Consider the following 110711-nt stretch of genomic DNA (forward strand, 5'->3'; position numbering starts at 1 on the left):
ATGTGATGCTTCGGAAAATGCGCGAAAGCCGCGTCGCTTTCAGCATCAGCCAAACATACGAACAGGACAAGAAGGTGCTGATCGCTTCGGTGGCTGACCGTGATGCATCAGCCATTGGCCTGCCTCGCAGAATTATCGCTCGCCTACCTCAGGAACGTGCCGACCTCATGTCGCTGCTCGACGAGCGGGCAAATATCGATGCGCCTTCAACAAAAACGCAGCGTGCGGCTGTGGAACCTGATGGAAGCGCTGTCTCGCCCCGCGTGACAGACATTGCGGAGGCTTCGCCTAAGGTTGCTGATCAAGATCGGGATCGCGAGGGACAGCCTCGGAAGCACACGCTCCCAGACACCACTAAGCAGCAGAGTGATACTTCGCCGTCGACAAGGCCGCCTATCGAAAAGCTTGAGAAGCAGCCAGCCGCACCATTCGTTTTCGACGCAAAATTCCCTGACCGGAAAAGCAGCGTTAAGGCAAGTGTGGCGAATTCAAGTCCTGCCCATAATCGCGCCGAGCTCGGTGGTGCAAAGCCCAGGTCCACGCCTTCCGCTAATCCACGGATGCGTCAGACACAGACGCCAATTGCGCAAGCTTCCGCCCCTAAGCCGAAGCCCAGCAAATCAATCGTGAGCCAGAATCCTACGGCGCTCACAGCGGCAGATCGCAATCAGATGGAGACCAAACCGTTTTATCTGATCAAGCAACCCGCCGGCTCGTTCCTTGTTTGCTCCAACAAGGCCCCTTCTTCGCTAGTTTCCGCAGCATCGGACTCGCGCTACGCCATCAATTTCGAAGAGTGGCTTCGACGCCAGCAGTCCGAGCAACAGGAAATCGCGGAGCTATTCACGCGGTCGAGATACTCCGACACATCGGAAACCGATCGGGCGGTCGCGAGCGGCAAGGCAGACCCTCGTCTGACCGAACTCTGGAAGCGCTGGGAGAATACCCCGCTTCTCAACAATGCCGTCTCGCTAGGGATGACGATGCGACGCGAAGCCGAACGCGAGGAGGTCAAATCCGCGAAACGCGAGCGCGAATTACAGCGCCAGGCGGTAATTGCTCAGCAATTCGGGCGTAGCATTTGATCCCATGCTGACTGACCTCGGCCTGTATCCGCATTGGGAAAAGGCGCGGCCGGAAAGCCCGCGCAAGAACTAGGGAAGGACGCTGTCCGTGAGGACAGCGGAGTGAACGGAAAAACGCCTTCGGCTGTCCTCGTCACCAACGACGAGGAACTGAACATGAATACTAAAAACTGCTCTTCAGAGGATAGCGATGCCGGTGACGGCAACCGCATTCTGCGCCGTATCACTCCCCTTTCGAAATGGCCAAATCTACCAGGCGAGCCACATTGTAAAATCTGCGTGATCGACCTCGAAACCGAAGGCTTCGATGCGCAATATCACCACATCCTAGAATTCGCCGGCGCCATGATCGAAGTCGATCGCCAAGGCCGTATCCTGTCCGTCGAAGGACCCAAGGGTGGATTCAACGACCCGGGCCGACCGATCGAGCGCAAGATTGCGGAACTCACCGGCATCACCGACGAGATGGTCGCAGGCGTGCGCCTCAGCCCCAGAAAGCTTGCCGACTGGATCGGGCAGGCTGACGCATGCCTCAGCTTCAATGCTGCTTTCGACCGCGTGCATCTTGAAGAACTGGTGCCGGAGGTCGGCAAGATGGCGTGGATCTGCGCCATGGCAGATGTGAACTGGCGGCGGCTCGGCTTCGATGGCCGCGCGCAAGCATACCTCGCCATGCAAGCCGGTCTCTTCAATGACAACGCTCACCGCGCCACGGATGATGTGGAGACGCTCGTCAGCCTGCTGAGCCACAGCTTGGATGACGGATGGACAGTGCTCTCCCACGCGATGGAAGGCGCGCGAACGAAGACCTGGCGCTTCGAAGCCACGCAACTGCCTTACCGGTTCAAGGACGATGTGAAGCGGCGTGGCTACCGCTTCTCTGGCCTCAACAAGGTTTGGCACACGCTCGTGCGCGAAGATGAGTTCGACGAGGAACTTGCCTGGTATCGCGGACTGACGGGCGAGGATCCGTCCATCGTGCCGGTCAACGCCTTCGAGCGCTACCGAGCAGATTGGAACTGGAACGCGGTCAAGCCGAAACGGCATTCTTTGGGAGGATGAGAAGATCTGAGCAGGATCCTGTGAAGGGAAAATGCTTCGGCCGGGCACGGCCGCAAACTCCATCCGAAGGAATATATCTATGACGAATATGAATGACCGCGGCGTGCAGCATCGCAAGCGCCGCATGATGGCGCTGCGCTCACTGTTGGGCTTCCCTGATGTGGCCCCAGTTTCCAGTGGCCTCGCATTTGCCGCGGTAGACGAACCGACCGACGCACTAATGTCGGGTCTGGCGCAAAAGGCTATCGCAGAGCGGCAGGACACGTTGCTTCAATGCTATGCCTCGATAGCAGCGGAAGAAGTAATGGTGACAGTCCTGGTTCTGCGCACACCGCTGGGTGCGGAATTGCTGCCTGTCGAGCTGATCGAGCGCAGCAAGGCGAAGCCGCTAGAACTGATCACCATGGACCGGAAGCGCTGCTTCTCTCTCGATAGCCGCTGGCAGCTGCGTGAAAAGAAGGTGCTGCGTCAATCGAGGCTGCATGAAGCTTTGGCTGCAGCGCAGGTCCGCCACAAAGCGATGCTCGCTAATACCAATGGTGAGCAAGCGAAGTGGGATCCCCAGATCGTGATCTTCCAGGACGGTCCAAATCCCTTGGCCACTAACCAGTAACACATCCTCAAACTCTGTTCGCGTGCGGGCGGTGTCTCTTTCGAGATGCCGCCCGCGGCGCATGAAGGGAAGGCAAAAATGCTTGAACACCCCAACCACGTTCTGGCGATCTCGACAGTGCGTCTCGGCGACAGAACGCGCATAGGTCACCGTGGGCCAATCGTCTGCGTCGGCACTCTGTCCGTAGAGCGAGCCACTGACGAGGAGGCGCGGTTCGCGGCGACCCACGTGCTGTTTGACCCAGAGGACGACTGGAGAGCTCCAGGCGCACACATCCGCTGTCTCCTGCACCCCCACAGTTACGCTCTCGGTTGCAGAGCGCGTATTCGGACTCGGAATGAACGCCTGCGAAGTTCCGGTTCGGCTTCATACGAAGAGCTTCCCGGCACGGCCCATCTCCCGCCACTCCAACGTCATGTCATCTGGGCGCGTGAGGAAACGCTGGCAGACCTCGCTCGAGAGAATGGCCTGAACATTAGCGAGCGGCCGCGAGATTTATTGCAGGCCAAGCGTGAAGCAGCAGACCGCGCACAGGCGGTTTGGCTCATGGCCCTAGGCTTTGTGCGGCACCCTGAAGAACGAAGCCATCTCTACGCGGCATGGCAAGCCTGGTCCGCACTTCAGCACGCTGCTGTCCCCTTCTGAACAATAGGAATTGCGCTCGCCAGCGGAAAGGAAAATTACAATGCAAAGCATGAGAAGAAATTTAAGCCGGCAGAAATACCTGGTCATCGATACGGAGTCCGTATGGGATCCCTATTTGCGGGAGGCTTATGCCGACATCGACAAGAAAAACGAGCACCCGCGTATCGGTTGCCGCCGACTGCTCGCTATATCGCTCTGGCCGCTCGAATTCGACGGCCTGGATCGGCTGTCGACTGGACCGATGCACACGTTTGTCGCAGCTGACGGGCAGAGTGAAGCAGACATTCTGACAGAAGCATTCAATGTGATGCGCCGGTATTCAGATCATGTGATCGTCGGTCACGGCACAATCGCGCATGATTGCCAAATTATGATCCTAGCGGCGATGGCGGCAGATCTCGAATTACCAGCACAACTCAAGGAACCGACAGGCCCTCGCTGGAGAGATTTGCGACACATCGATATCGGGCTGGCGCTCAAAGGAAGCGGTAAGACCTGGCATCATCAAACGGAATTGCTTCTGCGCTTGGGCCTTCCGGTGGGCATCATGCTTGGAAAGGCCGATCCGAACGTGCGCGAGAGCTCCGTGCAGTGGGACAGATTGATCGAGCACTGCGAAAAGGACGTTTTGTTTGCTGCCATGACGCTGGTTGCATGGCTCCGACTGCAGGGTCAGGTGTCCGGAAAAATCTCCGGTATGCTTCTGGCTCTTTGCGAGGTTTTTCTGCGGCGTCGACCGCACGCGAACTGCGGTCCGATGCTACGGCGATATGCTGATGAGCTTCTTCAGAAAATTGGGCCGCAAGATGTCGCCGCATAGCAGCAATTGGCGATAAGTTTGACATGTTTGAAAAGGAGGGGCCCGCTTGCGGCGCAAGCGGGTCCGATTTGCCGACCTCACCAGTAGCGTCAATGACCAGGCTCGTATCGATAGTCCTTTAGGCGCTTCCGGGCCCGGGTGAGTTCCTCCGTAGTGAACAAGCTATGCCAGCGCTCGTCTTCGATCACCAACGCTTCGACGGTTAGGTCAAGCCGGCCTCGCATATAGAGCGCGGTATATCCATCGGATGCCGCAGAAGAGTTTATCAGGGTCTTGGCCGTTTCAATCCCGCGCTTCTTCATCAACATCTGGAGGAAAACGGTAGCGTTGTAACCGGCCTCGTCCTTGGCCCGGCGATAGACATCCATCATCGCCTGATCGAATTCCGCTTCAAGACTGCTCATTCCCCACCCCCTAAAGCCCAGCAATGAATTACTGGGTGCCCACTGAACCCATCATTCAAAAAGTGCCTAGCCAAATCAAGTCCGGCTATGTCACGCTCAGGAAATGGAGAGACCGGGCCCCGATGCTGTCGTCAAAGGCATGACGACCAAATCCGACAAAATTCGTGCGCTGGCGAAGGCCGGATTTCCACGAACAGAGATCGCGAGATACCTCGACATTCGATATCAGCACGTCCGCAACGTGTTACTGCAGTCGGGGATCGAGGCGGGTAAGATCAATGGCACCGGCCTTAAGGGTCAAAGGACTGCGGCACCCGCCGCCGAACCTTGGCCTATCTCGCGACTTCTAGAAGCAGGCTTTGAGCTACTCGGATCCTGCCAGTTAACTGCCGAAGACGCGTTTCAATATTCTGATCCTGCGCCTTCAGCACCGGGAGTTTATGCTTTCGCGGTTAATGACACTGTGTCCTATGTTGGCCTCACGAGAGGCACATTGCGGACTAGGCTGGGTCATTACGTTTACGGACACGCAAAACAGCGAACAAGCGCACGAGTAAAAGGTTTAATCCTAGCGTCCCTTGCAGAAGGACACGACGTTTCGGTCTGCATCGCTTGTCCGCCTGCTCAGGATTGGAATGGACTGCCAGTCGACACGGCGGCCGGACTTGAAACGGGTCTCATCAAGCTGATACGCCCACCTTGGAACCAGCAGGGTGTCACTTGATACGAAAGCTCGGGTGCGCTGTGGTAATTGGGGCCATCGTCGGGCTTCTTGCAGGTTTCATGCTCCTAGTGGTCGGATCCCTGCTGCTAAACGAGCTTCTGTCTTAACCCCGTCACCGTTTCCGCTGAAAGCGAACGCGAGACGATCCAGCCTCCTGTAATTTTCTGAAATCGCCGCTAGTTGCTCAAACGATTGCGGCGCAATTGAGGTAGACCCAGCACCACTCATAAGTTTTCGGAGAGATCGACGTCCTCGCAAGCTAGGGTAAGGGCGTCGGAATTTGGGAAGCCCAGTCTTTCAGCAAGTTTCTCGGACTTGAGGATTAAGCGAACGCTCAAGTTCTTGCTCTCTGAGCCCTGCTTAAATGCTAGAGTTCCTTCCCCGTGAAGGCCCCTTTCAAACCGTGATATTGTGCCGATGCTGACGCCAGCCGCCGCAGCAAGGTCTGCTTGGGTTAGCCCTCTTTCCATTCGAATTTTTCGAAGGCCGATACCGGTATGCTCGATCCCTGTAGTGAGTTTTTCTAAGTCGTCAGCCTTCCAACCGGGCGCCAGCACTCCCAGGGTTGTGCCAAGTGCCTTGGCCAGCAGCCGAAGTGTCTTTTCCGTCGGAAACTGAGCTGACCGCTCGATACGAGCGAGGGTTCTTGGAGCTAGTCCGCTTTTTTTGGCCAACTCAACTCGGCTGAGGCCGAGCTCTTTTCGCCTTTTTAGAATCTCACCGCCAACCTCGGAATTGAGGTCACTTCGAGAAAAACGTGGCGGTCCTTTCTTGGGCATGGTCCGAGTTTGCACAAACACATTCGGACAAAATCTACAAGTTTAATCAGCCAATTTGGCGTGTGAATTTGCAGGAGCGAAGCGTGGAGCAGTCTTTGGGTGAGATCGCCCGGAAGTGGTCGAGGAACAGCGAGAAGGGAAAAGGGCTTCGGCTCGATTCCGTCGCGCTCGACCGGCTCAACGAGATTGGCGTCGGTGAACTCATTCAGACCGAGGCTGCAAAACAACAGAGGTTAGAATGCGCAAAACGGAGAAGCCCCTCTACGAGCGGGGAGACTACAAACTCGTCTACGATCGGAAGCGCGACGGCACCCTCCGATCCCCCTATCTCCAGATCGTCTGGTATGACGCGACTGCAGGACGTCAACGAAGCAAGTCGACGGGCACGGCGGATGCTGAAGTAGCTGAGCTGCAGCTGGACGCGCTCTACCTCGCAAACGAGAAAGGACGGGCCGTCTGTTACGCCTGTGGCCAACCCATCGCAGCCGACGACAGCTATCTGCTCACCGAAGCCATCGAAGCATACGTGGCTGCCAGACAGAACAGGCCGAGTATCAGCTCAATACGGCCACGGCTCGCTCATGTGCTGGACTTCCTTGCGCAGAACGATGCCGTAGCCACTCTATGTAACGAGGTGGACGAAGAATGGATCGAGGAATTCCGCGAATGGAATATTTTGATCCCTGTCGAGGAGGGCAATGGTTCGACCCGGGAACGTGCTCCCGGCACAGTCGAAGCAAGTGTCAGGCAACTAGCAGCGGCGATCAACTACGCAAAGAAGAAGGAACACATTCGAAAGGGTGCCCAGTTCAAGCCAAAGAAGCATACCGAGGTAAGCCATACTCCGACCTACCGTGCGTCGGTATCCGAGCTCGCTGATATGTTTCGCTATTGCACCGAGCCGCCCAGAAAAGATGGAGAAAGTGACAAGGTCTATGCGAAGCGCGTCGCGGACCGTCGCAACCTCCTGCGCTTTCTGCAAATCAGCGTAGCCACGTGGGCGCGCCCGGATGCAGCGCATGACGTATCGACCAGCAGAAAGCGTGGTCAGTGGCAGTCAAAACGCCGGTTGCTCAACCTCAACCCCAAGGGCCGCACTCAGACCCGTAAGTATCGTCCGACAGTTCCGATTGCCTCTCAGGTGGCACCGTTGTTGGACTCCACCCACGGTTTCTTCGTAACCGTTGCCTCCGTCCGGAAGGCGTTCGAAGCAATGCAAGACGCGCTCGGGCTTCCCGGCGATCGTGAAGCAGGGTTGAAACTCATTCGCCGGTCGATGGCACAGCTGGGCCGCGATCGCCTTGGCCGCACCGCGTGGATCGAGGGCAAATATATGTTGGGCCATCATCGTCCGGACCCGTCGGACCTCTACGGAATCGATACACCCGGCGATTTCCCACTCGCTCTGAAGGTCACCGAAGAGATCATTGACGAGATTATTGCGTTCGCTCCCAAAGCTTTCAGAGCTTGAAGCGACTTAGATAAGGGAAAGCAAAATGGGTTACTCAAGGCAAACTAAAGCCGTGAAGTCCGCATACGAGCGCATTCTATCAGTCGCGATGACTGATACATCTGCAGCAAGCGTGTGTGAGGCTTTCCTTCTCAGCTGGTATAACGTTCGAGCGTGGGGTGGCTGGGCGCCGCAATCTATTGCACATCTCGATGGGGAAAACGCTTTAGCCATTCTTACTTTGCTCTCGTCGATAAAAGCGGCGACGTGGTATCCTGAGTCTGACGATATCGACCATCTCGTCGCGACTAAGGGTCACAAACCCATTTCTAGTTAGGGGTATTTAGGATTCTGCAACTATCCTAAGGTAAGCATCTGAGGGTTATACGAATTCTTACAGGGCTCTCGGTTCAACATCCGGGCGTTCTGTCCCGGAAGGGTCATCCTCGATATGTGTCCACCAGAAGATTTCGCTATACGTTAGCTAAACTATGCTGATGCAGTTGGCGAAAGAGGGGGCTCGTCCTAGAACGATCTAATGACATCTGAAAACGTTGACAATTTTGGGTTTCTGAAAAGCGTTTGGCCGGATCTTTATGATCTAGGATCACGTGCCGAAAGTGCTGCTCACGATGAGCCGGATATCACGGCGGTCAGACTACGATCTTATACCGAACGCATGGTCGAGATGTTGTTCGATCATTACGGCCTGACCTTCCAGACAAGTCAGACCCATGCAGAGCGTCTAAATCTTCTCGAGAAGAGCGGTTTCTTGAACCGCCGTCTGCTCGCCAAGCTTCAGGCCATCCGAAACTTTGGAAACCGGGGTGCGCACGGACGCAAGGTGACAACCTCTCAGGCCGAAGATCTGACAATCGATGCCTGGTCCTTGGGTTGCTGGTTCGCTAGGCTCGTGCGCCCTGACGTTGACTGGATTATCCGTCCCTATGGGCAAGGCAGTCCTGGTTTTCACTCCCAACAGGAGAATGCCGACGCGGCTGTTCCCGAAAACAATGATCAGGATGAGGCACCTTCCAACGTATTTCGCTTTCCGCAAGAACGGATTCGCCGGATACAGGACGAGGTAAGCCATGCTCTGTCCCAAGTAGATCCCAGAGTAAGGCATCTGCGGACGCGCATGACATTGCGCGAGGCGTTTCTGGAGGACCTCAACGAAGATCAGCAAGCCTGCGCAGATAAGCTCGAAGCGTTCTTGTCAGACCCATCCGCGCGAGTGTTCTTGCTTAAAGGTGACGCCGGCGCCGGTAAAACCTTCATGGCGAGAGGTCTGGTGGAATATCTTTCCGCGCAAGGCCGTGGGTATCGATTGGCCGCGCCCACGGGTAGGGCGGCAAAGATAATTGCTGATAAGACCGGCCGGGATGCCCGCACACTCCATAGCCTCATTTATGACTACGGAAATTTGCGGGAATTCGATGGTGAAGATGGCGCCGATCTTGCCACGTTCAAATTCTACGCGGATGTCGCGCCAAACCGTGATCCTGCCAATGCTGTCTACCTGATCGATGAAGCATCATTGGTCTCTGACGATTATTCTGAGTCAGATTTCTTCCGCTCCGGTAGTGGCTATCTCCTGCGCGACATCATGAACTTCGCAGGTTTCAACGCGAGCGAGAATGACCGAAAGATCATCTTCATCGGCGATCCTGTCCAAATTCCCCCCGTCGGGATGAACACATCTCCAGCGCTAGACCGGGAATATCTCAAAGCACAATTCGGCATTGAAGCTCACGAGTATCGCTTGACCGAAGTCGTTCGGCAGAAGTCCGATAGCGGCATCCTTGCAAATGTCGCGCAGCTGCGAGATGGCGTGGAGCAAGGCGTCTACCGCGGTTTGGAATTCAATTTTTCAGAAGACGTGGTGCGCCTAGACTCCGAAGATCTTCTTCCCGCGTATCTGAAAATTGTTCGCGATCAGACCGACGAACTTCCAATTGTGATTGCCCGTTCCAATGCGGAAGCTGCCGAATTCAATAAAGCGGTTCACTCGCAGATTTTTCCTGGACGCGACTCCGTTTGCGCCGGTGATAGGCTGCTCGTTACGAGTAACACGATTGTTGGCGGCCATTTCGTGGCAAATGGCGAATTCGTCGATGTCGTTTCCGCCGAGCCAATGGTTGAAAGGCGAAGCGTAAGGCTTCGCACCCGCGTAGGCGATTCTGATGAAGTAGAAACTAGCGAGGTAACGCTGGTTTTCAGGGAATTGGAAATTGCTCTAAGGGCTGAAGGCGAAGAGAAATTCGTGCAGAGGGTGAAGGTGCTCGACACTCTCTTGCACGATGGCCAGGCCAATCTTTCGGCGGATGAGCAGCGGGCTCTCTACGTCGATTTCCTAAGGCGGCACCCAGACCTGCGCGGCCAAGACCCGCACCAGTTTCACGTCGCACTTCATAATGATCCCTACTTTAACGCTATGCGGGTCAAATTCGGCTACGCGGTGACAGGGCATAAGGCTCAAGGGGGAGAGTGGAAAAACGTATTTGTGATCTGCCCGAGCGGAGGCGATCCCAGAAACGAAGATTATTTCCGCTGGCTCTACACCGCAATGACCCGCTCGAGCTCGATGCTATTTCTGGTGAACCCTCCTGAAGTTCGGCTCAAAGTATCTGGCCTTGATTTCCGCGAACAGCAAAACAGGCCCGAAGGCAGTCTCGAGAATCCGAATAAATCTCCCATTAGCCAGTTCAGAGATGCTCTTCGGAATGCAATTCGTGAGCGCCTCGAGGGTAGTGACATCACGATTGAGGACGTTGCGCATAAACCCTATCAGGAGGTCTTTTACTGCGGCAAAGGGGTTCACGAGTGTCGCGTCAACGTCAGCTACAATAAGAATTTCCAGGTGGGTTCGGTCTCTATCATGTCCGAAACTGATCTCGCGGAGGAGCTACGTCAGCGCCTTGTATCTTTGGCTGGTCGAAGCCCGGCCCAAGAAGCAACGGGCTTGGATGAGGATAAATCTGGGGCTAGGCTCAGCAGGCCATTTCTCGCCGAATTCGATACTCGCCTGAAAGGGTTGCTCACACATCGAGGCATCGACACTATCTCCGTGGACGAGAAGCAATGGAACCTGCGCTATGTCACCTCGCGTGATCAGGCCTCTGCGACGGTCGATATATATTTTGACGGGAGAGAGCGCTTTACAAAGGTAGTCCCTCTACGTTCTGGCGGATTTCCCAGTCTTAGGGATGATGACTTGTTGCACGATGTTCTTAAGGTCATGACGACGGAAATAGTCGTATGATCCTTGCTTTCGTTTGCAGACATCCTGCCCGCCTCCGCGCACTATTTATCCCCCCGGGGGCGTGAGCGATGTCTTTTTTCAAAAATTCCAGAAGCGGTTCAGCCTCATATCCCGACAAGCAAATCACGGCGCTGCGCAAGGAAGGCAAGCTAGAGGAAGCCTATGACCTGGGCATCCGAACGGTTGCCGACGATCCGACAAAATGGAATATTGGAGCACTCGGATGGGTCCTAATCGGCTTGGTCAAGCGAGAGGCGAGAAACCCTCAATCAGATAGCTTTCAGCGTTTCGCTCGTGAGCTTAGAGAACTCGACATCCCTGCTACAGATGAGCTTCTGACAGAGCATCGCTCACAAGCTCTCGCGCTCACCAGCGATGAGGGACGCAGATTCAATGACAAGCGGCTTGCAGCGCGGGATGCTTATCAAGCCGGCCATTACGAAGATGCCATATCCCTCTATCTGGAGTTAGCAAAAAATGGCCACCTTCAGGATCAGGATTTATTCTCTTTCGGATGGGCATTGTCCCGAGCAATTCAAGCAATCTTGAACCGCGGCAAAGAGGGAAACTTCTCCGACGTTCCTGTGGGGCGCGCTAAGAAATTCCTGAATTACTATTTCAAGATTGGATTGAGCGGACCGGAGCTTCTCCATAGCATCATACTTCAGCAAGCACTTGCGCTCGCCAAAGAGCGGCAACTCGACATCATCCCCTTCCTGCAGCTTTGGGGCGTTGATTCGTTTCGGTCGGAAGATTGGCAGCGAGATGTTCTAGAGGCGGAAGACGGTCGCGGTGGTGCCCAAGGCAAAAAACGAACCCTCCCCGCACTGGGGGAAAGCGTATTCCTTCGTGCGGCTAAGGAAGCTGTCAGATCACAGCGTCAAGCCAGCGCCGACTTCGTTCTTCCTCATCTAGAGAGGGTTGCCGATCGCTTCCCCGATAACGCGCACCTGAAGAGATACCAAGCCGAACTACTCCACGCGATCGGCCGAAGCGATGAAGCTCGCGACCGCGCGGTGGTCTTCGTTCGCTCCATGTCGCGCGAGTATTGGGCGTGGGAGGTTCTCGGAGATCTGGTCCCGGATCCTGATATCAAACAAGGCTGTTATGCAAAGGCGCTTCTCTGCTCTCCAAAAGAGGAGTTTATCGGCAAACTACGCTTGAAGTTTGCCGAGTGCATTCGCCGAGATCACCCAGGGCAGGCGCGCGGCGAGATTGAGCGGGTCATTCGACACAAACAGCAAAAAGGGCAGCGCATACCAAGGAAGGCTGAGGAGCTTTCTAAACGGTCATGGTTTGCCGATGCCCAAGCTGTTGAGCCATCAGCCGCCTTCTACGAACAGTTGGTCGCGCCCGCCGACAATTATCTGGTTGCGCAAATTCCTGTTTGCCTGGCGGTTATCGATCGCCTGAACAACGATAAGAAACTCTTCCACTTCACTGTCGACAAGACCACCGATGGGATCTGCTTCTTTTCGAAATACAACGATAAGCCACAGATTGGCGATGTTGTAGCCGTTCGCTTTGAGCATGTGGCCGGTGTTGGAACAAAAAAGACCAACCTCCTCACCATTGAACCATCGGATCAGCCAGCCCCAGAGCATCTCTTGAAGGAGTTCAGCGGGCCGGTTCGCGTTAGTAACGGAATGGGCTTCATGGAGGACGGAACCTTCATATCTCCGACGCTCATTGCGGCTTCACAGATCTCTGATGGGGAGCAGGTCACGGGACGTGCCATAATAAGCTATGATCGGAAAAAGGCTCGCTGGAGCTTCGCAGCTTTCGAAGTGAAAGTCATCCCGAGAGTTATTTTCTCTTAGTATGTCGTGGGCTTCTGATCAAGGATCGCAGGTGAACCAGATGGATGCAAAAAACGCCGCGCGCTCTGCCCTGCAGACCAGCGCTACTTTTTGGAGGCGCGTCACGTGGTCGATCGCTGGTGTAACTCTGACGTCGATCGCGTTGGCTTCCCTGCTCGGCTGGACCTCGCTCGATAGCCACCTGATCATTGTCCTTGGCGCGTTGTTCAGCTTGGCGTTTATCGCCGCGTTCTTAGTTGCCAGTCGTTCGAAATCTAGGCTTCAGCGTTTCATTTCAGCCGAACGAGAAATTGCTAAAGCAATAGGCTCGACCTCTTCCGAAGACATCCGAAACATAGTTCATGATCTCCGGAGGTCCGCCGAGACGGATCTAGCAGTTCGCGACCTATTTGCCGCTTCTAGTCCGCAAATTTCCTATCACCTCGAGCGTGTTATAGAAGTGGAGGTTCGCAATGAACGTAGCCGGAGGGTCCGTGAGCTCTGCGAAAACGCCAGAAAGATAGTTCTACGACAGATCGAACTGCAGCGTTCAAAGTCGCCGGCGATAAATGCTGAGCGAACGATCAGTGGCGCGATCGAGAATCTCGTCAAGCTCAAGGCCGATGCGGAGAAACGGTTGGACGAAGAGCGAGAAAGTCGGCGTCTCAAGTGGTGGTTCGACCTCACTCGTCCGGATTTCGAAGAAGTTGAGGAGAAAATTGAGGAGCTGCGGAGAGCCCGCCAGAAACTCATCGCCTCAGGCGACATCGCCAAAACCGAAAGCTATTTTCGCGATCTTTCCGACCGCGTCGAACGTCGAACACGCGATATCCAAAAGGATGCTATCGCCTCTATTCCGGCGCGTCCTCATGACAAGTTTGACGATCAGCGCGTTGTGCAAGGTGCGCTCATGCTCTCGGCCTTATCGGTGCCAATTTCTGCGTGGGCCGATATCAGTCAGGCTGGAAACGTCTTCGACAGTCTGCGCGCGGTAAACGGCAATTACGCCGATATGACCGATACCGAAATCTGGTTCGATACCTTGACCATGGCAGGGCCCGAACTTGCTGGCTTGGCCAACCTCACCAAAGGCGCCCTTTTCGAGGCCCACGTAGAATCCAGCTTCGGAGGGGAACTTCACGAACACTTCAACCATCCCGACACGGACATCGTGATCGACGGTGTCGCCTATCAGATCAAGGCCACCGATAGCGCCAGTTATATTGATACCGTCGCCGATGGGATCCCCGTTATCAGCACGTCAGAGGTCGCCAGTATCACCGGTTCACTCGATGGAGGGTATTCCAATGAGGATCTGACCGATACCGTTGACCTCGCGCTTGGCGGGACAGTGCTGGACATTAGCGATACAGCACTGGATGCCGTGCTAACGGGCGTCGGCGGCGTTGGGATCTTTGCTATCCTGAGCGGAGTGCGCAGCGCGTCTGCAAAATACAAGGAAACCGGTGATGCGCTAGAGTCGCTGGCGGAAGGCCTCAGCACTGCAACGGTCCACACTGCGAGAACGACGGTGAATATGGCAGAAATGGCCACCAAGGGTGTAGTGGGCGTCGCAACTTCACGACCAGTGCGGTTCGCCGGTAGCATGGTAGCATCAATGGCAACCAAGGCAGCGGCTAGGTTCGATCGCTGGTTAGAAGACGAAGCGCCGACGGGACTGGCCGAGGGCTCGTGGGCCAGCCCGCAAAAAACGCCTCGCGGTTCGCGCTGAACCATGCGTCAGCCCGTCTCGCAAGACTCGCCTCGTGCTGAAGTCGACTTATGAGGCCGTGTTCCGGACGATTTCACCGGAGATTCGCCGGGGCCAGAGCCTGCAGAAAACCACTAAATGCTTGAAAAAGCTGGCGCACCCGACAGGATTCGAACCTGTGGCCTCTGCCTTCGGAGGGCAGCGCTCTATCCAGCTGAGCTACGGGTGCATGCCGTGGCGGGGGCGCTTAGCAAGCCGCTGGCGCGCCTGCCAGAAAAAACGCATTTGCTGAATCGCGCGTTAGGAATTTGGCAAGCGAGGGCGGGTAGCTTGCCCTGCCATGAGCGCGATGTCCCACGAATTCGACCTGTCGCTTGCGACAATGCTCCCGGCGCGGGGCGAGCCCGATGCGCGGCTGAGCGAACCGGCCGCGATGGCGGTGCAGTGGGACGCGGTGCACGAAGCGGCTGCGGCCGTCGCGATCCTCGCCCAGCTCGGCGAGGAAGAAATTTCCGATGCGATCCGCCACCTCCCCGAGCGCGCTGCGGCAGCCGGCGGCGCGCAGCTCGACCTTGCGCGGCGAGGAATCGACGACCTTGCCGCCGTGATGCAGGCGGGCCTGCGCGCCTTGCTCGCGCTGACCGCCAAGGGGCAGGACACGACCAGCGCCGCGCTGACGCTCTGGCGCGAATTCCACACGGCGCGCTCTGCGGTTCTCGCACTCGTCCCGGCAAAATAAGCCCGGCGGACCATCGCGGCGCGGCTTGACCGCGTTCTTATTCTGTTCCATTCGCTCGGGATGAGCGATTCTCCTGTCATCGAAACCCTTCCCGACGCGGGGAGCGTATGCCGCGGTATCCAGCGCCTGTTCGCGCGCAACGACGTGTGGTTGCTGCCAGAAATGCCCCTGCGCAACGGCCGCCGGGCGGATTTGATGGGGCTCGACCCCAAGGGCCGGATTGTGATCGTCGAGGTCAAGGTCCAGCGCGGCGACCTCCTGGGCGATGGCAAGTGGCCCGACTATCTCGATTTCTGCGACCGCTTTTACTGGGGCCTCCCGCCGCATCTCGACCGCGCGGTGCTCGACCAGGACGAGTATCGCCCCGATTGCTGTGGCATCGTGGTGGCCGATGGCTATGACGGCGAGATTGTCCGCCCCGCCCCGCTCCAGCCGCTCGCCGCCGCGCGCCGCAAGACCGAGGTCGAGCGGATCGCCCGCGCCGCCATGCGCCGCGCAACGGTGGGGGCGGACCCGCATTGCGCGCCTTGGGGGAACAGCGAATAGAGGCGGCTGTTAACCCGCACCGCTTTGCGGCATAGCAGAGGCGACCATGTGGACCGCGATCCTCCTTTCTGCCGCCGCGATGACCGCCATCGTTGCCCTGCGTTACCTCGCTTCTAGCGGCATTTTCGCGTTCGCCACCAATCGACGGCTTCCCGGCTATCACGCCAAACTCGGCCAGCAGATCCGCAGCGAGATCGGCTGGTCGCTTGCCTCCGCCGCGATCTACGGCGTTCCGGCCGGAGTGGTCGCCTGGGGCTGGCAGGAACATGGCTGGACGCGCATCTATACCGAGTGGGACGCGATGCCGCTCTGGTACCTGCCGCTGGCACCGCTGCTCTATCTCTTCCTCCACGACACGTGGTTCTACTGGACGCACCGGCTGATGCACCGTCCGAAACTGTTCCGCGCGATGCACGCCGTCCACCACGCCAGCCGCCCGCCGACCGCGTGGGCGGCGATGAGTTTCCACCCATGGGAAGCGATCACCGGCGCCATCGTGATCCCGCTGCTCGTCTTTCTCGTCCCGATCCATGTCGCCATGCTCGGCCTCGTGCTGCTGGTGATGACGGTAATGGGCGTCACCAACCACATGGGCTGGGAAATGTTTCCCCGCGCGCTGGTTCACTCGCGGTTAGGGGGATGGCTGATAACCGCCAGCCATCATCAACGCCATCACGAAGAGTATCGATGCAATTACGGCCTCTATTTCCGGCTCTGGGATCGCCTGTGCGGCACCGACAAGGGTCTGAGCGCAAGTATATGATGCGATTCGCCCTGCTCCCGCTCGCCGCGCTGGCGCTGGGCGCCGGGGCGCCGTTCCCCAAGGAAGGCGGGTCCACCATCACGCTGACCGTGACCGACCTGCGCAACGCCAAGGGCGTCGTGCGCGCCTGCATGACGACGCGGGAGAAGACCTTTCCCAAGTGCCGCGGCGTGGCCGGCGCGCATGCAGCCACGGTCGATGCCCGCGAAGGCGCGATCACGCTCACCTTCGAAGATGTGAAGCCCGGCCGCTATGCCATCGCCCTGCTCCATGACGAGAACGACAACGGCAAGGCCGACCGCGCGCTCGGCATGATGCCCAAGGAAGGCTTCGGCTTTTCGCGCGACGCGCCGGTGCGCATGGGTCCGCCGAGCTTTTCCGATGCGGTCTTCGATATCGGCGAAGCGGACAAGGCGATGACCGTCCGCATGCGCTACATGCTCTGACGGGCGCGCCTCGCTGGAAGGACCCGGTTAACCTTAACCATTTTTTCAGCACGCCGAGCGCATAGCCGGACACGATAACCACTCGTTTCCGGGGGCATTAGTGCAATGGACAGGCTAGGCGGCAACTTCGATTCGTTCGACGGCGAAGGCGAATACGACGATCACATCGAAGACATCGGCCCCGATCACGGCGCCCATTCCAATCCGCCGCCCTCGCCGGTCGGGCAGGACGAGCGCCGCATGCAGGTGCGAGCCTACAACCACTGGTCCGAACTGCTCGGCGGGCAGAACCTTCCGCATATCGAGGATCTCGAACCCGAATTCCTCGGCGATTTCGGCCCCTATTCGGTGCTGCTCGACTTTTCGACCGGCAGCACCACGCCGACGGTCCAGTTCATCGGGTCCGAGCTGCGCGGCGAATGCCGGATGCACGACCTGGTCGAGGAACTGGGCGACATCCCCCGCGATTCGCTGCTCGCCCGGATTGCCGACAACTACCTTCAGGTCACCACCGCGCAGGCTCCCGTCCCCTTCGAGGACGAATGCACCAACGCCCGGGGTCAGAAGGTCGCCTATCGCGGCATCCTGCTGCCCTATTCAAGCGATCACGACACGATCGATTTCGTCTACGCGGTCGTCAACTGGAAGGAAGTGGCCGACAGCCGCACCGCCGACGAACTGCTCGCCGAAATCGACCACGCAATGGAACAGGTTGCTCCCGTAGCCACCGAGGACGCCGAGGAAACCCCGGCCAGCGTCGCCGAGATCGTCCGCTTCCACGGCGCCGTACCGGTGGGCGAAGACCCCGCCGAAGACGAAGCGGGCGAGGCTCAAGCGTCCGATCCCCGGGCGCAAGACGAGAACATCCTCGAAATGCGCGGCAACAACATCGCCGAGAGCGGCGATTTCGGCGAGCTGCCCGCTCCAAGGTTCGGCCATCACGACGGTGAAGAGGACGAGTACGAACCGCTTTACGGCGAAGAAGGCTATGTCGGCGCCGAAGATGACGCCGAGGATGGAGACTACGCCCCGCTCTATGGCGAGGAAGGCTATGTCTCCGACGAGGATGATGCCGGTTGCGCCGAAGTCGAGACCGAAGCGGTGCAGGATTACGACCCCGCTCCGCGCAAGCGTGACCGCATGGTCGACGCGCTCGGCAATCCGATCGGCGGCGCCGCGCAGGATGACGAGGGCGAGGAACCGGCTGCCGGCGGCATCACGACCGCGGCCGACTACGGCCTGCCCGAATGGGACGAAGAAGAGGACGAGGGCGAGGATGTCGACGAGCTCGTCAACCCGCTTGCCGATATCGACCTCAACAGCCGCCTCCTTTCGCTGGTGAACGCGGGTACGCGCGGCAAGAAGACCGTCGACCTCGCCACGCTGTCAGATTCGCCTTCAGACGAAGACGAAGACGAAGAGGAAGCACAGGTCGATCGCCAGCTGTTCCGCCCCAAGGCGCCATCGGTCGACACGCTGCTGTCCCCCGAACCCTATGACGCGGAGGCCGAAGCGCAAGAGGACCACGACGAGTACGACTATGACCAGCCCGCCCGGCCGCAGCCGGTCGAAGACTACGCTGCCGACTATGCGGCTCCGGTCGAAGAGGACGCGGTCGTGGACGAAGAAGCGACCGCCGCCGAGGTCTACGAAGTCCAGGACGCGGTCGAGCCCGAAGCGGTAGCGCAGGCCGACACCGCCGATGAGACGGTCGCGGACGTCGGAGAGGCTTACGGCTACGAGGCTGGCGAGGGTATCTCGGAGGCCGCCGAAGCCGAAGAGGTCGCTGCCTCTTTCGAAGCGCCGGCCGGGGAAATCGTCCAATACGCATACGAGGCCGTCGAGGTCGAAGCCCACTTCGAGCAGCAGCCGGTCGAAGCTGTCGAAGCCGCCGGAGAGTTTGCGGAAGTCGAACCGCTCGAACTCGGCGAAGAGATGATCCTCGAGGAAACCGTCGTCGAGGATGTGGTCGAGGAGGTTGCGGCCGGGGAATTCGCGCCCGTCGAAGCGATCAAAGTCGAAGCGACCGAAGCCGAACAGGACGACGCCATTCTCGACGCGCAGGTCTACGAAGCCGAGCCGGTGGAAATCGAAGCGGAAGCCGACGAAGCGGTCGAAGCTGCTGTGGGAGTTTACGAACCGGTCGTGGAAGATGCCGCAGAAGAGACCGCGCATGATATCTCCGCACCGGAGCAGCCGGCGCAGGAAGGAAGCCTCGTCGGCCTGCAGGCCGCGGTGCGCGATCTTGCCGAAGCCGCGCGCAGCACCGAGGATGTCAGCCGCCGCGCGCTCTACGAGGCCGTCGGCCGCGCCTTCGATGTCAGCATCAAGGCGGTGATCGCCGCCGAGACCCATGCCGAGCAGCGCGCCAATGTCGTCGAGCACCTGCCGCTCGATCGCCTGCCCGCACAGGGGCCGGAAACGGCGCTCGTCATGGTCCGCCGCACCGCCAATGGCGGGACGGAGATCGTCGGCGAGGTCCCGCATGACAGCATCCTGCTGGAAACCGCCGCGCTGAAACTGGCGGGCAACTAAGCCGCCTTTCCGCATTAAGTGCTTGAGGATGGGGCGGATCGCAGGCTAGCGACCCGCCCCATGCCTTTTCTCGCCACCGCGCCGGTCCGTATCCAACCCTATTTCGGCTATCGAAACCGGGAGCGATTGTTCGTCACGGTGCGCGCCTTGCGGGCCCGCAAGAGCGAGTTTGAGCAGCGCGGCAAATGGCGCGCCATGCGCACCATGATGGCGCAGTTCGCCAGCCACGAGGTCAAGGACCTTCCGGTCGAGCTGGAGATCCGCTCGCCCGCAGGGGAAACGCGTCGCCACCAGGGTGTGACCGACAAGGACGGCTTCGTCCATTTCGACGTTCGGCTCGAAGGCGACTGGCCCTATGAAGAGTTGCCCGCCTGGGAAACGGTGACCTTCCACTGGACCAATGGGGGGGGCGCGCAATGCGTCGACGGCCATGTCCTCGCGCCGGGAGAGAGCACGGGGCTCGCGTTGATCTCCGACATCGACGACACGATCATCGAGACCGGGATCACCGGCAATTTCCGTGCGGTCATGCGCAACTGGCGGCGCGTACTGATGCAAATGCCGGCGGAGCGGATTCTCGTCCCCGGGGCGGACCTGTTCTACAACGCGCTGGGCGGGAACGAGGGCCTGCCCGAGGGCGAAGGCCACGCGGGCGACCACCAGCCGGCGTCGCGCCGCCCCTTCTTCTACGTGTCGTCCAGCCCGTGGAACCTGTTTTCCTATCTTGTCACCTACATGAAGGGTCGCGGCCTGCCGCTGGGCCCGATCAGTCTGCGCCAATGGGGGCTCAATCGCGAAACCTTCGGGTCCTCCAGCCACGGCGCCCACAAGCGCGCGGCGATCGAGGGCATTCTCGAGACCTATCCCGACATCCGCTTCGCGCTGCTCGGGGACGATTCGCAGGGCGATCTGACGGCCTTTGCCGATATCGCTCTCGCCCATCCCGAGCGTGTCCGCGCGGTTTTCATCCGCAAGGTCGGCGAAGCGATGAGCCCGGAGGAAGTGGCCGCCAAGGCTGCGCTGAAGGGAGCGCATATCCCGCTGTGGCTGGGCGAAGGCTATGAGGAAGGGCACAAATTCCTTGCCTCGATCGGCCTGCTGGAAGACGAAGAAGCCGAAACGCTCGTCGCCTCGGTCGGCAAGGGCGAATCAGGGGAGGCAGCGTGAGGCGGCGGATCATGTGGAGCTTTGGCATCGTTCTCGGCCTGGCGCTGCTGGCCGCGCTCGCGCTGTGGATCGCGCTCCAGCGCAACGCGCCCGCCGTCCTCGATACCATCGACCGTCTGTCAGGCTCCGCTACTGAGGTCGAGCAGGTCCATCAGGCAAGCACAGGCGACCATCCGGAACAGCGGCTGATAGTCTATCGAGCCGGAGAGGCGGAAAAACCGCTTCCGGTCTTCATCTTCTTCCACGGCGGGGCATGGGCGCATGGCAGCCCGGTCGACTACGGTTTCATTGCCCGCAACTTCGCACCGGAAGGCTATGTCGTGGTGCTCGGCGGATACCGGATGAACGAGCCGGGGCGCTATCCCGCCATGCTCGAAGACACCGCCGCCGTAATCGGCTGGACGCATCGCAATATCGCGAAATTTGGTGGCGATCCCGACCGTATCCTGCTCTCCGGCCATTCGGCCGGCGCCTACAATGTGGCGCAGGTGGCGCTCGAGCGGCGCTGGCTGGAAAGCGAACAGGTTCCAGAAGGCGCCATACGGGGCCTTGTCGGCCTTGCCGGACCTTACGATTTCTATCCCTTCGACACCGATCGCAGCCGTGCGGCTTTCGGAAGAGTTGGGGCCGGCGAGGAAAGCCAGCCGGTCAACCATGCGCGGACCGATGCGCCGCCCATGCTGCTGGTCCATGGAGAGGACGACACCGTGGTGCGCATTCGCAATTCGCGCGCCCTCGAAAAGGCGCTCGGCGAGGTCGGCGTGCAGGTCGAGACGCTATACCTTGCCGGCAAAACGCATAACGATCCGCTGCTCGCCCTGACCAGCCCGTGGCGGCGCGACCCGCTGGTGTTCGACCGTGTGACGAATTTCATGGCCGCGCAGGTTTCAGTTCCGGTTCAGGCCCGAAGGCCTTAGGCTGGCGCGCAATGCGCTTTCTCTCCCACGTTCTCGCCCTGTTTGCCCTCGCGGTCTTCACCGCGCAGCCGGCCGTCGCGCAATCCATCCTGCGCGATGCCGAGACCGAGGCGTTCCTGCGCGATATCTCGGCCCCGCTGGTCGAGGCTGCCGGGCTGGAACCGGGCAATGTCGACGTGGTGCTGATCAACGATCCCTCGATCAACGCCTTCGTCGCAGGCGGGCAGGCCGTCTATATCCACGCCGGCCTGATCGATGCCGCCGAAAGCGCCAACGAAGTGCAGGGCGTGATCGCGCACGAGCTGGGCCATATCACCGGCGGCCACGTGATCCGCATCGGCGAGGGCTACCAGACCGCCGGGCGCATTTCGCTGCTCACCATGCTGGCGGGGATCGGCGCCGCGCTGGCCGGAGCGGGCGAGGCGGCGTTGGGCATCATGGCCGCGGGCCAGCAGGCGGCGATGGGCAAGTTTCTCGCCTTCAGCCGGACGCAGGAAGCCAGCGCCGATGCGGCCGGAGCGCAGTATCTTTCCGAGGCCGGCATCACCGGGCGCGGATCGCTCGAGTTTTTCGGCAAGCTGCTCAATCAGGAGTTCCGCCGCGGCATCCGACAGGACGACGAGGCCGGTTTCTATCGCACCCACCCGCTTTCGGGCGACCGCATGGCCAAGCTGCGCGAGGTCTACACGGTCGATCCCGCCTGGGACGCGCCGCTCGACACCGACTGGGAGCGCCGGTTCGCCCGTATAAAAGCCAAGCTGCAGGGCTATGTCGCCAAGCCCGAGGCGACCCTGCGCGACTACCCCGAGACCGATACCTCCACCCCGGCGCTGCTGGCGCGCGCCTACGCCTATCACAAGCAAGCCCGAATTGACCGCGCTCTGGAAGCCGCCGACACGCTGATCGCGCGCGAGCCGACCGATCCCTATTTCCTCGAACTGAAGGGCCAGGTCCTGCTCGAATCGGGTCGGGCGGACCAGGCCATCGAGCCGCTGCGTCAGGCGACCGACCTGACCCGGGCCGAGCCGCTCATCGCCTCCATGCTCGGCCATGCGCTGATCGCCACCGAGGACAAGGGCAATTTCGAGGAAGCCGAACGCGTGCTGCGCGCTGCCGTGGGCCGCGATCGCTACAACCCGTTCGCCTGGTACCAGCTGGGCGTCGTCTACGCCGCGCGTGGCGACATGGCCCGCGCGCGCCTCGCCAGCGCCGAACAGCAGGTGATGAGCCGGCAGTATCCGCTCGCGCTGCGCAGCGCGCAGGCGGCCGAAGCGCAGCTGCCCTATGGCTCGCCCGACTGGCTGCGCGCGCAAGACATCGCCATGGAAGCGCGCGCATGGATGGAACAATTGTGCGAGATGAACCGCGCCCGCTGCGACACGCGCAGGCGCTAGGAAGTATCGAAGGGGCAAGATGAAACATGTGATCACCGTGCTGATCGCGCTCGTCGCGGGGTTTGCCGGCGCGGCGGCCTTCAGCTTCAGCGGTCTCGGCAATCCGCAGACCCGGGAATACCTGCTCGAGAACCCCGAAATCCTGCCCGAGCTGGCCTCCGCCTGGCAGCAACGGGACGCGCAGGACCGGCTTACCTCGATCTCCGCCAACGTCACCCGTCCCTTCGACGGCGCCGTGCTGGGCAACCCCAATGGCTCGAAGACGCTGGTCAAATTCACCGATTATGCATGCGGGTACTGCCGCGCCACGGTGGCCGATATCGACCGCCTGATTGCGGAAGACCCGGAGCTTCGCGTGGTGGTCCGCGAATGGCCGATTTTCGATGGCAGTGAAGCCCCCGCCCGCATGAGTCTCGCCGCCGCGGCGCAGGGCAAGTACGACGCCTTCTACCACGCCATGTTCGCGCTCGGATCGCCCACCGCAGAGAATATCGCAGCGGCGGCCCGGACCGCCGGGCTCGACATGGAGGCGGCACGCCTGTTCGGATCGTCGGACGATGTTACCGCCGAACTGGCGCGTAACGGCGAATTTGCCCGCCAGCTCCAGTTCACCGGCACGCCGAGCTGGGTTTACGGGGACCGCGTGTTCGAGGGCGCCGTGGGCTACGAACAAATGCGCAAGATCATCGCCGAAACCGAGGGGTAGGATCGTGGCTGCGCGCCTTGCCGGGCTGGGATCACTTCTGGCTGCGCTGACCCTGCCCGGCCCGCTTTCGGCCGAGCCTGGGCCGAGCCCGTATGCCGAGTTCCAGAGGCGCGAAGCGCTCCTGTTCGAGAACGGATGGCAGCTTGCCCGCGCCAACCGCGCGTTCTGCAAGAATACCGAGACTTCGCTCGGCTTCCTGATCCACGATGCCGGCAATTACGGCCGACCAGACGCGGTGAAGGCCGCGCTGGGCCTCGAAGGCGAAATCGCCGTGCAGGCCGTCGCCAGCGGCTCGCCCGCCGCCAAAAGCGGAGTTGCGCCCAATCAGAGTCTCAGCGCCCTCGACGGTGAGGACGTGCAAACGCGGTGGCCAGCGACGCGGCCTACGGTGAAACGCACCCTGCAGATCGAGGACGCGCTTGCCCGCAGCCTCGCCGACGGGAATGCGCAGCTAACCTTCGCCGGCGCCGGTTCCAGCGCCGAGCGCGTGTTTGCGGGGGTGACCGTGTGCACGGCCAAGTTCCGCCTGACCTCCGGTAACGATGCCTATGCCGGCCCCGACACGGTCTTCCTCGGGGCGGAGTTTGCAGGGTTCGGGATGCCCGAAGAACTCCTTGCCGCGGCCATCGCCCACGAGCTGGCCCATGTCCTGCTCGACCACCCGGCCCGCAAGGAAGCCGAACGATGGGGCCGGAGCGAGACCCGCCGGAGCGAGCGGGTGGCCGATCGCATGATGCCCTGGCTGCTGTTCAACGCCGGGCGCGACCCGCGCGACACCGCGCGCTGGATGCGCGCCTGGGGCCCGAAGCATTCGGGCGGCCTCCTGCGCAAACGCACGCATGACGGGTGGGACGAACGTCTGCAGATGATCGAGGAGGAGATCGCCCTCCTCGAAGCGCAGGTCCTGCGCAACCGCTGGGAGCCGGGCGAAGCCGACTGGGCCAGCCGTTTCGCCGAAGACTAGGCGCTATTCCTCAACCGCGACCTTGTACATCGAGGCCAGCGGACGTGCCATGACCCGGCGCACCATCGGTTCGAAGAATTCGAGGCTCTCGCTCTCATAGTCGGGATCGAAGGCGGCCTGGTCGTATTTCTCGCAGAATTCCGCGCAGGCATCGAAATGCGGATTGTCGCGGAATTCCTCGCGGATCTCGCGGTCCATGCCCAGGTGGTGAAAATAGTAATAGCCCTGGAAGGCGCCGTGGTTCTGGCAGATCCAGTGCACCTCCTCGGTCACGAAGGGCTTGATGATCGCCGCGGCCACTTCGGGATGGTTGTAGCTGCCCAGCGTGTCGCCGATGTCGTGGAGCAGCGCCATGACCACGTATTGCTCGTCGCGCCCGTCGCGATGCGCGCGAGTCGCGGTCTGGAGCGAGTGTTCGAGACGGCAGACGGGGAAGCCGCCGAAATCGCCATCGAGCAGTTTGAGGTGTTCGAGCACGCGATCGGGCAAGTCCTTGGCAAAGGCGCGGTATTCGGCGCCGATGATGCTCCAGTCTTCCTTGGTCCCCTCTTTCATCTCGCGGAACTTGGCGCGTTCCATGATCGCATGAGTCAGGTTTTCGGGCTTGTTCATCGCTGCTCTCCCACTGTTTCGCGCCAGAGAGCCATAGTAGCGTCTGGCGCAGCCCCAAGCAATTGGGCTAGGGGAAGGGCAGATGGCCGTGTTGCCCCTCAATCCGACGCCGTTCTTTGCGAACAAGAACCAGGCGTTCTGGAACCTCCAGCTGGCGGGCTGGGGCGGAACCGCGCTGCTGCGCGCCATGTCAGCCTTCGCCAACGGACAGCCGCTCGAATTCTTCTTCGTCATCCTGATCGCGACGATCACGGGGTTCTCGCTCAGCCTGATCCTCTCGGTGATCTTTGCCTATCTGATCCGTCAGAAACCGCTTTTGACCTGGGGCGGGACGGCGGCGACTCTGGCCATCGCGGTGGGTGTCTACGCTTTCATTGACAGCTGGGTGCTGGGCCTTACGCGCCCGGCCGCCGAGGCCGGTTTTGTGCGAATTTTCCTCGGGATCTACTTCTTCGACCTGACGCTGCTCGGTGCATGGTCGGCGCTCTATTACGCGATCAATTTCTTCCTCCAGGTCGAACAGCAGGCCGATCGGCTCGAGCGGCTCGAAGCGCAGGCCACCAGCGCGCAGCTCGCCATGCTGCGCTACCAGCTCAACCCGCACTTCCTGTTCAACACGCTCAATTCGATCAGCACGCTGGTCCTGCTCAACCAGACGAAGCCCGCGAACGCCATGCTGACCCGGCTGTCGAGCTTCCTGCGGCATACGCTTGTCACCCAACCAGGGGGCAAGGTCACGGTGGAGCAGGAGGTCGAGACGCTCAAGCTCTACCTCGAGATCGAGCGCATGCGCTTCGAGGAGCGCCTGCAGACCGAGTTCCGGGTCGAAGAACGGGCCTCGCGCGCCCAGATCCCCTCCATGCTGCTGCAGCCGCTGATCGAGAACGCGATCAAATACGGTGTCAGCCCGCAGGAGGAAGGCGCTGAGATCTCGCTGCTCGCGCAGATCGTCGGTCCGCGGCTGCGGATTACCGTCTCCGACACCGGCCCCGGCATGGATGTCGGCGGAATGGCAGACGATTTGCCGGCGGTGATGGCGACCCACAAGCGCCGCGATTCCACCGGCGTCGGCCTCGCCAACATCCGCGACCGCCTCGCGCAGGCCTATGGCGACGACCACCGCTTCGAAATCCGCAGCCCAGAGAGCGGCGGTTTCACGGTGCTGATCGAGATTCCGCACGAATTCGCCGATGAAGCGGACCCGCCTGCCGCAGGCAAGGCGACAGGGTCCGGGAAACCGGCAAGTGGTTCAGGTGTTGAACTCATGAATCCCCCCCAGAAGGTAAGCAGTGTAAAATGACTATCCGAACGATCCTCGTCGACGATGAGAAACTCGCCATCCAGGGCCTCCAGCTGAGGCTCGAAGCGCACGAGGACGTCGAGGTGATCGAGACCTGCCAGAACGGGCGCGAGGCGATCCGGGCGATCAAGACGCTGAAGCCCGATCTTGTCTTCCTCGACATCCAGATGCCCGGCTTCGACGGTTTCTCGGTGGTGCAGGGCGTGATGGAAATCGACCCGCCCCTGTTCGTCTTCGTCACCGCCTTCCAGGAACACGCCATCCGCGCCTTCGAAGCGAACGCAGTCAACTACCTCATGAAGCCGGTGGACGAAGACCGGCTCGCCGACACGATCGAACGCGTGCGCCAGCGCCTGGCCGAAAAGAAGAGCAGCGACGAGGCCGACCGCCTGCGCGGCGTGCTGTCCGAAGTCGCGCCCGAAGCGGTCGAGGAAATGGAGGGCGAGGATGCCGAGGCCGCCGGTCGCTACGAAAAGCTCATCAACATCAAGGACCGCGGCCAGATCTTCCGCGTTGAAGTCGACACGATCGAGCATATCGAGGCGGCGGGCGACTATATGTGCATCTACACCGGCGACAATTCGCTGATCCTGCGCGAAACGATGAAGGACCTGGAACGCCGCCTCGACCCGCGCACTTTCCAGCGCGTGCACCGCTCGACCATCGTCAATCTCGACCAGGTCCGGCAGGTCAAGCCGCACACCAACGGCGAATGCTTCCTCGTGCTGGATAGCGGAGCCGAAGTGAAGGTGTCGCGCAGCTACCGTGACGTCGTGGCGCGCTTCGTTCACTAGTTTGTTCTCCGCCCCGACATCCGCCGGCGCGTCCTCGCTAGACGTGCAGCCAGCTGCACCCGCTGCGGGCGGGCGGCCGCCCTTGCCGGGCCTCCGCCGGCCCGGTTAAGAGCACTCCATGGCATTTGAACTTACCGGCTTCGACCTCGATGCATTCGTTCGTGACACGCTGGCGGAAGACCTCGGCGAGGGACTTCCCGGCGGCGGCAAGGACGTCACCAGCGAGAGCGTCATCCCTGCCGATGCGCGCTTTTCGGGCGTCATGGACACGCGCGACGCTATTCATGTCGCGGGACTGCCAGTAGCCGAGGCTTTCTTCCGCGCGCTCGATCCCGATATGGCGATCGACATTTTGGTCGAGGAAGGGGGTCAGGCCCCCTCCGGGACGGACCTGATGCGCCTCGAAGGGAACGCTCGCGCCATGCTCACTGCCGAACGCGCGGCGCTCAACACGGTCCAGCACCTCTCCGGCATCGCCACCATGGTCGCCGAATACGTCGACGCGATGGATAATCCCGACTGCACCCTGCTCGACACGCGCAAGACCATTCCCGGCCTTCGCCACCTGGAAAAATACGCCGTGCGCATGGGCGGCGGGGCGAACCACCGCATGGGCCTGTGGGATGCCGCCATGATCAAGGACAACCACGTCCTCGTCGCCGGAAGCGTGGGCGAAGCAGTCCGGCGCGCGGTCGAGGCCGGTGTGAAGGACATCATTTGCGAGGTCGACCGGATCGACCAGATCGAACCTGCGCTCGAGGCCGGAGCCACCCGCCTGCTGCTCGACAACATGGAACCTGCAACCCTGCGCGAAGCCGTCGCGCTGGTCGCCGGCCGGGTACCGACCGAGGCGAGCGGCGGGATAAATCTCGATACCATCCGCGCCAAGGCCGCGACGGGGGTCGACTATGTTTCGGTGGGAAGATTGACCCAGAGCGCGCCGGCCGCCGATATCGGGCTGGACTTCACGCGGCTCTGACCCTTATCAAAAGATGAGGACAGAAAGAGAAAAAAGCCATGCGGCCCAAGGCGATCCGTACATTCGAGTTGCTCTATTTCGGCGCGATCGTGCTCGTGCTGGCCAACGCCGTGCGCGACTATGCCGCCATGCGCGAATCCGCCGCCGGCGATCTCGTGCGCCGCGGGCTCGATCCCGATACTCTGCTGGTTGCGAGCATCGCTTTCGTGGTCGGCATCATGGTGGTGCTGTGGTTCATGGCCGCACGCCTCAGGGTCGGCTTCGTGCGCTATGTCATGGTCGGCCTGCTGGCGTGGCAGGCCTGGCCCGTCGTGACCGCCCTGTCGGAAGATCGCGGTGGCGGCATCATCGTCGCGGCCGCCTCGGTCGTGTTGCAGCTTTTGGCCATCGTTTTCAGCTTCCTGCCCGAAGCGCGCGCGTGGTTTGCAGGCGACGATGCAAGCCTGCGCAGCGATCCGTAAAGTTGCCAGCCTCGTGGCAGCAGCGATTGCCGCAATGCTGCCCTTGCCCGCCTTCGCGCAGGCCTATCAATGCAGCCTGCCGCGCAGCGTGGAGGTCCCGCGTGTCTCGACCGAGGCCCCGCGCCGCCTGCGGGTTACCGGCTATACGCTCGCGCTGAGCTGGTCGCCCGAATTCTGCCGCTTCCGCGAAAGCCAGCGCCGCCACGCCCGCCAGTGCTCAGGCCGCGAGGGACGTTTTGGCTTTACCGCCCATGGCCTCTGGCCCGAAAGCGGGGGAGGCTGGCCGCAATGGTGCGGGGGCCGCGACATGAGCGCTGTCGAACTGCGCAAGAGCCTCTGCATCAGCCCCGACGCCTCGCTGGTCACCCGCCAATGGGAAAAGCATGGCACCTGTATGGCGAACGCCCCTGCGACCTATCTCAAGGTCACGCGCATCCTCTACAATGGTCTGCGCTGGCCCGATTTCGTCCGCATCAGCCGCGAGGACGACCTTACCGCCGGCACCATCCGCACCCGCTTGGCCGACGCCAATCCGGGCTGGTTTCCCGAGGCGATCGGCGTCCACCTCGACCGCAAGGGTTGGCTGGAGGAATTGCGCCTTTGCTACGACAAGCGCTTCATGCCCAAGGCCTGCGACCGGCGACGTTTCGGGGCGGGGGATGAACATGCGGCGAAGATCTGGCGGGGGCTGTAATTCACGCGCGAACGTGAGCCGTCGCTTGGGGCGTTGCGATAATTTGTGGAGTCAAGAACGTCATGAATTTTCGGGATAACGACTGGATTGCACTAGTTAAAGCGACGCGCGAGAAGTTTGGCGTATCCATACAGGATGCTCATGACCTGATTTTCTCTGACGAAGAAATGCGCAGGCTCGTAACTAGGATCAATCAGAACCTTCGATGTCGCACGATGGCCTCGAAAGACATAGCGCAAAACGGCAAGGCCTCCCGTTTCGTAAGAGATGGCGAACGGATCAAGTTTCGCCGTATCGACGGACAACGCGATTAGTCTGAAATTCGGTCGTTTGCAGGCCGACAATTTACCGCCGCCCCCTGAAAAAATCGCGCAGCATCTCCGCCGCCCTTTCCTCGCCAAGCCCCGCGTAGACCTCCGGCTTGTGCAGGCATTGCTCCTGCTCGAACACCCGCGCTCCATGCTCCACCGCGCCGCCCTTGGGGTCGCTCGCGCCGTAATAGACCTTGGCCAGCCGCGCGTGGACGATGGCGCCGGCACACATGGCGCAGGGTTCCAGCGTGACCCAGAGTTCGCATGTCGTGAGGCGTTCCTGCCCCAGTGCCTCGGCGGCGCGGCGAATCGCGAGAATTTCGGCGTGGGCGGTGGGATCGCAAGTTTCGCGAGGGGTGTTGTGGGCCTCGGCGATGATCGCCCCGTCGCGCGTAATAACCGCACCCACCGGCACCTCGCCTGCCGCCGCGCTCGCCTCGGCCAGCTCGAGCGCGCGATTCATGGGTTGCGGGAGAGTCCAGGAAGCCATACCAGCGCCTCGCTAGCCCCCGGCGGGCCAGCGCGCAACGCGCTTGACGATTCGCACCCTCACCGCTATGCGCGCCGCTTTCCGGGAATAGTGAGCCCCCGACCCGCCCACACGCGGTCACGGGAACTCGCCCCGCCCATTCGAACGAAGAGACTTATCATGTCGCGTATTTGCGAACTCACCGGCAAAGGCCGCCAGGTCGGCAACAATGTGAGCCACGCCAACAACAAGACCAAGCGCGTCTTCCTGCCGAACCTGCAGAACGTCACGCTGATGAGCGAGAAGCTGGACCGCAGCTTTAAGTTCCGCGTCTCGACGCAGGGCCTGCGTTCGGTCGAGCACAATGGCGGCCTCGACAACTGGCTGATGAAGACCAGCGACGAGAAGCTGTCGGCCAACGCGCTCAAGGTGAAGCGCGAGCTGAAGAAGGCCGCCGCCGCCTCCTAAGGTCTGGCGGCGCTTCGGCGTCGGTTCTCAATCGATCACGCGAAAGGCGCGCGGGGCTTACCTGCGCGCCTTTTGCCGTGCCTGCTCGCCGCCCGTCTTCTGACGCAGGTCCCAGCGCAGCTTGAGCAGATAGGTGTGCTGGTAGCTGGCGAAATTGTCGTCCGAGATCAGCCACAGGCTCCAAGTGCCGTCACGCTCGTCGACCACGGCGAGGCCTTCGTAATTGTCGCTGGGGAAAGGCTCCTCGATCCGGGCGAGAAAGCGGCTTTCCACCTCTGCATCCGCCTCAATGTCCGCAGGATCGAGAATCAGGAGCAGGGCAGGAAAGCGCGGCGGCAGCCACAGCTCCAGCCCGCGCATCAGGACCACGATCTTGCCATTGGGCAGCACGACGGCGTCCGAGGGGCGAAACCCGGGGCGACCCAAGAAGGTGAAGGGGATCGGCTCGGCGCCCTCGGTCGGGTCGGAGGGGTAGAGCAGAGCCGCGTGGCGCGCATGGCCGGGCGAATGCTCCTCGATCACCACGAAGCGTCCGTCGCGTAGGCGCACCAGCGATTCGGGGCCCGAATTGCTGCCCCAGTCCTTCATCTCCGGCGGGCGGACTTGGCTTTGCCGTCGCAGTTTCGGCCCGAAGCGAATGATCTGCTGCGCCCATTCCAGCCCCGCCCAGACCGTGCCGGTCGCAGGGTCGATGGTGAGTGATTCCAAATCGACATGCGTCTTGTCGGCGCGTTCGAAATTCAGGAATTTGGCGAGGCGCGGAGGCGCATTCGAACGGTCGGGACGGGGCAAGTGCATGAGCCGCCCGGCGTCGCTTCCGGCGAGGAATTCGCCGCTCGGCCGCATCACCAGCGCCGAGTAACCGCCGAAATGGTCGTTCTCGCTGGAAAGCTCCCACGCCCCGTCGAGCACGAGCGGGCCCGAACGCAGCCGTTCCACGTCGAGGCGTTCGATCGTCACCGGCGAGGTGTAATCGGGCGGCGCGGGCTCGCTGCGCACGAAGGTACCGGGCGCAAGGCCGAGCGCCACCAGGAGGGCAAGGGTTTTGCGTTTCACGGGCATCGCCGTGGCGCTGCTAGTCTGTCGCTACCCTGAGCGAAAGCCGCGTCATGGCATGGGCGGCAGGAAAAGCAGCGGATCAAGGCGATTGCCCTTCCACACGAGGCTCCAGTGAAGATGCGACCCCGTCGCGCGTCCGGTGGCCCCAACATTGCCAAGCGCCTGCCCTTGCCGGACCGTTTCGCCCTCGCTGACGGAAAGCTGCGAAAGGTGGATGAAGGCGCTGTTGAGGCCGGCCCCATGGTCGAGGATGATGATCCCCCCTTCGAGGCTGAAGCCGGTCCGCGCGAGGACTACCACGCCATCGGCAGGGGCTACGAAGGGTGTGCCGTTGCCCGGCGCGATGTCGATGCCCGAATGGTAGCTGCCCGGCTCGCCGCGATAGATCCGCTGGCGCCCGAAGCGGCCGGAAATGCGTCCGGTGACCGGCCAGATGAACTCCTGCCGCCATCCTTGCGCGTCCGTTTCCCGCTCGCGCGCTTCCTTGATCGCCAGCCATTCCGGCTCGCGTGTGGCCCACCACGCCTCGCCGCCACCACCGGTGCCCTTGGCTACATTGATGCGCTCGATGTCCCAAGCGCGCGGGGCAATGGCGAGCGGCTGGACAAGGCTGCGCCCGATCTTGTGCTCGGCCGTAAGCAGGAGCGAGGATGGCGAATCGCGGTCGAAAGCGGCGAAGAAATTGCCGTCCTCGTCGAAACTGACTGGCGTGTCGCCGATCATCGCGGACTGCGTGCCTTCGGGCAGCGTCCCGCGCACCCAGCCACCCTGCGTCAGAGCGCTATCTTCCAGCGTAATTTTGAGGTCGACCGTGCGAGCGAGAGCAGGCTCCTCCGCCAGCTCAGGCTTGGCGACCTCGGCAGGCTCCACAACTTCCTCCGCCACCAGAGCGGTCATGATATCGACCTGCGGCGTTGCCACCGAACAGGCGCTCGCAGCGAAAAAGAGAAGCGGTGCGACCCTTCGCAGGTTCACGGTTTCAGCCGCTCGGTCGCCAGTTCGGCGCTGGCGTAGGCTTCCTGGTGCTCGACCGACCAGTAACGCAATTCCTCAAGCGGGATCGGCACGCCGCTGGCGGCGCAGAAGACATGGTTGCCCGTGCGCAAGACGCGAAATCCGTTGGGTCCGTAATGCAGCTTGGCCTCGCCCGGGGGCGGGCCGGCGTTCTTGTTCATCAACATGGGCATTATCCTAGCAGGACGTGTCTATCCGAACAAATCGTCCTGCGCCGACGGCGTTCGTTTTTTCGGCGCGGCGCGCTTCTTCGGCGGGGTCGGCCAGGAAGGCGGCGCGGCATCGCCGGTCGAGACCGCCAGATCGCCATCGCGGAACTTGAGCGTCAGCGCAGCCTCCTTCGCCGCTTCGGCGCGGTCGGTCAGGGTGCGGCCGCCGCTCGTGGTGACGCGGACATAGCCACGGCTAAGCGGACGATCGGGGTGGAGCTGGCTCGCCAGCCGGGCAAGCGCGTCGAGCTGGCTGCGCTTCTCGCCCAGCGGCCGCGTGAGCAGGCTCGGCGGCAGGCGCAATCCATCGAGCTTGTTCTTGCCTTCGCGCACAATCCCCTTGAGCGTGCCGGGAGAAAACCGGTGCCGCGCCAGCGCCTCGCGCGCCTTGCCGGTGCGGTCCATCAAGCCGCGGCGCAGGGCTTCGGCGAGATCGTCGAGCGCCTGCCCTTGCGGTTGGAGCAGCGTTTGCGCGGAAGGCAGCCGGTCGGCGCGCGCCTCCAGCCGTTCGCGTCCCAACTGCACGGGGCGCAGGATCGCGCGTTTGGTCCGCGCTTCGAAATCGGCCAGCGTTGCGGCCAGTTCGGCGCGGACGGGCACGGCGATCTCGGCCGCCGCGGTCGGTGTCGGTGCGCGACGGTCGGCGGCGTAGTCGGCCAGCGTCGTGTCGGTCTCGTGCCCGACGGCGCTGATCGTGGGGATCGAGCATTCGGCGATGGCGCGCACCACCTGTTCCTCGTTAAAGCTCCACAAATCTTCGATCGAGCCGCCGCCGCGCGCAACGATTACAAGGTCGGGCCGGTCGGGATGGCCCTCCGGCAGGTGCGAGAAACCGCGCACCGCGCCCGCGACCTGCTCCGCCGCGCCCTGCCCCTGCACCAGCACCGGCCACACGACCACGCGGCTCGGGAAACGGTCGGCAAGGCGGTGGAGGATGTCGCGAATCACCGCCCCGGTCGGCGAGGTGACGACGCCGATGGTCTTCGGCAGGAACGGCAGGCGGCGCTTGCGGCCCTCGTCGAACAGCCCTTCGGCCGCCAGCCGCGCGCGGGTCTTTTCCAAGAGCGCCAGCAGCGCGCCTTCGCCCGCCAGTTCCATCCGCTCGACCACGATCTGGTATTTGGAGCGCCCCGGGTAGGTGGTCAGCTTGCCCGAGGCGACCACCTCCAGCCCGTCCTCCGGGTTGAACGGCAGACGCTGCGTGTTGCCGCGCCACATGACCGCGTCGATCACCGCTTTTTCATCTTTCAGCGCCGCGTAGAGATGCCCCGAAGCCGCGCGCTTCACGCCCGACAGTTCGCCGCGCAGCCGGACAAAACCGAAACGGTCCTCCACCGTGCGTTTCAAAATATTCGAGATTTCGCTCACCGAGAGCGGCTCGGCGTTGTCGCCGGGGCGGCGCTTCGCTACCAAGCCGTCAGTGTCATCATCTGGGAAATCGGCGGCCATGAATATCCTTTTGCTCGGCAGCGGCGGACGCGAACATGCGCTGGCTTGGAAGGTGGCGCAATCGCCCCGATGCGACAAGCTGTGGGTGAGCCCTGGCAACCCCGGCATGGAAGAATGCGCGCAATGCGTCGCCCTCGATAGCAGCGACCACGCGGCCGTGGTCAAGTTCTGCGAAGAAAACGCGGTTCAGCTCGTCGTGATCGGCCCCGAAGTGCCGCTTGTCGAGGGGTTGGCGGATAGCCTGAAAACCGCCGATATCCTGAGCTTCGGCCCATCGAAAGCCGCCGCGCAGCTCGAAGGCAGCAAGAGCTTCACCAAGGAATTGTGCCAGCGCGCCGGCATCCCCACCGCCCGTTTCGAACGATGCACCTCGCTCGAGGCGGCCTGGGGCGCGCTCAAGAAATTTGATGCGCCTTTCGTTCTCAAGGCCGATGGTCTGGCGGCGGGCAAGGGCGTGGTGATCGCGGAAACCCGTGACGAGGCGCAGGAAGCCTTGTCCGAAATGTTCGACGGCAAGTTCGGCAGTGCGGGCAGCGAAGTCGTGATCGAACAGTTCCTCACGGGCGAGGAAGCGAGCTTCTTCGCGCTGACCGATGGCGAGACGATCGTGCCGCTCGCCAGCGCGCAGGACCACAAGCGCGTGGGCGATGGCGACGAAGGCCCCAACACGGGCGGCATGGGCGCCTATTCGCCCGCGCCGGTGCTGACCGATACCCTTCGCGAGCAGGCGATACGCGAGATCATCGAGCCGACCGTGCGCACCATGCGCGAAGAAGGCATGCCCTATTCGGGCGTACTCTATGCCGGGCTGATGCTGACAAACACCGGTCCGCAGCTGATCGAATACAACGTACGCTTCGGCGATCCGGAATGCCAGGTGCTGATGATGCGGCTGGAAAGCGACCTCGTCGAGCTGATGCTGGCCTGCGCCAAGCGGCGACTGGGCGAGATCGAGGCACCAAAGATGAGCGACGACTTCGCGCTGACCGTGGTGATGGCTGCCGAAGGCTATCCCGGCACACCGAAGAAGGGTGGCAGCATCGATCTGGGCAAGGCCGAGGCGAATGGCGCCAAGGTCTTCCACGCCGGGACCAGCCGCGAGGGCGACCAGCTCGTCTCGAGCGGCGGCCGCGTGCTTAATGTCACAGCAAAGGGCTCAAGCGCCACCGAAGCGCAGCGCGCGGCCTACGCTGCCGTCGACGCGATAGACTTCGCCGATGGCTTTTGCCGCCGCGACATTGGACAGCGTGAGGTGCGCCGCGAGCGGCATGGGTGAGGTATTCTACCGTCGGGAATGTCAGCTTTCGGGCAACCTAGTCGGTAGCTGGTAGGACTGAAATTGGGGTGGTTAGCGGACGCCTTAAATCCCTACAATCTCATCCCAAATGAAAGCCAAAATAGCTATCAAAAGAATCGACGAAGGTAAGGCAATGAAGATAAGGCTTGTCCATTTGTAGGACCAAAAGCCATTCCGCTGATCCTCTGGGACCAATCGTGCAAACGGCCAAATCTGTATAAAAGTGTTCACCGCCGCGATTGTTGGGGCGATAATCAGCATGCCCAAAAAGCTCGCGTCGGGGTCGCTGCTTGAGAGAATGACACCTGCCAACAGCAGCATGACAAAGGTAATAACGTAGCAGACGGTCAGATAGCGTTTGAGCGACATCTACTCGGGCTAGCTCGCTTGCCCAATGTCCGCAATTAGGTCGTTAGCGGAATGTCCGCTTTTTTCTGAAAAGCGAGTTTAGCTGCCAGTCCGCTTTTGGCGGCACGCACAACGCGGCTGAATGTCCGATTATGGGGTAGAAAGCGGACATGGCCGAACCTACGGTGGTGTCATGAAAACCGCTTCGATTGCTTTAGGCTTTTGTCTGGTCCTGATCAGTTGCCAGAAACCAAATTGGGTGACAATCGATCTTCCAGCGTCTCCCGACGGCGCCTTCAGATCAAAGCTGGAAACCCTATCAGAAGGCGGTGGCCTTTACGTGTCACGACAGGGTGAAAAATGGGCGGAATATCGGTGGTTGTCTTACGGACAGTGTGCTGGTGCTGAACTGTATTGGGCCGCAAACAATGATTTGATCCTAGCCTATGATCGAATTGAATTAAGCTATTTCGTCGATGCACCCGACGCTTGGGGTGGGGCAAAGGTCCTATTGTGTAACAAGAGGAATAGCGATTGCCCCACGGCAAAATCGAGAGTCACTCAAATTCCGAGTTGTAACGATTTTCAGGTCTAACGCTAAAATTGCTTCGACGTCCGCAAATGGGTCGTTAGCTGAAATTCCGCTTTCTGCCAAAACAGGCGCGAAACTGCCTTCCGCTCAAGCCAGCGAAACGTGCCGCTTTAGGTGGTGATCCACGCTGCCGAATTCGCTTTCGAAGATCGTCAGGCGCTTGAAGTAGTGGCCGATCGCATATTCGTCGGTCACGCCGTTGCCGCCGTGAATCTGGACCGCTTCCTGTCCGATGAAACGGGCCGACTGGCCGACGCCGACCTTGGCCGCTGAGGCCGCGCGCTTGCGTTCCTTTTCGCCCGCATCGAGCTTGATCGTGGCGAGATAGGTCAGCGATACCGCGGTCTCGTAGGCGGTGTACATGTCGACCATGCGGTGCTGGAGCACTTGGAACTTGCCGATCGGCACGCCGAACTGCTTGCGCTGCTTGGAATATTCGAGCGTCATCGCGTGGGCGACCTTCATCGCTCCGCAGGCTTCGGCGCAGTGGGCGGCAATGGCTTCGTCGGTGACCTGCTCGATCAGCGGCAGGGCTACGCCTTCCTCGCCGATCAGTGCGTCGGCGGGGACCGAGACATTCTCGAAATAGACTTCCGAGGCGCGGCGGCCGTCGACCGTTTCGTAGTCGCGCGTGGTGACGCCGTCTGCCGACTTGTCGACGATGAAAACGCTTACGCCCTCTGCATCGCGGCGCCCGCCGCCGGTGCGCGCGGTGACGACGAGGTGGCTCGCCCAGGGCGCGCCGATGACGACCGCCTTGTGGCCGCTAAGAACATAGCCGTCGCCGTCTTTCTTGGCGGTGGTTTCGAGGTCGGCGTAATTGTAGCGCCCGCGCGGTTCGGCATAGGCGAAGGCGAAGACGCGGCTGCCGTCGATGATGGCGGAGAGGTGCTCTTCGCGCTGCGCATCGCTGCCTGCGTGCTTCAGGAAGCCGCCTGCGCAGACCACGGTGGGGACAAACGGCTCGACCACGAGGCCTTTGCCGAATTCCTCCATCACGATCATCGCATCGATCGCGCCGCCGCCGAAACCGCCGACTTCCTCGCTGAAGGGCATGCCGAGAATGCCGAGTTCGGCCAGCTGTGCCCAGATTTCGGGCCGCCATCCGGCATCGCTTGCGATGGCTTCGCGGCGGGTTTCCCAATCATATTGCTCACGGACGAGGCGCGACAGACCGTCGCGGACCATGTCCTGTTCTTCGGTGAAGTTGAAATCCACGGGTCTCTCTCCGCTCGTTCTCTCAGACCTTACAGGCCGAGGATCATTTTCGTGATGATGTTGCGCTGAATCTCGTTCGATCCGCCGTAGATCGAGGTCTTGCGCATGTTGAAATAGGTTTCCGCCGCATGCGCCGAATAGTCGGGGCCGACCGGATATTCGTTGCTGCCGGTATCGTTCGCGACGCTGTGATAATAGGGCGCGGCATAGCTGCCGACTGCCTCCAGCGTGAGCTCGGTCAGGCGCTGCTGGATTTCGGTGCCCTTGATCTTGAGGATCGAGCTTTCCGGCCCCGGCCCCTTGCCTGCCTGCTCGCCCGCCAGCGTGCGCAGCTCGGTGATCTCGAGCGCGGCCAAGTCGATTTCGAGCTGGCTGACCTTGCGGGCGAATTCGAAATCTTCGATCAGCGGTTCGCCATCGACCGTCTCGTTCGCGGCGATTTCGCGCAGCTTTTCGACGCCGCGCTTGGAGCGCGCGACACCGGCAATGCCGCTGCGTTCGTGCGCGAGCAGGAACTTGGCATAGGTCCAGCCCTTGTTCTCTTCGCCGACGAGGTTTTCGACCGGCACGCGGACGTCGGTCAGCCAGGTTTCGTTGACCTCGTAACCGCCGTCGAGGAGCTTGATGGGCTTTACCTCAACGCCGGGCGTTTTCATGTCAACGAGGATGAAGCTGATGCCCTCCTGAGGCTTGGCGGCATCGGTGTCGGTGCGGCAGAGGAAGAAGCCCCAGTCGGCATATTGCGCCAGCGTGGTCCAGGTCTTTTGGCCGTTGATGACATAATGATCGCCATCGCGCACGGCTGTGGTCTTGAGCGAGGCGAGGTCCGAACCTGCGCCGGGTTCGGAATAGCCCTGGCACCACCACACCTCGCCGCTGCGGATGCCGGGGAGGTGCCTGGCCTTCTGTTCTTCGCTGCCGAAGGTGTAGATGACGGGGCCGACCATGGAGACGCCGAAGGGCAGCGGCATGATGGCGTTCACCCGCGCGTTTTCTTCCGACCAGATATAGCGCTGCGTCGGGGTCCAGCCAGTGCCGCCATACTGCTCGGGCCAGGCGGGGACCGACCAGCCCTTTTCGCCGAGGATCTTGTGCCAGGCGAGGAAATCCTCGCGCGAGAGGTCTTCGCGCAGGCCCACATCGCCGAGGTGTTTGGGATAGTTTTCCTCGATGAAGGCGCGAACCTCTTCGCGGAAGGCCTGTTCTTCGGGGGTGAAGTCGAGATTCATAGGGTCGCTCTCCGCTGCCTGTCCGCTGGTGACCCGGATCACCGGGCTCGTTCGCGGCCCGGTTTTCACCAAGCGCGGCGCGGACGCAAGGTTGCAAATCGAAATTCTTAACGCGGAGCGCGCTGATGGACGGGCGCCGGGGCGGCCCCGCCGCTACGGAGAGGCCGGGGTGGCGGGCGAGAAGAAAAAGTGCGCCCCATGCAAAAAACCCCGCCGTTTCGGGCGGGGCTTTCGTGTTCTTCGATCAAACGCCGCGGATCAGGCGAGCTTTTCGGCGACCAGCGCCTTGAGGTCCTTTTCGCTGCGCGCACCGATGTGGCTGATGATCTCACCGGCGCAGATGGCGCCCATGCGCAGGCAGGTTTCGAGGCCCTCGCCGCGCGTGTGGCCGGTGAGGAAGCCGGCGGCGAAAAGGTCGCCCGCGCCGGTGGTGTCGACGACCTTGTCGATCGGCTCGGCGGCGACTTCGACGCGCGTGCCGTCCTGGATCGCAACCGCGCCCTTGGCGCTGCGGGTGGCGACCACGGTCGGGACTTTGCCCTTCAGCGCGTCGAGACCGGCCTCGAAATCCTGTTTGCCGGTGAGCGAAGCCAGCTCGTGCTCGTTGACGAAGAGGATGTCGATCTTGCCCTCTTCGATCAGCGCGCGGAAATCGTCGCCGTGACGGTCGATCACGAAGCTTTCCGACGCGGTGAAAGCGACCTTGCGGCCGGCATCGCGCGCTACGTCGATGGCGCGGCGCATGGCGCTGCGCGGCTCTTCCGGATCCCAGAGGTAGCCTTCGAGATACAGAACGCCGCCGCTGGCGATCAACTCTTCGTCGAGCGCGGCGGGCGGCAGGAATTGCGATGCGCCGAGGAAGGTGTTCATCGTCCGCTCGCCATCGGGCGTGACAAAAATAAGGCACCGCGCGGTCGGCGGTTCGGCGTCGCGCGGCGCGGTGTCGAAATCGATGCCCACGGCGCGGATGTCATGCGCGAAGATGTCGCCCAGCTGGTCCTTGGCGACCTGCCCGACGAAGGCGCACTGCGCGCCGAGAGCAGCCATGCCTGCGAGCGTGTTGGCGGCCGAACCGCCCGAAATCTCGGTGGCGCGACCCATGGCGTCGTAAAGCTCCTTCGCGCGCTCGGTGTCGACGAGGGTCATGCCGCCCTTGGCAAGGCCCAGCTCCTCGATGAGCTCGTCGGAACAGGGGGCCATCACATCGACGATGGCATTGCCGATCGCGACGACGTCGTAACGGGGGTCGGTCATGAGTACTCCGGTAGAATCTGGTGCAGGGGTGTTGGCTTGTCGGGCGCGGTTAGCGGTTCATCGCGCGAAGGCCAAGGGCGGCGTTGACTTCGGCGCCACGCCGCGCGATTCGCTTGGGCCTATGATTTCGCTCCCGCGCGCCCTTGCCCTGTCCCTCAGCCAGCTGGGCGATCCCGCAATCCTGAGGGTGCTGTTCAAGAGCCTGGCAATCACGCTGGCGATCTTCGCGGTACTCGGCTGGGCGCTGAGCTACGGATTTGCAGCAGGGCTGGAGTGGGCCGGCCTATCCGATGCGGGCGGCGCGGGGACATTGCTTGCCATCGTGTCCACGCTGATCGGTGCCTGGCTGCTGTTCCGCTTCGTCGCCCTCTTCGTCCTGCAGTTCTTTGCCGAAGACGTGGTCCGGGCTGTCGAGGCGCGGCATTACCCCGGGGCCGCCAGCGCGGCGCGTTCGCTCGCCTTGGGCGAAGAATTGCGCAACGGCTTGCGCTCCACCCTGCGGGCGTTTGCGGTCAACACCATCGCCCTTCCCTTCGCACTTGCCTTGCTGGTGACCGGTGTGGGCACGGCTCTCCTGTTCTGGGCGGTGAACGGCTACCTCTTGGGCCGCGAGCTCCAGGACATGGTTTGGCTCCGCCACCGGCAGGACGAGACCGAGTCCGCGCCGCTCGGCCAGGGCCAGCGCTTCCTTCTCGGCGGGGCGATCGCGGGTTTGCTGATGGTCCCTTTCCTCAATTTGATCGCTCCCGTAATGGGCGCGGCGGGCGCCACACACCTCGTGCACGGCAGGAGAACCAAACTTGCGTAAGATCGCCGTCCTGCTGACTTTCGCCGCCGGTCTTTCCGGCTGCATGAGCGCGCCGAAAACCTATTCGCCGACGCGTCAGCTACCGGTCACGACGACCCGCCCGCCGCCCCAGCAGCCGGTACAGCCAGCGCCCTCGGGCGGGCGGTTCATCGCCCCGAAGGTCATGAATGTCGCCGGGCTCGAGGGAGTGATCGGACGCGATGCGACCGCGCTCGCCAATATCTTCGGGCCGCCGCGGCTCGAGGTGAAGGAGGGTGACGCGATGAAGCTGCAATTCAGCGGCAGTCCGTGTGTGCTCGACATATACCTCTACCCGCTGAGGCCCGGCGCCGAGCCGAGCGCCACTCATGTCGAAGCGCGGCGGGCGAGCGATGGGGAAGATGTCGACCGGGCGGCCTGTGTCCGCGCACTGCGCAGGTAACCCCGCCTTAACTGTGATCGCCTAGGTTCGGCCCCGAACGACCAAGGGGGCGAATTCGACCATGACTGCACAGTTTCAGGCCATCGCACAGCGCGTGGGCGCCGATGGAACGGTAACACCGCTCGAAGTGCAGACGCTACGCCAGGAATGCTGGCCCGACGGGCGCATCTCACAAGGGGAAGCCGAAGCGATCTTCGCGCTCAACCGTCAGCTCAGCGAGCGCGGCCCGGAATGGACCGATTTCTTCGTCGAGGCGATCGGCGAGTTCGTCATCAACCAGATGGAGCCGCGCGGCTATGTAAGCGAGGCGAATGCGGCGTGGCTGATGGAACAGATCGACGCCGACGGAAAGCTCGGCTCCTTGGCCGAACTCGAAGTGCTCGTGCGCGTCTTCGAGCGCGCGCAGAACGTGCCGCTTGCGCTCAAGGACTACGCCGTGCGCCAGATCGAGCGCGCTGTCCTTGAAGGGACCGGGCCGACGCACGACGGCGGAGAGCTCGAAGCGGGGAATGTCAACGAAAGCGAGGCGAAGCTGCTGCGCCGCGCGATCTTTGCGCCCGCCAGTGAACGCCCGGCGGCCTTTGGGAAGAACGAAGCCGAAATGCTCTTCCGTTTGAAGGACGCGACGCTCGGCGCGGACAACTCGCCCGAGTGGAAGCACCTGTTCGTGCAGGGGGTGGCGAACTATTTGCGGGGCTATTCGGATGCCGATGCGCAGATCAGCCGCCAGCGCGCTTCCGAGCTCCAGGCCTTCATGGCCGACACCAACCACGGCATCGGCAGTTTTCTCGGCCGCGTGGCGCGGAGCCGTCCGACCGGCTTCGGTAACCTCTTCGATGATGGCGGAAGTGCTCCGTCGCCTGACGAGAGCGTTGCCGCCACACAGGATGTGACGCGGAGCGATAAGGACTGGCTCGACGCGAAAATCGGCGCGGATGGCAAGGTGGACGAATACGAGCGCGCCTTGCTCGATTTCCTCGCCGAGCAGTGATCAGCGGCGGGGCACGAGAGCCTCGCCTGCGATCAGACCATGAAGCTTTCGCCGCAGCCGCAGGCGCCCTTGGCGTTGGGGTTCTCAAACACGAAACCGGCGGAGAAATCGTCCTCCACCCAGTCCATCGTGCTGCCGACGAGGTAAAGCACGCTGGCGCCGTCGATGTAGAAAATGCCGCCGGGCGTTTCGATCTTCTCGTCGAACTTGGTTTCCTCGGTGACGTAATCGACCGAATAGGCGAGACCCGAGCAGCCGCGGCGCGGGGTGGACAGCTTTACGCCGATCGCATCCTCTGGCGCCTTGGACATGAGTTCGGCAATCCGCTCCTCCGCGCGCGGCGTCAGGATCACGGCGGCCTTGGGTGCGGGGCGGGTGGTGGTCTCGCCCATCACAGCATCCCCAGTTCGAGGCGCGCTTCGTCGGTCATCTTGTCGGGGCCCCAAGGCGGGTCCCACACGAGATTGACTTCGGCATCGCGCACACCCGGCACGCTGGCAGCGCGCAGTTCGACTTCGCCCGGCATGGTTTCGGCGACAGGGCAGTGCGGGGTGGTGAGCGTCATGATGACCCTCACATCGCATTCGTCGTCGACCTCGACCCCGTAGATCAGGCCCAGATCGTAGATGTTCACCGGAATTTCCGGATCGTAGATCTCCTTCAGCGCGTCGACCACCGCCTGCTGCAGCTTGCCACCCGCGCCGGTTGCGCCTTCGGCTTCGGGCTGCTTGGCGAGGAAGCCTTCGAGGTAATCGCGCTTGCGCTCGAGTTTTTCGCTCGCCGTTTCGTCGGGGTCGATGGCATCTTCGACACGCGCACGGGGCGGCTTGCCGACAATCGTATCTGCCGGCGAGGGGGCGGCGATGAAGTCCTTGTCGTCCGAGGGTTTGTTCATCCGAAAATCCTCCGGGTCCTTTCAATTCCGCGCAGCAGCGCGTCGATGTCGCTTTCGTCGCTGTAGAGACCGAAACTCGCCCGCGCGGTGGCGGGGATGCCGAGATGGGCCATCAGCGGCTGCGCGCAATGGTGTCCGGCGCGGATCGCGACGTGTTCTTCGTCCAATATGGTGCCGAGATCGTGCGGGTGAACCCCGTCGAGCGCAAAAGACACGATGCCCGCGCTTTCTTCGGGGCCGAACAGTGTCACCGCATTCAGCTTGCGCAGTTCGTCGCGCAGCGTGCGAGCAAGTCCCGCCTCGTGGGCGAAGAGTTTGTCTGGGCCCAGCGCGTCGACGTAATCGATCGCCGCGTGGAGCGCGATCGCCTCGGTGATCATGGGGGTGCCCGCCTCGAAGCGCTGTGGGGGCGGGGCATAGGTGGTCCCGCCGAAGGCCACGGTCTCGATCATCGCGCCGCCGCCCTGATAGGGGGGCATGTGCTCGAGCAGTTCCTCGCGTGCCCAGAGCACGCCGATGCCGGTCGGGCCGTAGAGCTTGTGGCCGGAGAAGGCGTAGAAATCGCAATCGAGCTCCGCCATGTCGAGCGCCATGCGCGGCGCGGCCTGGCAGCCGTCGAGCAGGATCTTGGCGCCGACCGAATGGGCAAGATTGGCTGCTTTGCGCGCGTCAAGGACCGAACCCAAGACGTTCGAAATGTGCGCCAGGGAAACCAGTTTGGTTCGCGGTGTCAGGAGCGCTTCGAGCCCGCCGAGGTCGATTTGACCGTCTGGCGTCAGTGGGCAAACCTCGATTTGCGCTCCGGTTCGCTCGGCAAGCATTTGCCAAGGCACGATATTCGAGTGGTGTTCGAGCGTGGAGAGGATGATCCGATCACCCTCGCCCAGCCGGGTCATGCCCCAGGTCGCAGCGACGAGGTTGATCGCCTCGGTCGCACCGCGCACGAACACCACCTCGTGATCGGATGTGGCACCGATGAACTCCGCCACGCGACGGCGGGCGGCTTCATAGCCCAGCGTCATCTGCGCCGAGCGGCCATAAACGCCGCGATGCACGGTCGCGTAGTCGCGGCCCAGCGCGCGGCTCATCGCATCGACCACGGATTGCGGTTTCTGCGCCGAAGCGGCGGTGTCGAGATAGTGCCAGACCTCGCCTTCCGGCGTCACGAGGCCCGGGAAATCGGCCTTTTGCGCCGAGACATGCGAAAGGGTGGCGATCTCGCTCACAGGTGCTTGTCCAGCTTGTCGAGCGCGGCTTGCAGCAGGCGTTCCTGCGCCTCCTCGTCATCGAGCGCCACCAACGCATCGCCGATAAAGGCTTGCACCAGCAGGCGGCGCGAAAGTTCGGGAGTCAAGCCGCGTGCCGCCATGTAGAAGCGCGCACTCTCGTCGAGCTGGCCGACGGTGGCGCCGTGGGCGCATTTGACGTCGTCTGCAAAGATTTCCAGCTGCGGCACGGCGTTCACGCTCGCACCCTTTTCGAGCAGCAGGCCCTTGAAGTCCTGCGCGGCGTCGGTCTTCTGCGCGTGGCGCACCACTTCGATTTGCCCAAGGAAATTGCCCGCGCCGTTGCCCCAGTGGACCGCCCGAACGGTCTGGTTGCTGGTTCCATCGGGCTCGGCGTGGGTGGTCCGGGTGACGAATTCGCGTACAGTGTCGCGTCCGCCGACCGTGATGCCGCCCATCTCGAAATGCGCGCCCTTGCCGAGGGTTACCTCAACTTCGACCCGCGCGTAATCTGCCGAAGCAATGACGCCAAACAGTTCGAACCGCGCGCCTTCACCGACATTCACGCGCAGGCGGGTCACTTCGGTTTCGCCGGAATTTTCTTCGGTTACGAGCAGCAGTTCACGCGCGCTCTCGCCCGCCGCTACATCTATTTGGCGCCATGCAAGGTCGCTGTCGCGCAAGCGGTCGACCGCGGCATAGCGCCACGCCTCGTCCTTGCGAGTGGGGAGAGTCGCGACGTCGCTCATGCCGGCTCCGCCATCACCGCGTCATAGCCTTCTTTTTCGAGCCGCACGGCAAGTTCGGGGCCGCCGGTCTTCACGATGCGGCCCTTGCTAAGGATCGAAACCTTATCCGGCTTCACCACTTCGAGCAGGCGCTGGTAGTGGGTGATGAGCAGCACGGCCTTGTCAGGCGCGCGCATGATCGCATTGATCCCTTCACCCACCACCCGCAGCGCATCGATGTCGAGGCCGCTGTCGGTCTCGTCGAGTACGGCGAAAGTGGGGTCGAGAATACCCATCTGGACCATCTCGGCGCGCTTCTTCTCGCCGCCCGAGAAACCAACGTTCACATTGCGCTTGAGCATGTCCATGTCGAGCTTGAGAAGGCCCGCCTTCTCCTTGGCCAACTTCAGAAATTCGCCGCCCGCCAGCGGCTCTTCTCCGCGGCCCTTTCGCTGGGCATTCAGCGCCTCGCGAAGGAATTGCACGTTGGAAACGCCAGGAATTTCCACGGGGTATTGGAAACCGAGGAAGAGGCCCGCCGCGGCACGCTCGTGAGGCTCCATTTCGAGCAGGTTCTTGCCATTAAAGCTGATCGAGCCTTCCGTTACCTCGTAGCCGGGACGGCCGCCGAGGACATAGGAGAGGGTCGATTTGCCCGCACCGTTTGGCCCCATGATTGCGTGAACCTCGCCCGCCGCCACTTCGAGAGTGAGGCCGTTGAGGATTTGCTTGCCGTCGATTTCGGCGGTCAGGTTCTTAATTTGCAACATAATCTGTCCGGTCAGCTCGCGGGCGAACTGCTGTTTATCTCGTTCATGACGTAGGCGGCGGCGGGACAGGCATCGAGTTCGAGCATCATCGCCCCGGTTAGCCGCCCGAGTTCGGTTCGATAGGTAAGAAGCGCGCGTCTATCATCCTCGCTATATTCGTCCTTTGCATGGATCGCGCGAATCCGCGGCGCCGCGCTTTTGGCGTAATCCTGGCGCTTCTCGCGAAGGGTCTCGATACTGGCGACGCATTCGGCGGTCTTGGCATCGGCGAGGATTTCCTGCCGTTCTTCCGCCGTGATGACGGTCGCCCCGCTGACCCGATCAAGACCGGCACCGCGTTCGACATGGATCCGGCGCAGGGTTTCGAACACATCAGCGACCGTCGCCGGGGGCGTTTCCGTTGTCTTGTCACGCCGAGCGAGGAGCGCGTTTGATTCCGCTTCGAGTTTTTCCGCCCGTTCGGCGCAGCGCACCACGTCGGCGCGGTACTGGCTCTCGAAACCGAGGCCGTCACCGATGACGTAGGATCCGCTCCGCAAGCACAGCTTGTAATCGTCGACGAAGCCACCGATCAGCGCGGGATATTCCAGTTCCCACCCTGTATCGTACTCGGCTTCGATCTTCGTTGCAGACTGTTGCGCAAAAATCAGGCTGGCGGCGGCGAGAGCGGTAGTCATGAGGGAACTCCTCGCGACGATGCGTTATGGGCGGCGCGCCTTTCGCGCTTGTCCGCGATGCGGCTGCGCATGCCGAGAGTGATACGCTGAAGGACGGCGTCCATATCCTCGAGGATGTCCTTGGCGGCGATGCGCATCACGCGGATGCCGACCGCCTCGAGGCTCTTGTCGCGGCGCTTGGCGAGCGTTTCGTCCTGCCCTTCCTCGTCGATCATGATCGCCATGCCGAGCTTGTGGCAGTTGAAATCGACGATCGCGCTGCCGACCACAGCGTGGCGCTTGAAGGTGAAGGGGCCCATGTCGGCCTTGGCGAACTTCTCGGCGAGTGCCTTGTGTGCCTCGGTCGAGTGCCGCCGCATATCGCGCGCCTGCTCGTGCAGCGCATCGAGCCGCTTCTCCGAAATCTCCCACCCGCGGCCCTTCTTCTTCAGCGCGGGTGCCGTGTCGGCGGTCTCCGAAGGATCGCGCAGTTGGAGGGTCTTGCGATCGGTCATCACCCCACACTCCCCTCAAGCGAGATCGCCAGCAGCTTCTGCGCTTCGACGGCGAATTCCATCGGCAGCTCTTTCAGCACCTCTTTCGCAAAACCGTTGACGATCAGCGCGATGGCTTCCTCGTCGTCGAGGCCGCGCTGCATGGCGTAGAAGAGCTGGTCGTCGCTGATCTTGCTGGTGGTCGCCTCGTGCTCGATCTGCGCGCCGGGATTCTTCACTTCGATATAGGGCACGGTATGCGCGCCGCATTCGTCGCCGATCAGCAAGGAATCGCATTCGGTGCGGTTGCGCACGCCGTCGGCATTGGCCGCCACGCGCACGAGGCCGCGGTAGGTGTTGTTCGACTTGCCCGCCGAGATACCCTTGGAGATGATCGTGGAGCGACTACCCTTGCCGTTGTGAACCATTTTGGTTCCCGTATCGGCCTGCTGGTAGTTATTTGTAACCGCAACGGAATAAAATTCGCCAACGCTATCTTGGCCGTTGAGCACGCAGCTGGGGTATTTCCACGTCACCGCGCTGCCGGTTTCGACCTGCGTCCAGCTGACCTTGCTGCGTGCACCTTGGCAAAGTGCGCGCTTGGTGACGAAATTGTAGATCCCGCCCTTGCCGTTCTCGTCGCCCGGATACCAGTTCTGGACGGTCGAGTACTTGATCTCGGCATCGTCCAGCGCGACCAGCTCGACCACGGCGGCGTGAAGCTGGTTTTCATCGCGCATCGGCGCGGTGCAGCCTTCGAGATAGCTGACGTAAGAGCCCTTTTCGGCAACGATCAGCGTGCGTTCAAACTGGCCGGTATTTTCGGCGTTGATGCGGAAATAGGTGGAAAGCTCCATCGGGCAGCGCACGCCTTCGGGCACGTAGACGAAGGTGCCGTCGGAAAAGACCGCGCAATTCAATGTCGCGAAGAAATTGTCTTTCTGCGGCACGACCTTGCCGAGCCACTTCTTCACCAGCTCGGGATATTCGCGGATCGCCTCACTGATGGAAAGGAAGATGACGCCGGCCTTCTTCAACTCCTCGCGGAAGGTAGTGGCGACGCTGACACTGTCGAATACCGCGTCCACCGCGACCTTGCGCGCGCCCTTCACCCCGGCGAGCACTTCCTGCTCGGCAATCGGGATGCCCAGCTTCTCGTAAGTCTCGCGGATCGCCGGATCGAGTTCGTCGAGCGATTCCAGCTCGGGCTTCTTTTTCGGCGCGGCGTAGTAATAGGCGTCCTGGTAGTCGATTTCCGGATAGCCCAGCTTCGCCCAGTCCGGCTCCTCCATCTCCTGCCACATACGGAAGGCCTTGAGGCGCCAGTCGAGCATCCATTCGGGCTCGTTCTTCTTGGCCGAGATGAAGCGGACCGTATCCTCGGTCAGCCCCTTTTCGGCAAATTCGGTTTCAATGTCCGAAGACCAGCCGTGTTCGTATTCGGCCGCCTTGGCGGCGGCTTCCTTCGCTTCGCGGTCTTGGATGTCCACTTGCTCGTTCACGCGAGTTCCTTTTCCTGCGCCAGTTGCACGAGGCTGATGCCAGCCAGCGCGCTGCGCAGCGTTTCGTTCACCAAGGGCCAATGCGGCCGCACCCGGCAATCGTGATCGACCGAGCAATCGCTGCCTTCGATACACGCGGTGAGCGCAATGGGTCCCTCGACCGCCTCGACAATATCCGCCAGCGTGATTGCTGCCGCCGGGCGCGCCAGCTGCAATCCGCCGCCCGCCCCGCGCACCGAGCGCAGCAGGCCCGCCGCGGTCAGCTTGCTCACCAGCTTCTGCACCGTTGGCGCAGGCAGGCCGGTTTCAGCCGCCAGTTCGGACGCACTGACCCGGCCCCCGCCGCAATGGCGGGCTGCCTGGCTCATCGTGACGACAGCGTAATCTGCAAGGTTCGAAAGGCGCATGGCGTTAAATCGGACGATATCGTTCCGATTAGTCAGCTATGAGCGCGGCGGGCCGATTTCAACGGAAAACCGCCTGTTGCGAGTCGTTAGCATCTAGGCGTCAGTCGGGTTTGCGGCCCAGAGCTTCGTCCTGATTGCCGCCGAACAAGTCGACGGATCCATAGCCGGCACTGCCCAGAGTGTCCTTCACTACGGAGCGCTCCTTGGGCTGCAAGCGGCGCGGGGTCCGCCCCGTGAAATGACGGATTTCCTTGATCATATGCGCCTGATCGTAAAACGCCTCGCGGATTTCCGCTTCGAGCTTGGGCGAAAGCTCGGGCATCGCGAGCAGGGTGGCCGCGCGAATGGCGCGATAGCGGCGAACCAGTCGCACTGGAGGCTGGCCGAAAAATTTGGTGACAAGACGCTGCACCTGCCGTTCCGAATAAGGCAGCGCGGCGTAGAGAGTTGCCAGTTCCGGCTTGAAGGACGAGGACAGCCATTCAAGCGTTCGGTCGATGACCTGCTGGTGCCTTTCGGACAGCGGCGAGATGCCCTCGGCAACGATGGCAGCCAGTTCGTCGAGCGCCTCCCGTTCTCCGAGGCCACCGGCGTGGAGTTGGGTAACGAGGTCGTAAACGCGCGCCGCAAGTTCGTCCGACAGCACCTTTTCGACCGGCAGATAAGTGTCGCAATATTTATCGACGGGGAGACCGGTCAATGCCGCCCAGCCACGGAAATTGAGAGAAACGCCAAGCATTACCGTGTGCGGTTCAAGCTCGAACCGGTGCGCCTGGGTCAGTGGGCATTGAAAAAAGGCGGCTCCGCCCCGCCCTACATCGCCAGAAGAAAAGCGCATCTTGCCGCCGCCCCGCACAGTCACGACGAGCTGTCCCGAGTAGGCGGGCATGTTGTCTTCGACCAGTTTGTCACCGGTCCGCAGAACATAAAGCGAATTCAGATAGGTCGCGATATCTGCCGGTGATTCCACCCATTCAAATGCAAAAGGTTCTTTGTTTTCCTCTTCGCTCATCCAGTTTGCGCCCCCGCTTGGTCCACCATCTTATTGCAGGCCCTGGCGCCGCGCTATCCAGTCGTTCACGTTTTCCTTCATGATCGAGAGCGGCACCGGGCCGTTGGTGAGGATTACATCGTGGAAGGCACGGATGTCGAAATCGTCGCCTAGTTCCGTTTGCGCGTGTTCGCGCAACTCCATGATCTTCAGCTTGCCGATCATGTATGCGGTCGCCTGTCCCGGCATCACTACATAGCGCTCAATCGCTTTGCGGATGTCCCCATCGGGATTGGGCGTATTTTCGGTGAGGTATGCAATCGCCTCCTCACGGGTCCAGCGCTTGTGATGGATGCCGGTGTCGACCACCAGGCGGCAGGCGCGCCACAGCTCCATGCCGAGCCGTCCAAAGTCGGAATAGGGATCGGTGTAGAAGCCCATGTCCTTTCCGAGTTCCTCCGAATAAAGCCCCCAGCCCTCGCTATAGGCCGTCACCCCGCCAAAGCGCCGGAAAGGCGGAACATCGCCGAGCTGCGTCTGGATCGACAGCTGCAGATGATGGCCGGGCAGTCCCTCGTGGTAGGCCAGCGCTTCCAGTTCGTTGCGGCTCATGTCCTTGAGGTTGTAGAGATTGACATAATAGGTGCCCGGACGCGAATTGTCGGGTGCGGGACGCTGGTAAAAGGCTTTGCCGGCGCTCTTCTCGCGAAAGGCCTCGACCGGCTTGATGACCAGCGGATCGGTCGGCAGCGTCGAGAAATACTCGGGCAGCTTGGCCTCCATCGCATCGAGCTTGGCCTCCGCATCAGCGAGATAGGCTTCGCGCGTGTCGTAAAAGAAGCGGTCGTTTGTGCGGGTGTACTCGAAAAACTCCTGCAGCGAGCCTTCGAAACCCACCTGCTCCATGATCGCACGCATCTCGCCATGGATGCGGGCCACTTCGCGCAGTCCGATCTGGTGGATCTGGTCGGGGGAAAGATCGGTCGTCGTGTAGCTCGCGAGCAGCGCCTTGTAATAGGCGGCCCCTTCCGGGAAGCGCCAGATACCGTCGTCGGTCGGCGCCATGACCTGTTGGCGCTTCATTTCGGCAAGCAGGCTCTCGTAGGCGGGGCGGGCGGACTCGTTCCACGCCAGCTCGCCTTGCGCTACTAGTGCCACTGCATCCGCCGCCGTAAGATCGAGCGCTTCGACCTTGCTGCGAAAATCCTCCAGAATTGCGTTGTCATTCCGCGCCGCAAGAAGGTTCTCGATATCGGAGATGACATGGGGATAGACCCAGTCGGGCGGCATGATGCCCCTTTCCGCCCGCTCGCGCGATTGCGCGGTCAATGCTTTGATCGACGTGCCCAGCCCCTCAATGCGAGCAGCGTAGGCCTCGGCATCCGACGCATCGGAAACACGGTGGATGTTGATGAGGAAAGCGGGGAGGCTGCTCTGGGCCCCCCTCATCTGGTCGAACACGTAGCTGTATTCGCGATAGGGGAAGCGCGCCGCGCTCCGCTTCGCCATGGCGTCGAACAGGCGGTAGCTGAGCGCGTCCTCGCGCGAGAGCGTCCCAAGATCGTAGGTCTCGCGCATGGCAGCTGCCGTTGACTGGAGCAGTGCCTGCTCCTGCCGCGCAGCCTCATCCGAAACATCGTCCCAGCGCGCGTAGTCCTCGTCACGAATGCCGCGATAGGCCTTGCTCATCGGGGACAGGGCAAGCTGGGCGTTGTCGTAATCGGTAAATAGCTGGCCGAGCGTTACGTCTGCAGGGACCGGGGCAATGTCGCTTGAAACGGTGTCTGCCGGAGCGCGGTTCGTAGCGCAGGCAGAGAGGGCGACCAGCGATGCGCCCATGATGATTATTTGTGCGAAACGCTGCATTACCCGGTTGCTCCTGCTTTGCTTGGATAGGCAAAGAGCATGCGAGACGCTGACAGTAAATGTAAAAATCCGCCATCGATGGTACGACCCAATGCGGACGTTCAAAAAAAGGGCGGCCCCGAAGAGCCGCCCTCTATAGGTGAGAACTCGTTGCATTGCTGCCTCGAGTCCTTCGGGTCGCAAAAATGGTGATAACCGAGGATCGTTTTTTTTGATTGTATGCACGCGACAACTTGTAACGCGAAACGCAACTTTGACGGAATTTTACAATAGTGTGCCATCGGGGAACAGCGGCGCGATGGACAGTCCGGCGGGTGTGAGCCATAGGCCGCCTCATGCTGTTCGATCTCGCCCGCCCTGCCCTGTTTTCCCTCGATCCCGAGCGGGCTCATGGCCTTACCCTCAAGGCGCTCCGCCTGACTGCTGGCGGCCGTCCCGCGCCCGCCGGAGCCCTGTCCACTGAGGTTGCAGGAATACGATTTCCCAACCCTCTCGGCATGGCTGCCGGTTTCGACAAAGATGCCGAGGTGCCCGACGAACTGCTTGGCCTCGGCTTCGGATTCGCCGAAGTCGGGTCGATCACGCCGCGCCCGCAGGCTGGCAATCCGAAGCCGCGCCTGTTCCGGCTGGTTGAGGATCGTGCCGTCATCAACCGGATGGGTTTCAACAATGGCGGGGCCGAGATTGCGGCCCGGCGCCTCGTCGCCCGGCAGGGTCGCCCCGGGGTGGTGGGCGTCAACATCGGTGCCAACAAGGACAGCGAGGACCGGATTGCCGATTACGCCACGATGGCGCGGGTCCTGGCCCCGCTGGCGACCTATCTCGCGGTCAATATCTCAAGCCCCAACACGCCGGGGCTGCGCGCCCTGCAGGACGAAAGCGCGCTGACCGGACTGCTCGACGCCGTGTTCGAGGCACGCGGCGAGGACGGGCCGCCGGTCTTCTTAAAGGTCGCCCCCGATCTCGAACCGGCCGATATCGACGCGATCGCCCGGATTGCCGCCGAAAAGAAACTCGGCGCGTTGATCGTTTCCAACACCACCATCACGCGCCCACCCCTTCGTTCGCGCTATGCGAAAGAGGCCGGCGGACTCTCGGGCGCACCCCTGCGCGACCTTGCCCTCCAGCGGGTGCGCGATTTCCGCACGGCAACCGGCGGGGCGATCCCGCTCGTCGGCGTGGGCGGGATTGCGAGCGCAGAGGATGCCTGGGCGCGGATCAAGGCCGGGGCGAGCCTCGTCCAGCTTTACAGCGCGATGGTCTATAAGGGGCCGGGCCTGCCGCGCCGGATCACGCGCGGGCTCGAAAAACTGATGCGCCGCGAGGGCTACGCTTCGATTGAACAGGCGGTCGGAAGCGAATAGCCATGCCTCCCATGCTTCGCGCCCTCCCCTTGTCGCTCGCCGCCCTCGCTCTGCCGGGCTGCATTTCCTACACCCAGGCCGGACCTGCGGCAGAAGCATCCGCCTTCACCGGTGCCGTCAGCGCGGCCGACCCGCGCGCCGAGGCTGCGGGCGAGGAAATCCTGCGCAGGGGTGGCAGCGCGACCGATGCCGCGATCGCGGTGATGCTGGCGCTCACCGTGGTCGAGCCGCAAAGCTCAGGGATAGGCGGTGGCGGCTTCCTGGTGCGCGGGCAAGCCGATGGAGCGGCCACCACTTTCGACGGCCGCGAGACCGCGCCTGCGGGCGCGACACCCGACTGGTTCCTCGACGAGGCGGGCGAGGTCCTGCCCTATATGGAGTCGGTCCGCAGTGGGCTGAGCGTGGGCGTGCCCGGCAATATTGCGCTGGCCGCCAAGGCCCACGCCGCGCACGGGCGGCTCGAGTGGGCCACGCTGTTCGAACCGGCAGTCCGCCTCGCGCGCGAGGGCTTCCGCATCAATCCGCGCCTCAACAACTCGCTCGAAAGCGCGAAGAACCGCGCGGCCTTCAGCGCCGAAGGCCGCGCGCTCTTCTTCGATGCCGAAGGCGCAGCGCTGCCGGTCGGCACGTTGGTGCGCAACGAAGCGCTTGCCCGGACTTTCGAGGCGCTGGCCGCGCGCGGGCCTGAGGCTTTCTATGCGGGCGAGGCCGCACGGTTGCTCGCCACCACCATCGCCGCCGACACCCCCCGCGACGGCGCGATGACCTACGCCGACATCGCCTCCTACGACGCGAAAGAGCGCGACGCGGTCTGCACGCCCTACCGCGCATATCGCATCTGCTCGATGGGGCCGCCGACCTCGGGCGGGATCGCGGTGCAGCAGATCCTCGGCCAGCTCGAACGCTTCGACCTGGCCGCACTGGGCGCGGACAATCCGGTCACCTGGCACCTGTTCCTCGAATCACAGCGGCTCGCCTATGCCGATCGCGAGATCTACCTCGCCGACAGCGATTTTGTCTCCGTGCCGGTCGCAGGCTTGCTTGATCCCACTTACCTCGCTGAACGCAGCGCGCTGATCTCGCCCGACCGCTCACTGGCCGATCCGCAGGCCGGAAGCCCCCGCGGCGCACCGTTGGCGCTGGCCGATGGCGACGAGCCGGTCGAGAACGGCACCTCCCACTTCGCGGTAGCGGACAGCGCAGGCACCATGGTCAGCTACACTTCGACCATCGAGGGCGCCTTCGGCTCGGGCCTCATGGTGGGCGGATTTTATTTGAATAACGAACTCACCGACTTCAGCCGCTCGCCGCAGGTTGACGGGCGGCTGGTGGCCAATCGCGTCGAGGGCGGCAAGCGCCCGCGCAGCTCCATGTCCCCGACCGTGGTCTACGATCCGGAAGGGCGGCCTTTCATGGTCGTGGGCGCAGCCGGTGGCAGCACCATCCCCGTGACCACGGCGCGCGCGATCATCGGCGCTATCGATTTCGGGCTTTCCGCAGAAGGATCGCTCGGCCTACCCTTCACCATGGCCTTCGGCAGCCGTGTGCTGCTGGAAGAGGGAACCTGGCTGGAATCGTCTGCCGAGGCCTTCCGCGCACTGGGGCACGAGGAACTGATCATCCGCGCGGCCCCTATCAAAGGTGGCGCGCTGTTGCACAAGGCGGGCGAATGGCAGAGCGCCCGCGACCCGCGTCTCGAGGGACAACTCGAACTCCCCTGACAAGAGCGCGGCTCCACTTGCCGTAGGCGCGACGGGAGCTTAAGCCCCCGCGTTCCGTTGGTCGCAAAACAAAAGAATAGAACAAAACTTTCGCGAGGAGCCTGCCTGTGCTGTCGGATATCGACTCCGCCAATAACCTGGTCGAACTTTTCCTGAAACGCGCCGATGAGCGCCCTGATCGGGCCTTCCTCGGAGCAAAGCGCGACGGCGAATGGCAGACGATGAGCTGGGCCGAGGCGGCCGACCGCGTGTGCCTGCTCTCCGAAGCCCTGCTCGGCCTTGGCCTCAAACACGGCGACCGCGTGTGCCTCGTTTCCGAAAACCGTCCCGAATGGTGCATCGCAGACCTTGCGATCATGGCTGCTGGCTGCATCACCGTTCCCGCCTATGTCACCAACACCGAGCGTGACCACGTCCATATTCTCGACAATTCGGGGTCCAAGGCGGTCATCGTCTCGACCGAAAAGCTGCTCGGCCCTGTCCATGGCGCCCTGCAAGCGACCGGCATTGCCGACCATGTCATCGGCATCGAGGACCTTCACCGCCAGCAATCGGGCAGCTTCGGATACCAACAGTGGGACGCGCTGGTCCAAGGCGACGCTGCAGCGGCGCGCAAGGCGGTCGAGGAGCGGATTGCCCATATCGGTCGCGGCGACATCGCTTGCATCATCTACACCAGCGGCACCGGCGGTGCCCCACGCGGCGTGATGCAGCACCACGGCGCCATCCTGTGCAATATCGCGGGCGCAGCCGAGATCCTGATCGAGGATTTCGGCATCGACGACGAGGAACGCTTCCTCTCCTTCCTGCCCGCCAGCCACGCATACGAGCATACCGGCGGCCAGTTCCTTCCCATTAGCGTGGGCGCGCAGATCTATTATTCGGAAGGCCTCGAAAAGCTCGCCAGCAATATCGAGGAAACCAAGCCGACCATCATGGTCGTCGTCCCGCGCCTATTCGAAGTACTGCGCACGCGCATCATGAAGCAGGTCACCAAGCAGGGTGGCCTAGCCGAAAAGCTGATGAACACCGCGCTCGAAGTCGGCGAGCGCCGCGCCGAGGGCAAGAAGCAGTTCGGCGACGGGCTTAAGGACGCCGTCGTCGGCCGCCTGCTCAAGTCCAAGATCCGCCAGCGCTTCGGTGGCCGGATCAAGGCGATGGTTTCTGGCGGCGCGCCGCTCAATCCCGAAGTCGGCATCTTTTTCGAGAGCATGGGTCTCACCATGCTGCAGGGTTACGGCCAGACCGAGGCCGGGCCCGTCGTCGCCTGCAACCGCCCGGCCGCCGGCATCGCCATGCACTCGGTTGGTCCGGCCATGCGGGGGGTCGAGGTTAAGATCGCCGAGGATGGCGAGATACTCTGCCGCGGCGAGCTCGTCATGCACGGCTACTGGCAGAACGACGCCGAGACCGAGCGCACGATCAAGGACGGCTGGCTCCACACCGGCGACATCGGCCATCTCGACGAGAAGGACCGCATCGTCATCACCGACCGCAAGAAGGACATGATCGTCAACGACAAGGGCGACAACATCGCTCCGCAAAAGGTCGAGGGGATGCTGACGCTGCAGCCCGAGATCGGCCAGGCCATGGTGGCGGGCGATAAGCGTCCTTACATCGTCGGTCTGATTGTGCCCGACGCCGAATGGGCTCTCGACTGGGCCAAGGCGAACGGCAAGAAGTTCGACCTCAAGACGCTGCAGGACGATCCCGAATTCTGCACCGCGGTGCGCAAGGCGGTCGACCGGGTGAACAAGGATCTCTCGGTGATCGAAAAGGTCCGCCAGTTCACCTTCGCGGACGAGGGTTTCACCATTGAGAACGAGGAAATGACCCCCTCGATGAAAATCCGCCGCCACAAGATCAAGGACCGCTATGGGGAGCGGCTCGACGGGCTTTACCGCAGCTAAATATGCGAAATGCAGCGATAATCCTCGCCGGCACCCTTCTGCTGGGCGGCTGCACCACGCGGCAGCATATCAGCGACGCGCTGCCTTCGGCGCTCGAAGCGGGCTGGGAGGGCGAGCGGGTCTGCACGCTCCAGCACCAGACCGACACACACCGCGTGCTTCGCTGCACCTTCCCGCCGGGCGTGGGGCATGAACGGCACTACCATCCGCCGCATTACGGCTACGCGCTGAGCGGCGGCACGATGCAGCTCACCAGCGAAACCGGCACGCGCACAGCGACGCTGGCGACGGGTTCGAGTTATTCGAGCGACGGCGTGGAGTGGCACGGGGTGGTCAATGTGGGCGAAACCACGGTGACCTACCTAATCGTGGAAGAGCTTTAGGCCTCTTTTAGAGTCTTTAAACACGTCAAATCGGAAGTGAGATTTCGCACTTGGTCGCAAATTGAGCGACTATCGTTGCTCGCTTGTCGAAGCAGCTCTTTTTGGTCTTCTTGAGTCCAGAGTCGGTCAGGGGTCACATCTTTCTCGTCTCTAGGCAAATGGCGGGTCACGATGACCATCTGACCCATCGCATCGAAAAGTGTAGTGACAGTCGCATGGGCTAGCAGATGACGGAAATGTCGATTTGTGGACCACCGATCAATGCGTTTGTCGAGCGCTTTGCATTTCCTAGTGCCAACTTTCTGTAAACGGTTGCGGACCTCGTTAAGCGAGGACAAAGAACCGTTGGCAATTGGAAGCTCCAGCGCGACAGACAATCTGCCCAAAGCTTGCTCTGCTTTAGCAAAGTGATCGAGCACCAACCCCATCCATTTGTGCGGTTCAATGTCTCCTTGAATCTGCGATTGGACTTTTTGTTGAACGGTCATACGTTTGAACTGTGATCAGTCCGCCAAGACTGTCATGCAGACACTTCCTCGATGAACTCCGGGAAGAAGCTAGGCGCTCGGTCGCTCCACCCCGGTGCGGTTGCGGCGGCTTCGCTCAGGCTCTGCAGGAGCATCTTGCGACGTTCGGGGCGGATCTGCGGGAGCGCGGCGGCGGCGCAGAAGGCGCTTGGTAGCCAGGGGCGGGCCTCGGGACCGAGCAGGCGCTCGTAAAGGAAGCGGAAGGCCGAGAAACACTCGATGCGCTCCTGCGCGAGGTCGAAGGCCGCGACGCGGGTGATCTTGCCGATAAAGCTCTCGATCGCGTCGAAGCCCGATTCGTGCGGGATCGCGCCGCGCAGGGCCTTCAATTCTTGATAGGCGACATACTGGCTGCGTATCGCGGCGGTTTCGCCCTGCGTGCGGCCCCAGATGCGGAACGCGTCGCAGCGGCTGAGGCCGATATCGAGGCTGCGCCGGATGTAACGCTGTTCGGCCGCGGTGAAGCTGGCGAACTCGCGCATTTCGGCAATGGTCAGCGATGCGGCATTGGTAACGGCCATGATTCGATTCCCTTCGTCGAATCACAGTCTCCGCTAAGATGGTTAATTTTTGATGGTGGGGTTAGATAAGTCCCGCCAGCGGGCTCGAGGGATCGGCGTATCTGCGCCGACCCATGCGTCCTGCAAGGTAGGCATCGCGCCCGGCCTCCACGGCCAGTTTCATCGCGCGCGCCATGCGGATCGGGTCCTTGGCCTCGGCGATTGCAGTATTCATCAGGACACCGTCGCAGCCGAGCTCCATCGCCACCGCCGCGTCCGAGGCGGTGCCGACGCCTGCATCGACAAGCACCGGCACACTCGCGCCCTCCACGATCAGGCGGATGGTAACCTGGTTCTGGATGCCGAGACCCGAGCCGATCGGCGCGCCCAACGGCATGATCGCCACCGCGCCTGCCTCTTCCAGCTGCTTCGCCGCGATCGGATCGTCGACGCAATAGACCATCGGCAAGAAGCCTTCCTTCGCCAGCACCTCGGTCGCCTTCAGCGTTTCGCGCATATCGGGATAGAGCGTTTTCGCCTCCCCCAGCACCTCGAGTTTCACGAGGTCCCAACCGCCCGCCTCGCGCGCGAGGCGCAGCGTGCGGATCGCGTCGTCGGCGGTGAAGCAGCCGGCGGTGTTGGGGAGATAGGTGGTTTTCTTGGGGTCGATGTAATCGGTCAGCATCGGCGCCTTGGGATCGCTGACGTTGACCCGGCGCACCGCCACGGTGACGATTTCCGCCCCGCTCGCCTCGAGCGCGGCAGCGTTCTGCTCGAAATCCTTGTATTTTCCCGTGCCGACGATGAGGCGGCTCTTGAAGGTCCGGCCCGCCACGCTCCACGTGTCGTCGGCCTGCCCACCGCCCACGAAATGCACGATCTCCAGCGTATCGCCTTCGGCAAGCGCGTGCTTCTCCAGCTCGCTGCGCGGCGCGATCGTACCGTTATGCTCGACCGCCACCTTGGCAGGATCGAGTTCGAGCTCGCGAACGAGCTGGGCGATGGAGGTGGCGGCGGTGCGGCGGCTTTCGCCGTTGACGGTCAGGGCAATCATAGCCCCCGCCACTTAGTCCCCGCAGCGCTCCTTGCAAGCGGTGGAGTGGCAATGACGCATATTGAGGATGTGGCCGAGCGAGACCAGCGCGACGCCGATGATCGTCAGCACCGCTTCCTTGTAGCCATGCGGCACGGCCAGCGCCGCGCCCATGAAAGTAAGGCCGGTCATCGCGATCACGAAGGGCATCGCCATCCGGTGGCGCAGCGCGCCCCAGCCGATGGCGACCGCCGCGACAAGGGTCGCGACCACGAGGCCCCAGCGGTGGATATCGGGTGCGAGGAAGAACTCCCCGCCGATGCCGAGGCCCGAAACGAGCACGATGCTGGCGAGGCAATGCAGCGCGCACAGGCCCGACAGGCCGATACCGATACGGTCCAGCCGCTGGCGAATCGGATTGATGGCGCGTTGCAACATGTCACGATAGATATGTGATAGTATCACCTGTTACAAGAGCGGGTTGCAAAAAGGAACGCAGTTCGTCGCTTGCGGCGCGCGCTACGCCGATTGAACCATTTGCACTTGCGAAATGACGCGCGCGCGGCAAACAGACGCAGCCCATGACCGAGAGTGTTTCCCGCGCCCGCCCCAACCTGCTGGCCAGCTGGCTTTTCGCCGTCGCCGCGCTTGTCGTGATCATCGTCACGGTGGGCGGCATCACGCGCCTTACCGAAAGCGGCCTGTCGATCACCGAGTGGAAGCCGCTCCTTGGCGCTCTCCCGCCGATGAGCGAGGCCGACTGGCAGGCCGAGTTCGAGCTCTACAAGCAGATCCCCGAATACACCCAGATCAACGGGCCGGCGGGCATGGATCTGGAAGCCTTCAAATCGATCTACTGGTGGGAATGGATCCATCGCCAGCTAGGCCGCCTGATCGGGCTCGCGCTGGCCGTACCGCTGGCGATCTTCGCGGTGCGCAGGATCATTCCGCAGGGCTACTTTTGGCGGCTCTTCGCGCTCGTCGCACTCGTCGGCCTGCAGGGCAGCTTCGGCTGGTGGATGGTCGCCTCGGGCCTCGAGACGCGTACCGATGTCAGTCATTTCCGCCTCGCCATCCACCTCTGCACCGCGCTGATCCTGCTGGGCGGCCTGGTCTGGACCGCGTTGGACCTCAAAGCGTTGGCCAAGGGCGACAGCCACCCTGCACGCCTGCGCCCGGTAGCGATCTGGACCGGGACCATCCTCTTCGTGCAATTGCTGCTCGGCGCCTGGGTGGCGGGGCTCAACGCGGGGCTTGCGTCGGACAGCTGGCCGCTGATGCAGGGCCGCTTCCTACCCGAATTCGACAACGCGCGGGGCCTGTTCTGGGCGATGGCCCATGACCCCTTCCTCATCCACTGGATGCACCGCTGGTGGGCCTGGGTCGCGGTGGCGGCGCTGGTAGTCATGGCGCGAAGGGTAAAGCCGGTGAACCGCAAGGCGTCGATCGCCATCCATGCGGCCTTCGGAACCCAGATTCTGCTCGGCATCGCGACGGCGATGAGCGGCGTCGAATTCCACCTCGCGGTGCTGCACCAGCTGGTAGGAGCCTTGCTGGTCGCTGCATACGCTTGGGGCGCGCACGCCCTCGGACGGAGTGCATGACGGCGCTGATCTACTGCCCCTTTCCTGACAAGGAAAGCGCGGAAGCCATCGGCACGACGCTGCTCGATGAGGGGCTGGTCGGCTGCATCAATATCGGCGGTCCGATCCGCTCGCTGTACGCATGGGCGGGCGAGCGCGGCGAAGGAGAGGAAACTCCGGCTATTCTCAAGACCGACGCGGCGCTGCTGCGGACGGCTATCGCGCGGCTGGAGGTCTTGCACCCGTATGAAAGCCCGGCAATAGCGGGATGGCCCTGCGAGGCGGGCGCAGCAACGCGCGAATGGCTGGCGGGGCTGAACGAGGGGAAATAGAATATGGTCGCTTGCCGGAGAGTTATGGCGATGCCTCTACTCGGCCCAGCAACCGGGTAATCGCTCTTGGGGTATTATTTTACCCCACCCGAGACCCGCAGAAACGCTTGACGAATCGCCCCTGCACCTCCATTTGGCGCTCGCTTAGCGGTTCCGGCGACGGGGCCGCGCAATCGTTTGGCGCCAACAGCACGGCGCTCTAACTCGAGCAAACGGACATTCAGCCATGAAGGCTCTCACCAAGGTGACCCAGTCGGCCAAGCCGGCAGAGGTCGAAAAGGACTGGCACATCATCGACGCCGAGAATCTCGTCGTTGGTCGCCTCGCCGTCATCATCGCCAATCACCTGCGCGGCAAGCACAAGCCGAGCTACACCCCGCATGTCGATTGCGGCGATCACGTCATTGTCATCAACGCCGACAAGGTGAAGTTCACCGGCAAGAAGATGGACGACAAGATCTATTACAAGCACACCGGCCACCCGGGCGGCATCAAGGAAACCACCCCGAACAAGGTTCTGGGCGGCCGTTTCCCCGAGCGCGTCCTCGAAAAGGCCGTGCAGCGCATGATCCCGCGTGGGCCCCTCGGCCGTGCGCAGATGAAGGCGCTCCACCTCTACAACGGCACCGAGCATCCGCATGAGGGCCAGAAGCCCAAGACGCTCGACGTCGCTTCGATGAACCGCAAGAACAAGGCTGTTGCATAATGGCTGACGAAACCAAGAACGACACCGTCTCGGATCTCGCCGATCTGAAGGACATCGCTGGCGACGCGCCCCAGGGCGATTCGGCAGACATCGCCGCCAAGGCCGACGTTCCGCTGCGCGAGCAGGAGCTCGACGCCCAGGGTCGTGCCTATGCAACCGGTCGCCGCAAGGACGCCACCGCGCGCGTCTGGCTTGTTCCGGGCAGCGGCAAGATCACCATCAACGGCAAGGACCAGGAAGTCTACTTCGCACGTCCGACCCTGCGTCTCGTGATCGATCAGCCGTTCGCCATTACCGAACGCCAGGGCCAGTACGACGTGGTCGCCACCGTCAAGGGCGGCGGTCTCTCGGGCCAGGCCGGTGCAGTCAAGCACGGCATTTCGCAGGCTCTCGCCAAGTACGAGCCGGCCCTGCGTTCGACGGTCAAGGCCGCCGGCTTCCTCACCCGTGACAGCCGCGTGGTCGAGCGTAAGAAGTACGGCCGTGCCAAGGCACGTCGTAGCTTCCAGTTCAGCAAGCGCTGATTTTGGGGCGCTGAGCGCCTCGAACCGGAGCTTACCGGATACGAAAAGGGCGGTCCCACGCGGGGCTGCCCTTTTTCTTTGCGTGCTTTTGAGAAAGCTCAGCGCTGGATCATCATGATGCCCCACGCGAGCCCGGTTCCGAAAATGAACACCGGCCACGACCACCACAGCTCGTACTGGTAGATTTCCGCGCGGAAAATCATGAGCTGGCCGCCGCGCGAACCCTGGCTGCCGATTACCAGCGCGACTACGAAGGCGAGAATGATACCGAGCGGTACAGCCTTGATGAATTCCATAGCGCCTGCCCCGATTAAGACCTGCAGGAATCGGCTCAAAGCGGTTGAGATTCGCCTAGCGGGGCTGGTTAATGCACCGGAGGGTCGACGCGCGGGACTTGCCGCACGGGCGCGACCGCCTCGCCCGGCTCGCGGGGGGGCAGGGCGTTTTCGGGCACATCGTCGATCTGCATATCGCGCGTCTCGACGTGCTCGAGATTGCGGACTGAAACGGATAGCGTCGCGCCATCCCATTCGATCTCGTTGAAACTGGGCGGGGTCGAGCGGGTACGCTTCGAAAGCGTGCCGGCTCCGATCATGCGGACAGGCCCTTCCTCGGTGCTCTCCATGATATCGAAGGCATCGTGGACATGGCCGGAAAGTACTGCCTCGACCGGACGCTTCGCCAGTGCAAGCAGGGCCTTGTCGCCGTTCTTGGTGAGCGCGGTGCCTTGCGTACCCACCTCGCGAAGCGGATGATGCACGGCAACAACCGCACGTGTGCCTTCGGGCAAGGCGTCGATGGCTGCGAGGCATTTTGCCAGCGCGTCATCCGTGACCCAGCCCTTCGACCAATTGAGCCGCGGCTGTGCGCGCACGGCGGTTTTCAGCGGGACGATGGCCAGGCAGCCGAGATCGATTTCCTTTTCGACCTTTTCCTCCATCCCGCGAAACCGCTTGTACGGCGCGAAGAAGCGCTCGATCGGGTTGAAATAGGGCATGTCGTGATTGCCCACTTCCACCGTGACCGGGGCTTCGAGCGAGTTGATCCAGTGCGTCGCCGCTTCGAATTCGCGATGGCGGGCGCGCATGGTCAGGTCGCCAGTTATGGCCACCGCGTCGGGCCGCTTCTCGGAGATTTCCTGCTTTACCCAGTCGAGAGCGCGGTTGTTCTCGAGCCCGAAATGAATGTCCGAAAGGTGGAAAATGCGCCGTGCGTCAGAAGCCATGATGCGTCGCTAGCAGATCGACCTCGCAAGGGGCCACCGTGAACTTCGCGCGTGACGGCAAGGTCGCCGGTTCGCCATCAATCAGGACTTCGAGCGGGCTCCCGTCGCAGGTCTCTAGCTCCAGCTCGTCGACAAGGCCGAGGCGGGTGTGGGGACCTTCCCGGAAATTACGCCGTAGCAGCGCCCAGCTTTGCTGGAGGAATTCACCAGCCCCTTCGGCATGGAAAGCATCGAGCTGGATACCGCGGTGGCTGAGCGTGAACTCGATGAGCGGGTAGCCTTCTTGCTTTCCAACCTTCGGATTAATGCAACGAACCATTGCGCCTCCAGTCGTCTCTGCAACAGCTTCACTCGCGCCCTCCGCTATACCCGACAGGTCAAGATCGCGCATGGCTTCACGCACGCTTGCCCAAGAGGTGCCGGGGCCTGCGAGCAACCCCGCCAGCGCATCGCCAGCTTCACAGCGCGCCATGAGCGGGCGCACAACCCGAGATGCGCCGCTTGCAATGCGCTTGATAATAGTTTCGAGCGGCGCCTCGGGGCCATGCAAGCGCTTGCTCAGCAGATTCATCGTGCCACCCGGAAGCACGATGATCTCGCCGCCCCAGCCGGACAGTTTGGTGATGGCGGCGTTCAAAGTCCCGTCGCCAGTAAAGATCGCTATGCGTCCTATACCCTCGGCTGCCAGATCGCCTGCGGAGGGCAACTCATCATCCGGGAAGCCGATCATTCGCGAAATAGCGAAACCCTGGTTGCGGCAGTGGTTCTCGATTGCGGCAACGGCTTGGTCGGAGTTGCTACCCGAACGCGAATTCGTGAGCAGCCATATCGGTTTATCGCGGGACATGCTGCAAAAGCGCGCGCTCCCCGGCGTGGTTCCCGGCACTCATATCCGGCCGCTCAGCACCAACCATGCAGTGGCGAAATTGAACAGGGAATAGATGCCGTAGGCAATCGCCATCCCGTCCCATCCATTGGCCGTCAGCAACATGGCGGCGAGCAGGATCACGAACTCGAATCCCAGTGAGAAGCGCCCCTTGCCCGATTTGTAGAAGGAGGGAAGCGCATCGAGCATCGGATGGCGGCTTTCCAGGACCGCCTTGTGGACGGCGAAATTGCCGATTCCGAACAGGAACAGGAGTATGACCAGCATGGGGGGAGGATAGTCTTGCCATCCGCAGATTGCCAATGGCGCTTCGTCGGCGAAACTCGGCCTTCCATCCAAAACGCCTCGGCACCGGTCGATTGCCACGTGCAATTACAGTTGTAGCTGGTCAATACAGTTCTCGCGGCGGGCCCTCTTCCCCAGTCCCCCAGACCCCAATCGGGCCCGCCGCAAACCTGGAGAGATGACCATGAAAGTCCTTATCGCAGCAGTAGTCCTCGGCAGCATCGCCGCCCCCGCGATGGCCGAGAAGGTGAGCTTCGAAATCGAACATCGCGACCTCAACCTGTCGACGGCCGAAGGCCAGAAGGCGCTCGATCGCCGCATCGACAGCGCAGCCCGGAAGGCGTGCGGAGTCGATGCCAGCGCCACTGGAACCCGCATCCGTTCGAGCGATGCGCGCATCTGCTACCGGGAAATGCGCGCCAAGGCTCGCAAGCAATTCGCCGCGCTTACCGTGAGCGAAAAGAAAGGCGGCTGACCCGACAGTCTGCCAGCCTTGCGCCCCGGCCGGACTGCAGTCCCCCGGCCGGGGCGTTTTTTCATCTGGAATCCAAAACGATGCAGCCTTAGCGGCCGGCCATCGCCTTGACCTTGGGCAAATAGGTCCGCCCGATCCGCAGCGCTTCCCCGTCGTCCATTTCTGCCGACCACACACCCAAGCCATCGTGCCTCAAGCCCTTGATACGGTCCTTGCGGAGGATGGTGGAGCGATGGATGCGAATGAACGTCGCCGGATCGAGCCGCCTTTCGAGGCCCGCAATCGTCTGCAGCAGCAGGTAGGAACGGTCCTCCACGTGAAGGCGCACATAGTCGCGTTCGGCGTCGATGCGCGACACTTCCTCGGTGTCGATGCGGATCAGCTCGCTGCGATGGGGTATCCATAGTTCCTTGAGCCACTTGCTCGCTTCGCCGTTACCCTCACCGCGGCGCGCGAGTGCGCGCTGTATCGCGCGTTCGAGGCGTTCGGGTTTCACGGGCTTAAGCACGTAATCGACCGCGTCAATGTCGAAGGCCTCAACGGCGTAATTGTCATGCGCGGTCACGAAAATCACGGCGGTTCGTTGCTTCTGCTTTGACAGCGACTTGGCGACCGACAGGCCGTCGACTTCCGGCATGGTCATGTCGAGCAGGATGAGATCGGGTTCGAGCGCCTCGACCAGCCGCAGCGCCTGCGCCCCGTCACTCGCCGTGCCGACCACGTGGAGGTCGGCCATCTTGGCGCAGATCACCTGCATGCGTTCGACCGCCAGCGGTTCGTCGTCGACAATCAGCGTACGCAGCGTTTCGGAGCTTTCTTCAGCCATGCCTCACCATTGGTAGCCTGAGTTCGGTTTCATAGCCCCCGATACCCGTTCCGGAGGCGATCGTCGCCTCGCGGCCGAAACGCGCTTCGAGGCGGTCGCGCACATTGGCAAGGCCGATGCCGAAGCCGCCGGTGTGGCCCGAGGGCAGGCCCGGACCATCGTCGCTCACGCGCAGCACCAGCCGGCCGTATTCCTCGCGCGCGACGATGCTGATGGTCACGGGGCGGTTGCTGGCCGAAACGCCGTATTTGACCGAATTTTCCACGAGCGGCTGGAGGATCATGCCCGGCACCTTGAGCTGGCCCAGTTCCGGAGGCAGGTCGACATGGACCTTGAGCCGGTCGGGGAACCGCACCGCCTCGATCTCCAGATAATGTTCCTGCAGGTCGATTTCGTCGTCGAGGCTGACGTCGCCAGTCGAATCGTCGGCCAGCGAGTGGCGGTAGAAGCGCGAGATCGACTGGATCATCTCCTCCGCCCGGTCTTCTTTGCCGGTCATCACCAGTGCGGAGAGCGAATTGAGCGTGTTGAAGAGGAAATGCGGGTTCACCTGGTAGCGCAGGCTGCGCAATTCGGCGGCCTTGGCCGCGCTGCGGAAACGCTCGCCGCGGCGTTCGGCGGCACGGGCACGCGCTCCGGCAACGATGGCGAGGTACAGGGCCGCCCAGGCGAGCAGGAGGAAGTACCGGCTCAGCGCGAGATCGGTCAGGCGCCGCCAGTAATCCGCCAGCGTCGGCGCGGGTTCGATCACGATCGAGGCCGAAGGAGCAGGGGGCGCATTGTCCGCGCCGGGTTTCGACCCGTCTCCCGTCATCTGCGAGGGCACATCGAGCAGCAGGTTGCCCGATTCGTCCCGGCGGATGTTGAGACCGCGCTGTTCGCCGATCTTCTGCCGCACTTGGTCTTCGATGGGGGCGAAAACCATGGTGTTGATCTGCGCGATCGCGAGTGAGGCAGGGAGGGCGGCGACCAGTGCGATACCGACCTTGAGCGCGAGGCTGCGTTGGTCGAACAGGCGCAGGAACAGCCACAGCAGGACAGTCACGCCACCGCCGGCGACACAGACGACCAGGCGGCGCCACAGGAGCTCGTCCTGCAGCTCCAGCCCGACCACAACGCCGCGCGCGGTGATCAATATGAAATACGCGGTCCAGAGGCCGAGGATGGAGAAAAGCACCACCTTGGCCGATACGCGCGGCGACTCGTTATTCATCTGAGGTTCACTGTTCAAAACAGGCTTTTTTTGCCCTACGCAGGCGCGCTTGGCCAGCGCCGCCATCGACGGCGCTAGGGCGTTGGTCGAGCGCTAATGCTATTCGGCCGGTTCGACCTCGCCTCGCGCAATTTTCTCGCGCCATTTGGCAGGGGCCAGCGTATGCACATTGTTGCCGCGCGCATCCACCGCCACCGTAACAGGCATGTCCTGCACCTTAAATTCGTAAATCGCTTCCATGCCGAGATCCTCGAAGGCCACGACTTTGGCGCCCTTGATCGCACGGCTCACGAGATAGGCCGCACCGCCGGTAGCCATAAGATAGGCAACCTTGAAGCGGCTGATCACTTCGACTGCATCATGCCCGCGCTCGGCCTTGCCGATCATCGCAAGCAGGCCGAGGTCGAGCATCATTTCGGTGAACTTGTCCATCCGCGTTGCCGTGGTCGGACCAGCCGGGCCGACGACTTCGCCCATCACCGGATCGACCGGGCCAACGTAATAGATCGCGCGGCCCTTGAAATCGACCGGCAGTTCCTCGCCCTTTTCGAGCATCTCGTGAATGCGCTTGTGCGCCGCGTCGCGCCCGGTGAGCATGTTGCCCGAAAGCAGCAGGCGGTCACCATGCTCCCAGCCAGCGACTTCTTCGGGCGTAAGTTTGTCGAGGTCGACGCGCTTGGCCGCCGCGTCCGGCTGCCAGGTGACGTCGGGATATTCGTCGATATTGGGCGGATCGAGATAGGCCGGGCCAGATCCGTCGAGCGTGAAATGCGCGTGGCGCGTGGCGGCGCAGTTGGGGATCATCGCGACCGGCTTGCCCGCCGCATGGCAAGGCGCGTCGAGGATCTTCACGTCGAGGACGGTGGAAAGGCCGCCCAGCCCCTGCGCGCCGATGCCCTGCGCGTTCACCGCGTCGAAGATGTGGATTCGCAATTGCTCGAGATCGGTCTGCGGCCCTCGCTCTTTCAGCTGGCCCATGTCGATCGGGTCCATGAGGCTGAGCTTGGCGAGCTTCATGCAATGCTCCGCCGTGCCGCCGATTCCGATGCCGAGCATGCCGGGCGGACACCACCCTGCACCCATCGACGGCAGTTGCTCGACCACCCAATCGACGATGTTGTCACTGGGGTTCATCATCTTGAACTTGGACTTGTTCTCGCTGCCCCCGCCCTTGGCGGCGACATCCACGTCGATCGTGTCGCCCGGCACCATTTCGACCGAGAGCACGCTGGGCGTGTTGTCGCGCGTGTTGCGGCGCGTGAAGGCCGGATCGGCGAGGATCGAGGCGCGCAGCTTGTTGTCGGGATGGTTATAAGCCTGGCGCACGCCTTCATCGACCACTTCCTGCAGGCTGCGGGTCGTGTCGAGGCGGCAGTTCATGCCCCATTTGATGAAGACGTTGACGATACCCGTATCCTGGCAGATCGGGCGATGACCTTCCGCGCACATCCGGCTGTTGGTGAGGATCTGCGCAATTGCGTCCTTTGCCGCCGGACCTTTCTCCGCCTCATAGGCTTTACCCAGCGCGCGGATGTAATCCATCGGGTGGTAGTAGGAGATGTACTGGAGCGCGTCCTTCACGCTCTCGATAAGGTCTTCTTCCTTGATGACCACCATGTCGCTCATCGCTGCCAATTCCCATGTTGCAGATTTGCGCTCCCCGATAGGCGCGTTTGCGGCCATCGGTCAAAGCGCTTGGACACAAGAGGTCTTGCGCCTAAGGCAACCGGCGATTGGCGCGCCTCCCGACCACAGGGCTTGCCAAGCCGTGTTATCAATGTAATACAGCCTTCGGATTTCTTATGCAGACGACCAAGACCCGCCCCGACTACACCGCCGCAAGGAAGGCGATGATCGACAGCCAGCTGCGCACCAGCGGCGTCAACGAAGCGTTTGTTCTTGAACGCATGGGCACTGTCCCGCGCGAGGATTTCGTGCCCGAGGCGGCAAAGGGTACGGCCTACATGGACCGCGCGATCCGTCTTGAAGGCGGCGGCTCGCTGCCTGCTCCGCTGTTCCACGGCGCGATGCTGGCCGAAGCCCGTCCGACGGCGGAGGACACGGTCCTCGTCATCGATGGCGGCAGCGGCTACCTGACCGCGCTGGTCGAGCCGCTGGTTTCGTCGGTGAAGACCATTTCCGCCGCAGAGGCCCTGTCGGCCAAGAAAGGCAATTACTCGCTCGTGCTGGTGGACGGCGCGATCGAACATGTTCCGGCCACTATGGCCAAGCTGGTGGCCGAGGGCGGCCGGATAGTCACCGGTCTCGTCGAGCGCGGCGTCACTCGTCTCGCCACGGGCCGCAAATCGGGCAAGGCGCTCGCGCTGCTGCCGCTCGCCGAAATGGGCGTGCCGCGCATGGGCGCGTTCGACAAGCCGGAGAGCTGGAGCTTCTGAATATGATGAGGGGAGGGGTCGTGAAGAAACTGGCACTGTCGTGCAGCGCATGTGCGCTCGCGCTCGCGGCAAGTCCCGCGCAGGCGGACACGCTGCAGGAAGCGCTGACGCAGGCCTATACCAACAACCCGACGATCGAGGGCGCCCGTGCGAACCTTCGCGCAACGGACGAAAATGTGCAGATCGAGCGCTCGGCCGGTCTCCCATCCGCCGAAGCTACTGCTGCGGCGACTGAATTCGTCCGCCAGAGCGATGCCAACCGGGCATTTTCTCCCGAGCGTGCGCTGACGGTCGGCGTCGATCTGGGCGTGCCCCTCTATTCTGGCGGTGCCGTCAAGAACAGCGTCCGCGCGGCCAAGGACCGTATCGAAGCAGGCCGCGCTGACCTGCGCGGAACCGAAAGCGCGATTTTTACCCGGGTCGTCGCCGCCTATATGGACGTGCTGCGCGGCCAAGCACTCGTTGCACTGTCGGCCAACCAGGTCGATGTACTCGGGGTGAATGTTCAGGCCACCTCGGACCGGTTCGAAATCGGCGACCTCACGCGCACCGACGTGGCGCAGTCCCAGGCCCGTCTCGCCATCGCGCAGGGCGACCTGCGCAGCGCGCAGGCCAATCTGATCGCCGCGCGCGAGGATTATATCGCGCTGGTCGGAGAGGCTCCGACCGACCTTCAGGCACCCCCGCCGCTCCCCGGTCTTCCGGCAAGCGCCGAGACGGCAGTCGATGTGGCGCTGGAAAACAATCCCGATCTTATCGCCGCGCGCGAACGCGCTGCCGCTTTCGGTTACGATATCGAGGTAGCCGGCGCGAGCCGCCTTCCGCGGATCTCCGTTTTTGCCGGCTACGACTACCAGAATTTCCTCGGCACCAGTCCGGCGCGCGTTTTCGATCCCGATGATCCGAGCGTCCCTCTGGTACCGGCAGACCAGACGACCGCCGCCGCGCAGGCTGGCGTCTCGCTGCGCGTTCCCATCTTCCAGGGTGGGCGCCCCGCAGCCTTGCAGCGACAGGCAACCGCACGCGCGACCGCCGCTCTGGAGCAGGTGATCGCTGCCGAACGCGATGTGATCGCACAAGTCCGCTCGGCCTATTCGAGTTTGCAGGCGAGCCTTGCCATCATCGAAAGCTCGCAATCGGCGGTCGACGCCGCTGCGCTCAGCCTCGAAGGCGTGCGGGCGGAAAACTCGATCGGCAATCGCACCATCCTCGACGTGCTCAACGCCGAGCAAGAACTACTGCAGAGCCGCGTCCAGCTCGTTACCGCGCGGCGCAACGCCTATGTTGCGGGCTTCTCTCTGCTCGCTGCCATGGGCCGCGCCGAGGCGCGCGATCTGGGACTGGGCGACGAGGGCGTGCTTTACGATCCGCTCACCAATTACGAGCGCGTCAGCGGGCGGATCTGGGACTGGGATCGCGATCCCGCGCCTGAGGCCACCAGCACTTCGACCGCGACCGTTCCTGCACAAACAGCGGACATTCCCGAGATTGCCGACGAGCCGGTTAGCAACTAGCATCGCCTCACGGTCCCGAATCGGGAACGGACAGGGTTTGAGCAGGGGACATATCGCGCAATGCAGAATCACGGCGAACCGTCGGTCGAAGAGATCCTCGATTCGATCAAGAAAGTGATCGCGCGCGACAGCGAGACGCGTGCCGCGGCCATGCCCCAGCGCCGACGCGGCCTCGTGGCCGGCGGGGCCGATCCAGTCGATGCCGAGGAAGCCGAAGACGTGCTCGAACTGGGCGCGGGGCTGGGCGAAGAGCTCATCCTCGAAGACGATGCCGATCTCGACGCCGTCTATGGCGAGGAGCCGGGCGAAGACGAGGCCGAGGAAGACGGCCTGATCGCCGACGCCACGCGCAGCGCGATGCAGCAGAATTTCGCCGCGCTCACCATGCTCGCCAAGCCCGGCAAGCACCCGCAGATCGTGCGTCAGGGCGAAACCTCGCTCGAAGGGCTGGTGCGCGAGATGCTCCGTCCGATGCTGGCCAAGTGGCTCGACGACAACCTGCCCGGGATGGTCGAAGGACTGGTAAAGGCCGAAATCGCCCGCATCGCCGGCAAGAAGCGCTAAGCCCCTTCTACAGCGACAGATTGCGCGCTACACCGCGCAGCCATGACAACACGCATCAGGGTCGCCGTCCCGCTCGCCAGCGCCATTGCGCTCCTCGCCACCCCGCTCGCCGCACAGGACGCGCACGAACCGATGCGGGCGGAAGACCTAGTGACGATGCCGCGGCTCGGCAGCCCCACGGTTTCTCCCGACGGCACCTTGGCGGTCTATTCGGTCACCATGACAGATAGCGAGAGTTTCGCCCGGTCGAGCCAGCTCTATCTGCGCTCACTCGCCAACACCGAGGCGAAGCCCGCGGAAATCGACCTTGAAGGTAGCGGCGCAACATTCGGCGGCGACGGCTGGCTCTATTACCTCACCAGCAACGCCGACAGCGACAGCACGCAGGTCTGGCGCGCCCGCATCGGCGCGGATGGCAGCGTGACTGGCGCCAGCCAGGTGACCGACATTGCGCGCGGCGTGAACGGTTTCCACGTCTCCGACGCGGGCGACCGCATCGCGATCTGGACCGATATCGCGCGCAGCTGCACCGCGATTGACTGCGACGACAGCGCCAAAGCCTATGCGCCCGGCCCCGGCGACGGGCGGCTTTACAACGCGGAAGACGGTTTCTTCCGCCATTGGGACGCCTGGGAAACGCCCGGCACCTACAGCCGCGTCTTCGCCTTCCCGCTGGAAAACGGTGTGGCCACCGGTACCGGCATGGCGGTCGACGGCCCCATGGGCGCCGGCGGCCCAAGCGGCGATACGCCGGGCGCGCCTTTCGGCGGCGGCGAGGATATCGCTTTCGCGCCCGATGGGTCCGGCATCTACTTCGCCGCGCGCGAGGCCGGGGCCGAGGAGCCGCACAGCGTCAATTTCGACATCTGGTGGAGCGACCTCTCCGGCTCCGCACCCCTCAATCTCACCGCGGCCAACGAAGCGCTCGATCTGCTGCCGACGCCTTCGCCCGACGGCCAGTTCCTCGCCTATGTCGCCATGGCGCGCCCAGGCTATGAAGCGGACCGGCAGGTGGTCATGCTGCGCGACCTCAAGAGCGGGGTGACCACCGCGCTAACGGGCGATTTCGACCGCAGCTTCGGCAGTCTCGCATGGACGCCCGACTCGCGCTGGCTGGTGGCCACGGCGCAGGACGTGCTCGACACGCCCGCTTTCCGCATCGATCCGCGCAGCGGCGCGGTCGAGAAGCTCGACCTGATGGCAGGCAACGAGGCGCATCTCGGAAACCTCACACCGCTGTCTTCGGGCGGTATCCTCTTCACGCGCGATTCGATCGGCGCGCCTGCCGAACTGTTCCTGTCGAAGAACTGGGGCATGGCGGAACCGCTGACGCAGGTAGCCGCACCTACAATCGGCCAGTTCGCCCCCGTCGTGGTCGAACGCTTCAGCTTTCCCGGCGCCAATGGGGACACGGTCTGGGGCCAGATCACCAAGCTGGAAGGGCACGAGGGCCCCATCCCGGCCATCCTCTATGTCCATGGCGGACCGCAGGGTTCGTTCAACGATGGCTGGTCGAGCCGTTGGAATCCGCGCGTCGTCGCAAGCCAGGGCTACGCCGTCATCTCGGTCGATTTTCACGGCAGCACGGGCTACGGGCAGGCCTTTACCGACAGCATCAACGGCGATTGGGGCGGCAAGCCGCTCGAAGACCTCAAGCTGGGCCTCGCCGCCGCGCTCGAACGTGACGATCAGATCGACGGCAGCCGCGCCTGCGCGATGGGGGCAAGCTATGGCGGCTACATGATGAACTGGATTGCGGGCAACTGGCCCGACCGGTTCGACTGCCTCGTCCAGCACGACGGGCTCTTCGACATGCGCAGCTTCTATTATACGACCGAGGAACTGTGGTTTCCCAAGTGGGATTTCGGCGGAAGCTACGCCGAAAACCCGGAGAGCTACGAGCGCTGGAATCCGGTGAATTACGTCGAAAACTGGAAGACGCCGATGCTGGTGATCGCGGGCGAAAAGGACTTCCGCGTGCCCTATACGCAGGGCCTCGCTAGCTTCACCGCGCTGCAAGAACAGGGCGTGCCGGCGCAGCTGCTGGTCTTCCCGGAAGAGAATCACTGGGTGCTGGGCGCGAAGAATTCGCTCCAGTGGCACAACACGGTCTTCGCCTGGCTCGACCGCTGGCTGAAGCCGGATGAGTAAGAAAGGCCTCGCCAAGGCGCAGGCGGCACTCGGCAAGATCGGCGGCGAGACCGCGCAAAGACAGATTTTCCTATGCGCGATCAGCGAGAAGCAGAAATGCTGTTCGCGCGAGGACGGCAAGGCCGCGTGGAATTACCTCAAGAAGCGCCTGAAGCAGCTCGATCTGGTGGGGCGGGGCCGCGTGGTCCAGCGGACCAAGGCCGATTGCCTGCAGATTTGCGCGCACGGCCCCATCGCCGTCGTCTGGCCGGAAAACGTCTGGTACCACTCCTGCTCCGAGGAAGTGCTCGAAGCGATCATCCAGCGCCACCTCATTGGTGGTGTACCGGTCGAGGAATACCGGCTGCGCAGCGCCGAAGATGACTAGTCTTCGTCGATCCGGTTGTCGGGCAGGTTGTTATCGACCGATTCGTCGTGCCCCGTGCCGGATGACAGGAACACCAGCCCCATAAGCGCGCTCGCCAGCAGCATCACGAAACCGACGCCGAGCGCGGTGGCGATGTAGAAGTGCACCGAAACCTCGCCGCCAAACTTGTAGAGCAGCGCCAGCGCGATGAGCACCAGGCCGAGCGTGACGAGGAACATGAAACGCATGATCCGCCGGTAACGCGCCCAAGCGAAGGCGGCCGCTTCGGGATCGTCGAGAGGTGATTTGCCAGTCATCGCCTCTCCCATGGCCCTCATGCGTGCCACTGGCAACGCCCCAAAATGCGCCGATTCGCCATTTCGCCGCAAAAATGGCATCCTCCCCGACACTGGTATCGTGGAGGCGTGCATGAATATCGCGAAGCTTATCGAATCCCGCAGCAGTTCCGACATCATTTCGGTCACGGTGGACCAACCGGTAAGCGATGCAATCACCCTTTTGGCCTCTAAGCGGATCGGCGCCCTGCCGGTCATGGAGGAAGGCCGGGTCGCAGGCATCTTTTCCGAGCGCGATGTGATTTACCGCCTCGCGCATGAAGGCGAGACCTGCCTTTCGCGCCGGATCGGCGAGGTGATGACCTCGCCTGCAATCACGGTGGAGCGCAGCATGCTCGTCGACCAGGCGCTGGCGCTGATGACCCGCCGCCGCATCCGCCACCTGCCCGTTATCGATGGCGAGGCGATGTGCGGGTTCATCTCGATCGGCGATCTCGTCAAATCGCGGATGGACGAGGTCCAGCACGAGGCCGACGCCATGCGCGATTACATCGCTCACGCTTGAGGCCGGGCCTCGCGCTCCCTACATCACCCGCATGGCCGAAATGCTCACCCTGACCCCAGCCGCCGCCAAGCGCGTTGCTGCCATCGCCGACAAGCAGGCGAAACCCCCGGTCCTGCGCCTATCGGTGGAGGGCGGGGGATGTTCCGGCTTCCAGTACAAGTTCGACCTCGCCGAAGGGCCGGAAGACGACGATTCGGTGAGCGATACCGATGGCGTGAAGCTGGTCGTCGATTCGGTCAGCCTCGACCTTGTGGCGGGCAGCACGGTCGACTTCGTCGAATCGCTGGGCGGCGCGGCTTTCCGCGTCGAGAACCCCAACGCTGCGGCCGGGTGCGGCTGCGGATCGAGCTTTGGGATTTAGATTAGACCCGCGGCGATGCTTGAGGCATGGATGCCTCCATGAAAATCGCCACTTTCAACATCAACGGTATCAAGGCGCGCCTGCCGCGCCTCCTCGAATGGCTCGAGGAAACCCGCCCCACCGTCGCCTGTCTGCAGGAAATCAAGACGATGGACGAGGGCTTCCCGGCGGAAGAGTTCGAGAAGATTGGCTACCAGGCCATCTGGCACGGGCAGAAGAGCTTCAACGGCGTGGCGATCCTCTCCGACGGGACCAAGCCGGTCGAAATCCAGCGCGGTCTGGACATCGACGGGCCGAAGGAAGGCGAGGGCGAACAGGCGCGCTATCTCGAAGCCGAGGTGAACGGGATTCGTATCTGCAACCTCTACCTGCCCAACGGCAACCCGCATCCGGGGCCCAAGTTCGACTACAAGCTGGCCTGGATGGAGAAACTGCGCGGGCGCATGGCGCAGATCTGGGCCGAGGAAGTGCCGGCCGTCGTGCTCGGCGATTTCAACGTTATTCCCGAAGACAAGGACGTCTGGTCGCCCAAGGCCATGGCCAGCGACGCCTTGATGCAGCCCGAAAGCCGCGACGCGTACAGACGCTTCCTCGCCAACGGATGGACCGATGCGATCGACACGCTCAATCCCCGCGGCGGGGTGTGGACCTATTGGGATTACCAAGCCGGCGCTTGGCAGCGCGATCACGGATTCCGGATCGATCACCTCCTGCTCTCGCCCGAAACCGCCGACCGCATGGTCTCCGCCGGTGTCGACAAGGAATACCGCGGGCGCGAGAAGTCGAGCGACCACACGCCCGTCTGGGTCGAATTGCGCGACTGAGCACACAAAAAGGCCGCCGCACGCTGGCGACGGCCCTTTCTGTCTCTTCGCTATCCGCTAATCAGCGATAGAAGATGTGCGTCTTGATCGCGGCGCGGCGCGTCATGCGCGAAGCCCAGCGCGGCTTTACGTAAGTCGCGTGGAAATAGAGCGAATCCTGCGCCTCGCTGTCCCACAGGCCCTGATGAGCGATGCGGGCAATCGCAGTGGCGCGCTTCCACGCGTCCGAGCCGGTCTTGATGCGGGGCATCGATCCGCCGCGCACGAAGCTGAACTGGGCGCGCTGGTAGACGACGCCGCAATAGCTTTCGGGGAAACGGCTCGATTCCGAGCGGTTGATCACGACCTGCGCCACGGCCAGCTGGCCGGCCAGCGGCTCGCCGCGCGATTCGAAATAGACGGCGCCGGCAAGGCAGCGCATTTCGTCGGAAAGTTCGCCTGTAGCCGGCATCGCAGCGACGAGGTCGCGCAGGCTATCGGCCTGGGGCAGGTTTCCGGTGAATTCCTGGGTTGCTTCCTCGGGAAGCTCCTGGATCACTTCTTCGCTGACGAAGACCGGAACCACCTCTTCGGTGAGTTCGGCAATCGGCTCGGTGACCTCGGATTCGGTCGCCTGGGCGACCTGTGCGCCGGTTTCTTCCGCACCGGCAAACGTTGCAATCATAGTTGCGGCGGCTGCCGCAAAACCAAGAACAGACTTTCGCATAGTTCCGCTTATCTGGGCGGTGAGTAGCTGTCGCAGGCTGGGAACCGGTGCGCGTTGCTTGCGTCTGGCAAATTCTGGTTCCGTTAGCGGGCCTGCCGCTTGCTCCCCGTCTGCGTGCTAGTCCATCGACCCCATTGCCAATCGGACTGCCTGCGCATCGAAGCTGGGGTGTCAAATAGTCTCATTTGAAACCGCGTCAAGTTAACGCGGGGATGAATCTACCAGCCGTTCCACTTCGGGACCGTCGAGTTCGACGAACCAGCAGTCGGGATCCTGACGTTGCCTTTTGGCGACATATTCGTCGAATTCCTGTGGATTTTCAGAGTTCTGCTCACGTGTGCAAGTGAAGCGCCGGGACCCGTCCAACTGCGGCATACGCTCCCACAGGCGTGCATTATTGCCACTATGCATGGTTAATATCACCACGGTCCCAGCATCGTATTCACCCTTTTGCAAGACCATTCCGAACCCGCCGAGGCCTTGGGCAAGCTTGATGAGGCCGGCCACTTCGAGATGCGCGGGCAGCCGCGCTTCTTCGGTCATCCCTGGTAACCAGCCAGGCTGGAGAGGGGTATCCGCGATTTCATGAAGGTGCCCGTGCCGCGTCCGATTTCCTCGCCCTCGGCATCGACCAGCCGCGATTCGGCCACGAAAACGCGGCGGCGTCCGCTGACCCAGCGCCCCTCGGCCACGACCTTGCCATCGCGCACGGGCTTGCTGAAATGGAGGTTGAAGCTGGTGGTGAGGAGGAAGCGGTCAGTGACCAGCGTGTTCGCGGCGTAGAAAGCCGCATCGTCGAGCATCTTGAAATAGATCGTACCATGCGCCGCACCGGCAGCGTGGAAGCAATCCTCGGTCACGTCGAAGGTGATTCGCGCAGTCCCCTCGCCGGTCACTTCGAGCGCCGAGGCGAATTGTCCGTTGACCGGGGCGGAGGCATACAGGCTTTCCAGCGCACGCCAATGCGTCTCGGCTCCGCTACTCGCCGCCCCGTTCATCGCTAAATTCCGTCCGTCCTTCGCTCAACCGCGCGGTTCGACCCAGCCGATCGAACCATCGGCGCGGCGATAGACCATATTATGTTTCTCGGTAGCCCCGTTCTTGAAGAACAGCGCGTTGGCGTTCTGCAGATCGAGCAGCATTACCGCGTCGGCGACCGAGCATTCGGGGATGAGCGCGCTGGTTTCCGCAATCACCGGCGGGCTGTCGTGCTCGACCTCGGCCTCGGTGTCGGAATCGGGGGCGGCGAGAATCGTATAGGCGGCTTCCTGTTCGCGCATGGCGTGGTCGGCCTGTTCGTGGCGGTCCTTGATTCGGCGCTTGTAGCGGCGCAATTGCTTTTCGATCTTAGCCGCTGCCGCATCGAAGGCCTGGTGGACGTCGTGCGCTTCGGCGTGGCCCTTCAGGATGAGGCCCTGCATCACATGCGCGACAATGTCGGAGGAGTAGGACCCGCCCGCGGCCTTGCCGAAGGTCACATGGCTGGAGATCGCGCGGTTGAAATACTTTTCAACGATGCCCTGCATTCGGTCTTCGACATGGGTCTGCAAGGCTGCGCCGGTGTCGATCTGGTGGCCCGAAACACGGATATCCATGAAGTATCTCTCCTTTTAATCGCACCCCGGATTTTGACCGGCCCCGTCAGCCGGATGCAGTGCGCGGGATAATTACCCCCAGAGAGGGTTTTCTATCCCGGCCATGAATTCGCGATGCCGCGCCAGCTCTTCCGGCGTCGGCGCATGCGGACGTGCCTCGCGCCTCGGACCGTCGGGAGCCTTGCGCACGGCGACGACTTCCGTCGTGATCTCCACAGCCGCGGTTTCGGCCGCGAGTTCGAGCCCGATCTGCCGGCCGCCCTTCAGTTCGACATAGACCTGCGCCAGCAATTCGGCATCGAGAAGCGCCCCGTGCTTCACGCGGTGGCTGCGATCAATTCCGTAGCGCGTGCAAAGCGCGTCGAGCGAGAGCTTCGCGCCCGGATGACGCTTCTTCGCCAGGGCGACCGTATCGATCATGCGGCTCATGCACACCGCCTCACGCTCGCACAGCGCGAGTTCGGCGTTGAGGAAGCCGAAGTCGAAGCCCGCGTTATGCGCGATCAGCGGCGCGTCGCCGATAAAGTCCAGCAATTCGTGCGCGGTGTCGCGGAACAGCGGCTTGTCGGACAGAAAAGCGGCGGACAGGCCGTGCACCGCTTCGGCGCCGGCAGGCATGTCACGCTCGGGATTGTAATAGGCGTGGAAGGTGTTTCCCGTGGGTACGAGACTGACCATCTCGACGCAGCCGATTTCCACCATCCGGTCCCCAGTCCTGGGGTCCAAACCGGTGGTTTCGGTATCGAAGACGATCTCACGCATTAGCTAACCTATCGGACTCGTGCGCGCAGATTACAAGGGGGTTACAAGTCCCTATTTCTGGCCCGCGCCCTCCATGCGTTCACTTCGAAGCGTAGCAATAAGCGTCAGCACTTCGTCCTCGGTCTCGGCCAGCGACTGGCCGGTATCGATGACATAGGTCGCACGCTCACGCTTCTCGGCGTCGGGTGTCTGTAATCCAAGGATATGGGCGAATTTCTCCGGCGTCATGCCCGGCCGCGCCAGCACTCGGGCGCGCTGCACTTCGGCCGGTGCCGAGACGACCACGATGCGGTCGACCAGGGCCTGGCCGTCTTTCTCGAACAATAGCGGGATATCGAAGACGGCGAAGGGCGCGCCGAAATGCTCGATCAGGAAAGCCTCGCGCCTGCGGGCGACAGCCGGGTGGACGATGGCTTCGAGGCGGGCGAGGGCTTCCGGATCGCCGAACACCTGCGCGCCGAGCTTTTCGCGCAGGACGCCGGTCTCATCGGTGCTTCCCGGAAATTCCGCCTCGATTGGCGGTACGAGTTCGCCGCCCGGTCCCTGCATGGCGCGCACCTCGGCGTCGGCGTCGAAGACGGGCACGCCCGCCGCTTCGAACATCGCGGCGACGGTCGATTTGCCCATGCCGATGGAGCCGGTGAGGCCGATGATCAGCGGTTTGGTCACGCGGTGAGCCTTTCGCGCAGCTCGGCATCGTGCTCGCGCGGAGGTTCCTGCCCGAAGAAATGGGAGAAGGCCGCAGCCGCCTGGCCGATAAGCATGGCGAGCCCGTCGACGGTCTCGAAACCGGCCTTGCGGGCCGCCTTGAGAAAATCGGTCACCACCGGGTCGGTGACGATATCGTAGGCAAGCGAGCCGGGCGGGGCGTGGCTCCAGTCGAAAGCGAGCGGGGGCTGGCCGCGCATGCCCAAGGGGCTGGCGTTGATCACGAGATCGCAGCAGCCCACGCGGTCGTCGAAGGCGAAGTCGGTGGCCTCGGCGAAATGCACGAGCGGGGCGGTATGGTGTTCGCCCGGTGCCAGTTCGTCCAGCAAGGTCCGCGCCTTGGCAGGATCACGCCCGGCTACCACCAGCGTGAAGCCTTCGCTGGCGAGGGCTGCGACTATCGCGCGCGCCGCGCCGCCGGTGCCGAGCACACGCGCCATGCGAAAATAATGCTGCTGCTTCAGTCGTGCGCGCAAGGGTTCGAGGAAGCCCGCCACATCGGTGTTGCGCCCGACGAGCGCGCCGTCTTTCGCGCGGTGGATGGTGTTCACCGCGCCCACCCGCTTGGCCAGCGGCTCGAGCCGGTCGACCAGCGGCAGCACCGCCTGTTTGTGCGGCATGGTGACGTTGCACCCGCGCCAGTTCGGGTCTTCGCGCCGCGCGGCGATGTAGGCGGGAAGGTCTTCCGCTGTGACGCGATGCGCGCGGTAGTCCGCGTCGAGGCCCAGCTTTTCGAACCAGAAGCCATGGATTGCGGGCGATTTCGACTGGGCGATCGGATCGCCGATCACTTCGGCATAGTGGCTCACGAGGTGAGGACGCCTTCCTCGCGCAGCGCATCGAGCACCTGCAAAAGCGGCATGCCGAGCACGGTGAACTGGTCGCCCATGATGCTTTCGAACAATTGCACGCCGGGGCCTTCGATGCGGAAAACGCCCACGCAATAGGAAACCTCCGGCCACTCGGCCTCGAGATAGGCCGTGATGAAGTCTTCGGAGAGCTCGCGCACGCGGAGCCGCGCAAAATCCGACCCGACCCAGAAGATCTGGCCGTCCTTCGCCAGCGCGGCAGCGCTGTGGAGCGTCATCACCTTGCCGGAAAAGAAGCGCAAATGCTCGGCGGCCTGCTCGCGGTTCGCGGGCTTGTCGAAACGGTGGCCATCGACCTCGACCAGCGAGTCGCTGCCGAGTACGATCCGCGCATCCGAAACGGCAGCTGCCTTGGCCGCGGCGAGGGCCTGCGCGACTTCGGTTGGTTCCGCCCTTTCCATCTCCGCCTCGAGCGCGCGCTCGTCGACATCGGCCGGATGCGCTTCGAACGCAACGCCGGCGGCTTCCAGCATGGCCTTGCGCGACGCCGAATTGGACGCGAGCACGATGCCGCCTCCTGCAAGAGCTCTCATATCGCTTTCACTCCCTCGAACTCGCCATCCCCGCGCTGGGCGCGCTCGCCATAAAGGCGGATGACCGCAGCTGCGGTCTCCTCGATCGAGCGGCGGGTCACGTCGATCACCGGCCAGCCGTTATCGGCAAACATCCGCCGCGCGAAGGCCACTTCGCTCTTCACGCGCTCGTTGTCGACATAGTCCGTCTCCGCCTTTTCGTTGAGCGTCAGCAGGCGGTTGCGGCGGATCTGCACCAGCCGTTCGGGCGCGGTGGTGAGACCGACGACCATCGGGTTCTTCAGTTCGAACAGCTTGGGCGGCGGCGGGCTCTCCACCACCAGCGGGATATTGGCGACCTTGTAGCCGCGGTTGGCGAGATAGATGCTGGTCGGTGTCTTCGAGCTGCGCGACACCCCGGCGAGCACAATGTCGGCCTGCTCCCAATTGTCCCAGCCGATCCCGTCGTCATGCGCGATCGTGAACTGGATGGCCTCGACGCGCTCGAAATAGGCCTTGTCCATCTGGTGCTGGCGGCCGGGACGGCCATGCGCTTCCTGTCCGAGCGCCTTTTCCAGCGCCTCGGTCACGCGGTCGAGAATGGGGACGGCGGGCAGACCGTCTTGCGAGCAGACCTCTTCCAGCCGCGCACGCGCTTCGGCGTTGACCAATGTGAAGAGCACAAGTCCCGGGTTGGCCTTGAGTTCAGGTACGATCCGGTCAAGATGCTGCTTCGAGCGCACCATCGGCCAGAAATGGCGCACCACGGCGGCGTCGTCGAACTGCGCAAGCGCCGCTTTTGCAAGCATTTCCAGCGTTTCGCCGGTGCTGTCCGACAGGAGATGGAGGTGGATACGGTCGGCTATGATTGCCTCGGATTTGGGGGTGTGGACAGCCTTGGGATAAACCACGGGACAGGTCTGCCGACAAGTTCGGTGATGAATTCCGTCCCCGTTACGAGTCCTGTTCGGGCCCGATTCCCGCACAGCAAGGATCAAGTTTTGCAGAGGCTGGGGACAATGGGGAGAAGTTCGACTCGACTCAGGCCGCGTCACGATTCGCCTGTGCCCACGCAAGCCTTCCATCGGGCCCGGAAATAGGGCAGGGGCGGCTTGTGCCCGATATCCACAGGGCCAACAGACTCCATCAATCCTTATAATAACTAGGTATTATTGGACTCCTGAATGCCCGGTCTCCTTCTCGACACGCTCAACGGTACACGCTCTTCGCAGGTCCCTCTTTGGCTCATGCGCCAGGCAGGCCGGTACCTTCCCGAATATCGCGAGCTGCGCGCCCAAAAAGGCGGGTTCCTCGCCATGGCCTACGATAGCGAGGCGGCGTGCGAGATAACCTTGCAGCCCATCGACCGCTTCGGTTTCGACGGCGCTATCCTGTTTTCCGATATCTTGATCGTGCCCCATGCGCTTGGCCAGAATCTCGAATTCCTCGCGGGCGAAGGCCCCAAGCTCTCGCCACGGCTGGTCGATGCCTCGCTGGAATCGCTGACCCGCGCGCCCGAGCGCTACGAACCGATCTACGAAACGGTCCGCCTCTGCCGCCAACGTCTGCCCGAAGGGGTGACGATGCTGGGCTTTGCAGGAAGTCCCTGGACCGTGGCCACCTACATGGTGGCGGGCGAGGGCAGCAGGGACCAGCACGAAGCGCGCGCGCTCGCCTATCGCGATCCGGGCGAATTGCAGGCGATCATCGATACAATTGCGGAGCAGACGATCACCTACCTTTCCGGCCAGATCGAGGCAGGCGCCGAAGCGGTGCAATTGTTCGACAGCTGGGCAGGCAGCCTTGCTCCGAATGAATTCGAACGCTGGGTCATCGCGCCCAACGCGCGGATCGTGGCGGCGCTTGCCGAATTGCATCCGGATACGCCGGTCATCGGGTTTCCGAAGGGATCCGGCGAAAAATTGCCGGTCTATGCGCGCGAAACGGGCGTGAAGGCGGTCGGGGTGGACGAAACGCTCGATCCCGCCTGGGTGGCGCGCCAATTGCCGGCGGGCATGGCGGTTCAGGGGAACCTGGATCCGCTGCTGCTGCTGGCGGGTTCCGACCAGCTCGAAAAGCGCGTCCAAACGATCCTCGAGGCCTTCGCCGACCGGCCGCATGTTTTCAATCTCGGCCACGGCATCGACCGGCGCACGCCGATTGCGCATGTCGAGCGGCTGATTGCCGCCGTGCGAGGCTGGCAGGGATGAAATCGGCGCGTCGATCGCCTAGATTGTCGGCATGCAGGATGTACTTGTCATGACCTATCTCTGGCTCAAGGCGGGCCACATCATCTTCATGGTCTTCTGGATGGCGGGCCTCTTCATGCTGCCGCGCCAGATGATCTACTTGCACCCCGCGGCACCCGGCTCCGAGGAATCGAAGCATTGGGAAAAGCGTATGGGATTGCTGCGCAAGGTAATCCTCACTCCCAGCATCGTCGTAGTGTGGGTTCTGGGCCTTCTCCTGGCCCAAACGCTGCTTGCGTGGGGTGAGGGGTGGCTCCACGCCAAATTGTCGCTTGTGGTGCTTCTGAGCGGCTTCCACGGCTATATGGTCGCGCAATCGAAGAAGATGGCCGCGGGCGAGCGTCCGCTGACCGAGAAGCAGTTGCGCCTGTTGGGCGAGATTCCCGGCATTTTGCTCGCGTTGATCGTCATCACCGTGGTTGTTTACCGCAATATGTGACCGAAGCGGCTTCGCGATTGACGCGAGGCGAGCGGAATCCTATTTAAGCGGCCTCTACCGGCTACAGGCCCCGCATATCCGCCGGGGCCGGGTCCGCTTTCTCCAAGCCCATACCGACCTGCCGGCCACGCACACTCGAAATCTGAGTAAACATCTATGCATCTCAAGGATTTGAAAGAGAAAACGCCGGCAGACCTCGTGGCCATGGCCGAGGAACTGGGCGTCGAAGGCGCATCGACCATGCGCCGGCAGGACCTGATGTTCTGCATCCTTCGCGAACTCGCCGAAGACGAGGAATACGAAGAAAAGATCATGGGCATCGGCACCATCGAGGTGTTGCAGGACGGTTTCGGCTTCCTGCGCAGCCCCGAGGCGAACTATCTCGCCGGCCCCGACGATATCTATGTCTCGCCCAACCAGGTCCGCAAATGGGGACTGCGCACCGGCGACACGGTCGAAGGCGAGATCCGCGCGCCCAAGGAAGGCGAACGCTATTTCGCGCTGACCAAGCTCTACAAGGTCAATTTCGACGATCCGGACGCGGTGCGCCATCGCACCAATTTCGACAACCTCACGCCGCTCTATCCCGACGAGAAGCTGTCGCTCGACACGCTCGATCCGACGGTGAAGGACAAGTCCGCACGCGTGATCGACATCATCTCGCCGCAGGGCAAGGGCCAGCGCGCGCTGATCGTGGCGCCACCGCGTACCGGTAAGACGGTGCTGCTGCAGAACATCGCCAAGGCGATCACGGACAATCACCCGGAAGTCTTCCTGCTGGTCCTGCTTGTCGACGAGCGTCCGGAAGAAGTCACCGACATGCAGCGCAGCGTGAAGGGCGAGGTCATCTCCTCGACCTTCGACGAGCCGGCCAACCGCCATGTCCAGGTCGCCGAAATGGTAATCGAGAAGGCCAAGCGCCTTGTCGAGCACAAGCATGACGTCGTCATCCTGCTCGATTCGATCACGCGCCTCGGCCGCGCCTACAACACGGTGGTGCCCAGCTCGGGCAAGGTGCTGACCGGCGGTGTCGACGCCAACGCGCTCCAGCGCCCGAAGCGCTTCTTCGGCGCGGCGCGCAACATCGAGGAAGGCGGCTCGCTCTCGATCATCGCCACCGCGTTGATCGACACTGGCAGCCGCATGGACGAGGTTATCTTCGAAGAGTTCAAGGGCACCGGTAACAGCGAAATCGTGCTCGACCGCAAGGTCGCCGACAAGCGTATCTTCCCGGCGCTTGATGTCGGCAAGTCCGGCACCCGCAAGGAAGAACTCCTGGTGGGCAAGGACCAGCTTTCGAAGATGTGGGTCCTGCGCCGTATCCTCATGCAGATGGGCACCATCGATGCGATGGAATTCCTTCTCGACAAAATGAAGGATTCCAAGACCAACGAAGACTTCTTCGCGACGATGAACCAGTAAGCGATTACAATACAATGATAATCGTGAAGGGCCGCCGGATTGATCCGGGCGGCCCTTCTCGTTTCATCCCTTCATCGCTTCCAGCATCGCAGCCATCTGCTCCCACACTTTGTTTACCGCTTTAAGAGGCCGCACCATGACCTTGAAGTCGGTGATCAAGCCGTTCTCGTCGAAGCGGATAATATCGACCCGTTGACGTGAATGCCGTCCATTTCGGCGGTGAACTCGAGGCAAGCGTTCTCGCCATCGACCAGTTCGCGGATATAGGTGAAACTGTCGTTACCCAGCGTCTGGCCGGCGGCGGAGAGATAGGCCACCACCAGATCGCGCCCCTTCTGCGGGGAATGGACGACGGGGGAGTGGAAAGCTGTGTCCTCATGGATGATCGCGGCCAGCTCGGCGGGCAACGAGCCGTTTTCAATCACCTCATACCAGCGTGCCAATCCTTTTTCGGCGCTCATCCATCCCTCCTGAAGCTGTTGGCCCGGGCGGCTTCCCAATGCCGCGCAAGCGGTGTGGTCTGAGGCTTGTCGAGCAATACGCCTTCCTCGACAAAATAGTAGATCTTGTCGAACGCGTCCGAGCGCGCGCCGTTGATGCGTTCGCGCATGTCGAGCGGTTTCATTTCCCAGGGGGACTGAAGGCCCATGGCAATGGTGATCTCGCGCAGGGAATGCAGCGTCTGACGCTGGAAACGGGCGACGCGCGGGGCTTTGTCTTCAATCACGAGGCCGCGCTGGCGCCATTCTTCCTGCGTTGCGATTCCGGTGGGGCAGGTTCCCTTGTGGCAGTTCATCGATTGGACGCAGCCGAGCGCGAACATGAAGGGGCGGGCGGCGTTGCACCAGTCGGCTCCCAGCGCGAAGCTTTTGGCCATTTGTGCGCCGGAGTGGATCTTGCCCGAAGTGGCGATCTTCACCTTGTGCCTCAGGCCCGTGCCGACCAGCATGTTGCGCACGAAGATTTGCCCTTCGCGCAGCGGCATTCCGACCGAGTTGGAAAGCTCTAGCGGGGCTGCGCCGGTTCCACCTTCCGCGCCGTCGACGGTGATGAAATCGGGATGCATTTCGGTTTCCAGCATGGCCTTGCACAGCGCGAAGATCTCGTGCGGCTGGCCGACACACAGTTTGATGCCGGTAGGCTTGCCGCCCGAGAGGTCACGCAAGCGGGTGACGAATTCCAGCAATTCGATCGGGGTGTCGAATTCCGGATGAGCGGCGGGAGAGTTTACGTCCTGCCCCTGCGGCACGCCCCGGGCCTCGGCGATTTCCTTCGTGACCTTGGCTCCGGGGAGCACGCCGCCATGGCCGGGCTTGGCGCCCTGGCTAAGCTTGAGCTCGATCATCTTCACCTGATCGCTCGCCGCGTTGTCGCGAAACTTGTCCGGATCGAAGCGTCCGTCTTCCCGTCGCGCGCCGAAATAGCCGCTGCCCAGCTCCCAAATCAGGTCGCCGCCGGGTCCGCGGTGATAGCGGCTGATCGAGCCCTCGCCTGTATTATGCGCGAAATTGCCCAGCTTGGCGCCCATGTTGAGCGCCTCGATCGCGCGGGCGGAGAGCGAACCGAAGCTCATCGCAGAGATGTTGAGCAATGACGACGAGTAGGGCTTGGCGCAGCTGCCTTCGCCCACCGTCACGCGCCATTCCTCTGCCACATCGCTGGTGGGTGCGATGGAGTGGCCGACCCACTCGTATTCATCTGAATAGACGTCGAGCTCGGTGCCCATAGGATGCTTATCGAGATCACCTTTGGCGCGCGCATAGACCAGCGAACGTGCTTGGTGGCTGAAGGGCCGCCCTTCAAGATCGTCCTCGACGATATAGGCCTGCGCGAAAGGCCGGAGGTCCTCCATCAGCCACCGAATTCGGGCGAGCAGTGGATAATTCCGTCTAAGAGTATGATCTGATTGGAAAAAATCCCAAATTGCCAGTGCGAGGGCTGGGAAAAGTAGCCACAGGCTCCACCTTGCAGACTCCCAAGCCCACGCGCCGGCCACGAGGACCAGCAGCCCGAACGGAACGAGATAGCGAAAGGGCAGGCGCTCGATCATGCGCGCGTGCTCAGGCGAGATGCTCCTTGAAGAAATCGGCGGTCCGCCCGTCGGCTAGGTTCGCGGCCTTTTCGTCGCGGCGCTTGCCGAATTCGGTGGCAAACCCGTGGTCGAGTCCTTCGTAATCGTAGAGCGTCACCTTGGGGTGCTCGTCCAGACCGTCGTGCATCGCCTTCTGCGTGTCCTTGTCCACGAAGCCGTCTTCGGTGGGCACGTGAAGCAGGAGCGGATGGGCGATCGCGTGCTTTTCATTGAGCAGCCCGTCGATCCCGACGCCGTAATAGCCGACCGAGGCGTTCACATCGGTGCGTGCGGCGGTCATATAGGCGAGTCGGCCGCCGAGGCAGTATCCGACGCAACCGACCATTGCGACGCCTTCCTCTCGGCGAATGTGATGGATCGTCGCCTCGATATCCCGAATGCCTTGGTCCTGGTCGAACTTTCCCATCAGGTCGAGCGCGCGCTGGAATTCCGGCTCTACATCGGGGTCGAGTTCCACGCCGGGTTCGAGCCGCCAGAACAAGTCGGGCGCCACCGCGAGATAGCCGTCTTCGGCCAGCTTGTCGCATTTGCGGCGAATGCCCGCATTCACGCCGAAGATTTCCTGGATCACGAGGATCGCCGCCTTTGGGGTATCGGCAGGGCGGGCGACGTAGGCCTTGAAGCTGGCGTCGCCGGACAGGGTGGCAATCGTTACGGTCTCGCTCATCGGTAAGGCTCTCCCTCGGGTCTCTAAGTGTCTTATGCTTGCATGACGCGCTATCCGGTCCCAGATAGGGCGCACAAACGCTCGCCATGCAAGCCTTAACGGAGGAAACGCGATGAAGGTCCAAATCGAAATCGACTGCACGCCCGAAGAGGCGCGGACCTTCATGGGCCTGCCTGACGTAGGTAAGGCGAACGACATCTATGTCGACATGATGTCGAAGGCGATGAAGGGTGTGACCAGTACTGATCAACTTCAGGATTATGCCCGCCAGCTCGCGCCGATGGGGCAGGCCGGGTTCAAACTGTTCCAAAGCTTCATGGAAGGCGCACAGGCGGCAAAGGGGCAGGGCAAGAAGCCCGACACCCCCAGCGACTAAGGTTTCATCCCGAGAATGACCGACACGATTTTCGCCCTCTCCAGCGGAGCGCCGCCGGCTGCCATCGGTGTCGTGCGGATAAGCGGTCCGCTTGCAGGCGATACAGTCGAGGCGATGACGGGCGCCTTGCCCGGGGAGAGGCGGGCAAGCGTTCGAGCGGTCAAGGGCGCCGATGGTCGTGTGCTCGACCGGGCGCTGGTGTTGTGGTTTCCCGGACCCAAGACCGCGACCGGCGAAGATCTTGCCGAGTTTCACTGCCACGGGGGCAGGGCAGTTATTGCTGCGATCGAGGCCGATCTGGCAGCACGTGACGGCCTCCGCCGCGCCGAACCGGGCGAATTTACCCGTCGTGCCTTCGCCAACGGTGTGATCGATTTAGCCGAGGCAGAAGGCCTTGGTGACTTACTTTCAGCTGAAACCGAATTGCAGCGGCGGGCTGCTGAGGCGGCTGCGGGTGGTGGCCTGTCCCAGAAGGTCGAGGGGTGGCGCTCGCGTGTGCTCGGACTCTCGGCCCTGGTGGAATCTCAACTCGACTTCGGCGACGAAGACGATGTCGGCGAATTGCCAGAAATGTTCCACGTGGAACTTTCGGGATTGTTAGGCGAATGGCGCCGCGCGCTTGATGCCCCTCAGATTGAGCGGCTCAAAGACGGTATACGTGTCGTGCTGGCCGGGCCCCCGAATACGGGTAAGTCATCTCTGTTTAACGCTCTTCTCGACGAGGGCGCGGCCATCGTCTCGGCAGAGGCAGGTACGACGCGCGATGTTATCGAGCGACCGATTGCGCTCGGCAGTGTTCCTTTCGTGCTGGTCGATACGGCGGGCTTGCGCGATGACAGTGCGGGAGAGATCGAGCGTATTGGTATCGATCGCGCTCGCGACCAGCTCGAACGAGCAGACATTGTCCTCTGGCTGGGCGATGAAGGGCGGGGGCCCGATGGGTGTCTTGAAATCGGTGCGCGCGTCGATCTGGGCGACTCCCGGAAAACCTCGCCGGATTACGAGGTTTCGGTTGTAACCGGTTCGGGGATCGAGGATTTGGTGCGAGGGCTTATTGAGAACTCGCGAAATCTGCTTCCGCGCCCGGGAGAGGTCGCGTTGAACTTTCGCCAGACCTCGGCGTTAAACGACGCGCATGAAGCGCTGCAAGGCATCGACGAAGGTGACGATGTCTTGTTGACGGGTGAGCGCCTTCGGCTCGCACGGCTTGCGCTCGATCGCTTGCTGGGACGTCATTCCACCGAGGACATGCTCGACGCGCTCTTTGGACGGTTCTGCATCGGCAAGTAGTCGCTGGGATTGTTCCACGTGCAACACTCTTAGCTCTTTGCCTGCTAGGCGCATTGCGGTATCGGCGCGGACATGCGGAATTTCGATATCATCGTAGTCGGCGGCGGACACGCCGGCGTCGAAGCGGCTTGCGTCGCTGCGCGCATGGGCGCAGCGACGGCACTCGTCAGTTTCGATCTCACGAAGATCGGCGCGATGAGCTGCAACCCGGCCATCGGCGGTCTGGGCAAAGGGCATCTCGTTCGCGAAGTCGACGCTCTCGATGGCGTGATCGGGCGCGCGGCCGATGCGGCGGCGATCCATTACCGGATGCTCAACCGTTCCAAGGGGAGCGCGGTCTGGGGGCCCCGGGTGCAGGCCGATCGAGCGCTGTTCCATCGTGCTGTTCAGGGGAACGTAAAATCGCAGGAAAGCCTCGAACTGGTCGAGGGCGAGGCAGCATCATTGGTTCTCGAAGGGGGAAGGGTAACGGGCTTGGCGCTTGCCGATGGCTCGGCTCTCTCGGCCCCCGCGGTGATCCTGTGCACGGGCACTTTTCTAGGCGGGACGCTGTTTCGTGGTGAGGAGCGCTTCGAGGGTGGTCGCATCGGAGAAGATGCGGCGCGCGTCCTGGCGTCGCAGCTGCGCGAGGCCGACCTACCGATGGCTCGGCTCAAGACGGGCACGCCGCCGCGCCTCGACGGCAAGACCATCGACTGGGCGGTGCTCGAGGAGCAGCCCTCCGATGGGGAAGCGTGGACCATGTCGTCCCTTTCGACGCAGCGAATGAATCCACAGGTCTTCTGCGCCATCACCCGCACAAACGAAAAGGCGCATGACATTATCCGCGTGAATCTCGATCGCTCGCCGCTTTTCTCGGGAGCCATCGGCGCTGCGGGTCCGCGCTATTGTCCCTCCATCGAAGACAAGATCCATCGCTTCGGCGATAGGGAGGGGCACCAGATTTTCCTCGAGCCCGAAGGCCTTTCGACCGATCTCGTCTATCCCAACGGCATCAGTACCTCGCTGCCGACGGATGTGCAGCACGACATGCTGCGCGCGATGAAGGGACTCGAGCGGGTCGAGATGGCGGTTCCCGGTTACGCGGTGGAATACGATCACATCGATCCTCGCGCGCTCAGGAGTTCGCTGGAGGTAAAGACAATTCCGGGCCTCTATTGCGCCGGGCAGATCAACGGGACCACGGGTTATGAGGAAGCTGCCGCCCAGGGTCTGGTCGCGGGCATGAGCGCCGCGGCGACCGTCCTGGGCCGCGAGCCGGTAGGTCTCGACCGGTCCAATTCCTATATCGCGGTCATGGTCGACGATCTGACGCTGCAGGGCGTCAGCGAGCCTTATCGCATGCTGACATCGCGCGCCGAATACCGGCTGCGGCTGCGTGCCGCCAATGCGGATACGCGCCTGACCGGGCTTGGCATCGAAGCCTGCCTTGTCGGAGCTGAGCGGGCCGAGTGGTTCAGCCACCGTGAAGAGCGGCGTTTGGTGATCGACAACCAGCTGGAGGAGGAGCTGCACGCCAACACGCTCATCGAGGGCGGCATTCGAGCCAAGGCCGATCGCGGCTCGCAGCGCTTGAGGGAGTGGCTCAGGGGAGGGCAGATTTCCATCGAAGAGTTGGCGGGTATTGTGGGCGGGATAGACCCTCAGGACGCGCTTACCGTCGAGATGGTGGAGGACACGATTTACGAGCCCTATCTGTTGCGGCAGGAGGCGGAACTGCGGGACCTGAAGGCAGGTGAGAGGCTGCGCCTGCCCGCAGACTTCCCCTATGCTCGTGTACCTGGACTTTCGAACGAGATGATCGAACGCCTCAATAAGGCCCAACCGGAAACGCTCTCGGCCGCCGGGCGTGTTCCCGGCATCACCCCTGCAGCGCTCGCTGCCTTGCTAGTCCACGCGCGCCGACTTGAGGGTCAGGCGGCATGATCACGACCGAAGCGCAGGCCCGCGAATTCATTCTAAGCCTGTCCGACCCCGAGACCATCGAGAAACTGGAGCTCCTCTTCAATGCTCTTCGCGAGGAGAACGAGCGTCAGAACCTTGTATCGCGTGGCTCGCTCGACGATGTCTGGGTACGCCACTTTGCCGATTCCGCACAACTGATCCCGCATGTTCCACGTGAAACAAAGGGGCCCTGGTTCGACCTCGGCAGCGGAGCGGGCTTCCCTGGCCTCGTGCTCGCGCTCCTCCGGCCCGACGAACCCACGGTCCTCGTCGAATCACGCAAGCGTCGACTCGAGTGGTTGCAGGCGATGGTCACCAGACTTGGTCTCGCCAATTGCGAAATCGAGGGAAAACGTCTCGAACTTGTCGACACCCGAAAAGCCGCAGTAATCTCGGCCCGAGCCTTCGCTCCTTTGCCGAAGCTGCTCGATTTATCCGCACGCTTCTCCACAGGTCGCACTTACTGGGTGTTGCCCAAAGGGCGGTCGGCAGCGCAAGAGGTCGAGGAACTGCCGCGTAAACTGCGCAAAATGTTCCACGTGGAACACTCCCAAACGGATGGCGAAGCCGGGATCGTCGTCGGAAAAGGCAAGGTAGGGGCGTAAGAATGATCACGATCGCGATCGCAAACCAGAAAGGCGGGGTGGGAAAGACGACCACTGCCATCAATATCGCCACCGCTATGGCGGCTTCCGGCTGGAAGACGCTCCTGATTGACCTCGACCCCCAGGGTAACGCATCGACCGGCCTCGGCATCGATAACGCCTCGCGCGAATATACGACCTACGATCTTCTCCTCGGCGACGCGACGCTGGCGCAGGCGGCCCAAAAAACCGAAATCCCAAGTCTGGATATCGTGCCCGCCACGCAGGACCTCTCCGGGGCCGAGGTGGAGCTCGTCTCGGTCGAGGACCGTACCCATCGCCTGCAGAAAACGCTGACGGCACCGCAAACCGGTTTCGCTGGATACGATGTCGCTTTTATCGACTGCCCGCCGTCGCTTGGCTTGTTGACGCTCAACGCGCTTGGTGCGGCCGATACGCTGATGGTGCCGCTGCAGTGCGAATTCTTCGCGCTGGAGGGCCTCAGCCAGCTTCTGCAGACCGTCGAGCGCGTTCAGCAGCGCTTCAACCCCGATCTGGGCATTGTCGGTATCGCACTGACCATGTTCGACCGCCGCAACAAGCTCACCGACCAGGTGGCTGACGATGTGCGCGATTGCCTCGGTAATCTCGTCTTCGAGAACGTCATTCCGCGCAATGTGCGCCTGTCGGAAGCGCCGAGCCACGGCATGCCTGCCCTGATATATGACCACAATTGTCCCGGAAGCCGCGCCTACATCGGTCTGGCTCGCGAGCTGATCGGACGCCTGCCCGAGAAGAGGAAAGCTGCATGAGCGCCGCTGTCGATCGCAAGAAAAAGCTTGGCCGCGGCCTTGGTGCGCTGATGGGCGAGATCCAGCGCGAGGAACCGCTGGTCCGCGAAAATAGTAACGATAGCAACGAAGTGGCAGCCGCATCTGCCGGAGCGTCGACTTCGGGACTGAACGATATTCCGGTAGCGGACATCTCGCCACTTCCCGGTCAGCCTCGTACACACTTCGACGACGAAGCGCTTGACCAGCTTGCCGCCTCTATCGCGCAGCGTGGGGTCATCCAGCCGATCATCGTCACGCCGAACGGGGCAGGGCGGTACCAGCTGGTCGCCGGTGAACGCCGCTGGCGCGCTGCTCAGCGCGCGCGGCTGCATGCAATTCCCGCCATCGTTCGCGATCTCGACAAGCGCGAGATCATGGCGCTGGCGCTGATCGAGAACCTGCAACGCGAAGACCTCAACCCGCTGGAAGAGGCGCGCGCCTATCAGAAGCTTTCCGACGAGGAAGGCATGACCCAGGCCGAAATCGCCGCGCTGGTCGACAAGTCGCGCAGCCATGTCGCGAATTTCCAGCGCCTTCTCGCCTTGCCCGAAGAAGTCCTTGAAATGCTTGCAAAAGGCAAGCTCACCATGGGCCATGCGCGCCCGCTGATCGGCAACGAGGCCGCCGCAGAAATCGCTCGGAAAGCGGTAAACGACAATCTCTCGGTGCGCGAAGTCGAAAAGCTCGCGCGCGGCGAGAAACCCAAGAAGGCAAAGGCTGGCGGGGACGCCAAACCGGTCTCGGAAGCGGCTAACGACGCCGACATCGCGGCAGTGCAGGGCCACTTGGAGGAATTCCTCGGCCTGCCCGTGCGGATCAAGACCGAGGGCGCACCGGGCAATGGCACGGTGACGATCGGTTACCGTACGCTGGACCAACTCGATTTGATCTGCCAGCGGCTCACCGGCGGCGATATCTAATCCTCAGATACGATCGGAAATAATCTCGGCAAGCCGTTCAATTCCGGCGCGATCTTCCTCATCGAAGCGCGCCTTGGACGGGCTATCGAGATCGATCACCGCCACGACGTCGCCGTTTCGCAGGACGGGGACGACCAGCTCCGAATTGGTTACCGAATCGCAGGCGATATGGCCGGGGAAGGCGTGGACGTCTTCCACTAGCTGGGTCGCCGCATCGGCAGCCGCCACGCCGCACACGCCCTTGCCGAGCGGGATACGAATACAGGCTGGACGCCCCATGAAGGGCCCAAGCACCAGTTCGCCTTCGACCATGCGGTAAAAGCCCGTCCAGTTCACATCGGGAAGGAAATCCCACAGGAGAGCTGCGATATTGGCCATATTGGCCACACCATCGGGCTCATCAGCGGTCAGCGCGTCGGCAGCCTCGTGCAACTGGCGATGGGCTTCGGGCTTGGGACAATCGTCCGCGGGGCGAAAATCGAACATGGGCGGTCAATTAGGGACCTCACGCTCATGCGCAAGGGGCGTTGCGGCCTGCGCGGGGCTGCACTATCCCCAAACCCATGAGCATCCTCAAGAAGCTGGGCATCGCCCTTCTCGTCATCCTCCTCCTACTGGGGATCTTCGCCTTTATCGTGACGCGCGGCGACACGGCCGACTTGCCGATCGACGAAGTTACCGGCACCGACCCGACCTTGCAGGAGGCCGATGCCGAGACTTTCCCGACGGTGGCTATCGCCGAACCGGTGGGCTGGGCCGAGGGCGAAGTCCCCGAGGCCGCCGAGGGCCTCGCGGTAAACCGCTTCGCCGAGGGACTCGACCACCCGCGCACGGTATACGCCTTGCCTAATGGCGACATCTTGGTCTCGCTCACCCGCTCGCCGAACCAGGGAGGCGGCGGCCTGATGGGCTGGATCGCCAACAAGCTCATGACCAAGGCCGGCGCGAACGGTCCCTCGGCCAACCAAGTGGTGTTGCTCCGTGATGCCGACGGCGACGGCACGGCAGAAACGCGCCGCGTGCTTGTCGACGGCCTCGATTCGCCGTCCGGCCTCGCGTGGGGCGACGACACACTTTACATCGCGAACCACGACGAAGTCCTTGCTTTCCAATATGAACTCGGCAGCGACAGCGTGGCGTCGAAACCCCGCAGGGTGACCGACCTTGCCGGTGGGGGCGGACACTGGATGCGCAATCTCGAGCTCCACCCCGACGGCGATCTCCTCTATGTCGCGGTCGGTTCGGACACAAACATCGGCGACAAGGGCATGGCGGCAGAGGAAGGCCGCGCGCTGATCTGGGAGGTCAACCTCGAAACCGGGAGCCGCCGCCAGTTCGCCGGAGGCCTGCGCAACGCCAACGGCCTCGATTTCAATCCCTGGTCGGGCGAACTTTGGACCACGGTCAACGAGCGCGACATGCTCGGTTCGGACCTCGTGCCCGATTACCTCACCAACGTGCCTGTCGGCGCGCAGTATGGCTGGCCGTGGGTCTATTGGGGCGACAATTACGATCGCCGCGTGGAAGAGCCCGTGCCACAGTATATCAGTTACGTGCGCCGCCCTGAATACGCGCTCGGTCCCCATGTGGCCGCGCTCGGTCTCGTCTTCAGCAAGGAAGGCGCGGCAATGGGCGAAGGCTTCTCCAGCGGCGCCTTCATCGCGCGCCATGGCTCATGGAACCGCAAGCCGCCCTCAGGGTACGACGTGGTCTATGTCGCCTTCGACGAGCGCGGCAATCCGACCGGAAAGCCGATTCCGGTCCTTACCGGCTTCCTGAAGCCCGACGGCGACACACGCGGCCGCCCAACCTGGGTCGAATGGGCGGGCGACGGATCGCTTCTTGTCAGCGACGATACGGCCGGGATCATCTGGCGCGTAACATCGCCCGGCGCGACGCCGCAAGGCGCGATCGCGAGAATTTCAGGCGACCGCCTTCCGCCGCAGCGCGAACTGCGCGGACAGGACGCCTCTTTCGGCGCCGACGATTACGCCCGCATCGTCCCCGAAGGCTAACCCAACAGTGCGGCGGTCTCGATTTCGTAGAGCGCCGCGCCCCCGGCGGTGGCTGCGGCCTTAAGCCCCGACGCCTCAGGCACGATGCGCTCGAGGAAGAAGCGCACGGTGGCCGGCTTCGTCGCCGCCAGAGCGGGCGCATCCCCGGCTTCTACGGCGCGCAGCTGGTGCACCAGCTGCCATCCCGCCACCGCTACCGAGAGCATGGTGCAGAAGGGCACGCTTCCTGCGAGCTTATCGTCCAGACTGGCTTCCTCGCGCATCCACTTCGCCACGGCTGCGCAGTCGCCTGCCAGCGCGAAAAGCGCAGGATAGTCCGCGCAATCGCGCGCAATTTCCTTGGTCAGGCCAATCAGCGCCTCGCCATTGTCGAGCCCCAGCTTACGCGTGACGAGATCGGCGGCCTGGATACCGTTCGTGCCTTCGTATATCGGGGCAATGCGCGAATCGCGCCAGTGCTGCGCCGCGCCGGTTTCCTCGACGAGGCCCATGCCGCCGTGGACCTGGATGCCGAGGCTGGCGACTTCGATGCCGATATCGGTGCCCCAGGCCTTGATAAGCGGGGTCAGGACCTCGCCGCGCGCCTTGGCGGCCTCATCGCCCAGAACCCCGCGATCGACCTGTCCTGCGGTGTAATATAGCACCGCCCGCGCGCCTTCGGTCAGCGCCTTCATGCGCAGCAGCATACGGCGCACGTCGGGATGCTCAATTATCGAGACGGCGGCCTTGTCGGGCGACCCGGCGCGCGCCGACTGGACGCGCTCCTTCGCGTAATCGAGCGCCTGCTGCGTTGCGCGTTCGCCGATCTGCACGCCCTGATTGCCGACATTGATGCGCGCGTTGTTCATCATCGTGAACATGGCCGCCAGCCCGCGGTTCTCTGTGCCAACGAGCTCACCGATGCATTCGTCATTGTCGCCATAGCTCATCACGCAGGTGGGCGAGGCGTTGATGCCGAGCTTGTGCTCGAGGCTCACGCAGCGAAGATCGTTATGCGCGCCGAGCGAGCCATCCGGTTTCACATGATACTTGGGCACGGTGAAGAGCGAGATACCGCGGCTTCCCTCCGGCGCATCGGGCAAGCGCGCGAGGACGAGGTGGATGATGTTCTCCGCCAGCTCGTGCTCGCCCCAGGTGATGTAGATCTTCTGGCCCTTGATGAGGAACTTGCCCGTGTGCTCGCCCTCGGTAATCGGCTTGGCGGTGGTGCGCAGCGCCCCGACGTCGGAGCCGGCCTGCGGTTCGGTCAGGTTCATCGTGCCGGACCACTTCCCACTGACGAGATCGGGCAGGTATTTCTGCTGCAACTCCTCCGAGCCATGGTGCTCCAGAGCCTCGATCGCGCCGACCGACAGCATCGGCAGCAGGTTGAAGGCCATGTTCGCCGTGCCGAGGTTCTCCAGCACGTTGCAGGCGAGCGTGAAGGGCAGGCCCTGTCCGCCGAATTCCGCTGGCGAGGCGATGGCGTTCCACCCCTGCTCGACATAATGCGCATAGGCGTCCGCATAGCCATCGGGCAGGCGCACAACGCCGTTTTCCAGCTTCGCGCCTTCGAGGTCGCCCACACGGTTGAGAGGGGCAAACTCGCCGGCCGCGAACTGCCCCACGCCCTCGACGATCGCTTCCACCATGTCGGGCTCGGCGGCGGCGAAGCGTTCGCTTTGCGCAAGCTCCTCGATTCCGGCGTTCACGCGGATGGCGAGCAACTGGTCCTGTGTGGCGGGAGTGTAGGTCACGGGGTATCCTCTTGGCTTTTGGCGCCCTGCAGATATAGCGCGCGGGCATGAGCGGCAAATACGCTACGGAAACGCTTGCAGCGGACAAAGGTGGCATGGCGCGCGCCGCAGAGATCCTGCGCGCGGGCGGCCTCGTCGCGGTGCCGACCGAAACGGTCTACGGCCTCGCCGCAAGAGCGGACGATATGGCTGCCGTCTCGCTGATTTACGAGGCGAAGGGGCGGCCGAGCTTCAATCCGCTGATCGTCCATGTCGCCTCGATGAAAGTCGCACGAAACCTGGCCGAATTCTCGCCGGAAGCGGAGGCGCTCGCCGAGGCGCACTGGCCCGGACCGCTGACGCTGGTCCTGCCAAGCCGTACCGACGCCAAGCTTGCCGATACGGTGACGGCAGGGCTCGAAACGGTGGCAGTCCGAATGCCCAACCACCCGATAATGCGAAAAATCCTGCAGAGCGTCGATGTCCCGCTCGCCGCGCCTTCGGCCAACCGCAGTGGATTCATCAGCCCAACGACGGCGGAGCATGTGCTGACGTCGCTCGACGGGCGCATCGACGCCGTTCTCGATGGGGGCGAGTGCCGCGCTGGCGTGGAATCGACCATCGCGGCGGTCCGCGCAGACGGACGCGTGGAAGTGCTGCGGCCCGGGCCGGTGCAGCTGGATGCCGGAGCTATGGCGCAAGACGGGGTTGGCAAGATCGAGGCCCCCGGACAGCTCGCCAGCCATTACGCCCCCGGCAAACCCGTGCGTCTCGACGTCATCCGCTCCGTCGAGGACGAATTCTATATTGGTTTCGGGAAGGTTACGGGCGATTGCTCGCTCTCGGTCGGGGGCGATCTGGAGGAAGCGGCGTCACGGCTTTACGCCTGCCTTCACGAGGGTGCCGCGTCGCACAAGCCGCGCATCGCCATAGCGCCTATTCCCGCGGAAGGGATCGGCCGAGCGATCAACGACCGTATCCGCCGCGCCGCAACTCCGCCCGATTAGTCCTTTTCAGGTTCGACCGGGATAGTGGGCAGGATCTGCTGGATTTCCGCATAGGTGTCCGTCGCCTCGTCGCAGGCGCGCCGATTGCCGTCGTTGCATTCATCGAGCTGCTTTTCGTACTCGCGCTCGAGCTTGCCGAGACGTTCCTCGCGCTTGCGCAGTTTGCGCCCGCGCTTCTCGTCGGCTTCGGACTGGCTGGTGGTGGCAAGGTCCACACCCTTGGCGGCCACCTTGACCGGCGCTGTCACCACATCGGCGACGGTAGAGAGGCACCCGCCCAGCATGAGGGCGGCAAGGGGGAGGGCGATAAAGGCAGGGCGACGCATTTTATTTCCTTTCGATGCGCCGCCCATAGCCCGGATTTGGTGAGTATTCGATGAATTTAGGGCGCGTCGGGCGCCGCGGGGGCGTCAGGCGCGGCCGGAGCCTCACTTTGCGTGCCGGCAGCTGCGGTCCGCGAACTGCCTGCCGAGCAGCGCAGCTTGCCCGAGCCCATGGCGCTGACCGTGCAGGTCGCGCTGCCGCTGACCTTCACATCGCCCGAACCGATGATGCTGGCGTCGACCGTACCATCTGAGGCGAATTCCGCATCGCCCGAGCCGGCAATGGAGATATCGGCCTTATCGACCTGGAGTCCGGCCATCCTGGCCGAACCCGAGCCTGCCACCGTCAGGTCGAGCGCGCTGGCCGTGCCGCCCGCTTCGAAATCGCCCGATCCCGCGATCGTGAGATCGAAGGAGGTCGCTTCCATCCTGGCGACCTTCACCGTGCCGGATCCCGCGATGGTCACTTCGGCGCGCCCCTCCATTTCGTCGGCTTCGATCGTGCCTGAACCGGCCATCACCATGGCGGTCAGACTGGGCATGGTCACGCCCACGGTGGCGGTGCCGATGTTCTTGCCGCTGTCCTTCTCGCGGCTGACGGCGAGGGCATCGTCCTCGAGATAGAAGCGCAGCGCCTCGACCGCGCGCTCGTCACCCGAAACGTTGATATCGAAAGCCTCGCCGCGCGAGACGACGATGGTATCGGGGCCGGCAAGCACAATCTCGCTCGGCGAGGCGCCGCTGGTGTCGAGTTCGGCGAGAGGCACACCCTTGCCATCGCCGATCTGCATGTCGATGTTGCAACCGGAGAGCATCGCGCTGGCGGCAAGTGCGGCGACGGGGGCGAGTCCCTTGAGAACCTTGTGAATCATGGCGAAATATCCTTCCCTTCGAATCCAGTGTGCTTCGACAGCCGTATTGGTGATATAATACGGCAACCGGATATCTTCAAGCCAAAGTAAAAGGGCCGCCCCATGCGGAGCGGCCCCTTCGTCGAATGCCTTCGGGCGTTGGCCGATCAGGCTTCTTCGGTATTCTCATAGTACTGCGGAGCGTGCTCGCGCAGGACGTCGAGGATCTTTTCCAGCGCGGTCGCCTCGTCGGTCTTCTCCATCGCTGCGAGTTCGCGTGCAAGACGGCTCGAGGCTGCTTCGAAAATCTGGCGCTCCGAATAGCTCTGTTCCGGCTGGTCGTCGGGGCGGAACAGGTCGCGCGTGACTTCCGCGATCAGGACGATCTCGCCCGAGTTGATCTTGGCTTCGTATTCCTGGGCGCGGCGGCTCCACATTGTGCGCTTGACCTTGGGCTTGCCCTTCAGCGTTTCCATCGCTTCCTTGAGGGTCTTGTCGCTCGACAGCTTGCGCATGCCGATCGATTCGACCTTGTTCACCGGAACGCGCAGCGTCATGCGCTCTTTCTCGAAGCGGAGGACATAGAGATCGAGTTGCATTCCGGCGATTTCCTCGCTCTGCAGTTCGATGACACGGCCCACGCCGTGCTTGGGGTAGACAACGTAATCGCCAACGTCGAAGGCGTCTGCCTTGCTCGCCATGCATCAATCCTTTCGTCCGGGCCGCGCGGGGGGATGCAACATCGTCAAGAGGCCCTTCCGCGAGCGGCAAAGCGGCGCGCGGCGAAATCCTTCCCGATGGTGTTGCTGGTAGTGCGGACCTTTCAATTCTCACATCTGCCCGGCCATGACCGGCGCAGTTGTTGCATTATATAGCACGTACTTGCGAAAATTGCGAGTCCTCGACCGATACGCCCCTTCGGCGCTTGAAGGATCAACCTCGCACAGTCTCGGTATGTTCGGACGGTGCGTTCAGTTCCGCCCCCAACAGCAGCGCATAAGCAGCCAAATACAGCCAAGTCAGCAGCACGACTACAGCGCCCAGCGAACCATAGGTCGCGTTGTAACTGCCGAAATTAGCGACATAAAACCCGAACAGGGCCGTCAGCACCACGATAGCGACGGCGAAGAACACCGCGCCTGGCAACTGGAACTTGAACGCAGGCGCATCGCGGTGAGGCGCGACGCGGTAAACGAGCGCCGCACCCAACGCAGCGAAACCGAACGTAACGAACAAACTGGCGAGCTGTCCCGTGATACCTTCCAGTACCCCGGCCGCCGTTACCGCGCCGACCACCACTATCAGGCCGATTGCTGCCCCCACCGTCATACCCAGCGCCAGAAGGTTCTTTCGGAAAAAACCGCGCTCCTCTTCGATATCGTAAGCGATATTCAGCGCCTTGACCAAAGCGTTGGCGCCTCCGCGAGCACCCATTAGTGCCACACCCAGGGCGATGAGAAGACCGAATCCTTTAGCACCCGTTGCCGCCTCCGCAGCCGATTTGAGCTGTCCGTTGATCAGTTCGGCGGCGTCTCGCGGCAACGTCCCGGCAAGCGTCTCGGCATGGGCGGCGGCTGTCGCAGGATCGGCGAACAGGCCATATCCCATGACCATCGCAGCCAGTAGCGGGACGATGGCGAGAAAAGCGTAATAGGCAACGCCTGCCGCGACGATCCCGGCATTGTCCTTGTTCGCTTCGGTATAGGCGCGCTTGAGCGCGGCGAACCAGTTCTCGTCTCGATCAGCAGGAACGTCCTGGCGATCCGCGTGAGCCGTTTCTGCGCTGGCGTCGGTCAATCAGTCGCCCTCGCCCGGTTCAGCGCTGAAGAATTTATCGAACTTACCTTCCTCGCCCTTGTGCTCGTCGGCATCGGCGGGCGGCTCCTTCTGGCTCGTGATGTTCGGCCATTCGGCGCTGAACTTGGTGTTCAGTTCAAGCCACTTTTCAAGATTGTCCTCGGTATCGGGCAGGATTGCCTCTGCCGGGCATTCGGGTTCGCACACGCCGCAATCGATGCATTCCGACGGATTGATGACGAGCATGTTCTCGCCCTCGTAGAAGCAATCGACCGGGCAGACCTCGACGCAGTCGGTGTATTTGCATTTGATGCAGGCGTCGGTGACGACGTAGGTCATGGGGTACGGTTTCCCTGTGTGTACTGTGGTTCAGCGCTGCTATGGCTATTCATGCGCCGGGGTCAAGTTCCCGATAACATTCTTGCGCCTCGCGCGGAGGTCCGCGCCGCTCGGGAAGCTGGAGCACCTCGATCAGCTTGACGTGCCTGCCGACAGGCAGGGTGAGGACATCGCCCACCGCAATATCGCGGCTGGGACGCAGGACTCGCTCACCGTTGCGCCGGATGTGGCCCTGGTCGACCAGTTTGCGCGCTGCGCTGCGGGTGCGCACGAAGCGCAGGGTGCAGAGCAGACGGTCGATCCGCAAGCGTCAGCCTTGCTTCATCAAATCGGCGAGCCCGGCAAAGGCGCTGCCTTCGCGCGGGGGCTGCGAGCGAGCGGGTTTCTGCCGCTCCTGCTTGCGGCGCGCGGGGCGCCATTCCCAGCTGTCGGGGCGGGGTGGGCCGAACAGGCCCTCGGCCAGCGGCTTGGCGCGCTGGACGCGGAAACCGGCCTGGCCCAGCAGGCGCTCGGCGTTCTTCTCTTCGAGGCCGACCGAGATGGGCAGGGCAAGGTTCAGCCGGAAGCGGCGGCTCTTGTCCGCCTTCTGGCGCGCTTCGTGCGCGGCGCGAAAGATCTTCTCCGCCAGATCGAGCCTGATCGCCTGGCTGCCCGCGTGGCGATAGCCGGCGGGCAGCTTCTTGGCGTCGGCAATGACCGGCAGCATCGCCTCCTGCAGCGGACGCCGGTCGATGCCGAGCGCGCTCAGCAACTGGCGCGGCGCGGGCTTGAGCAGCAGGGGCGCAAAGATGTCGAGCGCGCCAAAGGTAACGCCGATCTTGCGCAGGAACGGGCGCATCTCCTTGGGCAAGTGCTCGATCCCCGCCTTCTCGCGCGTCACGAAGCCATGACCGGAAATGAGGTTGAGCAACAGCGCGCGCGCCTGGCTGCCCGCGTCGGGATTGGCGGAGGCGATGTGCATCTTGCGCAAGGGCTCGAGCGGCTCGAGCGTTTTGTCCAGCCAGGCGTCGAGCGCATCGAGCAGCGTTTTTCGCGGCTTGTCGGGCAGGTTTGCGATCTCGCGTGAAGGTGCAAGGGCGGGTTTGACCTGCCCCTCGCGCTGTTCGAGCTTGGCGAGTAGATGGCCCTGCCAGCGGATCGCGCCGCGCGACAGCTCGACGTCAGCCATGTCGGATGCCGCCAGCGCCTCCGCCTTTTCGCCGAGGATGCGGGGCAGCGCCTTCTCGGCCGCGGCGAGCAGCATCTTGCGATCGGCGTGGTTTGCGGCCTGGTCGACCGCGAAGCGGAAGCCCTCGACCTTGCCCAGCGCCTCATCCTCGACCAGCAGCGTGCCGTCGTCCCCCAGGGTGATCGGGAGCATGGATGCGTCCTGTCCCAGCGATTTCATCAGTATGGCAGTCCTTCGATTTACGAATCTCTCGGTCAGCCGCGCGTGGAGCGCGTCCGACAATTTGGCTTCGACCCCGCGTGCGCGCGACGCCATTTCGTCGCGGGCGAGCACCCAGTCGGGGCGCTGGCAAATGTAGGCCCAGCTGCGAATCGCCGCGATCCGCCCCTGCAGCGTATCGATATCGCCGCTGGTGTTGTCGAGTTCGGATATGCGCGCGGCGACATAATCGGCCCCGATATACCCCTCGCGCAGATCCTGCCACAGCCGCGCGACGAAGCGGGCGTGAACGTCGGGGCCGCGCGCGCGGAAATCGGGGAGAGAGCAGGCCTCCCAGAAGCGCCGCACCTTGCCCGGCCCCCGCACCTCGGCGGCAAGGGGTTCCTCGGCGAGGCGCTTCAGCGTCGCGAGGTCGATCGCCTCGGGTGCGAGCCGCAGCGCCTCGTGATCGGGCGGCGTCTCGAGGTCGGCGATGAGGGTGGCAAGATTGTCGAAGCGCGGTTCGGGGTCGCGCCAGAACAGCTTGGTGATCGGCGCGAAACGATGCTCCTCGATGGCGTAGATCTCTTCCGCGGTAAACTCGGGCGAGGGACCCATCTTACCGCCCGCCCCCGCGAGCGTACCGAAAGTGCCGTCGCGCTGGTGGCGGCCCGCCCGCCCGGCGATCTGCGCCATCTCAGCGGGAAACAGCCGCCGCATACGCACGCCATCGAACTTGGTGAGGCCGGCGAAGGCGACGTGGGACACGTCGAGATTGAGGCCCATGCCGATGGCATCGGTGGCGACGATATAGTCGACCTCACCATTCTGGAACAATTCGACCTGCCGATTGCGCGTTTCCGGTGAGAGAGCGCCCATGACCACTGCCGCCCCGCCGCGGAACCGCCGAAGCATCTCCGCAACGGCGTAGACCTGCTCCGCGCTGAAGGCGACGATCGCGCTGCGCGGAGGCAGGCGCGACAGCTTGCGCGGGCCGATATGGGTGAGCGTGGAAAAGCGCGCGCGTTCGGTAATCTCTGCCTGGGGCAGGAGCGAGCGGACCATGGGCGCCAGCGTCGCTGCACCCAGCAGCATCGTCTCCTCACGTCCTCGCGCGTTGAGCAAGCGGTCGGTGAAGACGTGGCCCCGCTCCCGGTCGGCGGACAATTGCGCCTCGTCCAGCGCCACGAAAGCGCGCTCGTTGGCGCTACGCGGCATGGCTTCGACGGTGCAGCACAAATAGCGCGCGCCGGGCGGCTCGATTCGCTGCTCGCCCGTGATCAGCGCGACCTCTTTCTCGCCCTTGATCGCGACCACGCGATCGTAGACCTCGCGCGCCAGCAGGCGCAGCGGAAAGCCCATCGCCCCGCTCGAATGCGCGCAGAGGCGTTCGATGGCGAGATGGGTCTTGCCGGTGTTGGTGGGCCCTAGGACCGCCGTTATCTTGGCGTCGTTCACACTTTAGTAGGTGGCATCGGCAGGCGCGGGGCGCAACCGCCCACCGTTTTCCGCGCTCGGTTCGTCGCTCACGTGAGTCGCCTCGCCGAAGGTTAACCCGAATTTCACTTTGTTTATCTAGCAATTCGCGCAATCTGGCCGAAAGGCGACACCCACACTGTCGCGTGGGACATGAAGTAACGGGGGCCATGGTGGACCTTTCCATCGAGCGAAAAGCGAAAGGCGAAAAGAAGGTCGTTGCCGGTCTCGGCGGCGATGCTTCGAACGAGCCTGCGCGCCCGGAAAGCTTCCGCGCGGTCAAGGACCGACTCTATTCGCGCATCGAAGGCCTCGATATCGCGCCCGACCTGGGTGCGGACATCGGCTCGCGCCGCTGGTTCCGCGGACTGGGTACCTTCGTCGGCCTGTCGGTAGTCGCGCTCGCTTTCTGGCCCGACTTCGCGCCACTCGAAGCCGCGCCGCCGCTGCCCGACGATCAGCAGGTTCGCAGCGAATATCGTAGCCAGATGATCATGCCACTCGGCCTTGGCGCCGACACCGGTCGCCGTATGGGCCCGACCGCGCTGGTCCGCCCGCTCGCCGAAGCGCCCGAGCGCCCGCAGATGCAGATGCTCGCCACGCTGGGCCGCGGCGACAGTCTCGACCGGACGCTGCGCCGTGCCGGTATCGGCAGCGCGGAAGCCGACGAGGTCGCTTCGCTGATCGGCCGCGCCGTGCCGCTCGACGAACTGGACCCCGGCACGCAGATCGACATCACGCTGGGCCGCCGCCCCGCGCCGGGCGCCACTCGTCCGCTCGAGCGGTTGAGTTTCCGCGCCCGCTTCGATCTCGAACTCAAGGTCGACCGGATGGACGGCGACGGGCCGCTGAGCCTTACCCGCCGCATCATCCGCGTGGACGAGACCCCGCTGCGCATCCGTGGCACCGTGGGCGACAGCCTTTACCGTTCGGCCCGCGCCGCCGGCGCTCCGGCCAGCGCGGTGCAGGCCTATCTCAAAGCGCTCGGCACCCAGGTGAACCTCCAGCGCGACGTCCGCGCTACCGACACCTTCGACATGATCGTTTCGCACCGCCGCGCCGCCACGGGCGAGCGCCAAGCGGGCCAGCTGCTCTTTGCCGGACTCGAGCGTGGCTCGCGCGGTTCGGTGCAGTTGATGCGCTGGGGCAGCGATGGCGATTTCTTCGATGCCGACGGTACGGGCGAGGAAAAGGGCGGCCTCGTCGCCCCGGTCCCCGGAAGCATGAGCTCGCGTTACGGCATGCGCCGCCACCCCGTGCTCGGCTATCGCCGCATGCATGCGGGCGTCGACTTCCGCGCACGCCACGGCACACCGATCGTCGCGGTCACCGACGGCCGCGTGACCGGCGCCGGGCGCATGGGCGGCTGCGGCAACGCGGTGCGCCTGCGCCACGCCAACGGTATCGACACGCGCTATTGCCACATGAGCCGCATCGCCGTGCGCCGCGGGGCGAGCGTGCGCCGCGGACAGGTCATTGGCTATGTCGGCTCGACCGGACTCTCCACCGGCCCGCACCTTCATTACGAAATGTATCGCGGCGGCAAGCACGTGAATCCTGCCTCAGTCAGCTTCGTCACCCGCAAGCAGCTTTCGCGCGAGGAATTGACCCGTTTCCGCGACGCCTTGGGCACGCTGCGCGATGTCGAGGAGGGCGCGGCGCTCGCCGATCTCACGCCGACGGCAGACGAAGTGGCGAGCGAAGAGCCGGAGCGCGAGATCGACAAGCTCGACAAGCCGCGCCCGGTCGGCTGACGATCCGCACCGCTTCCCTCGATTGCTAAGCCTCGCCGATTGCGGCAAGGCTCGGACCCATGACTGACGCTGCCTATCCCGCCACGCGCCTGCGCCGCACCCGTGCCCATGCCTGGAGCCGGGCGATGCACCGCGAAACCGTGCTCACCTCCGCCGACCTCATCTGGCCGCTCTTCGTGACCAGCGGTTCGGGCGTCGAGGAGCCGGTCGCCAGCCTGCCCGGCGTCTCGCGCTGGTCGGTCGACGGGATTGCCAGGCGCGCGAAGGAAGCGGTCGAGCTCGGCATTCCGTGCATCGCGCTCTTCCCCCACACGCCTGCCGACAAGCGCAGCCAAGGCGGGGACGAAGCCTTCAACCCCGACAATCTGATGTGCCGCGCGATCAAGGCCGTGCGCGACGCCTGCGGCACTGACATCGGCATCCTGACCGACGTCGCGCTCGATCCCTATACCAGCCACGGGCAGGACGGGCTGGTCGACGCACAGGGCTATGTCCTCAACGACGAGACCGTCTCGGTGCTCGTCGACCAGGCGGTCAACCAGGCGAACGCCGGCGCGGATATCATCGCGCCTTCGGACATGATGGATGGCCGCGTGAAGGCGATCCGCATGGCGCTGGAGATGGACGGTCATCCCAATGTGCAGATCATGGCCTATGCCGCGAAATACGCCTCGGCCTTTTACGGTCCTTTCCGCGATGCGGTGGGGTCGGGTGGCCTGCTGAAAGGCGACAAAAAGAGCTACCAGATGGACCCGGCCAACGGCGACGAGGCCTTGCGCGAAATCGCGCTCGACATTGCCGAGGGGGCCGACAGCGTGATGGTCAAGCCTGGGCTTGCTTATCTCGACGTCATCTGGCGCGCAAAGGAGCGGTTTGGCGTGCCCGTTTTCGCTTACCAGGTCAGCGGCGAATACGCGCTGATCGAGGCAGGCGCAGCGGCCGGAGTGGGAGATCGCGAGGGATTGCTGATGGAAAAGCTCATCGCTTTCAAGCGCGCGGGCTGTTCGGGCATCCTCACCTATCATGCCCCCGTGGCGGCACGGCTGCTCAATGGCTGACCCGGTCCTTACGACCGAACGCCTCATCCTGAGACCTCCCGAGGCCGGGGACCTGCCGTTCGTGCAGGCGCAGATGAATACGCCTGCCGTCATGCGGTTCCTCGGCGGCACGCCGCGCAGCGAAGACGAGGTGGCGGCAAGCTTTCAGGTCGACCTCGAGGCCTTCGCCAGCGGCGACCATCGCCGGTGGACCGTATGGTCGAAGGATAGAGATTGCCGCGTGGGCGGCTGCGGTCTTTTTCGTGTATACACCGAAGCCGCGCCAGACGCCTTGAAGGGCGAGCACGAAATCGGCTGGACCCTCGCCGAGCCGTTCTGGGGCCGGGGCTACGCTACCGAGGCCGCGCGGGAGGTTTTGGTCTTTGACTTTGGGGAGCAGGGACTCGCCCACATCTATTCTCAGACCAGCGAATCTAATCAGCCCTCGACAAGGATGATGCAGGAGCTGGGTTTCACGCATTTGCCCCAACTCGGCTATGTCGACCCGCTCTATCCGCCGCGCGACAATCCGACCACGGTATGGCGCTTGACCGGAGAAGAATGGGAAGCCTTGTGACTGCCTTTCGCCACGAAACCGATCGCCTGATCTTGCGCGACTGGCGCGGGACAGATTGGGAGCCGTTCTGGCACGCCACCAACACCCCTGCCGTCATGGAGTGGCTGGGCGGCGTGTGCGATGACGCCAAGCGCAATGCCGCGCAGCAAAGACTCCTGTCGTATCAAACGGATCATGGCCACACTTTCTGGGCTGTCGAACGCAAGGAGGTTGGCGCAATCCTCGGGTTTTGCGGCCTCAAGCGCTGCAATCAGGCGGGCGGCCCGCAGGGCGAAATGGAGGTCGGCTGGAGGTTGTGCGAGGACGTCTGGGGCCAGGGCTATGCGAAGGAGGCGGCTGCGGCCGCGCTCGACCTTGCCTTCACTCGCTTCGGCGCGGAGCAGGTGATCGCCCTCACGGTCGAACCCAACGCACCGAGCTGGGGCCTGATGAAGCGGCTCGGCATGGAGCGGCGCGAGGATCTCGACTTTCCCAATTCCGATTTCGGCGCCGACAGGATCATCGTCTATTCGATTGCCCGGACGGACTGGAAAGGCCTCGATGGCTGATATCGTCGCCGAGACCGACCGCCTTATCCTGCGCACCATCGAGGAAGGGGATGTCGAACTGCAGATGCGCGTGCTCAACACGCCTGCCGTGATGGCGCACCTTGGCGGGCCGAAGGAGGCTCACGAAATCGAGGCGAAGCACGCCAAGGGGATGCAACTCTACGCCCGGCACGGCTTCAGCTTCCTGATGCTGATCGAGAAGGAAACCGGAGAACTCGTCGGCCATGCCGGCATCAAGGAGGTCGATAACCCCCATGCCCCGAACCCGGGCGACCACGAGATCGGCTGGCTCATCCGCGAGGACCGCTGGCGGCGCGGCTATGCGCACGAAGCGATGGAGGCGGTGCTCGAATGGGCGTTCGGCCGGGTCGATGCACCCCATGTCGTCGCGCTCACCAGCGAGGCGAATAGCGCAAGCTGGAAGCTGATGGAAAAAATCGGCATGGTCCGCCGCACAGACCTCGATTTCGAAGATCCGGATACGTCCGCAAGGGACAATCCGGTGATCCAGTATTCGCTCACGCGCGAGCAATGGGAGACCGCGTCATGAACCGCCCCGGCGTCAACATTATCCCGATCCACGGCAAGACGCCGCAGATCCACGACAGCGCCTTTATCGCGCCCGGATGCACAATCATCGGCAACGTCACCATCGGGGCGGAAAGCTCGATCTGGTACAATTGCGTGCTGCGCGCGGACGTCAGCCGCATCGTGATCGGGGAGCGGACCAATGTGCAGGACGGCAGCGTGCTCCATTGCGACCCGGAACGCCCCGGCGATCCCGACGGCAGTCCGCTCATCATCGGCGACGACGTGCTGATCGGCCACATGGCGATGATCCATGGCTGCCGCATCGAGGATCGCGGCTTTGTCGGCCTTGGGGCCATCGCGATGAACAAGGCGGTTATCGGCAGCGACGCCATGCTGGCGGCCGGCGCCATGCTCACCGAGGGCAAGGTCATGGGCGCACGCGAATTGTGGGGCGGGCGCCCCGCGCGCAAGATGCGCGATCTCGACGATGCCGCCGTCGCCGGTATGCGCATGGGCGTGGCGCATTATGCCGAGAACGCCAAGGCGCATTCCAAGGCGGTCGATGAAGCGCTCGAAGATTGAATCCCCGCCGCGTGAAGACCTGCTGGCGTTGCTTGATGCCGAGGGCAGGGTGGCCATCCGGGTCACGCCCGGTGCGCGGACCGAAAGCCTGACGCTGGAAGGGGGCGTATTGGCGGCAAAGGTTCGCGCCAAACCGCAGGACGGGGCCGCCAACGACGCGGTGCGCAAGCTCATCGCCGCCGCCTACCGCGTTCCGCCAACACGTGTCGAACTGCTCCGGGGTGCGACCTCGCGTGAAAAGCTTCTGCGTATAGGGATCTGAAGGTTTTATG

Annotated in this window: 119 protein-coding genes and 1 tRNA gene (1 of these 120 running past the window's edge); 63 read left to right on the forward strand and 57 right to left on the reverse strand. The window is 62.9% G+C overall.

Translation table 11 applies throughout. From position 1 onward, the window contains the following. From ED21_RS04960 to ED21_RS04975, 4 genes are all read left to right on the forward strand, one after another. A protein-coding gene (locus ED21_RS04960; protein ID WP_006832747.1) for a MobA/MobL family protein crosses the window boundary here: on the forward strand, nucleotides 1–1085 show its final stretch. Its footprint begins 2095 nt before the window's first position; only the last 1085 of its 3180 coding nucleotides appear in the window; its start codon lies off the left edge, out of view; the stop codon is at nucleotides 1083–1085. Nucleotides 1086–1187: 102 nt separating this feature from the next. Continuing rightward, nucleotides 1188–2147 (forward strand): 3'-5' exonuclease, encoded by a 960-nt coding sequence (locus tag ED21_RS04965; RefSeq protein ID WP_156787300.1) that lies wholly within the window; start codon nucleotides 1188–1190, stop codon nucleotides 2145–2147. Between the two features lie 79 nt (nucleotides 2148–2226). Continuing rightward, a complete protein-coding gene (locus tag ED21_RS04970) occupies nucleotides 2227–2760 on the forward strand; it encodes a hypothetical protein (protein ID WP_006832750.1) in 534 nt (177 codons plus the stop codon). A gap of 685 nt (nucleotides 2761–3445) precedes the next feature. Beyond that, on the forward strand, nucleotides 3446–4225 hold the full coding sequence (locus tag ED21_RS04975) for a hypothetical protein (protein ID WP_006832751.1): 780 nt from the start codon (nucleotides 3446–3448) through the stop codon (nucleotides 4223–4225). An 89-nt stretch (nucleotides 4226–4314) separates the two neighbouring features. Here the strand turns inward: ED21_RS04975 and ED21_RS04980 are convergent, their stop codons facing one another. Both ED21_RS04980 and ED21_RS04990 read right to left on the reverse strand, forming a co-directional pair. Continuing rightward, nucleotides 4315–4629: a hypothetical protein gene (locus ED21_RS04980; protein WP_006832752.1), complete on the reverse strand. Its 315-nt coding sequence runs from the start codon at nucleotides 4627–4629 to the stop codon at nucleotides 4315–4317. A 948-nt stretch (nucleotides 4630–5577) separates the two neighbouring features. Then, entirely contained in the window at nucleotides 5578–6132 is a 555-nt protein-coding gene (locus tag ED21_RS04990; RefSeq protein ID WP_034921441.1) for a helix-turn-helix transcriptional regulator, read from the reverse strand. A 238-nt stretch (nucleotides 6133–6370) separates the two neighbouring features. On the opposite strand from ED21_RS04990, the gene ED21_RS04995 reads away from it, so the two are divergent. The 4 genes from ED21_RS04995 (at nucleotide 6371) to ED21_RS14645 (ending at nucleotide 14375) form a co-directional block, all read left to right on the forward strand. Beyond that, a complete protein-coding gene (locus ED21_RS04995; protein WP_006832754.1) occupies nucleotides 6371–7603 on the forward strand; it encodes a phage integrase SAM-like domain-containing protein in 1233 nt (410 codons plus the stop codon). Between the two features lie 517 nt (nucleotides 7604–8120). Next, on the forward strand, nucleotides 8121–10844 hold the full coding sequence (locus tag ED21_RS05000; protein ID WP_083800375.1) for an ATP-dependent RecD-like DNA helicase: 2724 nt from the start codon (nucleotides 8121–8123) through the stop codon (nucleotides 10842–10844). A 68-nt stretch (nucleotides 10845–10912) separates the two neighbouring features. Further along, a complete protein-coding gene (locus ED21_RS05005) occupies nucleotides 10913–12664 on the forward strand; it encodes a hypothetical protein (protein WP_006832756.1) in 1752 nt (583 codons plus the stop codon). A gap of 31 nt (nucleotides 12665–12695) precedes the next feature. Then, a complete protein-coding gene (locus ED21_RS14645; protein ID WP_156787302.1) occupies nucleotides 12696–14375 on the forward strand; it encodes a hypothetical protein in 1680 nt (559 codons plus the stop codon). A gap of 131 nt (nucleotides 14376–14506) precedes the next feature. Here the strand turns inward: ED21_RS14645 and ED21_RS05015 are convergent. Beyond that, nucleotides 14507–14583: transfer RNA gene (locus ED21_RS05015), tRNA-Arg, on the reverse strand. 111 nt (nucleotides 14584–14694) lie between these two features. Here ED21_RS05015 and ED21_RS05020 point away from each other — a divergent pair. From ED21_RS05020 to ED21_RS05065, 10 genes are all read left to right on the forward strand, one after another. After that, entirely contained in the window at nucleotides 14695–15093 is a 399-nt protein-coding gene (locus ED21_RS05020) for a hypothetical protein (RefSeq protein ID WP_006832758.1), read from the forward strand. Between the two features lie 60 nt (nucleotides 15094–15153). Beyond that, a complete protein-coding gene (locus ED21_RS05025; RefSeq protein ID WP_006832759.1) occupies nucleotides 15154–15639 on the forward strand; it encodes an MmcB family DNA repair protein in 486 nt (161 codons plus the stop codon). A gap of 46 nt (nucleotides 15640–15685) precedes the next feature. After that, the gene (locus tag ED21_RS05030) at nucleotides 15686–16402 is read left to right on the forward strand and encodes a sterol desaturase family protein (protein WP_006832760.1); all 717 of its coding nucleotides are present in this window, start codon (nucleotides 15686–15688) and stop codon (nucleotides 16400–16402) included. Continuing rightward, complete coding sequence (locus tag ED21_RS05035) at nucleotides 16399–16848, forward strand: DUF2141 domain-containing protein (protein WP_006832761.1); 450 nt, start codon at nucleotides 16399–16401, stop codon at nucleotides 16846–16848. Before ED21_RS05030 ends, ED21_RS05035 begins: the two co-directional genes overlap by 4 nt. Nucleotides 16849–16953: 105 nt before the next feature. Next, complete coding sequence (locus ED21_RS14650) at nucleotides 16954–19383, forward strand: hypothetical protein (RefSeq protein ID WP_006832762.1); 2430 nt, start codon at nucleotides 16954–16956, stop codon at nucleotides 19381–19383. A 60-nt stretch (nucleotides 19384–19443) separates the two neighbouring features. After that, entirely contained in the window at nucleotides 19444–20550 is a 1107-nt protein-coding gene (locus ED21_RS05045) for a phosphatase domain-containing protein (RefSeq protein WP_006832763.1), read from the forward strand. Continuing rightward, complete coding sequence (locus tag ED21_RS05050) at nucleotides 20547–21467, forward strand: alpha/beta hydrolase (RefSeq protein ID WP_156787304.1); 921 nt, start codon at nucleotides 20547–20549, stop codon at nucleotides 21465–21467. Before ED21_RS05045 ends, ED21_RS05050 begins: the two co-directional genes overlap by 4 nt. A gap of 11 nt (nucleotides 21468–21478) precedes the next feature. After that, entirely contained in the window at nucleotides 21479–22861 is a 1383-nt protein-coding gene (locus ED21_RS05055) for a M48 family metalloprotease (protein WP_006832765.1), read from the forward strand. A 19-nt stretch (nucleotides 22862–22880) separates the two neighbouring features. Next, nucleotides 22881–23567 carry a DsbA family protein gene (locus tag ED21_RS05060; RefSeq protein ID WP_006832766.1) on the forward strand — a complete coding sequence of 229 codons (687 nt, stop codon included), beginning with the start codon at nucleotides 22881–22883 and terminating at the stop codon, nucleotides 23565–23567. Between the two features lie 4 nt (nucleotides 23568–23571). Continuing rightward, entirely contained in the window at nucleotides 23572–24531 is a 960-nt protein-coding gene (locus tag ED21_RS05065; RefSeq protein WP_006832767.1) for a hypothetical protein, read from the forward strand. Nucleotides 24532–24534: 3 nt separating this feature from the next. Here the strand turns inward: ED21_RS05065 and ED21_RS05070 are convergent, their stop codons facing one another. Further along, entirely contained in the window at nucleotides 24535–25143 is a 609-nt protein-coding gene (locus ED21_RS05070; protein WP_006832768.1) for an HD domain-containing protein, read from the reverse strand. Nucleotides 25144–25225: 82 nt separating this feature from the next. On the opposite strand from ED21_RS05070, the gene ED21_RS05075 reads away from it, so the two are divergent. The 5 genes from ED21_RS05075 (at nucleotide 25226) to ED21_RS05095 (ending at nucleotide 29371) form a co-directional block, all read left to right on the forward strand. Then, a complete protein-coding gene (locus ED21_RS05075) occupies nucleotides 25226–26443 on the forward strand; it encodes a sensor histidine kinase (protein WP_006832769.1) in 1218 nt (405 codons plus the stop codon). Beyond that, nucleotides 26440–27237 (forward strand): LytTR family DNA-binding domain-containing protein, encoded by a 798-nt coding sequence (locus ED21_RS05080; protein ID WP_006832770.1) that lies wholly within the window; start codon nucleotides 26440–26442, stop codon nucleotides 27235–27237. Before ED21_RS05075 ends, ED21_RS05080 begins: the two co-directional genes overlap by 4 nt. Before the next feature lie 118 nt (nucleotides 27238–27355). After that, entirely contained in the window at nucleotides 27356–28216 is an 861-nt protein-coding gene (gene nadC, locus ED21_RS05085) for a carboxylating nicotinate-nucleotide diphosphorylase (protein WP_006832771.1), read from the forward strand. A 38-nt stretch (nucleotides 28217–28254) separates the two neighbouring features. Then, nucleotides 28255–28677 carry a hypothetical protein gene (locus ED21_RS05090; RefSeq protein ID WP_006832772.1) on the forward strand — a complete coding sequence of 141 codons (423 nt, stop codon included), beginning with the start codon at nucleotides 28255–28257 and terminating at the stop codon, nucleotides 28675–28677. Next, nucleotides 28652–29371, forward strand: coding sequence for a ribonuclease T (locus ED21_RS05095; RefSeq protein WP_006832773.1), 720 nt, complete (start codon nucleotides 28652–28654; stop codon nucleotides 29369–29371). Before ED21_RS05090 ends, ED21_RS05095 begins: the two co-directional genes overlap by 26 nt. Before the next feature lie 345 nt (nucleotides 29372–29716). Here the strand turns inward: ED21_RS05095 and ED21_RS05105 are convergent, their stop codons facing one another. Continuing rightward, nucleotides 29717–30172 carry a nucleoside deaminase gene (locus ED21_RS05105; protein WP_034921447.1) on the reverse strand — a complete coding sequence of 152 codons (456 nt, stop codon included), beginning with the start codon at nucleotides 30170–30172 and terminating at the stop codon, nucleotides 29717–29719. Nucleotides 30173–30331: 159 nt separating this feature from the next. On the opposite strand from ED21_RS05105, the gene rpmB reads away from it, so the two are divergent. Further along, nucleotides 30332–30619 carry a 50S ribosomal protein L28 gene (gene rpmB, locus ED21_RS05110; RefSeq protein ID WP_006832776.1) on the forward strand — a complete coding sequence of 96 codons (288 nt, stop codon included), beginning with the start codon at nucleotides 30332–30334 and terminating at the stop codon, nucleotides 30617–30619. 57 nt (nucleotides 30620–30676) lie between these two features. Here the strand turns inward: rpmB and ED21_RS05115 are convergent, their stop codons facing one another. From ED21_RS05115 to xseA, 4 genes are read right to left on the reverse strand one after another with little or no spacing between them, the layout of a single operon-like run. Further along, a complete protein-coding gene (locus tag ED21_RS05115; RefSeq protein ID WP_198005815.1) occupies nucleotides 30677–31675 on the reverse strand; it encodes an esterase-like activity of phytase family protein in 999 nt (332 codons plus the stop codon). A 51-nt stretch (nucleotides 31676–31726) separates the two neighbouring features. Further along, nucleotides 31727–32653: a M23 family metallopeptidase gene (locus tag ED21_RS05120; RefSeq protein ID WP_233995706.1), complete on the reverse strand. Its 927-nt coding sequence runs from the start codon at nucleotides 32651–32653 to the stop codon at nucleotides 31727–31729. Further along, the gene (locus tag ED21_RS05125; protein ID WP_006832779.1) at nucleotides 32650–32859 is read right to left on the reverse strand and encodes a DUF2093 domain-containing protein; all 210 of its coding nucleotides are present in this window, start codon (nucleotides 32857–32859) and stop codon (nucleotides 32650–32652) included. The genes ED21_RS05120 and ED21_RS05125 overlap by 4 nt, the downstream gene beginning before the upstream one ends. 24 nt (nucleotides 32860–32883) lie before the next feature. After that, a complete protein-coding gene (gene xseA / locus ED21_RS05130; protein ID WP_006832780.1) occupies nucleotides 32884–34350 on the reverse strand; it encodes an exodeoxyribonuclease VII large subunit in 1467 nt (488 codons plus the stop codon). Here xseA and purD point away from each other — a divergent pair. Next, on the forward strand, nucleotides 34349–35626 hold the full coding sequence (gene purD / locus ED21_RS05135) for a phosphoribosylamine--glycine ligase (RefSeq protein WP_006832781.1): 1278 nt from the start codon (nucleotides 34349–34351) through the stop codon (nucleotides 35624–35626). The genes xseA and purD overlap by 2 nt on opposite strands. Nucleotides 35627–35710: 84 nt before the next feature. On the opposite strand, the gene ED21_RS05140 is transcribed toward purD, so the two are convergent. The 4 genes from ED21_RS05140 to ED21_RS05155 form a co-directional block, all read right to left on the reverse strand. Next, complete coding sequence (locus ED21_RS05140; protein ID WP_006832782.1) at nucleotides 35711–36016, reverse strand: hypothetical protein; 306 nt, start codon at nucleotides 36014–36016, stop codon at nucleotides 35711–35713. A gap of 658 nt (nucleotides 36017–36674) precedes the next feature. Then, a complete protein-coding gene (locus ED21_RS05145) occupies nucleotides 36675–37805 on the reverse strand; it encodes an acyl-CoA dehydrogenase family protein (protein ID WP_006832783.1) in 1131 nt (376 codons plus the stop codon). Between the two features lie 29 nt (nucleotides 37806–37834). Next, nucleotides 37835–39034: an acyl-CoA dehydrogenase family protein gene (locus ED21_RS05150; RefSeq protein ID WP_034921628.1), complete on the reverse strand. Its 1200-nt coding sequence runs from the start codon at nucleotides 39032–39034 to the stop codon at nucleotides 37835–37837. Nucleotides 39035–39292: 258 nt separating this feature from the next. After that, on the reverse strand, nucleotides 39293–40288 hold the full coding sequence (locus tag ED21_RS05155) for an adenosine kinase (protein WP_006832785.1): 996 nt from the start codon (nucleotides 40286–40288) through the stop codon (nucleotides 39293–39295). A 121-nt stretch (nucleotides 40289–40409) separates the two neighbouring features. On the opposite strand from ED21_RS05155, the gene ED21_RS05160 reads away from it, so the two are divergent. The 3 genes from ED21_RS05160 (at nucleotide 40410) to ED21_RS05170 (ending at nucleotide 42508) form a co-directional block, all read left to right on the forward strand. Then, nucleotides 40410–41096 carry an EI24 domain-containing protein gene (locus ED21_RS05160; RefSeq protein ID WP_006832786.1) on the forward strand — a complete coding sequence of 229 codons (687 nt, stop codon included), beginning with the start codon at nucleotides 40410–40412 and terminating at the stop codon, nucleotides 41094–41096. Continuing rightward, complete coding sequence (locus ED21_RS05165; protein WP_006832787.1) at nucleotides 41089–41517, forward strand: hypothetical protein; 429 nt, start codon at nucleotides 41089–41091, stop codon at nucleotides 41515–41517. Before ED21_RS05160 ends, ED21_RS05165 begins: the two co-directional genes overlap by 8 nt. 61 nt (nucleotides 41518–41578) lie before the next feature. Further along, on the forward strand, nucleotides 41579–42508 hold the full coding sequence (locus tag ED21_RS05170) for a hypothetical protein (protein WP_006832788.1): 930 nt from the start codon (nucleotides 41579–41581) through the stop codon (nucleotides 42506–42508). Nucleotides 42509–42540: 32 nt separating this feature from the next. On the opposite strand, the gene ED21_RS05175 is transcribed toward ED21_RS05170, so the two are convergent. The 11 genes from ED21_RS05175 to ED21_RS05225 form a co-directional block, all read right to left on the reverse strand. Beyond that, entirely contained in the window at nucleotides 42541–42900 is a 360-nt protein-coding gene (locus ED21_RS05175; RefSeq protein ID WP_006832789.1) for an iron-sulfur cluster assembly accessory protein, read from the reverse strand. After that, nucleotides 42900–43403 carry an SUF system Fe-S cluster assembly protein gene (locus tag ED21_RS05180; RefSeq protein WP_006832790.1) on the reverse strand — a complete coding sequence of 168 codons (504 nt, stop codon included), beginning with the start codon at nucleotides 43401–43403 and terminating at the stop codon, nucleotides 42900–42902. Before ED21_RS05180 ends, ED21_RS05175 begins: the two co-directional genes overlap by 1 nt. Then, on the reverse strand, nucleotides 43400–44629 hold the full coding sequence (locus ED21_RS05185; protein ID WP_006832791.1) for a cysteine desulfurase: 1230 nt from the start codon (nucleotides 44627–44629) through the stop codon (nucleotides 43400–43402). The genes ED21_RS05180 and ED21_RS05185 overlap by 4 nt, the downstream gene beginning before the upstream one ends. Next, nucleotides 44626–45378 carry a SufD family Fe-S cluster assembly protein gene (locus ED21_RS05190; protein ID WP_006832792.1) on the reverse strand — a complete coding sequence of 251 codons (753 nt, stop codon included), beginning with the start codon at nucleotides 45376–45378 and terminating at the stop codon, nucleotides 44626–44628. Before ED21_RS05190 ends, ED21_RS05185 begins: the two co-directional genes overlap by 4 nt. Next, nucleotides 45375–46127 (reverse strand): Fe-S cluster assembly ATPase SufC, encoded by a 753-nt coding sequence (gene sufC / locus ED21_RS05195; protein WP_006832793.1) that lies wholly within the window; start codon nucleotides 46125–46127, stop codon nucleotides 45375–45377. The genes ED21_RS05190 and sufC overlap by 4 nt, the downstream gene beginning before the upstream one ends. 11 nt (nucleotides 46128–46138) lie before the next feature. Next, nucleotides 46139–46804 carry a hypothetical protein gene (locus tag ED21_RS05200; RefSeq protein ID WP_006832794.1) on the reverse strand — a complete coding sequence of 222 codons (666 nt, stop codon included), beginning with the start codon at nucleotides 46802–46804 and terminating at the stop codon, nucleotides 46139–46141. Then, nucleotides 46801–47298, reverse strand: coding sequence for an endonuclease domain-containing protein (locus ED21_RS05205; RefSeq protein WP_006832795.1), 498 nt, complete (start codon nucleotides 47296–47298; stop codon nucleotides 46801–46803). The genes ED21_RS05200 and ED21_RS05205 overlap by 4 nt, the downstream gene beginning before the upstream one ends. Beyond that, on the reverse strand, nucleotides 47298–48779 hold the full coding sequence (gene sufB / locus ED21_RS05210) for a Fe-S cluster assembly protein SufB (protein ID WP_006832796.1): 1482 nt from the start codon (nucleotides 48777–48779) through the stop codon (nucleotides 47298–47300). Before sufB ends, ED21_RS05205 begins: the two co-directional genes overlap by 1 nt. Next, nucleotides 48776–49186, reverse strand: coding sequence for an SUF system Fe-S cluster assembly regulator (locus ED21_RS05215; RefSeq protein WP_006832797.1), 411 nt, complete (start codon nucleotides 49184–49186; stop codon nucleotides 48776–48778). The genes sufB and ED21_RS05215 overlap by 4 nt, the downstream gene beginning before the upstream one ends. Nucleotides 49187–49286: 100 nt before the next feature. Then, complete coding sequence (locus ED21_RS05220) at nucleotides 49287–50198, reverse strand: helix-turn-helix domain-containing protein (RefSeq protein WP_006832798.1); 912 nt, start codon at nucleotides 50196–50198, stop codon at nucleotides 49287–49289. Between the two features lie 30 nt (nucleotides 50199–50228). Continuing rightward, entirely contained in the window at nucleotides 50229–52043 is a 1815-nt protein-coding gene (locus ED21_RS05225; RefSeq protein ID WP_006832799.1) for a DUF885 family protein, read from the reverse strand. A gap of 335 nt (nucleotides 52044–52378) precedes the next feature. Here ED21_RS05225 and ED21_RS05230 point away from each other — a divergent pair, with 335 nt between their 5' ends. The 4 genes from ED21_RS05230 (at nucleotide 52379) to ED21_RS05245 (ending at nucleotide 57421) form a co-directional block, all read left to right on the forward strand. Continuing rightward, entirely contained in the window at nucleotides 52379–53407 is a 1029-nt protein-coding gene (locus ED21_RS05230; RefSeq protein WP_034921452.1) for a quinone-dependent dihydroorotate dehydrogenase, read from the forward strand. Between the two features lie 11 nt (nucleotides 53408–53418). Next, nucleotides 53419–55128, forward strand: coding sequence for a gamma-glutamyltransferase (gene ggt / locus ED21_RS05235; protein WP_006832801.1), 1710 nt, complete (start codon nucleotides 53419–53421; stop codon nucleotides 55126–55128). 107 nt (nucleotides 55129–55235) lie between these two features. Continuing rightward, nucleotides 55236–57038, forward strand: coding sequence for a long-chain fatty acid--CoA ligase (locus ED21_RS05240; protein WP_006832802.1), 1803 nt, complete (start codon nucleotides 55236–55238; stop codon nucleotides 57036–57038). Nucleotides 57039–57040: 2 nt separating this feature from the next. Next, nucleotides 57041–57421: a cupin domain-containing protein gene (locus ED21_RS05245; protein WP_006832803.1), complete on the forward strand. Its 381-nt coding sequence runs from the start codon at nucleotides 57041–57043 to the stop codon at nucleotides 57419–57421. Here the strand turns inward: ED21_RS05245 and ED21_RS05250 are convergent. The 4 genes from ED21_RS05250 to ED21_RS05265 form a co-directional block, all read right to left on the reverse strand. After that, entirely contained in the window at nucleotides 57418–57909 is a 492-nt protein-coding gene (locus ED21_RS05250) for a hypothetical protein (protein WP_006832804.1), read from the reverse strand. The genes ED21_RS05245 and ED21_RS05250 overlap by 4 nt on opposite strands. A 32-nt stretch (nucleotides 57910–57941) precedes the next feature. Beyond that, nucleotides 57942–58469 carry a hypothetical protein gene (locus ED21_RS05255; RefSeq protein WP_006832805.1) on the reverse strand — a complete coding sequence of 176 codons (528 nt, stop codon included), beginning with the start codon at nucleotides 58467–58469 and terminating at the stop codon, nucleotides 57942–57944. 61 nt (nucleotides 58470–58530) lie between these two features. Next, entirely contained in the window at nucleotides 58531–59502 is a 972-nt protein-coding gene (thiS, locus tag ED21_RS05260) for a sulfur carrier protein ThiS (RefSeq protein WP_006832806.1), read from the reverse strand. Between the two features lie 12 nt (nucleotides 59503–59514). Beyond that, on the reverse strand, nucleotides 59515–59919 hold the full coding sequence (locus tag ED21_RS05265; protein WP_006832807.1) for a MerC domain-containing protein: 405 nt from the start codon (nucleotides 59917–59919) through the stop codon (nucleotides 59515–59517). Nucleotides 59920–60062: 143 nt separating this feature from the next. On the opposite strand from ED21_RS05265, the gene ED21_RS05270 reads away from it, so the two are divergent. The 4 genes from ED21_RS05270 (at nucleotide 60063) to rpsI (ending at nucleotide 62626) form a co-directional block, all read left to right on the forward strand. Then, nucleotides 60063–61085, forward strand: coding sequence for a COX15/CtaA family protein (locus ED21_RS05270; RefSeq protein ID WP_006832808.1), 1023 nt, complete (start codon nucleotides 60063–60065; stop codon nucleotides 61083–61085). After that, nucleotides 61082–61396, forward strand: coding sequence for a divalent-cation tolerance protein CutA (gene cutA / locus ED21_RS05275; RefSeq protein ID WP_006832809.1), 315 nt, complete (start codon nucleotides 61082–61084; stop codon nucleotides 61394–61396). The genes ED21_RS05270 and cutA overlap by 4 nt, the downstream gene beginning before the upstream one ends. Nucleotides 61397–61622: 226 nt before the next feature. Beyond that, the gene (gene rplM / locus ED21_RS05280) at nucleotides 61623–62102 is read left to right on the forward strand and encodes a 50S ribosomal protein L13 (RefSeq protein WP_006832810.1); all 480 of its coding nucleotides are present in this window, start codon (nucleotides 61623–61625) and stop codon (nucleotides 62100–62102) included. After that, nucleotides 62102–62626, forward strand: coding sequence for a 30S ribosomal protein S9 (gene rpsI, locus ED21_RS05285; RefSeq protein ID WP_006832811.1), 525 nt, complete (start codon nucleotides 62102–62104; stop codon nucleotides 62624–62626). The genes rplM and rpsI overlap by 1 nt, the downstream gene beginning before the upstream one ends. A 98-nt stretch (nucleotides 62627–62724) precedes the next feature. Here rpsI and ED21_RS05290 read toward each other — a convergent pair whose 3' ends face one another. The 4 genes from ED21_RS05290 to ED21_RS05305 all read right to left on the reverse strand — a co-directional run bounded on the left by ED21_RS05290 (nucleotide 62725) and on the right by ED21_RS05305 (nucleotide 65004). Further along, nucleotides 62725–62922, reverse strand: a complete 198-nt coding sequence (locus ED21_RS05290; RefSeq protein ID WP_006832812.1) for a hypothetical protein — start codon at nucleotides 62920–62922, stop codon at nucleotides 62725–62727. A gap of 68 nt (nucleotides 62923–62990) precedes the next feature. Next, nucleotides 62991–63851 carry a metallophosphoesterase gene (locus tag ED21_RS05295; RefSeq protein ID WP_006832813.1) on the reverse strand — a complete coding sequence of 287 codons (861 nt, stop codon included), beginning with the start codon at nucleotides 63849–63851 and terminating at the stop codon, nucleotides 62991–62993. Continuing rightward, nucleotides 63841–64698 carry a diacylglycerol kinase family protein gene (locus ED21_RS05300; RefSeq protein ID WP_006832814.1) on the reverse strand — a complete coding sequence of 286 codons (858 nt, stop codon included), beginning with the start codon at nucleotides 64696–64698 and terminating at the stop codon, nucleotides 63841–63843. Before ED21_RS05300 ends, ED21_RS05295 begins: the two co-directional genes overlap by 11 nt. 39 nt (nucleotides 64699–64737) lie before the next feature. After that, nucleotides 64738–65004 carry a hypothetical protein gene (locus ED21_RS05305; RefSeq protein WP_006832815.1) on the reverse strand — a complete coding sequence of 89 codons (267 nt, stop codon included), beginning with the start codon at nucleotides 65002–65004 and terminating at the stop codon, nucleotides 64738–64740. Nucleotides 65005–65206: 202 nt separating this feature from the next. On the opposite strand from ED21_RS05305, the gene ED21_RS05310 reads away from it, so the two are divergent. Beyond that, nucleotides 65207–65497 carry a UrcA family protein gene (locus ED21_RS05310; RefSeq protein ID WP_198005816.1) on the forward strand — a complete coding sequence of 97 codons (291 nt, stop codon included), beginning with the start codon at nucleotides 65207–65209 and terminating at the stop codon, nucleotides 65495–65497. Nucleotides 65498–65585: 88 nt separating this feature from the next. On the opposite strand, the gene ED21_RS05315 is transcribed toward ED21_RS05310, so the two are convergent. From ED21_RS05315 to ED21_RS05325, 3 genes are all read right to left on the reverse strand, one after another. Then, entirely contained in the window at nucleotides 65586–66323 is a 738-nt protein-coding gene (locus tag ED21_RS05315; protein ID WP_006832817.1) for a LytTR family DNA-binding domain-containing protein, read from the reverse strand. After that, a complete protein-coding gene (locus ED21_RS05320) occupies nucleotides 66316–67536 on the reverse strand; it encodes a sensor histidine kinase (protein ID WP_006832818.1) in 1221 nt (406 codons plus the stop codon). Before ED21_RS05320 ends, ED21_RS05315 begins: the two co-directional genes overlap by 8 nt. A 99-nt stretch (nucleotides 67537–67635) precedes the next feature. Then, nucleotides 67636–69153 carry a fumarate hydratase gene (locus ED21_RS05325; protein ID WP_006832819.1) on the reverse strand — a complete coding sequence of 506 codons (1518 nt, stop codon included), beginning with the start codon at nucleotides 69151–69153 and terminating at the stop codon, nucleotides 67636–67638. 185 nt (nucleotides 69154–69338) lie between these two features. On the opposite strand from ED21_RS05325, the gene ED21_RS05330 reads away from it, so the two are divergent. From ED21_RS05330 to ED21_RS05350, 5 genes are read left to right on the forward strand one after another with little or no spacing between them, the layout of a single operon-like run. Continuing rightward, complete coding sequence (locus ED21_RS05330; RefSeq protein WP_006832820.1) at nucleotides 69339–69932, forward strand: protein-L-isoaspartate O-methyltransferase; 594 nt, start codon at nucleotides 69339–69341, stop codon at nucleotides 69930–69932. Between the two features lie 5 nt (nucleotides 69933–69937). Next, nucleotides 69938–71446, forward strand: a complete 1509-nt coding sequence (locus ED21_RS05335; protein WP_156787347.1) for a TolC family outer membrane protein — start codon at nucleotides 69938–69940, stop codon at nucleotides 71444–71446. Nucleotides 71447–71506: 60 nt separating this feature from the next. After that, complete coding sequence (locus ED21_RS05340) at nucleotides 71507–72010, forward strand: DUF2497 domain-containing protein (RefSeq protein WP_006832822.1); 504 nt, start codon at nucleotides 71507–71509, stop codon at nucleotides 72008–72010. A 42-nt stretch (nucleotides 72011–72052) separates the two neighbouring features. Then, on the forward strand, nucleotides 72053–74161 hold the full coding sequence (locus ED21_RS05345; RefSeq protein WP_006832823.1) for a S9 family peptidase: 2109 nt from the start codon (nucleotides 72053–72055) through the stop codon (nucleotides 74159–74161). Then, nucleotides 74154–74528 (forward strand): ferredoxin, encoded by a 375-nt coding sequence (locus ED21_RS05350; RefSeq protein WP_006832824.1) that lies wholly within the window; start codon nucleotides 74154–74156, stop codon nucleotides 74526–74528. The genes ED21_RS05345 and ED21_RS05350 overlap by 8 nt, the downstream gene beginning before the upstream one ends. Here ED21_RS05350 and ED21_RS05355 read toward each other — a convergent pair. Beyond that, complete coding sequence (locus ED21_RS05355) at nucleotides 74525–74824, reverse strand: hypothetical protein (RefSeq protein WP_034921635.1); 300 nt, start codon at nucleotides 74822–74824, stop codon at nucleotides 74525–74527. The genes ED21_RS05350 and ED21_RS05355 overlap by 4 nt on opposite strands. A 112-nt stretch (nucleotides 74825–74936) precedes the next feature. Here ED21_RS05355 and ED21_RS05360 point away from each other — a divergent pair, with 112 nt between their 5' ends. The 3 genes from ED21_RS05360 to xth are packed head-to-tail and all read left to right on the forward strand — an operon-like array spanning nucleotide 74937 to nucleotide 76553. Then, nucleotides 74937–75368 carry a CBS domain-containing protein gene (locus ED21_RS05360; protein ID WP_034921637.1) on the forward strand — a complete coding sequence of 144 codons (432 nt, stop codon included), beginning with the start codon at nucleotides 74937–74939 and terminating at the stop codon, nucleotides 75366–75368. 31 nt (nucleotides 75369–75399) lie between these two features. Continuing rightward, nucleotides 75400–75729, forward strand: a complete 330-nt coding sequence (erpA, locus tag ED21_RS05365; protein ID WP_006832827.1) for an iron-sulfur cluster insertion protein ErpA — start codon at nucleotides 75400–75402, stop codon at nucleotides 75727–75729. Between the two features lie 38 nt (nucleotides 75730–75767). Continuing rightward, nucleotides 75768–76553 (forward strand): exodeoxyribonuclease III, encoded by a 786-nt coding sequence (gene xth, locus ED21_RS05370; protein ID WP_034921639.1) that lies wholly within the window; start codon nucleotides 75768–75770, stop codon nucleotides 76551–76553. Between the two features lie 61 nt (nucleotides 76554–76614). Here the strand turns inward: xth and ED21_RS05375 are convergent, their stop codons facing one another. The 9 genes from ED21_RS05375 to ED21_RS05415 form a co-directional block, all read right to left on the reverse strand. Further along, entirely contained in the window at nucleotides 76615–77217 is a 603-nt protein-coding gene (locus tag ED21_RS05375; RefSeq protein WP_006832829.1) for a cell wall hydrolase, read from the reverse strand. A 243-nt stretch (nucleotides 77218–77460) separates the two neighbouring features. Beyond that, the gene (locus ED21_RS05380) at nucleotides 77461–77802 is read right to left on the reverse strand and encodes a DUF1491 family protein (RefSeq protein ID WP_006832830.1); all 342 of its coding nucleotides are present in this window, start codon (nucleotides 77800–77802) and stop codon (nucleotides 77461–77463) included. Then, nucleotides 77799–78257 carry a PaaI family thioesterase gene (locus ED21_RS05385; RefSeq protein WP_006832831.1) on the reverse strand — a complete coding sequence of 153 codons (459 nt, stop codon included), beginning with the start codon at nucleotides 78255–78257 and terminating at the stop codon, nucleotides 77799–77801. The genes ED21_RS05380 and ED21_RS05385 overlap by 4 nt, the downstream gene beginning before the upstream one ends. A gap of 24 nt (nucleotides 78258–78281) precedes the next feature. Next, the gene (gene hpf, locus ED21_RS05390) at nucleotides 78282–78854 is read right to left on the reverse strand and encodes a ribosome hibernation-promoting factor, HPF/YfiA family (RefSeq protein ID WP_006832832.1); all 573 of its coding nucleotides are present in this window, start codon (nucleotides 78852–78854) and stop codon (nucleotides 78282–78284) included. Between the two features lie 72 nt (nucleotides 78855–78926). Then, complete coding sequence (gene dnaQ, locus ED21_RS05395) at nucleotides 78927–79616, reverse strand: DNA polymerase III subunit epsilon (protein WP_006832833.1); 690 nt, start codon at nucleotides 79614–79616, stop codon at nucleotides 78927–78929. 51 nt (nucleotides 79617–79667) lie between these two features. Then, nucleotides 79668–80285, reverse strand: a complete 618-nt coding sequence (coaE, locus tag ED21_RS05400) for a dephospho-CoA kinase (protein ID WP_006832834.1) — start codon at nucleotides 80283–80285, stop codon at nucleotides 79668–79670. Next, complete coding sequence (gene aroE, locus ED21_RS05405) at nucleotides 80282–81133, reverse strand: shikimate dehydrogenase (protein ID WP_006832835.1); 852 nt, start codon at nucleotides 81131–81133, stop codon at nucleotides 80282–80284. The genes coaE and aroE overlap by 4 nt, the downstream gene beginning before the upstream one ends. Next, nucleotides 81130–81726, reverse strand: a complete 597-nt coding sequence (locus ED21_RS05410; RefSeq protein WP_006832836.1) for a nucleoside triphosphate pyrophosphatase — start codon at nucleotides 81724–81726, stop codon at nucleotides 81130–81132. Before ED21_RS05410 ends, aroE begins: the two co-directional genes overlap by 4 nt. Next, nucleotides 81723–82616: a pyruvate, water dikinase regulatory protein gene (locus tag ED21_RS05415; protein ID WP_006832837.1), complete on the reverse strand. Its 894-nt coding sequence runs from the start codon at nucleotides 82614–82616 to the stop codon at nucleotides 81723–81725. Before ED21_RS05415 ends, ED21_RS05410 begins: the two co-directional genes overlap by 4 nt. 273 nt (nucleotides 82617–82889) lie before the next feature. Between ED21_RS05415 and hemE the strand changes: the two genes are divergently transcribed. From hemE to rho, 3 genes are all read left to right on the forward strand, one after another. Next, complete coding sequence (hemE, locus tag ED21_RS05420) at nucleotides 82890–83915, forward strand: uroporphyrinogen decarboxylase (RefSeq protein WP_034921467.1); 1026 nt, start codon at nucleotides 82890–82892, stop codon at nucleotides 83913–83915. A gap of 31 nt (nucleotides 83916–83946) precedes the next feature. Continuing rightward, nucleotides 83947–84393, forward strand: coding sequence for a CopD family protein (locus ED21_RS05425; protein ID WP_006832839.1), 447 nt, complete (start codon nucleotides 83947–83949; stop codon nucleotides 84391–84393). Between the two features lie 156 nt (nucleotides 84394–84549). Continuing rightward, nucleotides 84550–85815: a transcription termination factor Rho gene (gene rho, locus ED21_RS05430; RefSeq protein WP_006832840.1), complete on the forward strand. Its 1266-nt coding sequence runs from the start codon at nucleotides 84550–84552 to the stop codon at nucleotides 85813–85815. Between the two features lie 155 nt (nucleotides 85816–85970). Here rho and ED21_RS05435 read toward each other — a convergent pair whose 3' ends face one another. The 3 genes from ED21_RS05435 to ED21_RS05445 form a co-directional block, all read right to left on the reverse strand. Then, the gene (locus ED21_RS05435; protein WP_006832842.1) at nucleotides 85971–86276 is read right to left on the reverse strand and encodes a nuclear transport factor 2 family protein; all 306 of its coding nucleotides are present in this window, start codon (nucleotides 86274–86276) and stop codon (nucleotides 85971–85973) included. Next, on the reverse strand, nucleotides 86273–87667 hold the full coding sequence (locus ED21_RS05440) for an FMN-binding glutamate synthase family protein (protein ID WP_006832843.1): 1395 nt from the start codon (nucleotides 87665–87667) through the stop codon (nucleotides 86273–86275). Before ED21_RS05440 ends, ED21_RS05435 begins: the two co-directional genes overlap by 4 nt. A 208-nt stretch (nucleotides 87668–87875) precedes the next feature. Further along, a complete protein-coding gene (locus ED21_RS05445; RefSeq protein WP_006832844.1) occupies nucleotides 87876–88574 on the reverse strand; it encodes a dienelactone hydrolase family protein in 699 nt (232 codons plus the stop codon). 112 nt (nucleotides 88575–88686) lie between these two features. Between ED21_RS05445 and ED21_RS05450 the strand changes: the two genes are divergently transcribed. The 6 genes from ED21_RS05450 (at nucleotide 88687) to ED21_RS05475 (ending at nucleotide 94521) form a co-directional block, all read left to right on the forward strand. Further along, nucleotides 88687–88950, forward strand: coding sequence for a DUF6489 family protein (locus ED21_RS05450; protein WP_006832845.1), 264 nt, complete (start codon nucleotides 88687–88689; stop codon nucleotides 88948–88950). Nucleotides 88951–88965: 15 nt separating this feature from the next. Continuing rightward, nucleotides 88966–90240, forward strand: coding sequence for a tRNA uridine-5-carboxymethylaminomethyl(34) synthesis GTPase MnmE (gene mnmE, locus ED21_RS05455; protein ID WP_006832846.1), 1275 nt, complete (start codon nucleotides 88966–88968; stop codon nucleotides 90238–90240). Nucleotides 90241–90312: 72 nt separating this feature from the next. Then, a complete protein-coding gene (gene mnmG, locus ED21_RS05460; RefSeq protein WP_006832847.1) occupies nucleotides 90313–92166 on the forward strand; it encodes a tRNA uridine-5-carboxymethylaminomethyl(34) synthesis enzyme MnmG in 1854 nt (617 codons plus the stop codon). After that, nucleotides 92163–92789 carry a 16S rRNA (guanine(527)-N(7))-methyltransferase RsmG gene (gene rsmG, locus ED21_RS05465; protein WP_006832848.1) on the forward strand — a complete coding sequence of 209 codons (627 nt, stop codon included), beginning with the start codon at nucleotides 92163–92165 and terminating at the stop codon, nucleotides 92787–92789. Before mnmG ends, rsmG begins: the two co-directional genes overlap by 4 nt. Before the next feature lie 2 nt (nucleotides 92790–92791). Further along, nucleotides 92792–93580, forward strand: a complete 789-nt coding sequence (locus ED21_RS05470) for a ParA family protein (protein ID WP_006832849.1) — start codon at nucleotides 92792–92794, stop codon at nucleotides 93578–93580. After that, complete coding sequence (locus ED21_RS05475) at nucleotides 93577–94521, forward strand: ParB/RepB/Spo0J family partition protein (protein WP_002649865.1); 945 nt, start codon at nucleotides 93577–93579, stop codon at nucleotides 94519–94521. Before ED21_RS05470 ends, ED21_RS05475 begins: the two co-directional genes overlap by 4 nt. Before the next feature lie 3 nt (nucleotides 94522–94524). Here ED21_RS05475 and ED21_RS05480 read toward each other — a convergent pair whose 3' ends face one another. Next, nucleotides 94525–95007 (reverse strand): GAF domain-containing protein, encoded by a 483-nt coding sequence (locus ED21_RS05480; RefSeq protein ID WP_006832850.1) that lies wholly within the window; start codon nucleotides 95005–95007, stop codon nucleotides 94525–94527. A 77-nt stretch (nucleotides 95008–95084) separates the two neighbouring features. Between ED21_RS05480 and ED21_RS05485 the strand changes: the two genes are divergently transcribed. After that, nucleotides 95085–96536: a sorbosone dehydrogenase family protein gene (locus ED21_RS05485; RefSeq protein WP_006832851.1), complete on the forward strand. Its 1452-nt coding sequence runs from the start codon at nucleotides 95085–95087 to the stop codon at nucleotides 96534–96536. Here ED21_RS05485 and ED21_RS05490 read toward each other — a convergent pair. After that, a complete protein-coding gene (locus tag ED21_RS05490) occupies nucleotides 96533–98272 on the reverse strand; it encodes an acyl-CoA dehydrogenase (protein WP_006832852.1) in 1740 nt (579 codons plus the stop codon). The two genes, ED21_RS05485 and ED21_RS05490, sit on opposite strands and share 4 nt — an antisense overlap. Before the next feature lie 47 nt (nucleotides 98273–98319). On the opposite strand from ED21_RS05490, the gene ED21_RS05495 reads away from it, so the two are divergent. Then, nucleotides 98320–99258, forward strand: coding sequence for an L-threonylcarbamoyladenylate synthase (locus ED21_RS05495; RefSeq protein WP_006832853.1), 939 nt, complete (start codon nucleotides 98320–98322; stop codon nucleotides 99256–99258). Here ED21_RS05495 and ED21_RS05500 read toward each other — a convergent pair. The 7 genes from ED21_RS05500 to ED21_RS05530 all read right to left on the reverse strand — a co-directional run bounded on the left by ED21_RS05500 (nucleotide 99255) and on the right by ED21_RS05530 (nucleotide 105392). Beyond that, entirely contained in the window at nucleotides 99255–99584 is a 330-nt protein-coding gene (locus ED21_RS05500; RefSeq protein WP_034921645.1) for a hypothetical protein, read from the reverse strand. The two genes, ED21_RS05495 and ED21_RS05500, sit on opposite strands and share 4 nt — an antisense overlap. A gap of 56 nt (nucleotides 99585–99640) precedes the next feature. After that, nucleotides 99641–100453, reverse strand: a complete 813-nt coding sequence (locus tag ED21_RS05505; protein ID WP_006832855.1) for a head GIN domain-containing protein — start codon at nucleotides 100451–100453, stop codon at nucleotides 99641–99643. A gap of 146 nt (nucleotides 100454–100599) precedes the next feature. Further along, entirely contained in the window at nucleotides 100600–101133 is a 534-nt protein-coding gene (locus ED21_RS05510) for a CarD family transcriptional regulator (RefSeq protein ID WP_006832856.1), read from the reverse strand. Between the two features lie 232 nt (nucleotides 101134–101365). Further along, a complete protein-coding gene (locus ED21_RS05515) occupies nucleotides 101366–102229 on the reverse strand; it encodes a YihY/virulence factor BrkB family protein (protein WP_006832857.1) in 864 nt (287 codons plus the stop codon). After that, a complete protein-coding gene (gene fdxA / locus ED21_RS05520; protein WP_006832858.1) occupies nucleotides 102230–102568 on the reverse strand; it encodes a ferredoxin FdxA in 339 nt (112 codons plus the stop codon). 49 nt (nucleotides 102569–102617) lie between these two features. Continuing rightward, on the reverse strand, nucleotides 102618–102875 hold the full coding sequence (locus tag ED21_RS05525) for an RNA-binding S4 domain-containing protein (protein ID WP_006832859.1): 258 nt from the start codon (nucleotides 102873–102875) through the stop codon (nucleotides 102618–102620). A gap of 3 nt (nucleotides 102876–102878) precedes the next feature. Continuing rightward, nucleotides 102879–105392, reverse strand: coding sequence for a helicase-related protein (locus ED21_RS05530; protein ID WP_006832860.1), 2514 nt, complete (start codon nucleotides 105390–105392; stop codon nucleotides 102879–102881). Between the two features lie 188 nt (nucleotides 105393–105580). Between ED21_RS05530 and ED21_RS05535 the strand changes: the two genes are divergently transcribed. Genes ED21_RS05535 through ED21_RS05565 form a run of 7 tightly spaced genes read left to right on the forward strand, consistent with a single transcriptional unit; the run spans nucleotide 105581 to nucleotide 110701 of the window. Beyond that, nucleotides 105581–107164 (forward strand): M23 family metallopeptidase, encoded by a 1584-nt coding sequence (locus tag ED21_RS05535; protein ID WP_006832861.1) that lies wholly within the window; start codon nucleotides 105581–105583, stop codon nucleotides 107162–107164. Nucleotides 107165–107223: 59 nt separating this feature from the next. Further along, nucleotides 107224–108222, forward strand: coding sequence for a porphobilinogen synthase (gene hemB / locus ED21_RS05540; RefSeq protein ID WP_006832862.1), 999 nt, complete (start codon nucleotides 107224–107226; stop codon nucleotides 108220–108222). Beyond that, nucleotides 108215–108778, forward strand: coding sequence for a GNAT family N-acetyltransferase (locus tag ED21_RS05545; protein WP_006832863.1), 564 nt, complete (start codon nucleotides 108215–108217; stop codon nucleotides 108776–108778). The genes hemB and ED21_RS05545 overlap by 8 nt, the downstream gene beginning before the upstream one ends. After that, nucleotides 108763–109326, forward strand: a complete 564-nt coding sequence (locus tag ED21_RS05550) for a GNAT family N-acetyltransferase (RefSeq protein ID WP_006832864.1) — start codon at nucleotides 108763–108765, stop codon at nucleotides 109324–109326. The genes ED21_RS05545 and ED21_RS05550 overlap by 16 nt, the downstream gene beginning before the upstream one ends. Continuing rightward, nucleotides 109319–109876 carry a GNAT family N-acetyltransferase gene (locus tag ED21_RS05555; RefSeq protein ID WP_006832865.1) on the forward strand — a complete coding sequence of 186 codons (558 nt, stop codon included), beginning with the start codon at nucleotides 109319–109321 and terminating at the stop codon, nucleotides 109874–109876. The genes ED21_RS05550 and ED21_RS05555 overlap by 8 nt, the downstream gene beginning before the upstream one ends. After that, on the forward strand, nucleotides 109873–110439 hold the full coding sequence (locus tag ED21_RS05560; RefSeq protein WP_006832866.1) for a gamma carbonic anhydrase family protein: 567 nt from the start codon (nucleotides 109873–109875) through the stop codon (nucleotides 110437–110439). The genes ED21_RS05555 and ED21_RS05560 overlap by 4 nt, the downstream gene beginning before the upstream one ends. Then, nucleotides 110420–110701: a DUF167 domain-containing protein gene (locus tag ED21_RS05565; RefSeq protein ID WP_006832867.1), complete on the forward strand. Its 282-nt coding sequence runs from the start codon at nucleotides 110420–110422 to the stop codon at nucleotides 110699–110701. The genes ED21_RS05560 and ED21_RS05565 overlap by 20 nt, the downstream gene beginning before the upstream one ends. Nucleotides 110702–110711 lie beyond the last annotated feature (10 nt).

It is taken from the genome of Erythrobacter sp. SD-21 (assembly GCF_000181515.1).
GTDB lineage: Bacteria > Pseudomonadota > Alphaproteobacteria > Sphingomonadales > Sphingomonadaceae > Qipengyuania.

Excerpts from the sequence above, each read along its gene's own strand:
- rplM (WP_006832810.1), top strand. The coding sequence starts at position 61,623 with ATGAAGGCTCTCACCAAGGTGACCCAGTCGGCCAAGCCGGCAGAGGTC.
- ED21_RS05045 (WP_006832763.1), top strand. The coding sequence starts at position 19,444 with ATGCCTTTTCTCGCCACCGCGCCGGTCCGTATCCAACCCTATTTCGGC.
- rpsI (WP_006832811.1), top strand. The coding sequence starts at position 62,102 with ATGGCTGACGAAACCAAGAACGACACCGTCTCGGATCTCGCCGATCTG.
- ED21_RS05310 (WP_198005816.1), top strand. The coding sequence starts at position 65,207 with ATGAAAGTCCTTATCGCAGCAGTAGTCCTCGGCAGCATCGCCGCCCCC.
- ED21_RS05190 (WP_006832792.1), bottom strand. The coding sequence starts at position 45,378 with ATGAGCGACGTCGCGACTCTCCCCACTCGCAAGGACGAGGCGTGGCGC.
- ED21_RS05480 (WP_006832850.1), bottom strand. The coding sequence starts at position 95,007 with ATGTTCGATTTTCGCCCCGCGGACGATTGTCCCAAGCCCGAAGCCCAT.
- ED21_RS05325 (WP_006832819.1), bottom strand. The coding sequence starts at position 69,153 with ATGGTGGTCATCAAGGAAGAAGACCTTATCGAGAGCGTGAAGGACGCG.
- ED21_RS05105 (WP_034921447.1), bottom strand. The coding sequence starts at position 30,172 with ATGGCTTCCTGGACTCTCCCGCAACCCATGAATCGCGCGCTCGAGCTG.
- mnmE (WP_006832846.1), top strand. The coding sequence starts at position 88,966 with ATGACCGACACGATTTTCGCCCTCTCCAGCGGAGCGCCGCCGGCTGCC.
- ED21_RS05060 (WP_006832766.1), top strand. The coding sequence starts at position 22,881 with ATGAAACATGTGATCACCGTGCTGATCGCGCTCGTCGCGGGGTTTGCC.
- ED21_RS05555 (WP_006832865.1), top strand. The coding sequence starts at position 109,319 with ATGGCTGATATCGTCGCCGAGACCGACCGCCTTATCCTGCGCACCATC.
- ED21_RS05170 (WP_006832788.1), top strand. The coding sequence starts at position 41,579 with ATGACTGCACAGTTTCAGGCCATCGCACAGCGCGTGGGCGCCGATGGA.
- dnaQ (WP_006832833.1), bottom strand. The coding sequence starts at position 79,616 with ATGCGTGAGATCGTCTTCGATACCGAAACCACCGGTTTGGACCCCAGG.
- ED21_RS05350 (WP_006832824.1), top strand. The coding sequence starts at position 74,154 with ATGAGTAAGAAAGGCCTCGCCAAGGCGCAGGCGGCACTCGGCAAGATC.
- hpf (WP_006832832.1), bottom strand. The coding sequence starts at position 78,854 with ATGGATATCCGTGTTTCGGGCCACCAGATCGACACCGGCGCAGCCTTG.
- ED21_RS05445 (WP_006832844.1), bottom strand. The coding sequence starts at position 88,574 with ATGAGCGAGACCGTAACGATTGCCACCCTGTCCGGCGACGCCAGCTTC.
- ED21_RS05500 (WP_034921645.1), bottom strand. The coding sequence starts at position 99,584 with ATGCGTCGCCCTGCCTTTATCGCCCTCCCCCTTGCCGCCCTCATGCTG.
- ED21_RS05380 (WP_006832830.1), bottom strand. The coding sequence starts at position 77,802 with ATGACCGAAGAAGCGCGGCTGCCCGCGCATCTCGAAGTGGCCGGCCTC.
- ED21_RS05095 (WP_006832773.1), top strand. The coding sequence starts at position 28,652 with ATGCAAGCCTGCGCAGCGATCCGTAAAGTTGCCAGCCTCGTGGCAGCA.
- ED21_RS05410 (WP_006832836.1), bottom strand. The coding sequence starts at position 81,726 with ATGAGAGCTCTTGCAGGAGGCGGCATCGTGCTCGCGTCCAATTCGGCG.
- ED21_RS05485 (WP_006832851.1), top strand. The coding sequence starts at position 95,085 with ATGAGCATCCTCAAGAAGCTGGGCATCGCCCTTCTCGTCATCCTCCTC.
- ED21_RS05020 (WP_006832758.1), top strand. The coding sequence starts at position 14,695 with ATGAGCGCGATGTCCCACGAATTCGACCTGTCGCTTGCGACAATGCTC.
- xth (WP_034921639.1), top strand. The coding sequence starts at position 75,768 with ATGAAAATCGCCACTTTCAACATCAACGGTATCAAGGCGCGCCTGCCG.
- ED21_RS05565 (WP_006832867.1), top strand. The coding sequence starts at position 110,420 with ATGAAGCGCTCGAAGATTGAATCCCCGCCGCGTGAAGACCTGCTGGCG.
- ED21_RS04990 (WP_034921441.1), bottom strand. The coding sequence starts at position 6,132 with ATGCCCAAGAAAGGACCGCCACGTTTTTCTCGAAGTGACCTCAATTCC.
- ED21_RS05335 (WP_156787347.1), top strand. The coding sequence starts at position 69,938 with ATGAGGGGAGGGGTCGTGAAGAAACTGGCACTGTCGTGCAGCGCATGT.
- ED21_RS05495 (WP_006832853.1), top strand. The coding sequence starts at position 98,320 with ATGAGCGGCAAATACGCTACGGAAACGCTTGCAGCGGACAAAGGTGGC.
- ED21_RS05330 (WP_006832820.1), top strand. The coding sequence starts at position 69,339 with ATGCAGACGACCAAGACCCGCCCCGACTACACCGCCGCAAGGAAGGCG.
- ED21_RS05155 (WP_006832785.1), bottom strand. The coding sequence starts at position 40,288 with ATGACCGACCCCCGTTACGACGTCGTCGCGATCGGCAATGCCATCGTC.
- ED21_RS05345 (WP_006832823.1), top strand. The coding sequence starts at position 72,053 with ATGACAACACGCATCAGGGTCGCCGTCCCGCTCGCCAGCGCCATTGCG.
- ED21_RS05205 (WP_006832795.1), bottom strand. The coding sequence starts at position 47,298 with ATGACCGATCGCAAGACCCTCCAACTGCGCGATCCTTCGGAGACCGCC.
- ED21_RS05055 (WP_006832765.1), top strand. The coding sequence starts at position 21,479 with ATGCGCTTTCTCTCCCACGTTCTCGCCCTGTTTGCCCTCGCGGTCTTC.
- ggt (WP_006832801.1), top strand. The coding sequence starts at position 53,419 with ATGCTTCGCGCCCTCCCCTTGTCGCTCGCCGCCCTCGCTCTGCCGGGC.
- mnmG (WP_006832847.1), top strand. The coding sequence starts at position 90,313 with ATGCGGAATTTCGATATCATCGTAGTCGGCGGCGGACACGCCGGCGTC.
- ED21_RS05075 (WP_006832769.1), top strand. The coding sequence starts at position 25,226 with ATGGCCGTGTTGCCCCTCAATCCGACGCCGTTCTTTGCGAACAAGAAC.
- ED21_RS05435 (WP_006832842.1), bottom strand. The coding sequence starts at position 86,276 with ATGAGCGCCGAAAAAGGATTGGCACGCTGGTATGAGGTGATTGAAAAC.
- ED21_RS05255 (WP_006832805.1), bottom strand. The coding sequence starts at position 58,469 with ATGGCCGTTACCAATGCCGCATCGCTGACCATTGCCGAAATGCGCGAG.
- xseA (WP_006832780.1), bottom strand. The coding sequence starts at position 34,350 with ATGGCCGCCGATTTCCCAGATGATGACACTGACGGCTTGGTAGCGAAG.
- ED21_RS05340 (WP_006832822.1), top strand. The coding sequence starts at position 71,507 with ATGCAGAATCACGGCGAACCGTCGGTCGAAGAGATCCTCGATTCGATC.
- ED21_RS14650 (WP_006832762.1), top strand. The coding sequence starts at position 16,954 with ATGGACAGGCTAGGCGGCAACTTCGATTCGTTCGACGGCGAAGGCGAA.
- rsmG (WP_006832848.1), top strand. The coding sequence starts at position 92,163 with ATGATCACGACCGAAGCGCAGGCCCGCGAATTCATTCTAAGCCTGTCC.
- purD (WP_006832781.1), top strand. The coding sequence starts at position 34,349 with ATGAATATCCTTTTGCTCGGCAGCGGCGGACGCGAACATGCGCTGGCT.
- ED21_RS05035 (WP_006832761.1), top strand. The coding sequence starts at position 16,399 with ATGATGCGATTCGCCCTGCTCCCGCTCGCCGCGCTGGCGCTGGGCGCC.
- ED21_RS05080 (WP_006832770.1), top strand. The coding sequence starts at position 26,440 with ATGACTATCCGAACGATCCTCGTCGACGATGAGAAACTCGCCATCCAG.
- ED21_RS05090 (WP_006832772.1), top strand. The coding sequence starts at position 28,255 with ATGCGGCCCAAGGCGATCCGTACATTCGAGTTGCTCTATTTCGGCGCG.
- nadC (WP_006832771.1), top strand. The coding sequence starts at position 27,356 with ATGGCATTTGAACTTACCGGCTTCGACCTCGATGCATTCGTTCGTGAC.
- ED21_RS05355 (WP_034921635.1), bottom strand. The coding sequence starts at position 74,824 with ATGACTGGCAAATCACCTCTCGACGATCCCGAAGCGGCCGCCTTCGCT.
- ED21_RS05200 (WP_006832794.1), bottom strand. The coding sequence starts at position 46,804 with ATGACTACCGCTCTCGCCGCCGCCAGCCTGATTTTTGCGCAACAGTCT.
- ED21_RS05125 (WP_006832779.1), bottom strand. The coding sequence starts at position 32,859 with ATGTTGATGAACAAGAACGCCGGCCCGCCCCCGGGCGAGGCCAAGCTG.
- ED21_RS05535 (WP_006832861.1), top strand. The coding sequence starts at position 105,581 with ATGGTGGACCTTTCCATCGAGCGAAAAGCGAAAGGCGAAAAGAAGGTC.
- sufC (WP_006832793.1), bottom strand. The coding sequence starts at position 46,127 with ATGTTGCAAATTAAGAACCTGACCGCCGAAATCGACGGCAAGCAAATC.
- ED21_RS05180 (WP_006832790.1), bottom strand. The coding sequence starts at position 43,403 with ATGAACAAACCCTCGGACGACAAGGACTTCATCGCCGCCCCCTCGCCG.
- ED21_RS05505 (WP_006832855.1), bottom strand. The coding sequence starts at position 100,453 with ATGATTCACAAGGTTCTCAAGGGACTCGCCCCCGTCGCCGCACTTGCC.
- ED21_RS05290 (WP_006832812.1), bottom strand. The coding sequence starts at position 62,922 with ATGGAATTCATCAAGGCTGTACCGCTCGGTATCATTCTCGCCTTCGTA.
- hemB (WP_006832862.1), top strand. The coding sequence starts at position 107,224 with ATGACTGACGCTGCCTATCCCGCCACGCGCCTGCGCCGCACCCGTGCC.
- ED21_RS05560 (WP_006832866.1), top strand. The coding sequence starts at position 109,873 with ATGAACCGCCCCGGCGTCAACATTATCCCGATCCACGGCAAGACGCCG.
- ED21_RS05225 (WP_006832799.1), bottom strand. The coding sequence starts at position 52,043 with ATGCAGCGTTTCGCACAAATAATCATCATGGGCGCATCGCTGGTCGCC.
- ED21_RS05550 (WP_006832864.1), top strand. The coding sequence starts at position 108,763 with ATGGGAAGCCTTGTGACTGCCTTTCGCCACGAAACCGATCGCCTGATC.
- ED21_RS05440 (WP_006832843.1), bottom strand. The coding sequence starts at position 87,667 with ATGGAGGACCTCCGGCCTTTCGCGCAGGCCTATATCGTCGAGGACGAT.
- ED21_RS05295 (WP_006832813.1), bottom strand. The coding sequence starts at position 63,851 with ATGGCTTCTGACGCACGGCGCATTTTCCACCTTTCGGACATTCATTTC.
- ED21_RS04980 (WP_006832752.1), bottom strand. The coding sequence starts at position 4,629 with ATGAGCAGTCTTGAAGCGGAATTCGATCAGGCGATGATGGATGTCTAT.
- ED21_RS05250 (WP_006832804.1), bottom strand. The coding sequence starts at position 57,909 with ATGACCGTTCAACAAAAAGTCCAATCGCAGATTCAAGGAGACATTGAA.
- ED21_RS05215 (WP_006832797.1), bottom strand. The coding sequence starts at position 49,186 with ATGCGCCTTTCGAACCTTGCAGATTACGCTGTCGTCACGATGAGCCAG.
- ED21_RS05030 (WP_006832760.1), top strand. The coding sequence starts at position 15,686 with ATGTGGACCGCGATCCTCCTTTCTGCCGCCGCGATGACCGCCATCGTT.
- erpA (WP_006832827.1), top strand. The coding sequence starts at position 75,400 with ATGGCCGAAATGCTCACCCTGACCCCAGCCGCCGCCAAGCGCGTTGCT.
- ED21_RS05475 (WP_002649865.1), top strand. The coding sequence starts at position 93,577 with ATGAGCGCCGCTGTCGATCGCAAGAAAAAGCTTGGCCGCGGCCTTGGT.
- ED21_RS05245 (WP_006832803.1), top strand. The coding sequence starts at position 57,041 with ATGCGAAATGCAGCGATAATCCTCGCCGGCACCCTTCTGCTGGGCGGC.
- ED21_RS05220 (WP_006832798.1), bottom strand. The coding sequence starts at position 50,198 with ATGAGCGAAGAGGAAAACAAAGAACCTTTTGCATTTGAATGGGTGGAA.
- ED21_RS05230 (WP_034921452.1), top strand. The coding sequence starts at position 52,379 with ATGCTGTTCGATCTCGCCCGCCCTGCCCTGTTTTCCCTCGATCCCGAG.
- thiS (WP_006832806.1), bottom strand. The coding sequence starts at position 59,502 with ATGATTGCCCTGACCGTCAACGGCGAAAGCCGCCGCACCGCCGCCACC.
- rho (WP_006832840.1), top strand. The coding sequence starts at position 84,550 with ATGCATCTCAAGGATTTGAAAGAGAAAACGCCGGCAGACCTCGTGGCC.
- ED21_RS05005 (WP_006832756.1), top strand. The coding sequence starts at position 10,913 with ATGTCTTTTTTCAAAAATTCCAGAAGCGGTTCAGCCTCATATCCCGAC.
- ED21_RS05140 (WP_006832782.1), bottom strand. The coding sequence starts at position 36,016 with ATGTCGCTCAAACGCTATCTGACCGTCTGCTACGTTATTACCTTTGTC.
- ED21_RS05160 (WP_006832786.1), top strand. The coding sequence starts at position 40,410 with ATGATTTCGCTCCCGCGCGCCCTTGCCCTGTCCCTCAGCCAGCTGGGC.
- ED21_RS05510 (WP_006832856.1), bottom strand. The coding sequence starts at position 101,133 with ATGGCGAGCAAGGCAGACGCCTTCGACGTTGGCGATTACGTTGTCTAC.
- ED21_RS05375 (WP_006832829.1), bottom strand. The coding sequence starts at position 77,217 with ATGATTGCAACGTTTGCCGGTGCGGAAGAAACCGGCGCACAGGTCGCC.
- ED21_RS05450 (WP_006832845.1), top strand. The coding sequence starts at position 88,687 with ATGAAGGTCCAAATCGAAATCGACTGCACGCCCGAAGAGGCGCGGACC.
- hemE (WP_034921467.1), top strand. The coding sequence starts at position 82,890 with ATGCCCGGTCTCCTTCTCGACACGCTCAACGGTACACGCTCTTCGCAG.
- rpmB (WP_006832776.1), top strand. The coding sequence starts at position 30,332 with ATGTCGCGTATTTGCGAACTCACCGGCAAAGGCCGCCAGGTCGGCAAC.
- ED21_RS05070 (WP_006832768.1), bottom strand. The coding sequence starts at position 25,143 with ATGAACAAGCCCGAAAACCTGACTCATGCGATCATGGAACGCGCCAAG.
- ED21_RS05025 (WP_006832759.1), top strand. The coding sequence starts at position 15,154 with ATGAGCGATTCTCCTGTCATCGAAACCCTTCCCGACGCGGGGAGCGTA.
- fdxA (WP_006832858.1), bottom strand. The coding sequence starts at position 102,568 with ATGACCTACGTCGTCACCGACGCCTGCATCAAATGCAAATACACCGAC.
- ED21_RS04970 (WP_006832750.1), top strand. The coding sequence starts at position 2,227 with ATGACGAATATGAATGACCGCGGCGTGCAGCATCGCAAGCGCCGCATG.
- ED21_RS05150 (WP_034921628.1), bottom strand. The coding sequence starts at position 39,034 with ATGAATCTCGACTTCACCCCCGAAGAACAGGCCTTCCGCGAAGAGGTT.
- ED21_RS05425 (WP_006832839.1), top strand. The coding sequence starts at position 83,947 with ATGCAGGATGTACTTGTCATGACCTATCTCTGGCTCAAGGCGGGCCAC.
- ED21_RS05270 (WP_006832808.1), top strand. The coding sequence starts at position 60,063 with ATGACCGAGAGTGTTTCCCGCGCCCGCCCCAACCTGCTGGCCAGCTGG.
- ED21_RS05175 (WP_006832789.1), bottom strand. The coding sequence starts at position 42,900 with ATGGGCGAGACCACCACCCGCCCCGCACCCAAGGCCGCCGTGATCCTG.
- ED21_RS05300 (WP_006832814.1), bottom strand. The coding sequence starts at position 64,698 with ATGTCCCGCGATAAACCGATATGGCTGCTCACGAATTCGCGTTCGGGT.
- ED21_RS05320 (WP_006832818.1), bottom strand. The coding sequence starts at position 67,536 with ATGAATAACGAGTCGCCGCGCGTATCGGCCAAGGTGGTGCTTTTCTCC.
- ED21_RS05360 (WP_034921637.1), top strand. The coding sequence starts at position 74,937 with ATGAATATCGCGAAGCTTATCGAATCCCGCAGCAGTTCCGACATCATT.
- ED21_RS04995 (WP_006832754.1), top strand. The coding sequence starts at position 6,371 with ATGCGCAAAACGGAGAAGCCCCTCTACGAGCGGGGAGACTACAAACTC.
- cutA (WP_006832809.1), top strand. The coding sequence starts at position 61,082 with ATGACGGCGCTGATCTACTGCCCCTTTCCTGACAAGGAAAGCGCGGAA.
- ED21_RS05305 (WP_006832815.1), bottom strand. The coding sequence starts at position 65,004 with ATGCTGGTCATACTCCTGTTCCTGTTCGGAATCGGCAATTTCGCCGTC.
- ED21_RS05000 (WP_083800375.1), top strand. The coding sequence starts at position 8,121 with ATGACATCTGAAAACGTTGACAATTTTGGGTTTCTGAAAAGCGTTTGG.
- ED21_RS04975 (WP_006832751.1), top strand. The coding sequence starts at position 3,446 with ATGCAAAGCATGAGAAGAAATTTAAGCCGGCAGAAATACCTGGTCATC.
- ED21_RS05315 (WP_006832817.1), bottom strand. The coding sequence starts at position 66,323 with ATGGCTGAAGAAAGCTCCGAAACGCTGCGTACGCTGATTGTCGACGAC.
- ED21_RS05265 (WP_006832807.1), bottom strand. The coding sequence starts at position 59,919 with ATGTTGCAACGCGCCATCAATCCGATTCGCCAGCGGCTGGACCGTATC.
- ED21_RS05545 (WP_006832863.1), top strand. The coding sequence starts at position 108,215 with ATGGCTGACCCGGTCCTTACGACCGAACGCCTCATCCTGAGACCTCCC.
- ED21_RS05385 (WP_006832831.1), bottom strand. The coding sequence starts at position 78,257 with ATGAACGGGGCGGCGAGTAGCGGAGCCGAGACGCATTGGCGTGCGCTG.
- ED21_RS05470 (WP_006832849.1), top strand. The coding sequence starts at position 92,792 with ATGATCACGATCGCGATCGCAAACCAGAAAGGCGGGGTGGGAAAGACG.